Source organism: Schaalia naturae, assembly GCF_042665795.1.
In the GTDB taxonomy this organism is placed as follows: domain Bacteria; phylum Actinomycetota; class Actinomycetes; order Actinomycetales; family Actinomycetaceae; genus Pauljensenia; species Pauljensenia naturae.
Genome location: NZ_JBHTEF010000001.1, coordinates 2694207 through 2807626, shown reverse-complemented (window position 1 = coordinate 2807626; position 113420 = coordinate 2694207). Strand labels below are relative to the sequence as shown.

The following is a 113420-nucleotide window of genomic DNA, read 5'->3' as shown; positions in this document are numbered from 1 at the left end:
GAGCCGACCCGTGTTGATCTGGGAGGCTCATCCCCGCGCAGGCGGGGACCACGACGCGCAGACTGTGGCGGCCGCGATCGCCCAGGGCTCATCCCCGCGCAGGCGGGGACCACACGATCCGGGCCGCCACTCCCGATGGAGCGGCCGGCTCATCCCCGCGCAGGCGGGGACCACCAAAATACGACGACATGGACTTGCTCAAAGAAAGGCTCATCCCCGCGCAGGCGGGGACCACCGGTTCACTGACGCTTCGCCAACTCCGGACAGCGGCTCATCCCCGCGCAGGCGGGGACCACTGTTGGCGAGCTTGCGATCGTAGGCTTCGAGTGGGCTCATCCCCGCGCAGGCGGGGACCACGCAGGCTGAACTGTCCGGGAGCGTCATTTCGGCGGCTCATCCCCGCGCAGGCGGGGACCACAGTGACGAGTTCTGGCGCGTACTCACTGAGTTCGGCTCATCCCCGCGCAGGCGGGGACCACGCTCATCGGGTCACCGCCGCGAGCTCGTGGCGGGGCTCATCCCCGCGCAGGCGGGGACCACGCGGTGGTAGAAGCTGCCTTCGCCGTGGGGGAGGGCTCATCCCCGCGCAGGCGGGGACCACGTCACCCCCGTGCCCACCGAGCTGGTGGATCAGGGCTCATCCCCGCGCAGGCGGGGACCACTTCGGGCTGCCTGATCCGACGCCGAGGGAAGCAGGCTCATCCCCGCGCAGGCGGGGACCACTAGTAGCGGACCTCGGACTGAGGGTCTTCGGGGGGCTCATCCCCGCGCAGGCGGGGACCACTACGGGCGGCGGGCAGGAAGGCGTGGCGCCGGGGGCTCATCCCCGCGCAGGCGGGGACCACTCTGGGGTGCCATCAAGCAGGTGCCGGGCGGGAGGCTCATCCCCGCGCAGGCGGGGACCACGGCAGCGCAAGACCAGCAACGATCTTGCATCCAGGCTCATCCCCGCGCAGGCGGGGACCACCTGTTCGTCTGCGTTGCGGATGCGGCGGAGTTGGGCTCATCCCCGCGCAGGCGGGGACCACGGGCGTGCTGGAGATTGTCGCGGATGGGGCGGGGGCTCATCCCCGCGCAGGCGGGGACCACAGCAGGACCGCCGTATCGCTCCACGAGCCGTTCGGCTCATCCCCGCGCAGGCGGGGACCACCTGGTCGCGGTCCGCGCCGAAGCCGAGTACGGGGGCTCATCCCCGCGCAGGCGGGGACCACCCACTCCGATTCAGGAAAGCCAGTCTCGAGGACGGCTCATCCCCGCGCAGGCGGGGACCACGACGACCCACAGGCGGCTCACGGCGTGCTCCTGGGCTCATCCCCGCGCAGGCGGGGACCACGGGCGTGCTGGAGATTGTCGCGGATGGGGCGGGGGCTCATCCCCGCGCAGGCGGGGACCACAAGCGCCACGCCGTGCTGATCTGGACATTGCAGGGCTCATCCCCGCGCAGGCGGGGACCACGACTGGTCTCGGTGGGGGTCGTTTTCGTGGACAGGCTCATCCCCGCGCAGGCGGGGACCACGGCAAGGCCATCGACAAGGCCGACCAACGGCAGGGCTCATCCCCGCGCAGGCGGGGACCACGCCGAGCTCGTCGACGAGGAGACCACCTACCGGGGCTCATCCCCGCGCAGGCGGGGACCACGGGCGTGCTGGAGATTGTCGCGGATGGGGCGGGGGCTCATCCCCGCGCAGGCGGGGACCACAAGGCCACCGGAAATCAGACTTTTCGGCTGTACGGCTCATCCCCGCGCAGGCGGGGACCACGAGTTTGTCATTAACGGTAGTTTTTCTGACGGGGGCTCATCCCCGCGCAGGCGGGGACCACTGGGGCAACCTCCCCATCAAGGGGCACAAGGACGGCTCATCCCCGCGCAGGCGGGGACCACATGGTCGAGTCGACGCGGATCTCGCGGCAGACGGGCTCATCCCCGCGCAGGCGGGGACCACCGTGTACAAGCGGGTCGGTTTCATCAGGCGGCCGGCTCATCCCCGCGCAGGCGGGGACCACCAGTGAGCAGTGAGATCACAGTGACGGGGAACAGGCTCATCCCCGCGCAGGCGGGGACCACAGCGCGGGTCCGCCGGGACCTCTAGGCTCCTGGGGCTCATCCCCGCGCAGGCGGGGACCACATCCCTGGGGGACTGGAGGGCGATGCCGATGACGGCTCATCCCCGCGCAGGCGGGGACCACTGGCGTCGCGGTCAAGAAGTTCGCCGATTTCGAGGCTCATCCCCGCGCAGGCGGGGACCACAGCTCTTCGAGGAGGGCGGCCTCCCGTTGCTCATGGCTCATCCCCGCGCAGGCGGGGACCACATGCTCCCGACCTCCTCCGCGATGCCGTCGAGGGGCTCATCCCCGCGCAGGCGGGGACCACAACTCCTCGCCGACGCGGAACGGGTTCCCCCACGGCTCATCCCCGCGCAGGCGGGGACCACAGCTGATGGCCCAGGAGTTCGACTGCCCCGTCATGGCTCATCCCCGCGCAGGCGGGGACCACTCCCCCTGCCCCTCCTGGGGCATCTAGCTGTGCGGCTCATCCCCGCGCAGGCGGGGACCACGTGAGGCTCGGGCGCCGTGGTGTCGGCTGCGAGGGCTCATCCCCGCGCAGGCGGGGACCACTGGAAGCGGGACCGGCTCGTGTATGGGCGCGGGGGCTCATCCCCGCGCAGGCGGGGACCACAAGATCGACCGAATGTTCGCTGCGTTGGTCCGCGGCTCATCCCCGCGCAGGCGGGGACCACGCCCTGGACACGGCCTGCTCGGGCTTCACGCCGGGCTCATCCCCGCGCAGGCGGGGACCACCGGGTTCTTCACCCGGCGGGCCACGACCTCGGCGGCTCATCCCCGCGCAGGCGGGGACCACCGCGACGTGCCCTCCAACGTGAACATGCCCGTCGGCTCATCCCCGCGCAGGCGGGGACCACTCGGTGGCGTCGGCGCCCTCCAGGCGCTGCCGGGGCTCATCCCCGCGCAGGCGGGGACCACGGTGGCGTACAGCTTGCCGGTGACTGACCCCGGGGCTCATCCCCGCGCAGGCGGGGACCACTCCTTCGAGGCGTCTGGCAACGCGGGTTTCCGGGGCTCATCCCCGCGCAGGCGGGGACCACGTCGGTCAGGCTGCCGAGATCGCAGCAACCGCGGGCTCATCCCCGCGCAGGCGGGGACCACGCGGTGAGCCGGTCGTACGCCTCCCACTTCTCCGGCTCATCCCCGCGCAGGCGGGGACCACGGACGGCTGGAACTGCCAGCCATGCACACTGTCGGCTCATCCCCGCGCAGGCGGGGACCACGCTTCTTGAACAGCCAAGATACTCCGGTCAGTCGCCAGATCTTGGACGCTGCCCGCGCGCCCGGCGGTACCGCTGAAACTTGCTCATTCCCGGTCTGGAGCCTCCTTCCTCGCCGACCGACGCCGTCGGCCGCATCATCAACGTGAGACCCTCGAAGTCCGTGGGCTCCCACGGATCGCCGAGCACACGGAATGCGAGCCCCTGCTCGTTGCGCGCCGAGAACACCATCGTGGCCCGCCCACCTCCCATGGTCTCCTCGACGATGTCCCACAGGCGGTCCCGGACCCGTGGACTGACGTTCCCGACGTACACCCCCGTCGACACCTCCATCAACCACCGCGTGACGTGCCCGCGCAGCCCCTCGGGGACAGCAGACAGCACCAACACCATCATTCCTCGTACCCCTCGGAGTAGGAGATGCCCGCGGCGACGGTCGCCCCCCGGTCGTCCCAGAGGGCCAGGTCCTCGACCAGCAGATCGTCCGTGAAGTCTCCGTCGTCCCGCGGATCCCCAGAGGAGCCGCCGACCAATTCGGGACGTACCTCGGCCAGCAGCCCCTTGATGTCGTGGACGCAGGTCGCCAGGATGCGCGCCTCGCGCATCGCGTCACGCATCCTGGTCCTCGCCTCGGAGCCGACTCCCTTCTCGAGCTCCAGCGCCGCCACGTCGAAGGCGATGGGGATCGACAGGTCCGCCTTGTACAGGTCGGCGATGTCGTAGACGAATGACCGGTAGTTCCCGGTATGTACGAACCCCAATCCCGACGCACACCCCAGGGCCACAATCACCGCGTGGACGGCACCGTACAGCGCGGAGTTCGCCGCGGACAGCGCCCTGTTCACCACCGATCCGTCATCGAAGTTCTCCGGGTCGTACTCGCGCCGGTCCCAGGGAACTCCGGTGCGCTCGGAGTGTGTCCGGTAGAGCCGACGCACGCGCGCACCCTCACGCCCTCGTAGCTGCTGCATACTCAGCTTCGAGACGTCCTCCCCCTCGAATCGCATCTGGTACATCAGTCGGGCGACCGTCAGCCGAGCGGCAGGGTCGCTGACGGCCGCGGCCTGGGCGATGAGCAGACGGGAGGAGCGCGAGGGCGGGTTGCCATGCGCGTAGTAGCGCACGCCGTTCTCCCCGACCCACACCGCCGTCGAGCCGGACTCACTGAGCAGGGACACCGCGGAGTGCGTGATGCGCACTCCCGGCCCCATCATCAGCACTCCCAGCGCCGCCGCCGGCACGTGGGCCACGCCCCTCGAATCCGTGACCGTGAGTGCATTGGAGTCGCGGTGGATGACACACCTCTCGACGTAGAGGAACGTCAACCTGTCCTGCGCGCGAACGAGGTCCTTGGGATCGGGTGGCGGCGCCCCCGGGATTCCGTTCGTCATCGCGACAGCGTCAGGAGTCCGCAGCCGTACCCCTTCGCCCGTCCGATCCCCCCGACGAGGGCGGAGCGCAGAAGCGAAGCATCGGTGACTTCGAGGGTTCCCTCGAATGTCGCCTTCTGGAGCGTCACCAGAGCGTCGCCCCGGCGGAACTTCTGCAGGTCACGGCCCACCAGGGAGATGACCGGTTCGTCGATCTCGATGACCGTCCCGTCCTCGTCGGTGGCGCGCGCGACGTCTCCCGTCAGCTCCGCCGCACCGGGAATCCGGAACCCGTTGGCCGGGGCACGGTCCAGGAGCCAACGGGTCTGCTGGTCGACGGTCACGTGACCGAGGACCTTCTTGCGTCCCTTCGCGTCCCGCTCCTCGGCGGACCTGTAGGTGGGGTTGACGGTGACCCGGAAGCGCCACCGCTGCCCGGCGGCGAGAGACGCCAGGAAGTCGTCGGTCCGCCGGGTCGTCACTCCTCCCTCCGTCCGCCACCCCGCGGCCTCCACGAGGGCGGCCGGGTCGGGTGCCACGGGGGAGGAGATGAAGAGCGCCAGCCGACGGCCCTCCAACTCGTCGAGGCGCCACAGAACGCGCTGTCCGTCGGCCTCCCGTCGCGCTCCCGGCGCAAAGGCGCCGAGCACCGCAGCATGGAGGCGTTGGGACGAGGCCACCAGATCTCGGCACCCCCGCCGACGTGGATCCAAGTAGATACGTGTCAGGTACATTCTCAAAGCACTCCCATCGGGTCGTGTTCGCCGTCGCGCACCGACACGATCTGCTGTTCCTCAAACTCCGGGTTCGCGATCTCCGCCGTGGCCTCCTCGACGGCACGCAGGGCATAGCGCCGGCGCTCGGAGTCGAAGCTCTCGGGCACGTCCTGGAGCATGTGCGTGGACGTCACCCTTTCGGTCGGGAACGTCCCGGCGTCGGCCACGACGCGCAGGCGAACCGTCGCATCGGAACGGAACTGGAGCCTGTGGAAGCGCGCCGCCTGCCACTCCACCGTGTCGACGGCGTCGGCCAGTGACGTCTGCTTGGTCTCCAGGAACAGGGGCATCGTCGGCGGACAGGCGCGCCTGCCCAGGTAGAGGGGGAACACCGGATGGCACAGCGCATCGACCAGGGTTCCGATCATTTCGTCGGAGGCTTCAACGAAAGCCGTGAAGACGGCGTCGCTGACGTAGTAGCGCTGCGACAGCGGCATGGATACCTCACCCCTGTGCGCCGTGTGGAAGTCCCGGAGGATCTCACCGGGCTGGTCGATGCGCGCAGCAAAACGCAGCCCCGCAAGATCCTCGATCGGGTCGACCCGTCTGCGGCCCTGGGCGGCGGCCAGCAGGCCGACGATCCCGCTCTTCGTCGGGAAGGCCTCCGTGGACCTCCGGGTGAAGCGGCTCGTGGATCCCCAGGACTGCATGGGGCCCGCAAGCCTGAGGACTAGGATGGAGCTCACGACAGCTCCTCGATGGCCGCGACGGTCGCGTTCCCGAGGTCCGCCATGGGCACGCGCTCGCCGAGCTCGCCGATCTTCGCGGCGCGGTCAGAGGACCAGGAGACCAGGGTCTTCTCGGGGAGGAGGCCCGTTCCCTCGCGCAGGTCCTTTTCGAACGTGACCAGACGCTGGACAGCCGGACGCGCGAACCCGTGACCGTCGGCCTCCACCGCGTCCTCGAAGGCCCCGACCAGGTTGATCGGCTGGTCGTCGCGCACCTGGACGACCACGGCGTCGGGCACCGTGCGATTGGCGAAGGTGTTCTGCTTGCCGGTCGGCATGGAACGGACGAAGGAGTCGACGAAGGCCTTGACCGCTTCCTGCGCCGCCTGCTTCGAGCCGAGATTCTTCTCAAGCATGGGCAGGTTGATCGTCGCGTAGCGGTAGAGGGTGGCGGAGGTGAACTCGACGGTGCCGATCATGCCCGCGCCGGAGTCCTCCTCATCCGTCTTCACATCGTCGACGGCCGTGTAGTAGTCGTACTCAGGGGTGACCGGACCGACCCCCAGCGCGTGGGCGACCTGGCAGGCGGCGTCGACGTTGAGGCTCTCGGGCTCGGCCACCATGCGTCCGAACAGGGCGATGTCGATGGAGTGGTCGGTGTCGACCAGGTTCTTCGGTTTGAGCGCCTTGAACGCCTTGGCCGGGTCGTCCTCGTCGGCCACGGAGATGACGGCGTCGGCGACGTGCTCGATCTGCTTGGCGGAGAGGAACACGAGGAACCCCGCTTGCGCGAGTTGCTCGTCGCTCGGTTCCTGCCCTTTCTTGGCCTTGGGGGCCGAGGTCTTGAAGCCGATGGCCGTCATCGCCATGTCGGAGAGCTCAGCGGCGCGGTCTTCCAGCTCACGTGATTGTCGGACGATCTCGTCGCGGAGCACCTGGACGATCCGCTTGGTACGAATGCCGAGTTCCTCCTTGGGAAGCGTCTCCTCGAAGTCCGTGCGGGTGGCGCGCTTGATGGCCTGGGAAGAGATCCTCATGCGTCGCACACCGCCGAAGGTTGCGGACTTCGGCGACCCGGTGTCGTCCCTGTTCGGGTTCGAGGGAGGAAGGGTCTGGAGGACGTGGACGTCGATGAAACGGGTCATGGAAGGAGCCTTTCGGTGAGTGATGAGGGGAGGATTTGTGGTGGTCAGGAGGGGTCCGAGGAGGTCTCGGCGTTGGCGGGCGCATCCGTCGACGGTGGCCGCGACGTCCGTTCGAAGTCACGTCCCCAGCGTCTGGTCACCGTCGAGCGATACCTGGGGTCCTGCCACTGGAAGAGGTCCACGGCAAATTGTCCGTAGTCCATGGGAACATCTGCACTGGACAGGAGGTTGACGATTCCCCGTGCCTGGGTGGCCAGCGCGTCGAAGGTCGTGGCCCGCACGAGGGCGGAGAGGCGACCGTAGATCGGTGTCTCGTGCCGGTCCCTGTCGGAGCCTTCTGCGTCAGTCACAGTGCGTACCGCTGCCGCGATGGAGAGTCGGCGCCCCGCCTCGGAGGTGATGTGCATGGAGTCGGGGTGGGATCCCTGGTGCAGGGCCCACAGGGTCAGCGCCGTCTGGACGGCGATCTCTCCTCGTGTGGGTTCGGTGTCGTCCCTGATGGAAGGGCCGCCATCCACGGTGAATTGCCAGATCGCGGGAACCGATCCGATCTCCTTGCCCAGTGCGGAACGCAGCTGTGCGCGCCCGGCCCGGGCATAGGGGCTCTGTCCGTCCAGCAGGTGTCCGGCGACCCGGAGGACTCGTCTGCGGACCTGGTCGGACGTCCGCAAGGGACCTTCCCCGGGGTTGGTGTCGGTGGCCCCGCCGGCGGGTGCCACCTCCGGTGTCGATGTCACTTGCTGTCTCCTTCCGTTGTGGAGGTCAGGTGTGGAAGGGCCTTGCGCAAGGCGGCCCCGAAGTAGTTCTCGGCGATTCCGGTGTTGATGTACGCGCCGCGGTCCTTCCGGCCGACGTAGGCCGTGTCGGGGGTGGCCTCGACGAGCTCGCGCGCCACCGACGTGGCGATCCCGCGCAGGGTGTCGTCCCAGAGCTCCCTCGCGGCTTCGATGTCGGAGTCACCGTCGAGGGCGGCCAGCCAGGCACGGTAGGGACCGTCGACGGCCCCGTAGAAGCGTTCTCGGGCACGTTCGCGGTCTCCGTCACCGGCTCCGTCCCCGCTGGCCCCCGCCGCCCGGGCAAGGTTGGAGGCGAGGTTGGCGACGATGCCGGAGACCTCCTCGGTCCGCGAGACGCTGCCGTCCACCAGGTGTCCCAGTTCCGGGCGGGCACTCGAGAGGAGCGTGACGGAGAGGGTCACCTCGTCGTGGTAGATGTCCTCGATGGTCGCATTCTGCGGACCGTAGGTGACGCCGACGGCTTCGAGCCTCAACCGGCCCATCGCGCCGCGGTTCGCCGAGCTGAGGTGCGCCATGAACTCCAGGGTCGCCGAGTTGAGGAATTGGTCGATCATGGAGCCGTCATACCCCTTGACCTTTGCGACCGTCGGCAGCATCCCCGGGACCGAGCGCCACAGCGCCCGGCCCGCCTGGTAGAGGCGCGGCATGTAGGTGTTCTGCTTGAGCTTCTTGGACTGCGGATCGGAGTATCGCCACAACCCCATGGGCTCGTAGCGCTGCATGTCCTGGGGGCCGAGCTTGTCGCCCTGGGCCAGCACCACTCCCGTGACACCGCTGCGGTCGCCCACCAGGCGGATCCGGCGCGAGGGCCAGGTGAGGATCCGGGAAATCGCAATGGGTGCCGGCTCGTCAACATAGTCGCGACGCACGGCCGTCGGCGCGTCGTCGTCCTCCCAGACACACGGGGTTCTCCACGGTGGGGGTCCCTGGAGTTCCCCGGAGTCCGGCGGCACCAGGTTCAGTGCCAGGGTTTCGTCGAGGGTCTCGCCCCGCAGGATGACCATGCCCACCTGACCGACCCACGAGGGGCCGATCGGATACCCTTTCCCACCCTTCGCCGAGTCGTCGCCGACCGCACCGGAGCGGATCCCCGACGGGTCGTAGGCCATGGCGTGCAGTAGCCACAGGGCGGCCTCGGCGGGGCTGATCCGTTCGAGCGCCGCACCGTTGCGGGTGGTGAAGAACTGGGAGCCGTTGGGGACGTCCGCAATGATCTTCTCCAGCCCCGAGACCTCGTTCTTCGCGGTGTGCAGGGTCGGAGCCTGGAGGAAGGGGTGCGCGCCTCCGAAGAGGTAGAACCTGTCCCTCCACTGCTCGCACCGGCCGAGGAGCCTGTCGACGGGGAAATCTCCCGAGGCCAGGTCCACGTAGGCCTGCATGTCGGGAAGTGGGATCACGCGGTAACAGATGGCCAGCAACAGTCGCAGGACCGCCGCGTTCTGGGTCGGCAATTCGCAGGCCAGGTCGACGATCTGGGTGCTGCGTTCAAAGGCGCCTCGAATGCCGACCGCCTCCACGCTTCCGTCCGTCAACAGGACGGGAATCCAGGGTTCGTCGAGCAGGTTGTAGTCGGGCTCGCCGGGGTTCACAGGTCCTTCACCTCAAGTCCTCTCTCGGGGGAGTACACGAGCTCGTGCCCGTGCACCGTGGTGTGCAGCGTTGTGGAGAATTCATCGGTCATCGTCATGGGCAGGATCAGTTCGTCCTTCAGCATTGGGTTGTCCGTCCACACCCATCCGCGCAGGACCGGGTTGTCCCAGATCTCCTTCGCGACCGCTTCGATGGTCTGGTCGTTGCCCTCGCCCTTGTTCCGCAGCTGCCATGGGGCCAGAGTCGTCGTCCACGTCCTCACCTCGTGCAGCACCTGCGAGGGGATGTCCTCGCCGACCTCGAGCCTGACGCTGACACGATCCTCGGACTTGATCCAGGTCGGCCACACGGGCACGTTCCCCTGGAAGGGATCCACCGGGATCACCGTGACGGGGATCTGCTCGTCACCGTCACGCACTGCGGCTCGCGCCACGACTCCTCGCGCCCGTTCGATCCCGGACTCCCCGTCGTTCGCGTCCCCCGCGAAGTGAGACTCGAGGTCGTCGGCTGTCCAGCGAGTGAGGTTCAGTCCGTCCAGACACCAGGTCCGTGCCCGGTCCACCGACCGGGCACGCGCACGTGCATCGGCCTCGCGAGCCTCCTCCATCGGCGCCTGCCACGCGGCGGGACCGACCGAATCGGCGGAGCAGGCGAGCTCGGTGAGCTCAGCGACCTGTCCGGGCGCTTCGATCCTCAGCTCGCCGCCTTGGTCGGCGAGGATCCCCAGGAAGCGCAGGATCCGGTGACGTCCGTAGACCGTGTCGCACCCCCTCAGGTACCCCCACGGTTCCTCACCCACGTCCGTCACCAGCACATGGGCACGGGGATCGACGAGGGCGGACGGGCGGACCCGACCGGGGTGGCGGTGCAGCCGTCCGATGCGCTGGAGGACCAGGTCCATGGGTGCCGGATCGGTGAGCATGAGGTCGAAGTCCACGTCGAGGCTCTGCTCGATGACCTGCGTCGCCACGACGATGTGGCGGTGCGGTCGATGGGTGGAGTTCCGACCGAACAGGTCGAGCATGTCCCGGTCCTTGGTCACCCTGTCGGCGGCGAGGAAGCGGGCATGTGTCAAGGTCATGTCATCCCGACCGAAGTGGGCGACCAACGCCGCGTACGTGGACTGCGCCGCCATGACGGTGTTGCGGATGACGACCGCACACCCGCCCTCCGCCAGTTCGTCGTCGAGGAAGGCCGCGATGTCCGACTCGTCGTGGATCACCAGCGGGCGGATGCTGCGGCGCAGGTCCCGGTCCATCTGGGAGGCAGCGGTCGGGTGGACCTCCAAGCTGTCCCCGGCGACCGAATAGCTGGTCAGCACGGGGTAGCCGATGCCGCGTCCGACGTCGGTGGGCAGCTCGTCCTCGCGGCCCGCACGCCCTCGTCGATAGGCCTTCACAAGCGCCGTGCGCCGCTCGCCGGGAAGGGTCGCGGAGAGCAAGACGACAGGCACGTGGTACATGCCGAGCCAGGTGAGGGCGGCTTCGAGGTAGGTCTCCATGTAGGTGTCGGCGGCATGGACCTCGTCGATGACGACAGCCTTGCCCATGAGTCCGAGGTGTCGCAGCAGGACATGCCGGGATTTGAGCGCAGCAAGCAGGACCTGGTCGATGGTGCCGACCACCAGGGGTGAGAGCGTGGACCGCCACCGCTTGGCCATCCAGGAGCTCGCGAAGAGGCCGGGCTTGTCGTCCTCGGCGTCGAAGGTCTGGACCCGGTTCTTCGCCGACGGGTAGAGGTCCTGGAACCCCTGGTTGAGATCGTTGCGCCCGTGTGCGAGGTGGACTCCGACGTGTTGGGGAACCTTGGCGGCGATCCACTGCGCCCACGGTGTGACCCGCTCGAACATCGCATCAGTGGTCGCCTGCGTGGGCAGGGCGATGATCGCGCCCTGGAGATGACGACGACGGATCATCTCCCCGGCAACGGTCAACGCAAGTTCGGTCTTGCCCGAACCCGTGGGCGCCTCGACGATCAGGAGGTCGACATCGGAGTCGCGGACGAGCTGCGCGGCCCGGGTCTGAGTCGGATTCGGTGTGCGGTCCTCGCCCCAGCCGAATTGTTCGCGGTACGCACGTGTGATGTCTCCCTCGAGTGGAGGGATCTGCAGGGGACGGGGCAGCCTGGCTTCATGCCAGCCCTCGGCCGCGCGCTGCTTCTGCTGCTCGGCTCCGAGTGGGCGTTGGTCGGCGCGGATCGGGATAAGGGGGAAGTAGCCCTCGTTCGAGGCGAGCCAATCGGCGACGACCACGGCGGAGGCGTATGCACCGGCCGGAGCGATGCCGATCGCCGGCATGGCTGCGCCCCACCCGTCCAGCGGGAAACCCGCCCTGCGCGCCATCCACTCGATGAGCTCAGCCCGGCACGCCGCCCACTTGGGGTCCTTGGAACCGGGCCCGTACAGGTAATCCTCCAAGGCTTCCTTGACCTGGGAGGCACGCGGGTACCGCCCGTGGTGGACGCCGACAAGTGTGGCGATGCCGTGGGCCCTGTTCGCCACGCACCCGCGCGAGACCAGCAGGTCTTCCAGCGCGAATTGTGAGACGAACCCGTGGGGGAGTCGGGATCTGTGAGGGACGTCAGCACTCGGAGGGACCGCGAGGCCCTCTTCGCGCACGAGGTCGGCGAGCGGAGAGTGCTGGCAGACGAACTCGAGGGAGGCCTTGCCCACGTCGTGGGCGCCCGCGAGGAAGACCAGCGTGGCGCGTGCCCTGTCCTGGTCGCCCTCCCAGATCTGCGCAAGGAGCTCCCGATGCGGATCCGAGAGGTAGTCGTCGAAGAGCCGTCCTGCGGTGTCGGCCGCATCCATGAGGTGCTGGTACAGGGGGAGCCACTTCTGCTCGGTCTGCTTGTCGCTCTTCGCCCAGATGCTGCGAGCGATCTCCGAAAGATCGTCCCCACCCAACGACGCCTCAGGCGAGAGGAAGGCCGGTGGTGCAACAGGTTGGCTCTGCTGTTCGGTTGCCTTGAACAATCGCAATTCCCGCTCCACCTCGATCGTCGAGAGCGCATCGCTGCGCTACGAACACCTATTCAACTCCAGAGAAGACCGAGCCGAAGTCGAATCGGTCTCATCGAGAGAGACGATACGGGGGACCATGTGCATCTGCGTTCGGTCCTCGCCGGAGCCATGGCTGGCGAACAGCCGGCTCCGTGACCGCAAGGGTACTCACGAGCCTTCGGTCATCCGGACGCCGCCACGAAGAGACACCCGCATGCGAGGTGGTGGGGTACCGGTGCCGGACGCCCCACCAGGCTTTGCCTCACATTGCACAGTAGCGGCAGGGACGAAACCCCCTCTCTCGTTGCCTGCGCCACGCTGACAGGTGCCAGAGAAACGCGCCCACGACTACTTCTGGCACGGCACCACCAGCCTGTTCGCCGCGATGAACGTCACTGATGGCACCGTGACCGCCTCCACCCACCGCCGGCACCGGGTAGTGGTGTTCAAGAAGTTCCTGACCAAGATCGACCAGCAGGTGCCCGAGGACCTCGATGTCCACGTGATCTGTGACAGCTACGGCACGCACAAGCACCGGACAGTAACCCGGTGGTTGGAGAAGCACCCAAGGTTCCACATGCACTTCACCCCGACGTACTCGTCATGGATCAACCAGATCGAACGGCTCTTCGCCAAGGTCACGCGCGAGCTACTGCAGTGAGCCGGCCAGATCCTCAAATCCCTCGGGCCACTTCTACAACGAGTCAACGGCGGAGGACACTAGGAGGTGCGTCGACGGAGCTCGTCGCAGGAACGCCCTCCTGCCCTCGTCAGTCCTTCCCGAGCAGCGCGGAGACCATCCCTGCCAGCGTCTCCGACACCCCTGCGTCGATCTTGACGGTGGCGAAGCGATCCCCGCGCGTGGCCCCGCGGTTGACGATGACGATGGGCAGCCCGTCCGCCACGGCCCGCCTCACCAGTCGCAGACCGCTCTGGACGACCAGGGTCGAGCCCGCCACCAGCAGCGCCTCCGACCGGTCGATGAGCGCCAGCGCCCGATCCGCGCGCTCGCGCGGCACCGTCTCCCCGAAGTAGACGATCTGGGGTTTCAGCACGCCCCCGCAGTACTGGCACACGGCGGGCGTGAATCCCCGCGCCAGCTCGTCGGAGACCTCGGCGTCCGCGTCGGGGGCGACCTCGATGTCGACGACGCTCCCGCCGACCGCCTCCGCGAACCCAGGGTTGAGGGCCTCCAGACGCCCGGCCAGGTGCGCGCGGTCCTCCACCCTCCCGCAGTCCAAGCACACCACTTGGTCGTAGCGTCCGTGCAGGTCGATGACGTTGCGCGACCCCGCCGCCTCGTGGAGCAGGTCGACATTCTGCGTGATGACGCCCGTGACCAGCCCCGCCGCCTCCATCTGGGCCAGGGCGCGGTGCCCGGCGTTGGGCCGCGTGTCGTGGACGTGGCGCCAGCCGATGTGGTTGCGGGCCCAGTAGCGCTGCCGGAACGCCGGGTCGTCCCGGAACTGCTGATAGGTCATCGGGGTGCGCGCCGGCGAGTCCGCCCCTCGGTAATCCGGGATCCCCGAGTCCGTCGACACGCCCGCGCCCGTCACGACCGCGATGCGTTTCCCCGCCAGCACGGCGACGGCGTCGCAGACCGTCCCGGTCGCCACCGTCGTGGGCCCGATGGCGCGGAAGGGGCGGGTCAGGGGCATCGGGGCCGGGGTTGTCATGCGGTCATCGTACGAGGGCGAGAATCCGAGGGCGCGTAACAGGCGGTTCTTCGCACCCCTGGTCCTTGAGGTGCTCGCGACTGATCGCTCGCACGCACACGGTCGGTGACGAGTTCCTCGATCATGCCTGTTGAGTGATACTGGCCTCACGCAATGTCATTCAACGGGCGCTTCGCAGATATAGGCAAGGCGCGGAGCTTTCCTTGTTCGCTTGGCGCCACCGGCGCCGCCCTCGCCCACGGACCAACGACCGAGCTCGGCGCGGGGAGCGGACCAGGGGCCGACGTGGGAGACGGACCGGCCTCGGCGTGCGCGCGATCAGCGGCCGTCCGTCACGGCGACGATCGGCAAGGGCTTCCGCTCACCGCGTTCGGGAAGGACTCCCTCCCCTCCCGGCCCGGCCGGCTCCGACCCGAGCGACGCGAGGGCCATGCCGACGAGCGGGCAGGACGCCTGGCATCCCATGCCCGCACCTGAGGCCAGCAGCTCCTCGACCTGATCGTCGTCGCCGCCGTCCCAGATGATCCGGTCCCGTTGGCCGGTGGCGTCCTCCTCCGCGGGCGCGCCACCCGCCCCTGCACCGCCCTCGCCCTGGGCCATGAGCGCGGTGGACAGCATGAGCTTGATGCGATTGAGCTGGTTGACCTCGCTCGCGCCCGGGTCATAGTCGACGGCGACGATGTTGGCCTGCGGGTAGCGGTTGCGCAGCGCGCGGAACATGCCCTTGCCGACGATGTGGTTGGGCAGGCACGCGAAGGGCTGGGCGCAGATGATGTTCGGGCAGCCGTGCTCGATCATGTCGACCATCTCGGAGGTGAGGTACCAGCCCTCCCCAGCCTGGTTGCCCATCTGCGCGATGTCCGTCGACCTCGCCGCCATCTCCTGGATCGGCCGGTGCGGCTCGAACTTGCCTCCGGTCGCCAGGAAGGCCCGGCGCACCGGCTCCTCGTACTTCTGCATGGCCCACAGCGCGACCGGCTTGAGGCGCGAGGACCGTCCGGCGATGCCCAGGTTGGCCTTGTTCCAGCGGGCGCTGGCCATCGCGTTGTGGAAGAACTGCATGAGCCCGGGAAGCTCCGCCTCGCACCCCTCGGCCTCGATGACGTCGACGGCGTGGTTGTTCGCGTCGGGGTGGAACTTCACGAGGATCTCCCCGACCAGGCCCACGCGCGGCTTGCGCGCGATGTCGCGCAAGGGCAGCGCGTCGAACTCGGCGACGCACCGGCGCACGAGCCCGCGGAACGACGCCCGGCGCCCCTGCGCCCGCCCGCTGGTCAGCCATTCGCGGCAGATCCCGTCCCAGCGCCTGTACAGCGCCATCGCCGCGCCAGGCTCCTTCTCATAGGGCCGTACCCGCAGCAGCATCGACTGCAGCATGTCGCCGAGCACCGCCGCCCGGATCACCTTGTGGGCCAGGGGCAGCGTGATCTCAAAACCCGGGTTGTCCTCGAGGCCCTGGATGGAGGCGGCGATGACCGGCACCTGCTCATAGCCGGCGTCCCGCAGCCCCTTGCGCAGCAGCGAGGCGTAGTTCGTCGCCCGGCACATGCCGCCGGTCTGGGTGATGACGACCGCCGTCCGGCCGGGGTCGGCGCGCCCGGAGACGAACTCCTCCAGCAGCTGCCCGATGACGACGATCGCCGGATAGCAGGCGTCGTTGTTGACGTACTTCAGGCCCGTCTCGTTCGACTCCCGGCTGGTGTGCTCGAGGACGTGCACGTTGTATCCTGCGGCCTGGAGCACGGGCTCGACCAGCCGGAAGTGGATCGGCGCCATCTGCGGCGCCAGGATCGTCCACCCCTGGTCCCTCATCTCCCGGGTGAACCGCGCCCGCGGATGCACATGGCCGGCGCGCGCCGCCGTGCGCTCCTCCGCGGCGGCCGCGGCCGCCGGATCCGTTTCCGGCCGGGTGTCGACGAGGGCGGACCCGCGGCCGGCCTGCCGCTCCTCGACGGCCGCGCCCAGGGAGCGCAGGCGGATCCGAGCCGCGCCAAGGTTCGAGACCTCGTCGATCTTGAGGACGGTGTGGATGTCGCCGCGCCCCTCCAGGATCTCCTGGACCTGATCGGCGGTGATCGCGTCGACGCCGCAGCCGAAGCTGTTGAGCTGGACGAGTTCCAGGTCGGGCTCGTCGCCGACGCGGGCGGCGGCCTCGTACAGGCGCGAGTGGTAGGACCACTGGTCGCGCACGCGCAGCGGGCGCTCCAAGCGCCCGTCGCACACGGAGTCCTCGGTGAGGACCCCCATGCCGAGGCCGACGATGACCTCGGGGATGCCGTGGTTGATCTCGGGATCCAGATGGTAGGGGCGCCCCGCGAGGACGATGCCGCGCACGCCATGGCCCCGCATCCACGCCAGGGACTCCTCGCCCTTGTCGCGAATCTCCCGCTTGACGGCCGCGTCCTCCTCCCAGGCCGCGTCCAGCGCCCGGGTCATCTCCTCCGCGGGAATGTCGATGCCGTGCTCGGCGAAGACCTCGACCAGCCTCCCGGGCAGGTACTCGCGGTTGGAGAGGTTGAGGAAGGGGGAGATGAAGTCGACGCCGTCCCCGGACAGGCGCTCCATGTTCGTGCGGATGACCTCCGGGTAGGTGGCCACGACCGGGCAGTTGAAGTGGTTGTCCGCGCCCGGGCTGAGCTCCTGCTCAAAGCTGACGCACGGGTAGAAGATGCGGGTCACGCCCTTGTCCAGCAGCGCCTCGATGTGCCCATGGACCAGTTTGGCCGGGTAGCACACGTTCTCCGAGGGGATCGACTCCATGCCCGACTCGAACAGGTCGTGGCTGGAGCGGGGGGACAGCATGACGCGGAAGCCCAGCGTCGTGAGCAGCGTGAACCAGAAGGGGTAGTTCTCGTACATGTTGAGCACGCGGGGGACCCCGATGTCCCCGCGGGACGCCTTCGCCTCCGTGAGGCGGCGGTAGCCGAACATCCGCTTGTACTTCCAGTCGAACATGTTCGGCAGCTCGGACTTCTTCGGGATGCGCTCCAGCGAGGCGCCTCGGTCGCACCGGTTGCCCGAGACGTGGCGCTCCCCGTTGGAGAACGTCGAGATCGTCATCTGGCAGTGGTTCTGGCACAGGCGGCAGGTCTTGCGGGTGGTCTCGACGTGGAAGCCCTCGAGGTCGGACAGCGCGGCGAGGCCGGACTCGCCGGTGCCGTCGTCGTGCATGCGGGCCGTCAGCGCGGCGCCGTAGGCGCCCATCAGCCCCGCGATGTCGGGACGCACGACCTGTCGGCCGGTGAGCAGTTCGAAGGCCCGCAACACCGAGTCGTTGAGGAAGGTGCCGCCCTGGACGACGACCCGCTCCCCCAAGTCCGAGGGGTCCTTCAGCTTGATGACCTTGTACAGCGCGTTGCGCACCACGGAGTAGCTCAGACCGGCGGCGATGTCTCGCGGGTCCGCGCCCTCCTTCTGGGCCTGCTTGACCGAGGAGTTCATGAACACGGTGCACCGCGTCCCCAGGTCCACGGGATTCGTGGACTCCATGGCCGCTCGCGCGAAGGACCGGACGTCGGTTCCCATCGTCTCGGCGAAGGTCTGCAGGAACGATCCGCAGCCCGAGGAGCACGCCTCGTTCACGGAGATCGAGTCCACCGCGTGGTCCCGGATGCGCAGGTACTTCATGTCCTGCCCGCCGATGTCGATGACCGAGGTCACCCCGGGCTGCAGGTGCTCCGCGGCCCGGTAGTGGGCCATCGTCTCGACCTCGCCCTCGTCCAGGGTGAGAGCGGTCTTCACGAGCCCCTCGCCGTACCCCGTCGAGCACGCCCGCCCGATGACGGCGCCCTCAGGCATCTCGGTGCGGATCCGGCGGACGATCTCGACGGCCGCGGTCACCGGGTCGCCCTCGTTGGAGGCGTAGTGCGTGAAGACGATGCGACCGTCCTCGTCGAGGATCACCGCCTTGATAGTCGTCGACCCCGCGTCGATGCCGAGCCAGCAGCGTCCCCGCGCCTGCGGCAGTCCGGCCTGGGGCACCACCTCGCCGCCGTGGCGGGCCGTGAACTCCTCCCGTTCCTCCTCGGTGAGGAACAGAGGGCGCATGCGCGCGGACTCGGCGGCGACCTCCCGCGTGGCGAGGTCGTGGATGAGCCCCGACAATGGGCGAGGGCGACGCGGGTCGCGCGAGGGCCGAGCCGCGGGGGCGGCCGCGGGTCCGCCGTCCGGCCGCGTCACACCGTCCTCGAAGGTGACGTCCTGCGGCCCGGAACGGGGGGCACCTCCACCGGAGCCGTCCTCGTCCATGATCATCACGGAGGCCGAGAAGGCGGGCTCGGCGATGGCGTCCTGGGCGGCGGGATCCGGCTCGTCGTCGGCGGAGCGGCCCTGCACGCGCGGATCGTCGGCCAGCAGGGCCGCGCCCATCGCGACGTAGAGCTGGGCGTTGTCCGGGGTGATGAAGCGGTCGACCTTGGGAAGGAGCTCCTGGTAGGCGGCGCGCAGCTGGGGGAGGAAGTGGAGCGGGCCGCCCAGGAACATCACGGTGCCGCGGATCGGGCGCCCGCAGGCGAGCCCCGCGATGGTCTGCGTGGCCACCGCGGTGAAGATCGAGGCCGCGAGGTCCTCGTGCGCCGCCCCCTGGTTGAGCAGGGGTTGGAGGTCGGACTTGGCGAACACGCCGCAGCGCGAGGCGATCGGGTAGAGCTGCCGATGGCGGCTCGCCAACTCGTCCAGGCCCGCCGCGTCCGTGCGCAGGAGGGTGGCCATCTGGTCGATGAAGGCGCCGGTGCCGCCCGCGCAGGTGCCGTTCATGCGCTGCTCGGGCGTGGGATGCAGGTAGGTGAGCTTCGCGTCCTCGCCTCCCAGCTCGATGACGACATCGACCTCGGGGTGCAGGCGCCGTGTCGCCTCGGTCCCCGCGATGACCTCCTGGACGAAGGGGACGCCGATGGCCCGCGCCGCGGACAGGCCGCCCGATCCGGTGATCGCGGCGTGGACTTCGACGCCGGGCCGGGCGGCCTCGATGTCCCCGAGGAGGCGGCCGAGTTCGCGTCGCACGTCGGCGTTGTGGCGGCGGTAGTCGGAGAAGGCGACCCGGTTCCCCTCCAGCAGGACGGCCTTGACGGTGGTCGAGCCGACGTCGATGCCCAGGCGCAAAGGACGGTCCAGGATGTCCCGAGACTCTGCGGGTCGCTCGGTTCCCATCGTCATGGCCCTCCTCCTCACGCCGACTCCCATTGCGAACGTAGGGTCGAATGCCAGGAATTTCTACAGTGTTGAAATTAGAGTGGAGACATGGCAGGCGCACCGCGGAAAGCCGCAGAAACAGGCGAGATCCACGCCGACGGACATATACAGGACTTTCGTCCCGGTGATGAAATCCCCTCGGCGAATAACAGCACAGAAAGCGTGACGAAAAATGGGGCGGCCTCCCCTGCGGGACGCCGGCGGCGCGCCTCCCGTCCGCGCGGACCCAGCGGGGAACGCGGCGCCGTGCGCGCCCGCATCCGGTCGGCCGCCCGCGAGGAATTCCTCGAACGCGGCTACGACGGCACCACGATGCGCTCGGTCGCGCGCCGGGCGGGATGCGACTCCGCGATGGTGGGGTACTACTTCGGGTCGAAGCAGCGCCTGTTCCGCGAGAGCCTCAACCTCCCCATCGACCCGGCCGACGAGGTGATCTCCGTGCTCTCGGGCGGCCTGGACGGGGTGGCGGAGCGCATCCTCCACTATGCGCTGTCGATCTACGAGGAGCGGATCACCGGCGACACGATGCTCGCCCTCATGCGCGCGCTCATCACGGACGCCCAGACCAGCCAACGCTTCCGCGCCTACTTCCGCTCCGACATCCTGGGGAAGGTCGCGGCCTTCTTCGGCGACGACGCCGATGACGTCGGCGAGCAGATCGAGCTCATCATGGCCATGATGTACGGCATCGCCACGATGCGCTACGCCGTGCGGCTGGAGCCCCTGGCCTCGATGCCCGAGAAGCGTCTGGTCGCCTTCATGGCCCCCATCATCCAGTCGCGCATCGACCGCGTCGTGACGCATCTGGACTGAGTCTGAGCAAGCCCGGACTCTATCGGCGCGCAGAGATCGACCAGACTCGCCGAAGTGCCCGGCGCCCGGGACCGCCGGACCGGCGCGGGAGTCTCAGTGGCGAGGGCCGCCGTGCTGGTGGCGGCGCACATGGAGGCCCTGGCTCGGAGCGGGCCGATCGACGGGGTCCTCGGCGGCCGGACGTTCGGGGGGCAGGCCGCGGGGCGCGGCGGGCGCGACAGGCGATGTCCTCGACGTCGGCCGGGACGGAACCGGGGCCGGGGCCGGGCGATCCGAGGGCGGGAAGGCCGGGAGGACCTCCCCGGGCCTGTCCGAGGTCTCCCAGGACCGGCGGCGCGACGCGGAGCCCAGAGGGGGGACCGACATCTGGGACCGGGCCGGAGGCGGGGGAACGGGGATTGCGGCGGGAGCGGACACCGGGCCCTGGACCGGCGCCACGGCACCAGACCGGTCCGAACGCGCGGGGAGCGCCAGAGCCCCCGCTCCGGCGCTCCCCGCCGACGCGGGCCCCCGCGAGCGCCGGTCCGCGAAGAACCCGCGGAGCTGGATCGAGGCCTCCTCCTCGAGGACGCCGCCGACGACCTCGACCTGATGGTTGAGGCGCGAGTCGCGCAGGACGTCGCGCACGGAGCCCGCGGCGCCAGCCTTCGGATCCCACGCGGCGAAGACGACCCGGTCGATGCGGGCCTGGACGATGGCGCCCGCGCACATCGTGCACGGTTCCAGCGTGACCACCAGCGTGCACCCGACCAGGTTCCAGCGGCCCAGACGCTCCCCGGCATCGCGCAGGGCGATGATCTCGGCATGCGCGGAGGGATCGTGGTGCAGCTCCCGCTGGTTCCAGCCCTGCCCGATGATCCGGCCGGTGGAGTCCAGGACGACGGCCCCGACGGGCACGTCGTCATTGCCACGGGCCTTGTCCGCAAGGAACAGAGCCCGTCCCATTGCCTCGCGCAGACGATCCATTGAGACCACGTCGCCAGACTACCGTGCCCGGGTCGCGACATGCCCGGCGCCCCGGGCGCATCGACCGCGGGGCCAGCCTCGACGGGCGGGCGCGGTGCCCATTGCGGCATGAGGACGAGGCGGAACCCGACCCACACGGCGACGCCGTACCTGCGATGACCGGGATCCGTCCGCGTCGGTGGCAGACGAGGAGCATGCCATATCGATCGGTCGGTAGAATAGGACGTCCGAGCCCTTTCTCAGGTGACATCGCCCGCAGGACCACGGGGGCGAGGGCGACCGCCGGCCCCGTCAGAGCCAGAGTCGCCCTCGTCGATCCTGGGCGAGCCCCTCAGAACCCCGCCAACCCAAGCGCCGCGGAACGGGATCAGAACGCGGGGATGACGGAGCCGTCCGTCCAGGTGTCCTCGATGAACTGCTTGACCTCGTCGGAGTGGAGGAGTTCCTCCAGCTTCTCGACGCCCGCCTTCTTGTCGCCGCTGACGTCGGTCTTCCACACAAGGACGTTGACCGCGGGGTTGTTCTCGGCGGACTCGACGGCCAGGGCGTCGTCGGCCTGGGACAGGCCGCCCTCCTGGGCGTAGTTGCCGTTGATGACGGCGAGGTCGACATCCTGGAGGGAGCGGACCAGCTGGGCGCCCTCGACCTCCTGGAAGTCGAAGTCCTTCAGCTTTGTGACCGTGTTGACGTTCGCGTCGGTGCCGTCGGCGGGCAGCTCGACGAAGCCGTTGTCGGCCAGCAGCGCCAGCGCGCGCGACTGGTTCGCGGTGTCGGAGATGATGCCGATGGTCCCGCCCTCGGGGAAGTCGGCCAGATCGGCGATCTTGTCCGAGTAGATGGCCAGCGGCTCCAGGTGGACGCCCTCGCCGGCGGTGAAGTCGTAGCCGGACTCCTCCTCCTGCTGCTCGAGGTAGGGGACGGTCTGGAAGTAGTTCGCATCCAGGGAGCCGTCGTTGAGCGCGACGTTGGGCTGGACGTAGTCGGAGTACTCGACGATGTTGAGGTCCAGCCCCGCGTCCGCCGCGAGGTTGTCCTGGATGTACTGCAGGATCTTCGCGTGGGGCGTCGGGGACGCGCCGACGTTCAGCGTGATGACGGAGCCGGAGGCCCCGCTGCCCGCGGCGTCGCCGGAGGCGGCGTCTCCAGAGTCCGAGGAGTCCGAGCCCTGCGAGCAGCCTGCCAGCGCGAGTGCGGCGGCGGCGCCCAGAGAGGCGATGACGGCAAGAGATCGTGTGCTGCGCATGAGAGTTGTTCCTGTTCCTGTCCGTGTCGATGGGACGTCAAGAGGGGGCTGACCGTTCGAGGGGTCCCGGCTGGTGGTGGTTCAGCGGTGGTCCACCAGCCGGCTGGCCATGTCGCCGACCCACTGGATGAGCTGGACGATGACGATGATCGCGATGACCGTGCTGATCATGACGTCCGACTGGAATCGGTTGTACCCGTAGTTGATCGCCATCTGCCCCAGGCCTCCGCCTCCGACGGCGCCGGCCATGGCGGAGTAGCCGATGAGGGTGATCGCCAGGGTCGTCGTCGACTGCACGAGGCTGGGGAGGGCCTCACGCGTCTGCACGCCCCAGCGGATGCTCCGGTTACTGGCCCCCACCATCTGGGCGGCCTCGATCTTTCCCGGGTCGACGGCGTGGACATTCGTCTCCACCAGCCGGGCGAAGAAGGGGACGGCACCCACGACCAGGGGCACCACGGTCGCCTGCCATCCCAGCGTCGTGCCCACCAGGAGGCGGGTGAGGGGCAGCATCGCGATGATGAGGATGATGAACGGGAACGACCGCATGATGTTGATGATCGTGCCGGCCACCCGGTGGAACGTCCGGTGGGGGGTGAGGCCCGAGTCCGAGGTCTGCACCATGAAGAGCCCCAGTGGAAGCCCGAGGGCCACCGTGAACAGGGTGGAGAAGCCGGTCATCAGGAGCGTCTCGCCGATCGCGGGCAGGAACTGCTTGGTGAGCGCGGGATTGTCCAGCCAAGTCGGATCGCCCTTGGCCCCCGGGAGGAGCGCCGCCCCGGCCAGGAGGCCGTGGCCCGGAAGCGCGCCCGAGCCCGGCAGGAGCGCGAGGTCGGCGAGGGCGGACATGACGGCGCTCATGCGGCACGCTCCTCGGCGTGGATGCCCAGTTCCCGCAGCTGGCGCAGGATCGCCTCCGACTGGTAGTCCGGCACGGCCAGCGCCAGCCTGCCCACCTGCGTGGATCCGATCGACTCGAAGGTTCCGGCCGCGACGTCGGCTCCCATCGAGGCCGCCAGGTTGAGGACGCTGGCACCGGTGGGCACGCCCGGCGTCGAGGTGAACATCACGTCGAGCAACGTCGTCCCCGAGCGCAGGTCGGCCTCCTCGACGGAGGGGGCGGGCACCAGCTCGCGCGCCAGCGGCGAGGTCGCGTCGGAGAGGACCTCCTGCACCGTGCCGGTCTGGACGACCCGGCCGTGGCTGAGCAGGGTGACGGAGTCGCAGATCTCCCGCACGACGCCCATCTCGTGGGTGATGATGACGACGGTGACCCCCGACGTGTCGCGCACCTGGCGCAGCAGGGCCAGGATCTGGCGGGTGGAGGAGCCGTCCAGCGCCGAGGTGGGCTCGTCGCAGAGGAGGACCTTCGGCAGGTCCGCCATGGCGCGGGCGATGCCGACGCGCTGGCGCTGCCCGCCGGACAACTGCGAGGGGTAGGAGCCGCCGCGGTCCCCCAGGCCCACGAGGTCCAGGAGCTCCTGGACGCGCGGGCGGATCTGCTCCTTCTTCTGCCCTTCCACCTGGAGGGGGTAGGCGATGTTGCCGGCGGCGGTGCGGGCGTCCAGCAGGTTGGCGGACTGGAAGACCATGCCGATGCGGCGGCGGGCGTCGCGCAGGTCCCGTCCCCGCAGGGTCGTGGTGTCGACGCCGTCGACGATGATGTGCCCGGCGGTCGGGCGGTCCAGCACGGTCAGGCAGCGGATGAGCGTGGACTTGCCCGCCCCGGACTGGCCGACGATGCCGTGGATGGAACCGCGTTCGACGTGCAGGGTGACGTCGTCCAGGGCGACGACCTCCGCGCCCCCCTTGACGGGGTAGACCTTGCGGACCCCCTGCAGATCGATCATCGACATTCCTCCATCGTGCCCTGGCGGAAGCACCCTCACCGGGTCCGGGGGTTGCTGCAGTGTCACTGAGCCAGGTCTCTCGGCTGCTCTGGATGGCCTCCGACAGCATACGGGCCCGCCCCGCCGGCCCCCAAACGGGCCGTCACAATCCGCCGGATGGTGGACGGGGGCTCCATCACATGCCGGCGAGGGCCAGCCCCAGCGCCGCCGCCGCGAGGCCTCCGGCCAGCATGCCTCCGGCGTGGGCCGCGGCCTCCCACAGGCGGCCGGCCAGGAGCAGGCGGGCGCCCTCGACGCTGGCGGTGCTGAAGGTCGAGTAGCCGCCGAGGAACCCGGTGCCCAGGATGCCCGGGACCGCGGAGCCGGCCTGGCGCAGCGCCCAGCCGGCGACCAGCCCGATGAGGAAGCATGCGCCGACGTTGACGACGAGCGTCCCCACCGGCACCGATGCGCGGACGTGCCGCGTCACCCACGAGTCGACGAGGAAGCGCGCGGCCGCCCCGCATCCCCCGGCGAGTGCCAGGAGGAACGAGTCCCAGGCGTTCATGCGCGCTCCTCCCGCAGGCGTCGCCGAGGCCGCGATCCGGCACGGGCCCGGACGCGGGTGGCGGCGATCTCCGCGAGGCGGATCCCGGCCGCCGCAGCCGTCAGCCCCGCCGCCGCGCTGCCGGCCGCATAGGCGGCCCCCGTCCACGCCGCGCCGCCGCCGAGGAGCCGGACTGTCTCCAGGGCGAAAGTCGAGTAGGTGGTGAACCCGCCGATCACCCCCGTGCCGACGCCCAGGCGCACGGCCTTGCGCCACCCGCGGTCGTCGCCCGACAGGGCCAGGCCCTGCAGCAGAGCGCCCAGGAGGACGGACCCGGCGACGTTGATCGCGAGCGTGGTCCACGGCACCGCTCCGGGGGCGGCGGGGAAGGCCGCCTCCAGCACAGCGCGCGCGGTGGTCCCGGCCATGCCGCCGGCCACGATGACCGGCAGCCACGCCGCCACGGGCATGGGCCGGGCGGACCGATCGGGGCGGGGCTCCGGGTTCGGGGCGATCGCCGAGGACGGCGCCGCCGGCGAAGGGCGCCCGCACGCCCCATCCCCGGCCTCTGGAGAGGCGCTGGTCAGTGCGTCCATGAGGCCGGCAGCTCCTTCCAGTCGACGACGTCGGTCGGCACCGTGAGGACCGGACGGTGTTGATGGTGGGCGAGGTGGACGGAGACGGAGCCCTCGACGAGCTCCCGGATCTGGCCGCGGGCGCTGCGGGCGCGGCGCGCTCCGACGACGATCACCGAGGCGTCGGTCGCGCGGGCGAGGTGCGTGAGCGAGCGGTCGGGCCGCCCCGCCAGATACCAGAGCCTCCAGGGGATCCCTCCCGGCTCGGCGGCGCCGCCCTCGTCCGCCGGGACCTCCCCCAGGGCCTCCCCGATCTGGCGGGCGAGCAGGTCGCGGGCGGCTCGCCAGTCCCCGCCCTCGGCGTCGGGATCCATCGGCGCGTGCCTCACCGTGCCGTCGGGCAGCTCGTCGACGACGACCCGCGAGGTGTCGACGTAGGCGGCGTCGAGGCGAGCGGCTCCGACCGCCCTCGCGAGAGCCGCGGCCGTGCGCAGGACCAGCGGATCCTGCCCGGGGACGACCCCGACGAGGACCGGGTGGGCGGGGAAGGGCACCATCCTCTCGAGGCTGGGCTGGGGGACGCGTGCTGGTCCCATGGCGGGCTCCCTTCCGCGGGCGCACTCCTGCCCGCAGTCATCGACCGGGCAGGAACCATCAGCCGTCGCGGCGGTTCGGGCAGCGCCCAGGCGGGATCCATCGCCGTGCCCACTCTAGCGGCTCGTCCCCCGGGAACGACGACGCGCCCACCCGGGTCATCCGGCCACGGTGAACGGCTCCCCGCCCCAGCGCACGCCCTCGATCGAGATATGCGGCGCCCCCTCCACCGGGTGGACGAGCGGGCGGCGCCCCTCGCGGTCCGGCTCCAGGCCGAGCAGGGATCCGGCCACGGCCACCGCGGCGGCGGCCGACCAGCCCTGCGGCCGGCAGGCGGCCGGGTAGGGGACCGGCCGGCCGGAGGCCCGGCGCGCCTCGCCGGAGTGCAGCTCGGGGACGCGGAAGCCGAACCCCTCGGCGGCGGCCAGCAGCCCCTCCGCCAGGGGGAGCGCGCCGCGCCCGTGCCCGCTGCGGACCAGTCCCATGATGGAGATGGCCGTGTCGTGGGTCCATACGGACCCGCCGTGGTAGCTCAGCGGCCAGAACCCCCCGTCCAACGCCGACAGCGTGCGCAGTCCGAATCCGGAGTCCATGTCGGGCCCCGCCAGCAGGCCGGCGACCGCTCCCTCCTCCTCGGGATCGAGGAGCCCCGTCCCCAGGAGATGGCCGATGTTGGAGGTCAGGGAGTCGACGGGCCGTTTGTCGGCGTCGAGTGCGATCGCCGGGAAACGCCGTGTCCGGCCGGCCGCGTCGGGGCGCTCGACCCAGAACCGGTCCCGGAACCTCGCCCTCAGCTCCGCCGCCCAGCCTCGCCACCACCGAGCGGCCTCCCCGTCGCCGACGTGCTCGAGGATCTCGGCCCCGCCGACGGCGGCCTCGTGGGCGTAGGCCTGGACCTCGCACAGCGCGATCGGGCCGCGGGCGATGGTCCCGTCATGCCATTGCACGGAGTCCCCGGAGTCCTTCCACCCCTGGTTGGACAGGCCGTGCCCGGAACGGTCGACGTACTCCAACAGCCCGTCGCCATCGGAGTCGCCGTGGTCGCGCATCCACCCCAGGGCCGCGCGAAGGTGCGGCAGGAGGTCCCCCAGGGCCGCTTCTTCCATCCCCCACCGCCAGGCGTCGTGGAGCAGGCAGATCCATAGGGGTGTCGCGTCGATGGTCCCGTAGTACCGGGGAGGCAGGGTGATGCCCTCACCGGGGATGACGAGTTCGCCGGCGCGCAGCTCGTGCAGGATCTTCCCCGGCTCCTCGGCGGTGGCGGTGTCGACGCGCGTGCCCTGGAACGCGGCCAGCGCCCTCAGCGTCGACTCCGCCAGCCCGGTGCCCAGGGGGAGGAGGAAACGCGCCGTCCACAGCGAGTCCCTCCCGAAGAGGGTGAAGAACCAGGGCGCCCCCGCCGCGATGAACGGCTGGTCGGGGACGGCGACGGCGGTCATCCGCAGGGCGTCGAGGTCCCCGAGCGCGGCGGCGACCCACCGAGACAGACGCTCGTCCGAGGACGTGACGCGGACCCCGTTCCAGGCCGGCGCGGCCTGCGGCCCCCGCACTCCGTCGACGGCGCGCGCCCCGGCATGGGGGCGCACCCGCCATGCCACGTGGGCCTCCCCCCCAGGGGGAACGGCGAGCCGCCAGGACCATCTCACGCGGTGGCCCGAGACCTCCATCTGCGCGCCCTCGGCCCCGAGGTCGGCGCGGGCATCGCTCGCGGTGAGGACGCATGAGCCGCCGCCGGCGTCCGCGACGTCGCCCTCCGGCTTCTCCGTCACGCCCGCCCTGATCCGCTGGAGGCTCTGGGCCCCGACCGTGGCGGACAGCGTCACGGGAACCTCCACCTCGTGGCCGAGGGCGTTCGCCACGGAGATCACCTCCTCGAACCCGTCCGAGCCCAGGGTGCGCCGGCGCGCCACGACGACGCGGGGGTCGGCCGCCCCGTCATCCGCCGCGCGCGCCAGAGAGGTGAAGACCGCGGTGCGCGCGGAGATCCTCTCCGTCGCGATGGACTCCGGGGCCGCGCCGGCGACCTCGAGCCGGACGTCGGCCGCCACCCGCGTGTCGGCGCTGTAGATCCCGTCGATCGGAGCCCGCATGTCCCCGTCCGGGCGGCTCCACACCTGGTGGGGCGCTGAGATCAGGCTGATCGCGTCGTGGAGGAGGGGTTGGCGGCCGGCCGCCGGCGCCTCGGGGCCGGCCGTCGAGGGCGGGACTGGGGGCCGGTTCCCCGCGGGCTCGGTGTCGTTCACTGCTTGACGGCTCCTTCTGAGGTGTTCATGATGCGGCGCTGGAAGACGAAGAAGAGGAGGGCGACCGGAATCGTCATGACGAGCGCGGCAGCCAGCTTGAGCGGGTACTGCGTCCCGGCCGAGAGCTGCCCGGACGCCAACGAGGCGACGCCCTTCGTCAGCGTGGTGAGCGCCGGATCCTGGGTCGAGACGATGAAGTGGCTCAGCTCGTTCCACGAGCCCTGGAACGACATGATGACGATGGTGACCAGGGCGGGCCGAGCCATCGGCAGGACGATGGACCAGAAGATCCGGAAGGTCCCCGCCCCGTCCACGCGGGCCTGCTCCTCCACGCTCGCCGGGACCGACTCGAAGAAGTTCTTCATGATGAAGACGCCGCCGGCGTCGACCAGGAGCGGCAGGATCATCCCGGCGTAGGCATCGTAGATGCCCAGCTGCTTGATGACGAGGAACTTCGGGATGAGCAGGACCACGGAGGGCACGCTCATGACGGCGACGACCCCCGCGAAGATCACGCCGCGTCCCCGGAAATGCAGGCGCGCCAGCGCGTAGCCCGCGAGCGAGTCGAAGAACGCGCGGCCCACGGTGACGCACAGGGTGACCACCAGCGAGTTGCGGAACCACAGCGGGAAGTCCGAGTTGAGGAACAGCTTCGTGTAGGCGGCGGTGGTCCACGTGCCGGGGATGAGGCTGACGGGATTCGCCGCGGCGTCCGGTTCGGTCTTGAAGGACGTCGACACCTGGATGAGGAACGGCATGACGTAGACGAGCGCCAGGGCGACGAGCAGGGCGTAGAGCAGGCTCCGCGACGCGATGGCGCGGGGGGAGGTCGCGCCTCTCCGGGTTCCGCGGCCCGCGTGACGGCGCGCCGGGCCGGGAGCCGTCCGGTGATCGGGAGCGGTCATCGTCCCACCTCTCGTTGGGGAGCGGGCGCCGGGCCGGGCCGGCGCCGGCCGCGTCGCGGCCGGGCGCCCTTCTCGGACAGGACGGCGTTCTGGACCAGGGTCATCACGATGATGATGACGAAGAGGATGAACGCGATCGCGGCGCCCCGCCCCCACTGCTGGGACTGGAATGCCGACGCGTAGGAGAGGTAGGCCGGGGTGAGGGTCGACTTGCCCGGCCCGCCGTCCGTGCCGGTGTAGATCTGGTCGAAGACCTGCCAACAGCCGATCACTCCCAGCGTCACCACCGTGAAGATCGTGGGGCGCAGCTGCGGGATCGTCACATGCCGCAGGCGCTGCCACCCGTTGGCGCCGTCGACCATCGCGGCCTCCGTGACGGCGGGGTCGAGCGCCTGCAACGCGGAGAGGAAGAGCAGCATGAACGTCCCCGAGGTCGTGAAGACGGCCATGATCATCAGCGCGGTCATCGCGGGAGACGGTCCCGCGAGCCACTGTGACCAGCTCAGGGAGAGGAACCCGTGTTCGGTGAGCGCCCGGGGCGGAGCGGCCCCCTGGAGCCCGAGCAGGATGCCGGTGGGGTCGTTGAACCAGTTCGGCCCGTTGATGCCCAACCAGGACAGCACCCTGTTGACCGCCCCGGTCGCGTTGAACAGGAAGAGCCACAGCACGGTGATCGCGACGGTCGAGGTCACCGAGGGGAAGTAGTAGGCCGTCCGGAACAAGCCCCGCCCTCGGATGTCCTCGCGGTTGACCAGCACGGCCAGCATCAGGGCCACGACCGTCTGGACGGGCACGACCAGGAGCGTGTACCACAGGCTGTTGCGCAGGGACGTTGCGAAGTCCCGCTCGGCCAGGCCCCCGTCGGTGAGGACGGAAGCGTAGTTGCCCAGTCCGATGAAGGACACGTCCGAGGAGAACGGCGATCCGCGGCCTCCCCAGTCCGAGACGCTCACCCACAGGGCCATCAGCATCGGGACGACGAGGAAGACCCCGAGGACGAGGACCACCGGCGAGACGAACATCCACCCGGCTCGCGCCTCGCCGGCCCGGATGCCCGAGCCGCGGCGGGCGGGTGCATTGCGGCGTGCGAGCGGGCGCATATGGTCCTCCCTTCTTCCCTTCCCGGTCGTCTCCGCGCGGTCCGGCGACCCGCCCCTACTTGAGCAGGGGCTCAAGGTTCGCCTGGACGGAGGAGAGGATCGTCGCCGGGTCGGAGGACTTGAGGCTCTCCAGTTGCGCGTTGAAGTCGGAGATGACGTCGGAGGCGCCCTGAAGCGTCGGCACCGACTGGGCGTAGTCCGCCCCGGCGAGGAACGCCGTCAGTGTGGGGTTGTCCGCCGACCATTGGCCGGCCGCGGAGCGGATCGAGGGCATGACGCCGAAGGCCTGGGAGAACGCCAGCTGCCGGTCCGTCGAGGTGAGGTACTCCACCAGGTCCATCGCCTGCGCCTGGGCCGGGGAGTCCGCCGCGATCCCCCAGCAGTTCGTGAACTGCAGGGTTCCCTTCCCGGCCGGTCCAGACGGCAGCTCGACCACGGTGTAGTCGACATCCGGGTAGTCGGCGCTCATCGAGCCGGCGAGCCAGTTGCCCTCGATCGCCATCGCAGCCATCCCCTTGCCGAAGGCCTCTCCGCCCCATCCGGCGCCCAGGTCGGAGGCGAAGGCCGCGTCGCCCGAGGAGAGCAGCGTCTTCACCTCGTCGAGCGCCTCGATGTTCGCCTCGGAGTCGGCGGTCGCCTCCGTCTGGTCGCTGTTGAGCAGGGAGCCTCCGGCCTGGGCCATGAACGCGCCGATCCGAGCGTACTCGGAGCTGAAGGTCAGTCCGACATGGTCCGCGGTGGTCAGCTTCGCCGCGACGCCCTCCAAGTCGTCCCAGGTTGTCGGGTAGTCGGCATCCGTGAGCCCCGCCTCCTTCCACATGTCCGCGTTGATCACCAGGGCGAGGGTGGAGAAGTCCTTGGGGGCGCAGTAGAACTGCCCGTCATAGGTGAAGTTGCCGACGAGCGTCGGGTAGAAGTCGTCTTTGTTCGACAGCTGGTCCCCGTAGGCCAGGAGCGACCCGTTGGAGGCGTAGCCCGCGAGGTAGTCGGACTGCAGGTAGAAGACGTCCGCCGGGTCGCCTCCCGCGAACCCCTGGGAGAGCTGCTGCGCCAGGTCGGAGGCCGCGGTCACGGTGGCTGTGACGCCGGATTCCTGCGACCATGCGGCGACGGCGTCGGTGACCGCTTGCGTCTCCGCGTCGCCCGATGACCCGATGAGCACGTCGAGCGTCTGGGAGGCGTCGTCCGTCAGGGCCGTCTCCGACCCCGACGAGGGCGACTCGGACGACTCCTCGTCGGCGAACCCCGATCCTCCGCCGCACGCGGCCAGCGACAGCGCGGCCGACACGGCGACCGCGCCGACGAGCGTCCGGGACATGCATCCTCGCATGATGATCTCCTCTGTGTAAGGTCGCGCCCCTCTGCGGGGCTGCGCCTGCTGGTGGGTGGTCTGCGGTCCGCGGCCTCGCGACGACGCGACGTCATGGCGACACGCCAAGATTTGATCGTTCAACTCCCGGACACCCGACCATGATGTCACTTGAACGATCCAACCGCAATAGGCTACGGACGACGAGTCCAGACGAGTCCAGAGGGGGACCGCCCCATGAGCGAGAAGCCGGTGCGGGCGCGGCACGCGACGATCTCCGACGTCGCCCGGACCGCCGGCGTCTCCCGCCAGACCGTCTCCAATGTCATCAACGCCCCCCAGACCGTGCGCGCCGAGACCCGCGCCCGCGTCGAGGCCGCTATCGAGCAGTTGCGCTACCGCCCCAACGCCTCGGCGCGCCGCCTGCGCACCCGGCGATCGGCGACCATCGCCATCCGAGCCGAGGAGCAGGCCGGAGGCGTCTCCGGGACGATCTACGACCGTTTCCTCCACGCCCTGGCCATGGAGGCCGGGCACCGGGGGCGCCGGATCCTCCTCTTCGCCGCGGAGGACGCCAGCCACGAGATCCAGCAGTACCGCTCCCTGTCCTACGGCGATGACGTCGACGCCCTGGTCCTCACCGGAACCAGCCACACGGATGCGCGTATCGACTGGCTGGTCGACCACCGCGTACCCTTCGTGTCCTTCGGGAGGCCGTGGAGCCGCCCCCGGCTCGACGACCCCCTGGTGCCCTGGGTCGACGTCGACGGAGCGGCCGGGGTCCGCCTGGCCACCGAGCATCTGTGGGACCGCGGATGTCGCCGCATCGCCTTCGCGGGATGGCCGAGCCCCTCGGGCACGGGCGACGACCGCCGGAGCGGCTGGGAGCAGGCGATGCGGCGACGCGGCTGGGCGGAGGACGGCCTCGTGGCCCTGCGGGCGGACGCCCCCGAGGACATCGGCGCCGCCGCCCGGGCCGTCAGCCGCCTCATCGACGGCCTGGGGCCGGACGCGCCCGACGCCTTCGTGTGCGCCTCGGACACCCTGGCCCTCGGGACGCTCCTGGGAGGCGGCCGCGGGCATCCCGTCATCGGCTTCGACGACACGCCGGTGGCGGCCTCGCAAGGGTTCTCCAGCGTCGCCCAGCCGTTGGACCACGTCGCCCGCGCCGTCCTCGACCTCGTCGACTCGCTCACCGCGCCCGAGGAGGACGCCGGCGCCGGGGATCCCGCCGCCCGGCATGTCCTGCTCGCCCCGCGCCTCGTCGTGCGCGACGAGGCCGCGCCCACGGCTTCTAGACTGTGGTCATGACCCAGGCCACGGACAGCGGCGACGACGCGCCCCACGGGCGTCCGGAGGACGGGTCGCGCGCGTCTGACTCGGCGGTGTCCGCCTGGCTGTCCCCCGCGCGCCGGTGGGACCTCACCCGGACCGCCCTGAGCGGGGCCGGACTGCTGCTGGTGGTCCTCGCGGCGGTCGCACGGGGCGCGTGGATGAGCGGCGCCAGCGACATCCCGATGTCCGCGCTCTGCTTCGGGGCGACGGCGGTGCTGGTCCTCATCGCCGTCCAGGGCGGGTCGCTGGCCTACGTCACGGGGCGCTGGAGGGCGCTCGGCGGCTGGGCGGCCGGCGGCGTCGTCGTGGTGGCGCTGGTGCTGGTCGCCCTCAACACGCTGTCCGGACGCCCCCCCGACTCCGTCAGCATCCCCGTTCCGCGCCTCGTCGTGCTGGTGGCGGGCGTGCTCCTGGTCGTCATCGGGGCCTCGCGCAACTCCGACACGGTCCATGAGCGCGACGCCTCCGGCGACGACTGGTTCGTCGTCACCGGCCGCGTCCTGCGCGCCACGCAGTTCTGGAACGACGAGCAGGCCCACGAGCAGATGCGCCGCGCCCGCGCCGAGTTCGACCACGCGCAGGCCCGCCGCGCCCAGGGCAGCGACCCGCTCACGCCTCGGGAGCACTTCGGCTCGCCCGAGCAGTACGCCGCCTCGCTGACCTCCCGCCCGAGCACCGCCGCCGATCCGGTCCGGGCCGGGCGCTGGTATTACCTGATCTCCGCCATCGTCCTGGGCGTGTGGGCCCTGTGGCGGACCTACTCGGCGGGCATGTCCTGGCTGGCCGTCGTCCTGTTCTTCTTCGCGGTCGTGGCGGCGGCCATGTTCGTGTGGGCGTCCCTGCGCTCGCGCCGCCACTGAGAGCCCCGCGCCCGAGACCTCCGGCCGGCGGACCGGGCCGATCCTGTTCCCGGATGGCCCGAACGCCTATCGTGGAGGCATGCTCTTCGCCTTCTCGATCGCCCCGGCCACATCCCCCCATCCTGACGGCTCGATGGCCGACGTCGTCGCGCGCGCCGTCGACGTCATCCAGAAGTCGGGCCTGCCCCAGCAGACCACGTCGATGTTCACCATCGTCGAGGGCGAGTGGGACGAGGTCATGCCCGTCATCAAGGACGCCTGCGAGGCCGTCGCCGAGGTCTCCCCCCGCGTGTCGCTCGTCCTCAAGGCCGACCTGCGCCCAGGGCGCACCGGCGAGCTCACGGGGAAGGTCGAGCGTCTCGACGAGCAGCTCCGCGAGCTGAACTCCTGACCTCGTCACCCCCGTCGGGCGCATTCCAGCCCGTCGGCTCGCCCGTCGCCGGAAGGGGTCTCCGATGAACGCGGACACGCCCGGGGCCGGCCGGTTCGCCCCCTCGCCGTCGGGAGACCTGCACCTGGGGAACCTGCGCACCGCGATCCTGGCGTGGACCTGGGCGCGGCGGACGGGGCGGCGTTTCGTCCTGCGGGTCGAGGACATCGACCGCGTGCGCCCCGGCGCCGCCGAACGCCAGCTCGCGGACCTGGCCGAGATCGGCCTGGACTGGGACGGGCCCGTGCTCGTCCAGTCGACGCGCCATCAGGCCCACGAGGACGCCCTCGACCGGCTGCGCCGGGCCGGGCTGCTCTTCGAGTGCTACTGCTCGCGCGCCGACATCCGCCGGGCGACGGCCGCCCCGCACACCCCTCCCGGGCACTATCCCGGCACGTGCCTCGACCTGACGGAGCCCGAGCGCGCACGCAGGCGGGCCGAGCTGGCCGCCCGCGGCCGCGCTCCGGCCCTGCGGCTGCGCGCCCCCGTCTCCGAGTGGACGATCCACGACGAGCTCCATGGGGAGGTGACCGGCCCCGTCGACCATTTCGTCGTCCGACGCGGCGACGGAGCGCCCGCCTACAACCTTGCCGTCGTGGTCGACGACGGTTTCCAGCGGGTCGACCAGGTGACGCGCGCCGACGACCTCCTGTTCGAGGCGCCCGCCCAGGCGTGCCTGGCCACGCTGCTCGGCATCCCGCCGCCCGGCTACGTCCACGTTCCGCTGGCGGTGAGTCCCGCCGGCGCGCGACTGGCCAAGCGCGACGGCGCCGTCACCCTGTTCGACCTGCGCGGGCTCGGATGGAGCGCGGCGGACGCGGTCGGATGGATCGGCCGGTCGCTGGGGGTGCGGGGCGCGCGCACCGCCGCCGACATCGCGGAAGCGCTGGACGTGCCGGCCCTGCGGGCGCTGCCGCTCGCGCCGTGGGTCGTCGATCCTCCCGCGGCCCCTCCGCCGTCGGCCCCCCGGGCGTGACGCCCGGTCGGACGCCCGACCGGGCTGGGTGTCACTCCTCGTCCTCGTGGGAGTCCTGGAAGAGCGTGGCGGAGGCGACGCCGGGCACCTCGGAAAGCTCGGCGACGAGGTCGCGCAGGGGCAGCCCGCCGGTGAACCGGACGACGACCTCGACGCTGGGCGGATCGCTGTCGCGGCGCTGGCGTGTGGACAGGACAGCGGACTGGAACCCCATCTCGGTGGCGGCGGTCAGGATGCGCCGCAGGGTGCCCGACCGGTCCGGATAGGTCAGCCGCACCAGGAGGTCGCGGTCACGGGTCGGCATCCTGTGTGCCAGCGGGCCGATCACCATGAGGACCAGCAGGTACAGGGCGGTGGCGACGGCGGCCAGGGGGACCATCCGCGCCCCGCATGCCATTCCGATCGCCGCGGCGACCCAGATGCCCGCCGCCGTGGTGAGGCCGCGCACGGCATCGCGGTTGACGAAGATGACTCCGGCGCCCAGGAATCCGATGCCGCTGACGACCTGGGCGGCCACCCGCATGGCGTCTCCGGAGGGGGAGACGCCGCCCGCCGCATCCCACGGATGCAGGCCGACGATCGTGAACAGGCAGGCGCCCATCCCCACCAGCGCGTGGGTGCGGACGCCGGCGGCCTTCTGGTGGTACTGACGTTCGAGGCCCATCAGGCTGCACAGCAGGGCCGCCGAGGCGACGCGCGCCGCCTCCGAGCCGAGCACCGACCAGTCCATCGCCGCCTCCTCACGATCCCTCCAGGATCGCACGTTTCGGACGCGGCGGTCGGAGATCCGCCCCCCTGACCGGACCCTGATCTCTCCCTGATCGCGGGCCTCTCGCCGGGCCGTACGGCGGGTGTCCCGCTATCGTGGCGGCGATGAGCATTTCGACCGGTCCCCGCGACGTCGGCCCGCAGCGCGGCGCAGACGTCACCCCGGCGTTCCCCCAGGCGAGCGCCGGCCGCGCCCAGGACGAGGGCGGCCCGACCCAGGACGGCGGCCACCGGATCCGCCGCATCGTGGGGCGCATCCGCCGGTTCATCGACGCGCGGGGGCGCGCCACGGCACTGGTCCTCAAATGGGCGGTCGCCCTGGCGGGCGTGGCCGTGATCTGCGCAGGCGTCGTCATGCTGGTCGTCCCGGGCCCGGGGATCGTCACGATCCTCGCAGGCGTCGCCATCCTCGGGGTCCTCTCACCCCGCCTGGAGCGCCTCCTCTACCGGTTCATCGGCTGGGCGCAACGGGAATGGGAGCGGCTCAAGACCCGATGGGCGTCGTCCCGGGCGCGTGCGGACCGGGTGGGCTGAGGGCGCGCGGCGCGGTCCGGCCCGCAGGACGCAGGGGTTGACTCTGACATGATGTCAGGGTGTCGACTGAGGCCATGGACGAGCCCGAGGACCAGCTCCTGCGCATCGGCGTCTTCTCCACGCTGTCCCGGATCAGCGTGCGGATGCTGCGCCACTATCAGGACCGCGGCTTGCTGGCCCCCGCATGGGTGGACCCGGTGACCGGGTACCGCTTCTATGCGGCCGGCCAGCTCGCCGACGCGCAGATGATCACCGTCATGCGCGACGCCGGCATGGGGCTCGCCCCCATGTCGGAGCTCCTGGCCGGACGCGCAGATCCGGCCACCGTCCGCAGGCTCGTCGCCGAGCACCGCGCCCGGCTCGAATCCGACCGCGCGGCCATCGCCGCCCGGTCCGCGGCGCTCGACCTGATCGAGCCCGCCATCGCCCGCACCCTCAGAGAGGACACCACCGTGACCGCCGACGTGCGTCTGCAGACCCTGCCCGCCATGACCGTCGCCTCCCTTCGCGGGATGCTCCCCAGCTACGCCGACGAAGGGCAGCTGTGGGAGCGCCTCATGCCCCTGGCCGCCCGGTCCGGCGCCAGGTTCCCCGCCGCCCCCGTGTCGGGCGCGACCTTCCACGACCCGGACTACCGCGACAGCGACGCCGATGTCGAGATCTGGATGGAGGCCGAGAGGCCCTTCTCCCCCGTCCCCCCTCTCGCCTGCGAGGAGTGGCCGGAACGCGAGGTCGTCATGGCGACCCTGCGCGGGAGCTACGACGGGATCTCGGAGGTCATGGAGGCGCTGGGCGCCCACATCGCCGAGCACCGCCTTGAGACCGGGCCGATGTTCAACATCTACCGCGTGGGTCCCGCGACGGACCCCGATCCCGCCCACTGGGTCACCGACGTCTGCGTCCCCGTCGTGCGGCGCTGACCCTCGCCTCCCTCAGGGCCGCTACCGCCGGGAGGCCCTCCAGCCCGCGACCCACTGCGCGACGGCGCCGGCCAGCGCCTCGGAGGCGAGAGGCCCGCCGTGGCCCTCGTCCTCGATGACGCGCAGGTCCGCCTCCGGCCACGCCCGGGCGAGCATCCACGGCGTGTCCACGGGCCCTGAGATGTCGCGGCGCCCGTGCGCGAGGACGCCGGGGATGCCGACCAGGCCGACCGCCGCCACACGGTCGAGGATGGGAGGCGGCTCCGGTGCGGCAGCGCGCGGCGCCCTCGTCCCCCGCATGAAGCCGTCCGCCGCCCAGTAGTGCGTGGTGAGCGTGCAGAAGTTCAGACGGTCCTCCTCGTCGACGCGCAGCGGCCCCGGGGCCCAGCGAGGGTCCAGGCGCACATGGGTCGTCTCCCACCGGTCCCAGGCGTCCGCCGCGCGGCGCCGATCGGCCGCCGACTCAGCGGACCGCCCGGTGTCGGAGAACCGGCGGGCATACCTGGCCACCACGCGGTCGCCCTCGTCGATGGGGCCCTCCCCGGGTGCCCGATGGATCCCGACCCCGGCCGCGAAGCGCGCCCATTCCTCGGGGAAGATCCGTCCCACGCCCTCGGTGATCCAGTCGACCTCGCGGCGGCTGGTCGTCGTCACCGCCATGAGGGCGACGCCGAGGACGCGGTCGGGGTGGTCCAACGCGTAGGCGAGCGCCAGCGTCGAGCCCCACGAGACGCCGTGGACGATCCATGCCTCGATGCCGAGGTGCTCGCGGACGGCTTCGATGTCGGCGATGAGACGCGCCGTCGTGTGGGCGGCCAGCGTCTCGGGATGGTCGGACGCATGCGGGACGGACCGCCCGCACCCGCGCTGGTCGATCCCGACGACCAGATGGTCCCCCAGGGCGAACCGGCGCCGGTACCCGCCACGGCCCAGCGTGCCCCCGGGCCCGCCGTGCAGGTATAGCAGCGGGACTCCCCGCGGGTTCCCGCTCGTCTCCCAGTAGATCCGCGCCCCGTCGTCCATGGGGAGCAGCCCCGTCGCGAAGGGGGCGGGAGGCGCGCCGGGGGCCGGCGAGGGCCCGCCGGAGGCTTCGTCAGGGGGTGGCATGCCGCCAGCGTAGGCGGTGGCGCCCATTGACGAGGGCGGCGCCACGGTGCCGGGCAGGGCCGGGCGCGGAGCTGTTGGACGCAGAGCGGCAGGGATCCGGGGCGCGTCATCACGTCCGGACATGCAGAACCCCCGCCGGTGGATCGCACCGACAGGGGCCGCCGCGCGCCCGAAGGGACTCGAACCCCCAACCTTCTGATCCGTAGTCAGATGCTCTATCCATTGAGCTACGGGCGCATTGTCTTTCGACAAGGACTCACTGTAGCCGAGCGTCACGGAGAGGACAAACCACGTGATGGGCAATCGATCACAGGGCCGGCCGGGGTGGTGAGCCTGCGAGCGCGAGCAGCGCGAAATGCCCATGGGCGCCGTCACACTCGGGGCATGACGATGAAGCAGCGCCGCCATGACGCTCGCCCTCTCCGTCCTCTCCGCGTATGCGAGGGTATGCCACGGGCGGCCGCGGGAATGAACCGGACGATCCGCAACGCCTCCCGCCAGACCGTGTGGGAGGGCGTGAGGTCGGCGCAGACGCGTTGGGCTCGCATTCCCCGGGTCGGGGCGTGTGCGTTCTGCCTGATGCTCGCCTCCCGCGGCGCGGTCTACTACTGGGACACGGTGACCAAGACCAAGCCGGGCAGCGCTACCACGACTCGTGCCATTGCCAGGGCCGTGAGATCCTCGACGATTCTCAGGTCCCGGAGATCGTCACCCAGTTGCAGGCGAAGTGGCGCACCACGAAGGTGGCCGTCGGCGAGGTGTGGCGTGACGGGAAACGCCACCTGAGTCTCGACCAGTGGCTGGAGACGATCCAGGATGAGCGCGAAGCGGACCGCCAAGCCCGCAACCTCGTGCAACGGCTCACGGAGCTCGACGAGGGCATCGCCGTCGACCCCGCGAAGCTGTGGAAGCATGTGGCGGTCGCTGATCAAGGGGGAAGAAGAGGAGGCCATCTCGCGTCGAGCGCACAAGCGTTGGCCGACGAGATCACAGCGTCACGAGAGCCGGTCATCAAGGCCCCCAAGACGTTCTTCCCGGACGTGCCCGACGACGTTCTCCACGAGCCGCTCGGCGACGACACCCATGGCGCGATCCGAGCTGTCCTCGATGATCCGGTGGAGCGCGTCTGGCTCGGACCACGGGCAGGCTTCCAGATCGCCGGAGACGTCGACGGTCCACAGGGCGGTCGAATCCGACTCACGGTGATCGTCAACCGGGCGCCGCGCTCGTCCTCCACCCGGTGGCGGGTCGTCACGGCCTATCCGGCCTCCGGAGACGGCGTCGTCATGGTGACGCCCTCGGGTGAAGTGCGAGACGTCCCACTCGCTGACAACGGCGATAGGATCGATTCATGAGCGTTGCCGTCCTGGACGAGATCGCGACCGCCACGGGCGGCCGGGTCGCCCCTGTGCGTGAAGGGATCGGCGAGGACTGGGTCGACAACTGGGAGCCAATCTTGGACCAGGTCGTCGAAGAGGAGATCGCGCTGCCCGAAGATCTCCGGGTTCGCCTCGCCGCGGAGATCGCCGAGTACCTCGACGCCTGGGCGGACTACGACGACGACGAGTTGATGCTGTGGCGCGCCCGCGAGAACTTCCCGAAGTTCCTGGCGATGGAGCCAAAGATCCCGGATCCCCGGCAGAAGATCCCAGAATCAGCCTGAACGACGCACATACCGGCCGACAGCCCCGACCACCAAACGGTGATCGGGGCTTCGCCATGCCCACCGAGTTTCCACCACACCGCCCGCGCTCGCGGGTGCAGCGGCTGACGACGTCCTCTCTGCGTACGCAGAAGTGGGCCCCACGGCTCACCAAAGGTGGCAGGTTCCGGCCGTTCGCGCGAGCACCGCCAACCGACCAGCAGAAGGCCCCGCATCCAGGCGGAGAGCATCGGACATCCTGTCGGCGCGACTCGGCCCAGGTGCCGCCCGCCCCGGCCACTGGCCGGCCGCTGCCATGGGGGACGACCACGACCAGCGCCCGGGAGCAGCCCCCGCGAGCGACTCCTCTACACTGCAAGGCCATGGCAGGAACCCCTACTTCGATCCCCTCGACCTCGTCCCCGGCTCCATCCGTGACGCCCCCCGCGCCTTCTCCCCAGGCACCGCCCCGCGCGCCCAAACGGCCGGGGCGCTCCCGTTCCTTCCACGGCGAATCCTTCGCCGATCCCTGGGAGTGGCTGCGCGACAAGTCGGATCCCGAGGTCCTGGCGCATCTCACCGCCGAGAACGCCTGGACCGACCGGGTGAGCGCGCCGACCTGGCGGCTTCAGCGCCGCATCGTCGGAGAACTCCATCGGCACACCGTCGAGACCGACGTCACGGTGCCGGTGCGCCTCGGGGACTTCTGGTACTACGACCGCACCACCGAGGGCCGGTCCTACGCCGCCCACTACCGTGTCCCCGTCCGAACCGCCCCCTCGAGCGCCGCCTCCGTTCACTCCTCCTCCCAGCCCGACCCTGCGCCCGCCCCTCGGCCTGAGCCGGGCCTCCCCCTGCCCGGCGAGCAGCTCCTGGTCGATGAGAACCGCGAGGCCGAGGGCCGGGATTTCTTCGCCCTCGCCGACCTCGCCCCCAGCCCCGACGGGTCCCTGATCGCCTGGTCCCGGGATCTCAGCGGGGACGAGCGATGGACCATCGTCGTCCAGGACGCCGCCACCGGTGAGGTCGTCGACGACACCGTCCAGGGCGCCGGCCAGGGCCTGGCGTGGTCCGCCGACTCCCAGACCCTGCTCTATGCGCGCGTCGACGACGCCTGGCGGCAGAACCAGGTGTGGACGCACCGCGTGGGAAGCGACCCGGCCGGGGACCGCCTGCTCCTCCAGGAGGACGACGAGCACTTCGAGCTGTGGTTCGAGCCCGCCCGCGATCCCCGCTGGGTCCCGATCCATGCGGTCTCCACCACCACCTCCGAGGCCTGGCTGTGGTCCACCGGCCGTCCCGGCGCCGTCCCCGCCCCCGTCACCGGGCGCACGCCGGGCGTCCTGGTCAACGTCGAGCCCGCCGGGGACCACCTGGTCATCGTCCACACCGCGACCTCGCGCGAGGGCACGCTGGCCGTCGCCCCGCTGCCCCGGGCCCTCGCCGATTCCGCCGGCCCGGTCCGCGCGCCGTTCGCGCCTCCCTCGTCCTGGGTCTCTCTGCGGGAGGCGGACGAGGGCGAGCGGATCCTGTGGGCGGAGGCCTACCGGACCTTCCTGCTGCTCACCCTGCGCAGCGGAGGCCTCACCCAGGTCGAGGTCCGGACCCGCCAGACCCCGGCCGCGGGCCCCGACGACCCCCTGCCCGCGCGGGACCTGGCCGATGTGTGGGGCCCCGCGCGGCTCGTCGGCACCGACCACGCGGTCCGCACGATCTCGACCGCCGGCGGGCCGCGTTTCGAGGACGCGACCGCCCGCGTCGAAGTCGAGTCGATCACCCGGCCGCCGCGGATCATCGAGGTCGACCCCGCCACCGGCGCCCGCACGGTGCTGCGGACCCTCGACGTGCCGGCGTGGGAGCCCGGCGATTACGCCGAGGAACGCGTGTGGGTGGCCGCTCGCGACGGCCGCACCCGCATCCCCGTGACCCTGGTGCACCGCCGCGACGCAGAACCCGACGGCACCGCCCCCGGATGGCTCTATGGCTACGGCGCCTACGAGGTGAGCATCGACCCGGAGTTCTCCGCCCTCCGCCTGCCCCTGCTGGAGCGCGGCGTCACCTACGCGATCGCCCACGTCCGTGGCGGCGGGGAGATGGGCCGCGCGTGGTACGAGGACGGCAGACTGGCACTCAAACGCCACACCTTCGAGGACTTCGTGGACGTCGCCCGCTGGATGGTCGACGCTGGATGGGCGGCGCCCGGCCGGTTGGTCGCCGAGGGGCGCTCGGCGGGCGGGCTGCTCATGGGGGCGGCCGCCAACATGGCGCCTGATCTGTTCCGGGTGGTGTTGGCTGGCGTGCCCTTCGTCGACGCGCTCACGACGATCCTCGACCCCTCGCTGCCGCTGACGGCCGGGGAATGGGAGGAGTGGGGCAACCCCATCGAGGACCCGGAGATCTACCGGGCGATGCGCGCCTACACCCCGTATGAGAACGTGCGCGACGGCGCCGAGTACCCCGCCGTGTTCGCGACGACCTCCCTCAACGACACGCGCGTGTTCTTCGTGGAGCCCGCCAAATGGATCCAGCGCCTGCGCGAGGCGACCTCGGGGGATCCGGAGGCCCGTCCGATCGCGCTGCGCGCCGAGATGGTGGCCGGCCACGCAGGCAGATCCGGGCGCTACGGCCGGTGGGAGTCACGCGCCGAGGAGTACGCCTTCGCCCTGGGCCAAGTGGGCGCGGGCCAGGAGCCGGCGCTCATGTGAGGGACGAGGGCGGGGCCGGACGCCGCCGGCCCCCGGAGCGCGGGCGATCAGTCCGGAGCGACGACCTCGCTGAGGACCCGGACCAGTTCACGGGCGCTCTCCAGCGAGAGCTCGATGTGGTGGTCCTCGTTGCCCAGGAAAACCCACTCGACGGGCGATCCCAGGCTGGCGTGACGGACCACCTCGAGCGGGATCTCGAGGGTGGAGGTCACGAACCTTCCCCCCGCGTCCTCAGAGGACAGGCGGACGAGAGCGTCGACCGCCGGGATGACCTGGTCGACTGTCATACGCTTACCGGCCAACTCATTGATCGGCGCGTCAGACCACGCGGACGTCGACTCTGTCAACATAATGGGACACTCCTGAATCACACAGTGCGCAGGGACGACGGATTGCCTCCCTGATCGGCGGCGGCCGGCTCTCCCGTCTCCCGGGCGTTCCGGCTGTTTCCCCGTTCTCACCGCCCGATCAAGGCTAGGCCGCACTCCGCCGATCGAACAGGTCTGAGTTCTTGTACACTCGGCCCTGCGGCGGGCACGACCGGTCCGCCGGTGGGAGGCGAACATGGACAACCACCTGTCTGTCGTGGTCGTCGACGACCACGAGATCGTCGGCCTGGGGCTCAAGAAGGTCCTCGAGGACCAGGACCCCCGTTACCGCGTCACCTCCTACCCGGCCATCGACCAGATGGAGCTCCCCGAGCCTCCCGTGGTCGTCGTCCTCGACCTGCGCCTGGCCGACGGCTCCACCCCCGTGTCGAACCTCGCGACCCTGCGACAGGCGGCTGTCCCGGTCATCATCTACACCTCCGGCGACAACCCCGTCCTCGTCCGCGAGGCGATCGCGGCGGGGGCGCTCGCCATCGTGCGGAAGTCCGCGCCGCTGAGCGAGCTCGTCGAAGCCCTGGACGCCGCCGCGGAGGGCCGCACCTCCGCGGGCATCGACTGGGCCGCCGCCCTGGACGCCGATGAGGACTTCGTCTCCCAGCACCTCACCCCCACCGAGGCGACGGTCCTGGCCCACTACGCTTCCGGTGAGACATCGGACGTCGTCGCCCGCGAGCTCTCGATGTCGAAGAACACGATCAACACCTACGTCTCCCGGATCCGGGACAAGTACCGGGCGGCGGGGCGACGCGCCGATTCCCGGGTCGACCTGTTCAAGCGCGCTGCCGAGGACGGCCTGGTCAGCTACTTCGACCACGACCAATGACCGGGGCCTCGCCAGCCTCCCCGCCCGAGTGTGCGCTCCGAACGGCGTCTGACCGCTACTCCACGGCGGTCCGCCGCGTCATCTACGCCGTCGCCGGCGTCGCGGAGCTGAGCTTCCTCGCCGTCTCATGGACGCCCTTCACCCGGCTGGCGGACGCCGTCGGCCAGTCGGCCACGCTGGCCGCCTTCGCCCCGCTGGTCGTGGCGCTGCCCACCGCGGGCATCCTCGCGACCGCGGCCCTCCTCGGCGATCTTCCGTGGCGGGAGAAGGAGCCCGCCTCCGCCTTCCCGCGCAGGCTCGACCGGGTCGGCCTGCTCCTGGTCCGCGCCGCCTGCCTGTGGTACTTCGCGGTTCTGGCGATCGCAGCCGCGGGAGCCGTCGATCCCTCCCGGACCCTCATGCAGGTGGTGGACGATCAGGTCCCCCTGATGGGCCAGTACTTCCCACTGGCACTGCTCCTCCCAGGCCTCCTCCCCCGTCGAGCCTCCTATGCCTCGACGACGCTCCCCGTGGTCGTCTTCCTCGCGGGGACCGCCTTGTCCGGCTCGCGCGATCCTGTGATCTGGGACCACGGCCCGTACTACCTCCTCTTCAACGTCATGTACATGGCATGGACCGACTGGGTCCTCCGCCAAGCCCAGGCCCTGGACCGCGATCGGTCGGAGCGGCGCAGGCGGGAAAGGGAGGTCGCCCGCCTGCGCGCCGTCACCGGGGCACGCCAGCAACGCGACGCCTTCGTCCACGACCACGTGCTGTCCGCCCTGGTCCCCGCCGCCACCAGGATCGCGGACGGCCCCACCCTGGCCGAAGCGGCACGCGTCGCCCTCGACGCCCTCGACGACGTCATGGCCACGCCCATTCCCTCCACTCCCGCGCAAGTGTTCGCGTCGATCCGTGTCTATGCGGCCGGAACCGGACTCGACGTCGTGGCCGACTCGCAGGTCCACAGCGACACCCCCCTGCCCGCGGACGTCGGGAACGCCATGATCGGCGCCGCCGAGGAAGCGCTGCGCAACGGCGTGCGCCACGCCCGCGGCCTTGACGGGCGCCCGCTGACCATCCGCCTGACGATGAGCGCCGACGAGGCCGGTGTGCGGGTGAGCGTGGCCGACAACGGGCCGGGATTCGACCCGACGCTCATCCCGGACGGGCACTTCGGGATCCGCCGATCGATCATCGCCCGTATCGAACAGATCGGGGGCGTGGCGAAGGTGCGCTCCGCCCCCGGCGAGGGGACCGTCATCGACCTGTCGTGGAAGCCTGAGGAGACGCCCTCGTCCCCGGGGGGCCGCCGCCCGATCCTGGCCTTCCACACGGCGCTGCCCACGGACAGCCGCTACTCCGCCCAGGCTCCGGTGGCCCGCCTGATCGGCGTGTACGCGATCCTCCTCCAAGTGCTGATCGCCTGGCACGTGGCCGAGGACTACACGGACATCCGCGTCGTCATCGTGGCGCTGGCGCTCCAGGCGATGGCCGGCGCGCTCTGCCTGTTCCCGTGGACGGCGGCCCAGATGCCGAGGTGGGCGGTGGCGACCGCGGCGGCGGTCGCGGCCGCCACGCCGATCATGGTCTTCACGCAGCTCCCCTCTGGCGATTGGCCGGCATGGGCGCCCTGGGTGGGGGCCACCGGTTCCGTCCTGCTGTGCGGGGTCCTCACCCTGCGCCAGCGCATGACCGCCGCGTGGGCCGCCTGGGCGCTCCGCCTGGCGGGCACCGCGGTATGGGCGCACCTGACCGGAATCCCGGTGGCGCCGACCGTGCTGTCGCTGTCCGCCTCCCACACCTTCTCCCTGTTCCTGTGGGGGATCGCGACCGTCTGGTCGGCGCGGGTCAGCCGTCTCATCGCCGACGAGCAGCGCCGCGCCCTGGAGCTGGACGCCACACGCGACACCCAGCAGGAGATCCGCGAGATCATGGATCGTTCCCTCGTCCACATCGACGAGCGCGCGCGGCCCGTGCTCTGCGCCATCGCCGCGGAGTCCGGGCGGGGCCGCCTCACGGAGACCACCCACCTGCGCGCCCGCCTGCTGGAGTCGGAGCTGCGCGACGAGATCCGGGCGCCTCTCTTCACGGGGACCGCTGTGGCCGTCGAGGCCGCCGCCGCCCGGCGGCGCGGAGTCGACGTCGTGCTGCTCGACGACTCCGGCGCCTCCGGCCTGTCCTCCCCGGCGCGCGACCGCATCGTCGACCGGGCCGCGGAGCAGCTGAAGGCCGCCACCGAGGGCCGCGTCATCGTCCGCGTCTTCCCGCCGGGACGCCCCCTGCTGGCCACGATCGTCGCCAACGGCGACCGAATGAGCATTGAAGCCGATGCCCCCCCCCCCCCCGCTGGACAGGCCGGACTCGCGGGCGACCGGACGAACCGGCCGGCATCGCCGCCGGCACCGGGGAACCCACGGGGGGCGCGGATTGACCCCGCGGCTCAGCGAGGCTGACGACACCGAGGGCCGCCAGACGGACGCCGAGCCGCGGGTCCGACGCGAGGCAGGACCGGCCTCACAGATCCTCCAGCTCACCCAGGCTCCGCGCCGCCTCATGGGCGATGGACAGCGCGATCTCGTCGACGCCGTCGGACAGGCCCGGGGTGCACCAGCGCCGCAGCGCCAGCTTCGCCAGCCGGTCCGCCGCGTCGTTGAGCACGGTGGGAGCGGACGCAAGGCGCCTCGTGTGGGCGCGCACCCACCGCAGGGTCGTCGCCAGTCCCGCACGGCGGCGCTGGTCGATCAGCTCGGCAACCTGGCGGACCTCACGGGCCAACGCGGTCCCCGGGCTCCTCGCCTGGGCACAGCAACGCGTTGACCAGGCCGAGCGCTCGTCGCGAGTCCGTCCACGCCACGACGGGGACATCCGGATGGTCCCCGAGGGCCATGCCCAGTCCGCGCAACTCGGCCGAGACGATCCCGCCCGCGCACACTCCGAGACGGAACATGCCCTCCGAGGTGAAGTACCCCCATGACGCGCCGCGACGAGGATTGCGCGCCCCGTCGGAGGCGATCTGGAGGGGGCCGCCGGCGGCCTCGTCGTCCTCCAGCGCCCCGGCCCGACTGCCGGGAGAAGGCCGTCCACTCCCGCCGAGACTCCACCTCGGCGATGACGCGTCGGAACTCCCTGGCCTGGACCCGCAGACACGCCGCCGACAGGCACACGACGAGCGGATCCTGCCCACATCGACCGTGCCCACTGCCGCCTCCCTCCCCGCGGCCCATGCTACGGTCCCCCGCCGGAGCAGGCAGCGCGAGGCAGACGCCGCGTCGGGCCTGCCGGGAGCGGCCGGGGCATCCCGCAGCGCCGCCCTCGTCGGGCGTCTCAGACCCCGAGGAAGTCCCGCCACCGCGGGAGCTCGCGCTGCGCCTGGTCCCATCCGGCCCGGTAGGTGGACTCCAGGCGGTCCAAGCGGGTCTCCGTGTTGGCGATCGTGAGGTGCTCAGGGACGAACACCTGGGCGCGTCCCTCGCGTTCGAGCTCGAAGAGCCGGGCCCTCGTCGCGTTGTACCGCTCGGGGCGGCGGGCGACGCCCTCGACGATGGAGGGCAGGGCAGGGAAACGTCGGCGGAGCAGACGCAGCAGTCCCCGGCTGGCGGGCTTCTTCACGTAGCCGCGCGGGCGGGTGAGGACCACCAGGAACCTCTCGTATCCGGCGATCTCGGCGGCGTCCAGGGGAATGCCCCCGTCATCGCCCAACGCCCCGTCGACATAGATCTCGCCGTCGATGACGACCGGGGGCATGAGGATCGGCAGCGTCGACGAGGCGCGCACCGTCGCGCCCACGGCGGCGATGTCGGGCATGTCGCGCTTGGTGAACCAGACGCGCCTGCCCCGCGTCGCGTTGAAGGAGCCGACGCGGATCTCCGCGGGATCGGCGCGGAAGGTCTCCCAGTCCAGGGGCAGCGAGCATCCCGGATAGCCCGACTGCTCGTAGATGTAGTGGGCGTTGAAGTAGCCGTCGCCACGCAGGAAGGACCGGATCCCTCCGAACTGCGGGTCCTCGACCAGGTCGACGAACGAGTGCTTCGCCCGTGCGGGGTCGCGTGAGACGTAGTTGACCGTGTTGGAGGATCCCGCCGAGATCCCGGCGACGAAGTCGGCGTGGATCCCCGCCTCCAGCAGTGTGGCGACCACCGGCGCCGTATAGGCGGCGCGCATGCCGCCGCCCTCGAAGATGAGTGCCGTGTCGTGGACGTTCGTCGTCAGCGCATGGGGTGTCGTGGCCTCTGCCATCGGGTGATCTGCCTCCTCCGGGAGCCGGGCGCGCGTCCCGGCCCGTATCGCCGCGACGCCGCCGTGATCAGGGTATCGCCTCGAGCCGTCACGCAGTTCGGGCCGCGGGCGCCCGTGGACGGGACCCGGCGGCCGCGGGCGGCGCGCGGATACCCTTGGGCCCATGACGATCACCGCAGCGGTCGACGGATCCGCGCTGGGCAACCCGGGGCCCGGGGGCTGGGCCTGGGTGGTGGACGCCGGCTGCTGGGACGCCGGCGGGTGGCCCCGGGCGACCAACAACCTCGGCGAGCTCACGGCCGTCCTCGAGCTCCTGCGGGCCACGGCCGCCGCCGGGCGCGCCGACGAGCCGCTCCACGTGCTGGCGGACTCCCAGTACGCCATCAATGTCATCACGAAATGGCGCCACGGGTGGAGGAAGCGGGGCTGGCAGAAGGCCGACAAGAAGCCCATCGCCAACCTGGAGACCATCCAGGCCATCGACCGCGAGATCGCGGGGCGCGCCGTGACCTTCGAGTGGGTCCGCGGCCATGCCGGCCATCCCCTCAACGAGATGGCCGACGACCGCGCCCGCGGCGCCGCCGAGGCCATCCAGGCCGGGCGCCCCGCGCCCTCCGGACCGGGGTTCTCCGGCGCCCGGTCCCTCGCGCCCTCCCCCATCGGCGACGGAAGCGGCAGCGACGGCCTCGCCGATGGCGGCGATGGCCGCGACCGAGACGACCGGTCCGCCCTGGTCCTCGCCGCGGAGAAGCGTTTCCTCCGCGCGTGGATCGCAGGGGATGAACGAGGCCTGGCGGACCTGGCCGCGCCGGGCTCCCGGCGCGGCTGGCCGGACGGCACGGTGCGGGAGGGGCTCGCGGGTCCGGCTCCCGCGGCGCCGCGCATCGGACGCATCGCCGCGGCGCCGGCAGGACCCGGAACCTGGCTGACCACGTACACGATGCGCTGGGAGGGCGGGGCGTCCCTCGAGTCCAGCGTGTGGGCGCCCGCAGACGCAGATGGCTCCGCGGCCCCGCCGGCGCCGGAGGACGGCGGGCCTCGCCTGCTCTGGCACCAGTCGACGCTGCGACGCTGAGCGGCGCCCGGACGGCCGGCGCCTGCGCACGCGCCTCCCCGGGGACGGCAACCGTCGCGGCTACGCTGGCCCCGTGCGAACGACGACCTACATCCAGCACTCCTGCACCGTCCACGAGCACCGCTTCGACGTCCCGCTGGATCATGCGCTGCCGGTGGGAGGCGGCAACCCGGCGATCGAGGTCTTCGCCCGCGAGATCATCCGTCCGGGCGGCGAGGCGCTCCCCCACCTCGTCTTCATGCAGGGAGGTCCCGGCGGCCGGAGCCCTCGCCCCGGCGACTTCCGCGACGACTGGATCGGCCGGGCGCTGCGCGACTACCGCGTGGTCCTCCTGGACCAGCGGGGGACCGGCCAGTCGACCCGGCTCGATGCCGCCGCCGTGGACGCCCTCGTCCTGCTCAGCCGCGGCGGACGGGACGGCGCGGCCGCGGCGCCCGTGGGCCCGACCGACCGCGAGCGCGCGCGGGTCCTCTCCCTGTTCCGTCAGGACCAGATCGTGCGCGACGCGGAACTGGTGCGCCGTGAGCTCGCGGGCGACCGGCCGTGGACCAGTCTGGGGCAGAGCTTCGGAGGGTTCATCAACACCTGCTATCTCTCCCTGGCGCCGGAGGGGCTGGCGGGCGTCGTCTGCACGGGCGGACTGCCCGGGCTCGCCCCCATCGACACGATCTACCGCCTGACCTACGAGCGCACGGCCGCGCGCAACCGCGCCTACCTGGCCCGGCACCCCGCGGACGAGCGCACCATCCGCGAGGTCGCCGCGCATCTGCGCGACACCGAGGAGTTCCTGCCCACCGGGGAGCGCCTGTCCGCCGCCCGTTTCCGGATGATCGGCATGGGGCTCGGGATGACGACGCGCTTCGACGTGCTCCACTACCTGTTGGAGGGGCCCTGGGTGCGTCCCGCGGTCTCCGGGGGGCGGAGGCGCCTGTCCTCGGAGTTCCTCCGCGAGGTCGGCGCCCTGGTGTCGATGGAACCGCTGTACGGCGTCCTCCAGGAGTTCATCTACGCGGGCGCCACCCCGCAGCTCGCGGGCCGCGCCACCGACTGGGCGGCCGAGCGGCTGGCGGCCGACCTGCCCGGGTTCCGCGCCGACGCCGATCCCCTCGACTCCGCCGAGCCCTATTGGCTGACGGGCGAGCACATGCCGCGCGCGTTCTTCCGCGAGGACCCGGCTCTGGCGCCCTTGGCCGGCGCCACCGACGAGCTCGCGCACATGACCGGCGTGCCGCCCGTGTATCTGCCGGACGTCCTGCGCGACGCCTCCGTCCCCGTGGCCGCCGCGGTCTACGTGGACGACATGTTCGTGCCGCTTGAGCTCTCCCTGGACACGGCCGCGACGATCCGGGGCGCTCGAACCTGGGTGACGAACGAGTACCAGCACGACGGCCTGCGCGCCTCCGGCGGGGCCGTGCTGGACCATCTGCTGGCTCTCCTGGAGGACTGAGGACGGGACGCTGAGAACACGCCCATGAGAAGGACGGCATGGTGAGGATCGCATCGGGTCTGGCGCATGCGCTGAGGGCCTGGGCCGCCCGGGAGGTGCCCGGCCCCCGCACGCGACAGGCCCGCCGGACGTATGCCCTGTTCGCCGGGACCGCCGCCGGCCTCGCGGTGGGCACCGACCAGACCGTCCTCGCCAGCATCCCTCCCGGCGACCGCGGGCTCGTGGCGACCGTCGTGTCTCTGCTCGCCATCTCTCCGCTGGTGATCGCCGTGTTGGCGTGCGTGGCCATGGCGGTCTCCGTCCTGTCCCGTTCCGGGGGGCCGGCCTCCCCCGTCCCGCCCGACGAGGACGTCCCCGGCCTGTCGGCGATGGACTGGATGACGACGGCCGCGACGGCCGCTTTCGTCATCGTGGACCTCGCGATCGTCGCCGCGGTTCCCGTGGCCGTCGGACGGCCGTTGGGAGAGGAGGCCCAGGACTCCCTCCGCAGCATGGTCTCCACGGCGGCCATGGTCGGCGTCCTCCTGGGGCCGCTGACTTTGCCTCCCGCAGCGCGCAAGGCTCTCGCGGGAGTCCAGGCCGCGGCGCTGCTGATCAGCCTGTCGGCGATGAGCGGGCGGATCTGGCCGGAGGGCCTGGAGGTGTCCGCGGCGCTCCTGTCGACCTCGCTCTTCTTCGTCGCGGGGATCGGCTGGCTCCTCACCCGGTCGCAGGACCTGGACCGGGCCCACGGCGAGGAGCGGCGCCAGAGGAGGGCCCTGGCCCACGAGGAGGCCCGCGAACGGGCCCGCAACCAGGTCGACGACTTCATCCACGACCACATCCTGTCCGCCCTGCTGCCTCTGGCCAGTGAGCTCGCCGACGACGCCCTGGTCCGGAGCGCCGCATGGGACGCCCTGCGTTCGCTCGAGGAGGGGCCGGCCGACGGAGACGCCTCGCCGGTCACGAGGGTGCGGACGGCGCGCCGAGGCGGCCCCCGATCCGGAGAGGCGCAGACCTCGGCGGCCTCGACGAGCGGGTGGCACGACGAGGGTGTCCAGGCCCCCGCTGACCGGAGTCCGGCCGCCTGGAGCCTCGACCTTCCCGTCTCCATGGAGACGCCCACCGTCCGGCGCCTCGGGGTCCTGCTGATCGCCGTGTCCGTCCTCCACGCGTGGGTGGCGGGCGACTTCTACCTCACGATGCTCCCCGTCGCCGCGGCACTCCTGTTCCTCGCCGCAGACATGTGGCTGCTCACCCGGTCATGGCCGGACGCTCGCCTGCCCGCGTGGGCGGCGGTCCTGATCCCGGTGCTGGTCGGCGCCCTCAACCTGGCGTGCCTGTGGGCGATCCCGCCCGGCGGATGGCCCGGCTACGCCTCTTGGTCGCTGGGGGCCGGCGTGACGTTGTGCTGGGGGCTCCTCATGCGCGAGCGCCGTCTCGCGGCGTGGACGGGGTTCGGCCTGCTCGCCGCCACGACCGTCCACTGGGTCCTGGGCACCGGGCAGCCCCTCGCGATGGCGCCCAAGCTGCTCGCCAGCCACCTGATCTCGCTGATCGCGTGGAACCTCATCGCCGAGGGGTCGACCCGCTTCTCGCGGCAGGCCGCCCTCTCGGGCCGCCGCGTCGGGCAGCTGGCCGCCCTGCGCGAGGTCCAGCGCGAGACCGCGAGGCTCACCGCGCTGAGGATGGAGTCCGTGGCCCGCCGGTCACGCCCGCTGCTGGAGAGGATCGTGACCGCGTCCGTGATGACGCCTCAGCTGCGGCTCGAAGCTCGGCTTCTGGAGGCCGAGCTGCGTGACGAGATCCGCGGTCGCCTGTTCACCGGTACCCCCGTGGTCGCCGCCGCGCGGTCTGCCCGGCAGCGGGGGGCCGACGTTGTCCTGGTCGACGACTCCGGCCCGACCGGCCTCGCCCCCACCGAAAGGGAGGCCGTGGTCGCCTGCGCCTGCCGGGCGCTGGAGGCGGTCACGGCGTCGCGGGTCGTCGTGCGCGTCCTGCCTCCGCAACGCCCCCACCTGGCCTCCGTCGCGGTGGATGGCGCCGTCACCGTCCTGCCCCGGAGATCTCCCGCGGCCCCGGCGCCTGCCCGGCCGGCGCCTCCCGCCCGGCCGTGACCCGGTCGTCCGCCCAGATGCCTCCGAGGTCTGCGATGATGGGGGGACGCATCGATCTCCGGAGGGGAACGCCATGGCCGACACGACTGATCTGAGCGAACTCGCCGCCACCCACCCGCGGACGGCCACGATGGCGGCGTCAGCGGGCGGCACGCTTCTCTGGTATGCGCTTCCCGATGTCGTGCGCTCCAGAGGCCTGCGCGCCCTCCTCAAGACGGGCATCGCCGCGGGCGGCGCGTGGGCCGTGATCCGCTCCGGCGCGCCCTGTTCGGGTGGGGACGCCCCCGGGGGCCCGGAAGGGATCGGGGAGCTACGTTCGGCCGTCCGCGAGAATCCGACCGCCGCGGCCGTCGCGGCCGGCCTCGCCGTGGGGGGAGTCTGGGCCTCGATCCGGTGCGAGCAGTGGCTGTTCCACCGCGGCGAACGCCGACGCGCGGAGGGCCGCTTCGCACCGCACCTGCGCCAGGCACTGCCCCTGGCCCTGCTGGTCGCCGCCGGGGAGCTGCTCGACCCGCACACGGGGACCGGCACCCGGGACTGACCCGCGCCGGCGCCCAGCGGCTCCAGGCGTCCCCGGGTCGCAGCAGGCCCCAGCCCACGGGGGCGTCCCCGTCGGCACCCCCGATCGCGGCTACTCTGGGACCAAGTTCCCACCCGGGCCCACCCGGACCGCTCGCAGCCAACAGGAGGACCAACGTGCGCCACACCCCGGTGTTCGAGGCGATCAACTGGAACAGGATCGAGGACGAGAAGGACCTGGAGGTCTGGGACCGTCTGACCGGCAACTTCTGGCTGCCCGAGAAGATCCCGCTGTCCAACGACATCCAGTCGTGGAAGACGCTCTCGCCGGCGGAGCAGCTGATGACGAACCGCGTCTTCACCGGGCTCACCCTGCTGGACACGCTGCAGGGCACCGTGGGCGCCGTCAGCCTGATCCCTGACGCGCGCACCCCCCACGAGGAGGCCGTCTACACGAACATCGCGTTCATGGAGTCCGTCCACGCGAAGTCGTACTCGTCCATCTTCTCCACGCTGCTGTCCACGGAGGAGATCAACGAGTCCTTCCGCTGGAGCGAGCAGAACGAGGCCCTGCAGAAGAAGGCCCGCATCGTCGACTCCTACTACGAGGGCGACGATCCGGAGAAGCGCAAGGTCGCCTCCACGATGCTCGAGTCGTTCCTCTTCTACTCCGGCTTCTACGCGCCGATGTACTGGAGCGCTCACGCCAAGCTCACCAACACCGCGGACCTCATCCGCCTCATCATCCGCGACGAGGCCGTCCACGGCTACTACATCGGCTACAAGTACCAGGTCGCTGTCGGCGAGGCCGTCGAGGCGCGGCGTCAGGAGCTCAAGGACTACACGTTCTCGCTGCTCTTCGAGCTCTATGAGAACGAGGAGCAGTACACGGAGGACCTCTACGACCCGCTGGGGCTGACTGGGGACGTCAAGAAATTCCTGCGCTACAACGCGAACAAGGCCCTGATGAACCTCGGTTACGAGGCCCTGTTCCCCCACGACGAGACGGACGTCAACCCCGCGATCCTGGCGGCGCTGTCGCCGAACGCGGACGAGAACCACGACTTCTTCTCCGGGTCCGGGTCGAGCTACGTCATCGGGGAGATCGTGGACACCCAGGACGAGGATTGGGACTTCTGAGAAGTCCTGATTCCCCGAGGTGGCCATAACCGCGCCACGCGAGCTGTCGAGAGGCCTGGAACCGCATTTTTCTGCGGTTCCGGGCCTCTTCCATGTCCTCTGCCGACTGACAGAGGAGGACAGCGGTGAGAACAGATACCCGTTCCAAGGGGCATGGCGGGGGCACGAACGCACCTGTCTGGTGCAGGAGGGATCGCTCGCGGACCGGGAAATGGCACAGACGTGTCGTTGAGGGCGTGCCATACCGTGCCACAGGAAGGTGCTCGAACCGACAACGATCCGCGCGATTCCGCGGATTTTCGAGGTTCGTGAGGGTCTACTACCGGCAGGAGGGCCAGCGACTGATCCTGCTGCTCTGCGGAGGAGACAAATCAACCCAACAGCGCGACATCAAGCGCGCGCACGAGATCGCCCAGGAATGGAAGAACAATGAGCAACACGACTGAGAGGTTCAGCCCGTACGATAGCGCCGACCACCTCGACAATCTTGGTGACGCAGCTGCCTATCTTGAGGCAGCGTTGGAAGACGGCGACGACCCTGCGCTCGTCGCACGGGCACTCGGCAGCATCGCCCGTTCTGGGAACCTCAGCGAGCTCGCCCGCCGCGTCGGCATGAGCCGTGAAGGTCTCTACAAGGCACTCTCTGGACATGGCAATCCGAGCTTCGCCACCATCGTCAAGGTCGCTGGCGCGCTCGGGCTCAAGCTCCACTTCGAACCCGTCGGCTGAACCCCACTTCTCGCGGCCGGTCAGCACGATAATGATTGTGCATCTGGCCCGCCGCAGCGGGCCGGATCAGTTTCCAGCACGAGTGGCACGCAGAGGGCACAGGATCGCAAGTGGGCTTCAGAACCGCATGATTCCGCGCTTCTTGACGAGAGTTGGGACTTCCGAGATCGAGCCCGGACGGGCTCCGCGGCCACATCAGCCGCATGAGACGGTGCCGGACCACGCTGCCGGGCGGTTGCCGTCATCGCTCCAGACATTCACGCTCGCGCCGTCCCCTTCCCAGATGACGCTCACGGTGCCCATCGCCACGGGGGAATAGCCGTCGTCCGCGCCATAGCCGCCGGCCGGTCGGGCCACGGCGACGGGCCCCGGGGGGACCGCGTACACGTCGCCGGAGCCGAGCAGCAGGAAGGTGTGGTCGACGACCAGCACGCGGCAACCCGACGGGCCGGCCCCGCCCACGAGCGCCGGCGTGTCCAGCGATTGGGCCAGGAGGGCGAAGGCGGCCGTCGGCAGCATGACGAGGACCGCCAGCACCGACACGGCGATCGCGCCGACGCGCGCGATCGCCGGGCGCCTGTCGGCCGGTCGACGGGCCGTGGGCGTCGACGGCGCATCGGTGAGCGCATCGCCCTCCGCCTCGGGGATCGCGGGAGTCCGCGCTCTCCGCCGCACGGCGGCCGCGGTGATCAGGAGCCCGAGGGACGCCAGCTCGCAGAGGGCGGCGGCGGCCATCAGGGGATCGGCGACGGGGACCGGACCGACGACGATGGGGAGACCGGCCCAGGCCGGCAGCGTCAGGTCGGTGTGCTGCCAGACCATGTACCCGAGGCCGGGCATGAGCGCCATGGCGACGCCCGCCCACCAGAGTCCCCGGGGGTTCATGCCGGCCGCCGCCCCCTCCCTGGTCCCACCGCAAGGTACGACGAGAGCCTACAGTCCCCGGGAGGCTGACCAGCGCATCTCGAAATGGGAGCCGTCCTCCCGGACGACCTGGAAACCGAGGCGCTCATACAGCCAGCGGGCGCGCGGGTTCCCCCGGTGGACCCGCAACGACACCGGCGCACCGCGCTCGCCCGCGCGCCCGAGCACCCGGCCGAGCAACGCGGAGCCCACGCCCCGGCGCTGACGCGCGGGCAGGACCTCGAGGCTCTCGACGCGCACCTCGTCTGCGCGCTGCTCCACGTACACGGCGCCGATGACCGTGCCGGACGCGACGGCCACCTCGATGTCGACCGGATGGGCGAGCCGCGCCGCGAAGAACCCCTGTTCCCAGGCGGCGTCACGGTCGCCATAGAGGTCGCCGCTCAACACCGCGTAGGCCGCCCGGTGGAGGGCGCCCAGCTGATCGCGGTCGGCCCGGGTCGCCGGGCGGATGAGCGCGGCGCCGCCCCTGTCCACGTGCCCACCTCCTTGATCCCCTCTTGGTCGGCCTCTTCACATCGAACCGCCCTCGGACTGTCAGAAGTCCGCGATGACGAGCTTCCGCATGGACATCATGCGCTCCCAGGCGTGGGGCCGGGACATCAGCTCATCCATGTTCTCCGGCACGATCTGCCAGCTCACCCCATAGCGGTCCTTCAGCCATCCGCACTGCTCCGCCTCGGGGACCGCAGACAGGGCATCCCATAGCCGGTCGATCTCGGCCTGGCCGTGGCAACGGACCTCCAGGGAGACGCCCTCGGTGAAGGAGAAGGGGCGCTCCGCACCGGAGTCGACCGCCATGAACCACTGGTCGCCGATCCGGAACTCGCCGAAGGCCAGCGCCCCGGATCTCGCAGGCCCGGTGGGAACGCCATAGGGGTGACGGATGCCGACCTGCGCGCCCCCGGACGACTGAGCGAACAACGAGACGTAGAAGTCGGAGGCCTCGGCGGCCCTGTCCTGGACCGCTCCGCCGAACGTGAGAGCGGGAATGACGAACGGCCGCGGCTCGCCTGCCGGGTCGGTGAGCATGAGCTGCCAGTTCACCCCGTACCGGTCCTCGATCCATCCGTAGCGCGACGAGAAGGGGCGCTCCCCCAGCCCGATACGGACCTCTCCTCCGTCCGCGAGCATCTCCCACATGGCATCAAGGCGGTCTTGCGCCTCCTGTTCCGCCCCGGCGAACGCCGACGGGTCGACGTTCAGCAGGAACGAGATCGCGGGCGTGGGCCGGAACTCGTCGCCGGCGTTGACCAGGGTGAACCGCGTGCCCTCGACGTCGAGGGCGACGGTCAGAGGCTCGCCGGCGAGGCCGAGCTGGAAGTCCGGCAGGCCCGACATGGGATACCGGCTCTCCACCGCGGACGAGGCGCCGGGGAGGGCGCGCGCGTAGAAACGGCCTGCCTCCTCGGCCGTGTGACTGAACCAGATGTTTGGGACGATCCGCTGATATGAGATGGACACGAGGGCTCCTTCGCGGGCGCGGTGCCTTCACGGGTGCTCGCCAGTATGGCCGTCCCCGCTCGGCGCGACAAGGCCCCATCGCGCCCTCGGCCGTGGCTCCTCGTAGGCTGGGACCGACCGACGATGCACCGGAGGCAGACGATGAACGCGACATCCGACACCGACACCGACACCGCCTCAGACGACGCCCGCAGCGACTGGCTCGCCTGGCGCGCCCGGCGCGAGGAGACCCTGCGCGAGCCGAACGGCTGGCTGTCCCTCACCTCGCTCACCTGGCTCGACGCCGACCCCCGGTCGGTCCCCGGGTTCCCGGGCTTGTGGTCGGCCACCGGTCCCGGCGACACGGGGCAGGAGGATCCGTCCGCCCTGGACTCCCCGCGCTGGCAGGCGCGGGCGCTCCTGCCCGACGACGCCGGCGTCGCCCAGGACGGGGCGTCCGTCGCGGGCACCGTCGCGATCGCCCTGGGCCCAGGCGACTCCGACCGGTCGCTGGCCTGCGACGGCAGCGTCGCCGAGGTCGCCCAGCGCGGCCGAGGGGTGATCGTGCGCATCCGCGACCCGAGGGCGCGGACGCGCGCCGGGTTCCGCGGCGTGCCCGTCTTCGACTTCGACCCCGACTGGATCCGGCCCGCCCGCTTCACCGCCGACGCCGAGCCCCGCGAGATCACGGTGCCCAGCGCCCAGGCGGGCCTCACGACGCGCCTCACGGCCATCGGCCGCGCCGCGGTGGCGCTGCCCGACGGATCGGTCGCGGGCCTGCTGGTCACCGGCTCCGCGGAGTCTCCCTCCGTCATCTTCCACGACACGACGAACGGCGCCGAGACCTCCGCGTGGCGCACCGCTCCCGTCCTCCTGCCCGAGGCCGGGGATGCGAGCAGGGACGCCCTCGTCGACTTCAATCGGTCGACGAACTTCCCCGCCCACTTCACCGCCTACGGCACGTGCCCGACGCCGCCGGAGGGCAACGACCTGCCCGTCGCGGTCACCGCGGGCGAGAAGGCTCCCGCGGCGCCTGCGCCCTCGGAGGGATGAGCCGAGCGGAGTTGAGGATGAAGGCGGACTCGCTGCCGACGTGGACGAGGGCCGCCGCGACCGGCCCGAGCCAGCCCAGCGCCGCCAGCGCCATGCCGAGCGCGTCCACCGCGAGGGTGCCGATGAAGTTCGCCATGACGATGCGGCGGGCCCGGCGGGCGATCCGGAACGTCTCGACGAGGTCGCGCAGGTCCGAGCTGACCAGAACCACGTCCGAGCTCTCCCGCGCGATGTCGGTCCCGGAGCCGACGGCGATGCCCACGTCGGCGCGCGCCAGCGACGGGGCGTCGTTGACGCCGTCCCCCACCATCGCGACCGAGTGGCCGGCCGCGCGCTCGGCCTCGATGGCGCTGTGCTTCTGGTCGGGGAGGAGCTCGGCGCGGACCTCGTCGACGCCGACGGCCGCGGCGACGTGGCGCGCCACCGCCTGCGAGTCGCCGGTGAGCATGACGACGCGAAGTCCCATCCCCCGCAGGTCAGCGATCGCCGCGGCGGCGCCGTCGCGCACCCGGTCCGCCAGGTCGATGCTCCCGGCGTAGCCGCCGTCCACGGAGACGTGCACCTGCGTGGTCCCCTCCTGCGGCGTCTCGGGGAATGAGGGCGCTCCCCAGCCGGCCGGGACGGCGGGGGGAACCGGGACGAGGCGCTCGTTGCCCACGGCGACGGCCGCGCCGTCGATCATCGCCGTGATTCCGAGCCCGGGCCGGTAGTCGGAGGAGTCGGGCGGCGTCGTGGGGGCGCCGGCGTCGCGGGCGGCCCGCAGGATCGCTTGCCCGAAGGGATGCTCGGAGTGCCATTCGGCCGAGGCGGCGAGCCCCAGAAGGTCGCTGCGGCTGCGGCCTGCCGGCCGGGCGGCCACGACACGAGCCTGGCCCTCGGTGAGGGTGCCCGTCTTGTCGATCATCACGGTGTCCACCCGAGCGAGTTGCTCCATGTGGGTGCCGTCCTTCACGAAGGCGCCGGACCGCGCCGCGCGCGCGATCGACGCGAGGATCGCCAGGGGTGTGCCCGCGGCGATGCCGCAGGCTCCGGCCACGATGACCACCGAGATCGAGGAGCGGGCGTCGCGCGTGAGGAGGAAGGTGAGCGCCGCGGCGGCCAGCGCGATGAGCACGAGCCAGGTGGCGAGCCGGTCCGCGAGACGCTGGACGGGGGCCTGGGAGGCTTGGGCCTCCCTCACCGTGGCGATGATCTGCCCGTAGGAGGAGTCCTCGCCCGCTCGGTCGACGCGGATCTCAAGGGCCCCCGACAGGGCGATGGACCCCGCGAGGACGGTGTCCCCGACGCCGGCCGCGACGGGGAGCGACTCGCCGGTGATACGCGACTGGTCGACCTCCGTGGAGCCGGCGAGCACCCGGCCGTCCACGGGGATGCGTCCTCCCGGCGCCACGGACACGACCATGCCGGGGCGCACGTCGTCGAGGGGGATCTCCCTGGCACGCTCGCCCTCGCGCACCTGGACGGCGGCGGGGAGGAAGGCCATGAGATCGGTGAGGGCATCGCGGCCCCGGTCCATGGAGAGGTCCTCGAGAATCTCGGCCGCCAGGACGAATGCCGTGATGAGCAGGGCCGTCACCCACTCCCCGATGAGGGCGGCCGCCGCGATCGCGATGAGCATCGACAGCTCCATGCTCATCCGGCGCCCGCGGATGTCCTCCCACGCCTCGGTGAGGATGGGCCAGCAGCCGGCCACCAGCGCCGCGACGGAGAACACCGCGACGACGACGGTGGGGACGCCGACGGCGACGAGGACGCTGGCCGCCACGGCCGCCGCCGCGACGCAGAGGGCGCGCGCGAGGTCGGCGCGGTCGACGCGCTGCCAGAGCGAGGATCCGGAGCCGGTGCCCGGCGCGCCGGAGGAGGGGCCGGCGCCGACCGGGACGACGGCGCGCACGGGGCCTGCCGCGTTCATGCGAGGGCCTCCACAAAGTCGGGGTCCCCGACGGCGGGGGCGGCGGCCGCCCTGGGCGCCGACGCCCCGGATGCCGTCCGGTGGTGGGCGGGATGCTCCTGGGTCATGTGCTCGACCTGCATGAGCGCCTGGCGGACCAGTTCGCCCGGGTGCTCCTCGAGCAGCCGGTAATGGACGCGGGCGCCCTCCTGGCGTCCGACGACGACCTTCGCGAGGCGCAGCTTGGACAGATGCTGGGAGACGATGGTCGGCTTCCTGCCGATGAGCCCCGCCAGCTCCCCGACCGTCAGTTCCCCGCAGTCGCTGAGGAGCGCCACGATCCGGATCCGGGTCGGGTCGGCGAGCAGCTTGAACACGGCGGCCGCCTGGACGGCCCGGTCCTCGCCGACGGCGTGCACCACGGAGGGCTCCCGCCCGACCAACGCCTTCACATCTTCACACATGTGAATATGGTAAGGCTGGCCGAAGACTGAGGTCCAGGGACCCTCGTCCCACTCCTCCGACCCCGGGCGCCTCAGCTCGGGTCGGACGCCGCACGGCGCCCAACGGCCCCGGCCTCGCGCGCGCCGGCGCGCCGCAGGAGGAGGGCGATCACCGCCGTGGCGAACACGATCACCGCCAGTGGACGCGCTTCGCTCGAGGTGGCGGCCAGGAGCCAGGAGATGACGGCTGCCATCCCGAACTGCACGCCCCCCAGCACGGCGCTGGCGCTCCCTGAGGAATGGGGCGCCGCAGCCAGAGCGATGCTCGTCGAACTGCCCATGACAAGCCCAAGGCTGGCGACGACGACGATCAGCGGGACCATCAGCCACCGGGGATCCACTCCGACGACCGCCACGGCGAGCAGGCCCGCAGCGCCCGTCACGAGGACGGCCAACCCGGCGTCGAGGAGGCGGGCGGGCTCCGTCACACGCATCCGGCGCATCGCCCAGATGCTCACGATCGTCATGACCAGTCCGTTCATCCCGAACAGGAGCCCGTACTCCACCGGGCTCCATCCCATGACGTCCTGGTAGAGGAACGACGAGGACGAGATGTAGGCCATCAGCGTCGCGAAGGCGAAGACGAAGCAGAGCATGTGGGTGAGGTACTGGCGCGAGGTCAGCGCCCGCGGCCGGTCGCCGTCGCGCGCCTGCCCGTCGGGCGCGCGGCGGTGCGCCCGACGCGAGAGGGGCAGCGACTCCGGGACCTGGACGACGACGGCCACCAGCGTCATCGCGGCGACCACCGCGATGACGCCCAGGACGGCCCGCCAGCCTCCGAGGCCGAGGACCAGGCTCCCCGTGAAGGGGGCCAGGACGGGGACGACGGCGTTGACGGTCGTGACCAGGGTGAAACCGCGAGCCGCATCGCGCCCGACGGCCCGGTCCGCGATGACGGCCCGCCCGATGACCATCCCCGCCGCGCTGGTGAGCCCCTGGAGGAAGCGGGCGAGGATCAGCAGGTCGCTCTCCGGGGACAGCGCCGCGCCCGCGCTGGCCAGCACGGCCAGGGCGGTGCCGGCGAGGAGGGGCCCGCGGCGGCCCAGCCGATCGGAGAGCGGGCCGAAGGCGAACTGCCCGACGCAGGCGCCGACGAGAAAGGCCGTCATCGTCTGCTGGATCTGGCCCGAGCCGACGGCGAGGTCCTGGGCCATCTGCGGGAAGGCCGGCAGATAGAGGTCCATCGCGATCGGCGTGAACGCGGAGAGCAGCGCCAGGGCCGCCAGCAGCCCAGCGGACAGCGGCGCCCTCTCGGCGCCCTCGTCCCCCCTCGGGAGCCCCGGAATGACAGCGGCTTCCGTCCGGCGGTCGGCGATCCCCATGCGAGTCCTCTCCTCCTATGGCCCGACGCGACGGGCCATATGCTTCTAACATTAGAACTAAAAAACGTCAGGGCCCCCGGCCTGCGGGACGTGATCCTCGTCATCCCCGACCACGTCCGCGATCCCGCGGCGCCCGAGGACGCGGGGGACATAATGGGAGACATGGACGCGCAGGACGAGGTCCGCGCCCTGGCGCAATTCGCTGGCGCTCTCCAGGGCCTCATACTCGGGCTGCGGCGCAGCGCCGTGCACGGAGCGGGAATGTCACCCCTGCCCCCGTCCGAGGCCGAGGTGCTGATCCTCGTGGTCGCCCAACCCGGCATCACCGTCATGCAGGCGGCTCGGGGCCTCGGGCTGCGCGCGGGCAATCTCAGCGTGACAGTCAGCAAGCTCGTCGCCCGCGGCCTGATCTCCAAGAAACCGGATCCGCAGGACCGCCGCCGCGTCGGCCTCCTCCCGACGGCACGGGCGCTGGAGGACAAGCGGCGCATCGACGCCACATGGACCGACGTGGTCGGCGGGTTCCTGGAGGCCCTCTCCGCGGAAGAGCGGCGGTCCATCCTCGCGGCGGCGGGCCCCCTCGAGCATCTGGCCGCACTCGCGGCGCGCTCCCCGGACCCCGGCTCGCCCGGCGCCGCGGCCCCCGGTCGCGAGGCGAGGACGCGGCACGGCACACTGGGGGCATGACATCTCAGGGGCGCCAGCCGCGCTACGGCCGCATGCGCTCCGACTACGCCCCGGAGGAGCTCGCCGGCCAGCCGCCCTCCATCGTCGAAGCCGCCGCACCGTCCCAAGGCACAGGCCGCCTCGCCGAGCAGGGATCGTCCTCGTCGACGGGGGCGGAGGCGCCGACGGCAGGCGCCCCCCGTCGCCCACGGCGCCGCGGCCAGGCTCCCGAGCCCAGCACGCCCACGTCTCCCCCTCCCCCGCGCCACGGCCCCCTCACGCCCGTGGAGGTCGCCACCGTCGGTATCCTCGGCGGGCTGGCGGTGGTGCTGGGCGTCGTGTCGACGATCCTCCCGTTCTTCCAGGGGTTGTTCCAGATGCTCGCCGCAGTCCCGATCGCCATGGTGTCCGTGCGCCTGCGCCCGCGTGGCGGCGTCGCAGCCGTGGCGGTGACCGTGCTGGTGGCCCTCATGCTCGGCGGCGCCTCCTCCGCCGTGACCGTCGGGGAGGCGGCCCTGGGCGGCGCGGTCGTGGGCGCGCTGCTGCGTCGGCGCGTCGGGCTGGGAGCGGCAGCGGCGGCGGGACTCACGCTGGGCGGCGTCATCGGCGCCGCGACCCTGGGCGTGCTGTGGGTCCTCGCCGACCTGCGCGATCTGGTCCTGGAGTCCGCGCGCGTCTCGGTCACCGGCTACCTCGACCTCTTCGGGCGCTGGAGCGTCCTCACGCCGCTCACCGACCGGCTGACCCGCCTGGTCGCCCTCGCGCTGGACTGGTGGTACGTGGTCGTGCCCGCCGGCGTGCTGCTGGGCGTGGCGGGCATGGTGGTCCTCGCCTTCTGGATCCTGCGCATCGTGCTCGCCCGCCTGCGCCTGGGCTCCGACTGGGACCCGCTCCAGGTCGTGCTCGACCGCCAGGCCGGCGCCGCCCGCCCGACCGGATCCGGTGACGACCCGGCCTCCGCCCCCGATCCGCTGCCCATCCGGCTCAGCGGCGTGCGCTACCGCTATCCGGGCGCCCCCGACACGGCCGAGGCCGACGCGTTGCGCGACGTCGACCTTGAGGTCCGCGACGGGGAATTCACGGTCGTCATCGGCCCCAACGGCTCGGGGAAGTCGACGTTGTCCCTCGTGCTGGCCGGCGCCGAGCCCTCAGCCGGCCGCGTCGAACGCCCCGGGCCGGTCGGACTGGGACGGAGGGGCGGCACCGCCCTGCTCGCCCAGCGCAGCGAGCTCCAGATGCTCGGGGAGACCGTGGCCGAGGACGTCGTGTGGGGCCTGCCCCCCGAGGAACGAGCCGAGGTCGACGTCGAGGACCTCCTCGCCTTGGTCGGGCTGGAGGGCCTGGGGGCGGCCAGGACCTCGCACCTGTCGGGCGGACAGCTCCAGCGTCTCGCCCTGGCCGGCGCCCTCGCGCGCCGCCCGCGCCTGCTGCTGTCCGACGAGTCCACGGCGATGGTCGACCCCGCGGGCCGCGCCGACCTCATGCGCATCCTGGGCTCCCTGCCCGCCCGCGGCACCACGGTCGTCCACGTCACGCACGATCCCGTGGAGGCCCACGGCGCCGACCGCCTCATCCACATGGAGGCGGGCCGTGTCGTCTCCGACGGACCCGTCGCCTCATCCGACGCCCCCTCCGGCACCGACGAGGGCGTCCCCGCTCCCGCCCCTCGCGGGGCCCGCGCGCCTGCGGAGCACCCGGCGCCGGTCGAGGCGGCCCCGGAGCAGCCCTGGCCGCCGACCGCCGGATGGAGCATCGAGCACCTGTGGGCGGACCGCATCACGCACGCCTACGACGTCGGCACGCCCTGGGAGCACGTGGTGCTCCGCGACGTGTCGCTGATCGTCTCCCCCGGCGAGGCCGTGCTCGTCACCGGCGGGAACGGCTCCGGCAAGACGACGCTGTCGCGCCTCCTCACCGGCCTCATCGCCCCGACCTGGGGGCGTTGCACACTGGGCGGGACGCCGGTCGCCCAGCGCGTCGGCGATGTCGCGATGTCCATGCAGTTCGCGCGCCTCCAGCTCCAACGGCCCTCGGTTCGCCTCGACATCCTCGCGGCCGCGAGGGCGGGGACGGGGAGCGGCGCGGACGCCGGGGCCGGGACCGGCGGGAGCCGCGGGAGGCGCGGGAGGCGGACCGACGACACCGCGTCGCGCCCGGCGCAGGACCGGCTGGTGCGATCCGCGATGGACGAGGTCGGACTGCCCCCTGAACTCGAGCGGCGCGGCATCGACCAACTCTCCGGCGGGCAGATGCGCCGGGTCGCGCTGGCGGGCCTACTGGCCTCGGAGCCCCGGGTCATCGTCCTGGACGAGCCGCTCGCCGGCCTGGACGCCGATTCCCGGCTCCTCCTCATCGACGCGCTGGAGCGCCGGCGCCGGCGGGGCCTGGCCATCGTCGTCATCAGCCACGACACCGACGGCCTCGACGCCCTGTGCCAGCGCTCGCTCACGCTCGCAGAAGGGACGTTGTCATGACCGGCACGCCCGTGCACGCGGGGTCGCCCTCGTCCATGCCGGGGGCGGCGGCGCCCGGACGCCCAGAGACCCCCCGCGGCCAAGGGCTTCCCCGTCGGCGCCCGCGGCGCTCGTCGGCCAGCGGCCTGCCCAGGCGCCTGCCGTGGGACTCCGCGATGACCCGGTTGTGGCCGGGCACGAAGATGCTGTGCCTGACCGCCCTGTCGACGGCCCTGCTGCTGTGGCCGCGGTGGGCGGCCGTGACGGCGGTGGGAGCCGCGCTGCTCATCGGCTCGCTGGTCGCACGAGTGCCCGCCTCTGCGCTGCCGCGGCTGCCCGTCTGGTTCTGGAGCGGCGTGGCGGGCGGGTGCATCGGCGCGGCCCTGGGCGGCGGACTGTGGATCTTCGTGCGGTCGCTGCTGGTCGCGGGGCTCATCGTCTGGGGATCGTCGCTGCTGGTGTGGACGACGCCGCTCGGGCGCCTCGCGCCCGCGCTGCGCACCCTGATGGCGCCGCTGCGGTGGCTGCGGATCCCGGCCGACGAGTGGGCGACCTCGATGGTCCTCGCCCTGAGGGGACTGCCGACGATGGTCGAACAGACCTCCGCGGTGACGGACGCCGTCAAGCTGCGCTCGGGCGGACATCCGCCGACGACATGGACCGAGGCCCTGCACACGGTCATCGACATCGTCACCGCCTCGTTGTCGGCAGCCTCCCGGCGGGCCTCCGACACCGGGCGCGCGATGACGCTGCGCGGCGGCGTGCCCCCGGTGCCCGGCGAGCCCGTGCGCCTGGGGTGGCGGGACGCGGCGGCGGTCGCCGTGACGGCGGCGGCCGTGTGGGCGGCGGTCGCGTTCGCCCATGGGTGGCCGGAGTGGATGGCCGGGTGGCTGCCCGGGTGATGACGGGGGTCTGAGTCCCGGGTTCGATCGGTCTTCCTCGGGGCGCGCCGCGGCCGCCGTCCAGGCCGGACCAGGCGCACATCGCTCCCCGACAGCACACAATTCCGGCGAGGGTCGCCTCGGCGATCGCCCGCCCATCCCTTGTGACCTGCGTGTCTCGGTGCGAGAGGGGAGTTCGTCCGTCCAGCGTTCCGGGCATTCTGTGCCGTCTCGCATGCTCGCCCCCGACTGTGCCGATGGGCTGGCTGGAGATCGGCGGCGCTGGGGGCGTGGTTCGCTCGCGCCGGTGACGTCCAGCGCGAGGTTCGGCGCCAGGACAGATCCCCAAACGCCCCGAGAACGCATCGAACCCCGCGCCCGGAGCCACCCACGCGCACCACCGTCAGGACGCGCGCGATGACGCGCGATAAAAGACGGGCCGCCAGCCGTCCGGCCAGCGACCCGCATCCGGTGCTCGAGGGGGGAGTTGAACCCCCACCCCATTTCTGGGACACGGACCTGAACCGTGCGCGTCTGCCTATTCCGCCACTCGAGCAGCATCCCAGGCGCGAACGCGCCCGGAGCAAGGAAACTGTACGGGGCGGCCGGGGGTCGAGTCAAACCGGGCGGGCGCGTTCGCCGGGCTCCCCAGACCGCCCCGGCCGCCTCATCGCCGACGTTCCCCGCCATCTCGGGAGCCAGCGGGAGCGCCGCCGCTAGACTGTCGTCGGTGAGTACCCTGCACCAGGTGCTTCCCGGCCAGACGGGACGACGCGCGAGACGGGGAAGGAGGACGTTGTGAGCATCTTCGACAGGTTCGAGAACGCCGTCGAGAAGGGGATCAACGGCGCTTTCTCCCGGGTCTTCCGCTCGGGCCTGAAACCTGTGGACGTCACGACCGCGATCCGGCGCGCCATCGAGGACAACCTCCAGGAGTTCGCCGCCGACCGCACGATCGCCCCCAACAGCTTCGCCCTCCACATCTCCCCGTCCGACTTCGACGCGCTGTCGGAGGACCTCGACGTCCTCCGCGACGAGTTCGAGCGTCAGACCACCCAGTACGCGGCTGAGCACGACTACGTCCTGCTGGGCCCCGTCGAGGTCCTCTTCGAGCGCGACGACGCGGAGCTCACCGGCCAGGTCGAGGTCGAGTGCGCGACCAAGCGCGGAGCCGCCGCCCCCGCCACGGCGGTGGCGGCCTCCCCCGAGCACCCGATCATCGACATCGACGGCGAGAAATGGCTGCTCACCGAGCCCGTCACCGTGATCGGACGTGGCAGCGAGGCCGATATCGTCGTCCCCGACTCGGGGGTCTCCAGACGCCACCTCGAACTGCGCGTCACGCCCACCGGCGTCATCGCGACCGACCTGGGCTCCACCAACGGCACCTTCGTCGAAGGCCACCGCATCGACGCGGCCACCCTGGTCGACGGCAACCAGATCGTCATCGGACGCACCCGCATCCTGTTCTGGACCCATCCTGCCTCCGATCCCACACAGGACCGGTGATGACCAGCGATCTCGCCTTCACCGTCTTCCGCATCGGCTATCTGGTCCTGCTGTGGCTCACCGTCATCGGCGCCGTCCACACCCTGCGGCGCGACATCTTCGGCACCGTGGTCACCCCGCGCGGGAAGGGGCGCCGATCCGCTGTGGAACGGCGCAAGCAGTCCAGACGTGGGCGGCGCGCGGACAGCGGCAGGGAGGCCGACACCCGCCCGCACAGCGTCCTCATCACCGGAGGCCCCATGGTCGGGACGATGCTGCCCCTCGGATCCTCCCCGATCGTCATCGGCCGCTCTCCGTCGTCGACCCTCGTCCTCGAGGACGAGTACGCCTCCAGCCGCCACGCCCGCCTGTCCCCCTCGAGCGACGCCTGGTGGATCGAGGACCTGGGCTCGCGCAACGGCACCTTCGTCGACGACGAACGCCTCACGGAACCCCGAGCCCTCCATCCCGGAACCACTGTCCGAATCGGGCAGACCACACTCGAACTGGTGCGTTGATGGCCGGCGAATCCGTCGAGTTCCGCTATGCCGCACGCTCGGATGTGGGCCTGGTCCGGCAGAGCAATCAGGACTCCGCCTACGCCGGGCCGAACCTGCTGGTGCTGGCCGACGGCATGGGCGGGCCCGCGGGCGGGGACATCGCCTCCTCCGTGGCGCTCGCGCACCTGGTCCCCCTCGACGGTGAGAGCCACCCGGCCGAGGCGATGCTGCCGCTCCTGCGCCGAGCCATCATGGAAGCCCACGACGAGTTGTCCGAGCGCTCGCGCCACGATGCCGAGCTCCGGGGCCTGGGCACCACCTGCATCGCGATCATGCGCTCCGGCAACAAGCTGGCGATGGTCCACATCGGGGACTCGCGCGCCTACCTCCTGCGCGGCCAGACGCTCACCCAAGTCACCACGGACCACTCCTTCGTCCAGTACCTCGTCGACACCGGGCAGATCACGCCGGAGGAGGCCGCGCACCACCCCCAGCGCCACGTCGTCCTGCGGGTTCTGGGCGACTCCAGCTCCGATGTCACCCCTGACGAGACCGTGCGTTCCGCCGTGATCGGGGACCGGTGGCTGCTGTGCTCGGACGGCCTGTCCGGCCTCGTCTCCCCCGAGACGATCGGGAAGGTCCTCTCCGACGTCGACGACCCCGGCGCCTGCGCCGAGGAGCTGATCCGCCTCGCCCTCCTGGCCGGTGGCCCCGACAACATCACCTGCGTCATCGCGGACATCGTCCCGGCGGGCCAGTACGGCCAGACCGCCCCCGAGGTCGTCGGCGCGGCCGCGGTCGACCGGTCCGCCCCGAGCCGCGGCGGCGGTGGTGCGGCGGCCCGCGCAGCGGCCCTGACATCGGACGCTCGCCAGCAGAGGGGCTCCGGGCCCGCGGGCGACGAGGACGAGGACGGCGCCGACACCCGCGACGGGCGGTTGCGATGGTGGATCCCCCTGGTCACGCTGCTGGCCGTGATCCTCGTCGCCGGCGGGGGATGGCTGGGCTACGCCTGGACGCAGACCCAGTACTACGTCATCGGCCAGAACGGGTCCGTCGTCATCTTCCAGGGGATCCCCCAGACCTTGGGAGACTGGTCGTTCTCGCACCCCGTCGAGGTCACGGACGTCCGCCTGTCCGCGCTCAGCGACGTCGACCGCGAGCGCCTGGCCGAACCCGTCGTCCGCTCCTCGCGCGAGGAGATCGACGGCTATGTCCTCCAGCTCGAGCAGTCGGAGCAGACCGGCAGGCCGGTGGCGTCGCCCTCGTCCTCCAGCGTCCCGACCCCCTCGGGCCAGTCGGGCGGCTCCTCCCCCTCGACCACGCCGGCGACGGATGGGGGTGAGGGCTGATGGCCACCGTGTCGATCGCCCCGGTGCGTCCGCACCGTTTCGCGGAGATGCTCCTCATGGTCCTCGCGCTGGCGCTGGGCATCGGGGGGTACGCCCTGACGACGCTCAACCGCACCGGTGAGGTCCCGTCCGACCTGGGCCGGCACGTCGCCGTCCTCGTCGGCGTCGCCGTGATCGCCGAGGTCGGGATGCACCTACTGGCCCCTTACGCCGATCCCGTCATCCTGCCGGTCGCCGTGGCGCTCACCGGCATCGGCCTGGCGATGATCTACCGGCTCGACCTCTCCTACGCCGCCCTGGACCGGCCCACCGTCGGGCTGCGCCAGCTGATGTTCGTCGGCATCGGCCTGGCGTGCGCGGCGGTCGTGCTGCTGGTCCTGCGCGACCATCGCGTGCTGCGCCGCTACACGTACACCTTCGGCGTGCTCTCGCTGATCCTGCTCCTGTTGCCGATGGTCCCCGGCATCGGGACGGAGAGCTACGGCGCCCGCGTGTGGATCCACCTGGGGCCGCTCAGCCTCCAGCCCGGCGAGCTGGTCAAGATCACGCTGGCGGTGTTCTTCGCCGGCTATCTGGTCGGACACCGCGACAATCTGGCCATCGGGGGCCCGAAGATCCTGGGCATGCGGCTGCCGCGCGCCCGCGACCTCGGCCCGATCCTCGTCGTGTGGCTCATCGGCATCGCGATCCTGGTCCTCCAGCGCGACCTGGGCACGTCCCTGCTCTTCTTCGGCCTGTTCGTCGCCATGCTCTACGTCGCCACGAACCGCGTGTCGTGGCTGGTCATCGGCATCGCCCTGTTCGCCCCCGCCGTGCTGGTCGCCGTGCGCGTCTTCTCCCACGTCCAGCAGCGCTTCACGACCTGGCTGCATGCGATGGACCAGGATGTCTACGACGCGCAGGGCGGCTCCAACCAGCTGGTCACGGGCCTGTTCGGACAGGCGTCCGGCGGGCTCATGGGCACCGGGTGGGGGCGCGGCTACCCCCAGCTCGTCCCCCTGGCCAACTCCGACTTCATCCTGTCCTCCCTGGCCGAGGAGCTCGGCCTGACGGGCCTGCTCGCGATCCTCATGCTCTACCTCGTCCTCATCGAGCGGGGGCTGCGCGCGGCGATCGGCGTGCGGGACGGGTTCGGCAAGCTCCTCGCCTCGGGCCTGAGCTTCTCCCTGGCGCTGCAGGTCTTCGTCGTGCTCGGCGGCATCACCCGCGTCATCCCGCTGACGGGCCTGACGGCGCCGTTCCTCGCGGCGGGAGGCTCGTCGATGGTGTCGTCGTGGCTGATCGTGGCGGTCCTGGTGCGCATCTCGGACGCCGCCCGCCGTCCCGCCGCCTCCCCCGCCCCGTGGACCACAGGCGTCCAGGCCGCCATCGAGGCGGTGGTCCCCGCCTCCTCGCGCCCCGCCCGTCCCTCCGCCGGGTCCTCGCAGGAGACGGTCGCCGGGTGGACCCGGGGCGTCGACGAGGGCGGGCCTGCCGCCCGGAGGTCGCGCACAGGAGATGAGACCCGATGAACGCGCAGGTCAGACGGCTCTTCATGGTGATCGTGCTGATGTTCGCCACACTGGGGCTGGCCGCCACGAACATCCAGTTCGTCCAGGCGCCCACGCTCAACGCCGACGACCGCAACGCGCGCACCATCCTTCACGCGGCGGAACTCGATCGCGGCCCCATCATCGTGGCGGGCTCGGCCATCGCCTCCTCGGTCAAGGACCAGAACGACAGCCGCTACCAGCGCACCTACTCCGACGGCCCGCTCTACGCCCCGGTGACCGGGTACTTCTCATCGGTGTTCAACCAGGCGACCGGCCTGGAGGACGCCGCCGAGTCGATCCTCGAGGGCAACTCCCAGGTCCTGCTCGGCCAGCGCCTGAGGAACCTCTTCACAGGCCAGGGGCGCGTGGGCGGCGGCGTCGTCCTCACCCTGGACCCCGACATGCAGAAGGCGGCCGCGGAGCAGCTGGGGGGCCGCAAGGGCGCCGTGGTGGCGCTGGACGCGAAGACCGGGGCCGTGCTGGCGCTGTACTCCTCGCCCAGCTACGACCCGAACCCTCTGGCGCAATTCGACTCGTCGACGGCCAACGAGGCGTTCAGCGCCCTCGACCAGGACGCGTCCCGGCCGCTGGTCAACCGCGCGATCGCGGGGGACCGCTACGCGCCGGGCTCCACCTTCAAGATCCTCACGTCCATCGCCCTCTTGGAGAACGGCGTGGCGACCCCCGACACCCCGATGGACTCCCCCGTGGAGGCGACGCTGCCGGGCACGGCGACGACGATCTCGAACATCGAGTCCACCGAGTGCGGCGACGGGACGCCGACCCTGGCCGAGGCCTTCGCCCGGTCCTGCAACACGACCTTCGTCCTCGCCTCGGAGAAGCTCACCCACGATGAGCTGGCGGATGTGGCCAACCGCTTCGGGTTCGGGGATGACCTGTCCATCCCGTTGGCGGTCACGCCCTCGGTCTTCCCCGACCAGACGGATGCGGCGCAATTGGCGATGTCGGCGATCGGCCAGTACAACGTGCAGGTGACCCCGCTGGAGATGGCCATGGTGGCCCAGACGATCGCCGACGACGGCGTGATGATGACCCCCTACCTCATCGACCAGGTGGTCGACGCGGACTTGCAGGTCAAGTCCACGACCGAGCCGACGCAGCGGGCGACGCCCGTGAGCGCGGACATCGCCCAGGAGATCACCGACATGATGGTCGGCGTGGTCAACCAGCCCTACGGGTCCGGCACGTCCATGGCGATCGACGGGGTCACGGTCGCGGCGAAGACGGGCACGGCCGAGCTCGGCGACACCGGCTACGCCAATGCGTGGGCCGTCGGTTTCGCGCCCGCGGAGGACCCGCAGATCGCGTTCGCGGTCATCGTCGAGGGCGATGACTCCCAGCCGGTCCCCCACGGCGGGACGGTGGCGGGGCCGGTCGCCCGTGCGTTGCTGGAGGCGGGGCTCAGATGACTCAGGACATCAACCGGAATGCGGCGGGCACCCTGCTGGGGAGCCGCTACACGCTGCTCACGCCCATCGCCCAGGGCGGGATGGGCGAGGTCTGGAAGGCCCGCGACCGCCAGACCGGCCATCTGGTCGCCGCGAAGGTCATGCGCCCCGAGCTGTCCGGGCAGGAGCACTCCCTGTCGCGTCTGCGCCTGGAGGCGCGCAACTCGATGCGGGTCCAGCACCGCAACATCGCGGCGGTCCTGGACCACGGCGAGGACGACGGCCGGGGCTGGATCGTCATGGAGCTGGTCGAGGGGCGCCCGCTCACCGACTACCTGCGCGGCGGGGCCCGTCTGGCGGTCCGGGACCTCATCCCGCTGCTCATGCAGGTGGCGATGGCGCTCAACGCGGCGGCCGAGGCCGGAGTGGTCCACCGCGACATCAAACCGGCGAACATCCTGATCCGCGACGACGGGGTGGTCAAGCTCACCGACTTCGGCATCTCGCGCACCCTGGACCAGGCGACGCTGACGGCGGCCGGCATGGTGATGGGCACCGCCCAGTACCTCCCTCCGGAACAGGCCATGGGCGAGACCGCCACCTCGGCGGGAGACCTGTACGCGCTGGGCGTCATCGCCTACGAGTGCGTCGCCGGGCACCGTCCCTTCACCGGCGCCACGCAGGTGGACATCGCCTTCGCGCACGTCAACGACAAGGTCCCCGACCTGCCGGCCGACGTCCCCGCCCCCTTCGCCGCCGTCGTCATGCACCTCATGGAGAAAGACCCCGCCAGGCGCCCGGCCAGCGGGGCCGCCCTGGCCCGGGAGCTGGTCAGCGCCGCCCACGCCCTCGGGCTGCCGGTGGCGCCCCACCCGCTCCCGGCGCCGCCTGGCACGGCCGCCACCCAGGAGACGGCGCCTCATCCCGTCGTCCCCCCGGTCGAGCACACACCGCGGCGCTCCCTGCCGCCCTCGCTCCTCGCCCCCGTCCCGCTCGACGAGGACGGCGCGCCGAGCGCGCGCCACGGCCGCCACGCCGGGCATCCCGCCGATGAGCGGCCGACGGCCTCCACGATCCCCGCGGTCCCCGCACCGGCAGCCTCCGCGGCGGCCGCCACCCCGCCCGCCGCGACCACATCCGCGCCCGAGATCCCCCCGGTCACCCGGATCCCGACGTCGATGCGCTCCCCGGAACCGGCTGCCGGGAGCAATCCCGGTCCCGACGGCCACCGGGCTCCTGCGCGCTCCGAACTGGCGCAGCGACTGCGGTCGCGCGCCGAGCGCCGGGACCGTGAGGACGCCCGATCCGCGGACCGGCCCGCCGGGCAGGCCGCGCCGCGGACCCCGGCACGCGACGCAGCCTCCACAGCCCCGCGCGCCAGCGCCGCCCCTCCACGGCGCAGCGCCCTGCAACCGCGCACGGCGCCCTCCCGCGCGGCGGCCCCATCCGCGCGGCGCGAGGCCGCCGGAGGGCGCCCATGGAAGGCTGTGACCCGTCACAACCTGCCGCAGACGGACACGGCGCCGGTCCCGGCGCCGACCCGCTTCAACCGTTCGAAGGTCGCGCCGCCGGTCTCCGTGGGCCAGCGCATCGGACGCGGGGTGGTCATCGCATTGATCGCCCTCACCGTCCTTCTCGTCATCTTCGCCACGATCCAGAACAGGTTCGGCTCCTTCTCCTCCATCATCGGAGCGGGCGCCCACATCGCTGAGGAGGCCGGAACATGGACAGCTCCATGGACCACCGTCTAGGTGGACGCTACGAGGTTCGCTCGCTCATCGGGCGCGGCGGCATGGCTGAGGTGCATCTGGGGTTCGATGCGCGCCTGTCCCGGATCGTCGCCATCAAGATGCTGCGCCAGGACCTCGCCCGCGACTCCGTCTTCCAGGCGCGGTTCCGCCGCGAGGCGCAGGCCGCCGCCTCGCTCAACCACCCGAACATCGTCGCCGTGTACGACACCGGCGAGGAGGTCGTGACGGGCGCTGACGGGCGCGGCGTCTCCGTGCCCTACATCGTCATGGAGTACGTCGAGGGCCACACCGTCAAGGACCTGCTCTCCGACGGCACGCCGGTGCCGATCAACGAGGCCGTGGAGATCGTCTCCGGCGTGCTCTCCGCCCTCGAGTACTCCCACGCGGCGGGCCTGGTCCACCGCGACATCAAGCCGGGCAACATCATGCTCACCACCGACGGCAAGGTGAAGGTCATGGACTTCGGGATCGCCCGGGCCCTCACCGACTCCCAGGCGACGATGACGCAGCCCAACGCGGTCGTGGGCACCGCCCAGTACCTCTCTCCGGAACAGGCCCGCGGGGAGCAGGTCGACGCGCGCTCCGACCTGTACTCCACCGGCGTCGTGCTCTTCGAGCTGCTGACGGGCCGCCCTCCCTTCAAGGGGGACACCGCCGTGGCCGTGGCCTACCAGCATGTCTCGGCCACGCCGCCCACGCCCTCGTCGGTCACGCCCGACGTGCCGGACCAGCTGGACCGCGTCGTCATGAAGGCGCTGGCGAAGAACCGGGAGGACCGCTACTCCTCGGCCGCCGAGATGCGCGCCGATCTCATCCGCGCCTCGCGCGGGGCCGATGTCAACGCGCCGGCCACCTCCGTGTGGGCCGCGGCGGTGGGGGCCGGCGCCGCGACAGAGACCATGCAGATGGCGCCGCCCCCGCCGCCTCCCGGGACGGACACAGCCGACCGCACCCGGACCTACGCGCCCGCGGCCCTCGCCACCGCGCCCGCCGGCCGCGCGGATGCCGCCGAGGAGGAGCAGGCCGAGGCCGCGCGGCGAAAGAAGAAGAAGCGCACCCTCATCATCGCCATCGTCGTGGCGGTGCTCGCGATCGCCGCCGGGCTGGGCGTCTGGGCCCTCAACCGGGAACCGGACACGGCCACCGTCCCAGCGGACCTCGTCTCGATGGCGCCCGACGACGCCAGGGCGGCGCTGGAGGCCGTGGAGCTCGTCTACGCCGAGGGAGACACGGTCCCCTCCGACGACGTCGCCGAGGGGCTCGTCGCCTCTTCAGAGCCCGCGCCGGGCTCGCAGGCGGCCATCGGCAGCACCGTCACCGTCCACCTGTCCTCCGGCCCCGCCGACACGACCGTGCCCACGGGCCTGGTGAACTCCTCACCGGACAGCGCCCAGGCGAAGATCGAGGCCGCCGGCCTGAAGTGGGAGCTCGGGGACGAGGAGTCCTCGGACACGGTCGAGGCGGGCCTGGTCTCCAGCGTCTCGCCGAAGGAGGGCGCCTCGATCGAAGCCGGCGGAACCGTGACGATCCGCGTCTCCACTGGGAAGGCCGAGGTCCAGGTCCCCGACGTCTCCGGCATGACGCAGGAGCAGGCGAAGACGACCCTGGAGGCCCAGGGCCTCAAGGTCGGCAACGTCACCACGGTCGACGACCCGACCCGCGCGAAGGACCTGGTCGTCAGCACCGATCCCGCCGCCGGGGCGGCCGTCACGAAGGACTCCGAGGTGAACCTCAACATCTCTTCGGGCTACGTCCAGCTGCCCGACCTCGCGGGGATGACGAAGTCGGACGCGGAGAAGACGCTCAGCGACCTCGGCCTGTCCGTGAGCTGGACGGAGGTCCCCGACGCCGCGGAGGCCGGCACCGTGCTCGGCACGGAGCCCCGCGCAGGCACCGTCGCCCAGGGATCGACGGTGCAGGTCACGGTCAGCTCCGGCCCGTCGACCCCTTCGCCGCGGCCCAGCTCGCCGACCCCGACCTCCGACTCCGACAGCTAGGGATCCGAACGGGTCACCTCGGGGGCAAGCGGTCCGCCACCATCGGGGCGAGCGCGGCGGCACGCTCGGGCGCCGCCGCGTCTCCGCACCGCGCGAGCCAATTGCCCAGCATGAGATGCCCGTGCTCGGTGAGCACGGACTCGGGGTGGAACTGCACCCCCTCCAGCGGCAGCGTCCGGTGGCGCAGACCCATGACGATGCCCGTGTCGGTGGCGGCGCTGACCTCCAGGTCATCGGGGACCGTCGCGGGGTCCACCGCCAGCGAGTGGTAGCGCGTCACCGTCACCGGCGAGGGGACGCCGCGGAACACGCCCCGGCCGTCATGGGTGATCTGCGAGGTCCTCCCGTGCATGAGCTCGGGGGCGTGGGCGACCGTCGCGCCGAAGAGCTCGCCCAGTGCCTGATGGCCCAGGCACACGCCCAGCATCGGGATGCCACGCTCCGCGCAGTCGGCGATGACCTGCAGCGAGGCGCCCGCCCCTTTGGGGTCGCCGGGCCCGGGGGAGATCAGCACGCCGTCATAGGGGCATTCCGACGCGCGCGCGGCGCCGCCCTCGTCCCCGGCAGCATCTGACGAGCCCGCGCCCGCCGAGCCCGCGCCATCCCACCATCGGGCGTCGACCGCGTCATTGCGAGCCACGTCGACGTCGGCGCCGAGGTGGCGCAGATAGCCGACGATCGTCCACACGAAGCTGTCGTAGTTGTCGACGCACAGGATCCGCGTCATTGTCCGGACACCCCGGCTCCCCCCAGGTCCCAGTACGCCTGCGCCCACGGGAAGACCCACTGGAACAGGACCAGGACCGCCGCGGCGACCAGCACCAGGGCTTCGACCGCCTTGAGCCATGTCGGGCCGGGCAGGTGGCGGAAGATCCATCCATACATTGCGCACTCCTCCGATCGTGAGACGCGGGCCAGGGTCAGGACGCCGGCTCGTCCGCGAGTTCCTGGGGGACGCCCGTGTCCTTGGGCGTCCACGACTCGAACCTCAGGTGGACGATGTAGCGCTCGGAGTTGCCGTACTCCGGATGGCACGTCGTCATCGTCATCCAGCGTTCGGTGGGCACCTGCGAGAAGGTCTGGTCGCCGATGACCGGCGCGATGACCCATGCGGCGTCCGGCGAGACGATCTCGTGGTTGTCGACCGTGTAGACGTAGTAGGTGTCCGCCGTCTCCACGATGACCTTGTCGCCGGCGACCAGGCGGTCGATGTGCCGGAAGTTGTTGCCGTAGGTGCGGCGGTGGGCGGCCACCGAGAAGTTGCCGATCTCCCCGACCTGGGCGGTCTCCGAGTAGTGCCCGGCGAAAGCCTGGTCGAGGACCTGATCGCTGGTGCCCTCGGCCAGCGGGATCTTCATCCAGTCCCAGGAGGGCACGTGGATGACGCCGTAGAGGGCGCCGTCCGCGGGTTGGTCGATGACGGGCGGGGCGTCGGTGTGCCGCTCGCCCACGGTGCGGGAGGACGCGGGATTGTCCTGCTCGAACTGCTGGACAGCCTGGTCGCGGGGGCCCTCGACCTGCCATGAGGTCCAGTACAGCTGCCAGAACGCGAACAGGCCCAGGACGATCGCCGCCGTGATGAGCAGCTCCCCGACGACCCCGACCGCGGCGACGCCCGCGCCGCCCGATCGGCGCCGGGACTCAAGGTTCCGGACGTGTTCAGCCATGATCCTCCATCACCTGCGCGTACTGCACCGTGGGCTCCTGTGAGGCCGCCTCGAACTCCAGATGGTCGCTGGACTTCACCGACCACCCCAGACCGTAGCGTGCCACGTACTCCTTGTAGATCCGTATCCGCGGATCGGCCTCCAGCGTGTCGTCCAACTGGTCCGGATCCCCGATCGCGGCGATCTCGTAGGGCGGCGAGTACGACCGTCCGTCGATGAGGATGACGTTGCCGATGCACCGCACCACCGTCCCCGCGGTGATCCGCGCGCCCTGCACCGTCATGGCCTCGGCGCCGCCCGACCACAGGGCGTTCATCACGTCCTCGATGTCCTGCTGGTGGACCACGAGCCAGTCCGGATCGACGCCGTCCGCGGCCGAACCCGCCGGCGCGTCCGTGAGCGTCACCGTCACGCCGGGCCCGTTGACGGGCACGTTCGCCAGTCCCGTCACGGTGAGGGCAGCGGGGTCCGTCGAGGCGCCGAGGGGAGGGACCGCCGCGCCCGACGAGGGCGTCCCCGACTGCTGGGCCGCCTGTCCCGATTGGGCCGCCTGGAGCGCGGACTTCACGTCGGCGCGCAGCGCCTCGTTGCCGGACTCCATCGACTCGACCAGCTGCTGTTCGCGCCGCACGAGGCCGACGAGGTCCGTGTCGACCTGGACCGCGTGGTCGCGCGTCGTGGAGGCGGAGATCGAGAAGAGCGTTCCCGAGGCCACCGTCACCACCAGAACGGAGGCGATCACCCGCGGGGCGGGATGTCTCCGTCCCCTCACCGCGCCCTCCTTCAGCCCGTGGGCTCGCTTTGGCCCGGCCAGACTCCGAGACTACGCTAGGACAGCATTCACCGCACCAGTGCGGAAAGACCGGGGACGGTGTCCCGACGAGACTGTTCAGGAGATACTTCGTGGCCGAGTCGAAGAAGCGGAAGAAGGACGGCAAGGACGCCTCCGAGGACACCGACATCAAGAACTGGACCGACGGGATCCCCCTGAGCCCGCGGTGGTGGGCGCCGACCTTCATCACGCTGATGATCCTGGGCCTGATCTGGCTGATGGTCTACTACATCTCGGGCGGCCAGTTCCCCATCCCGAACATCCACGGTTGGAACATCCTCATCGGGATCGGCGTGATGATGGCCGGATTCCTCATGACCCTGAAATGGCGGTGAGGACCCGCCCGCCCATGCGAAGCCGGCGCCGGGCGCGAGGCTCAGCAGCGCGCTGACCCCCTCCTGGCCGGATGGCGGCGTCGAGCCTCGCGCCGGGCGCCGCGACACGGGCCTCAGGCGAGCAGCAGCGTGTACACCCCGGCCACCAGGGAGACCATGGCGACGGCCATGAGGGCGGCGACCATGCCTGCCCGTTGCTCCTGCCGCCGCGGCGTCACTCCGCGACGCGGACGCGCCAGCCGCACGAAGACCCAGGTGACGGCCAGTCCCGTGAGCAGCCCGCCCAGGTGGGCCTGCCAGGAGATCCCCGACTGGATGAACCCGTACACCAGGTTGACGGCCAGCAGCACCAGGACGGAGGTCGTGTCCGCCCCGCTGGTCCGCTGGAGGACGAACACGGCCGCGAAAAGACCGAACACGGCGCCGGACGCGCCCACCGTCGCCGTCATCCATGTCGCGGGCTGCACGAAGCACCAGGCCAGCACCGCCGCAGACCCTCCGACGGCGCTGAGCAGGTAGAGCACGGCGAACCGCCAGTGCCCCAGCGCCGGCTCGATCGCGCGACCGACCCAGTACAAGGCGAGCATGTTGAACAGGATGTGGAGCACCGAGGCATGGAGGAACGCCGTGGTCAGGAACCGCCACGGCTGCTCGTATCCCAGCACGGGCGCGAAGACGAAGGCCCGTTCCGCCTGCTGCGAGACCGTCCCGACGAGGTAGAGCACGACGCATGCGGCGATGATGCCGTAGGTGACCACGGGGGTTCGGGTCGTGCGCCGCAGCCGGTTCTCGCGGGCGCAGTCGACGCAGATGGCGCGGACCTCGGTGGGGACCCGGCACTGCGCGCACATCGGACGGTGGCACCGCTTGCAGTAGTCGACCGCCCGCACGCCGGGATGGCGGGGGCAGTCGGGCGCGGCGCCGGGGTCGGACCGCTGCCCGTAACGGGGCATGTCGTCGCTCATCGGATCCTCACGCGGTGATTGTGTGCCTTCCCGGCGGCGAGGACGGCGCCGGCCCGCGGCCGGCGTGCCCGCCCTCGCCGATCCCGGCGGTCTCAGTCGACGACGTCGACCGATGTGATCGTGACGTCCTCGATCGGTTTGTCGTTGCGGCCGGTGCGCACCGCGGCGATGGCGTCGACGACGCCCCTCGAGGCCTGGTCGCTCACGCGCCCGAAGATCGTGTGCTTGCCCATCAGCCACGGCGTGGGGGCCACGGTGATGAAGAACTGGGAGCCGTTGGTGCCGCGGCCGTTGCGCTTCCCGGCGTTGGCCATGGCCAGGATGTAGGGCTCGTTGAAGGTGAGTTCGGGGTGGATCTCGTCGTTGAACTCGTAGCCGGGCCCGCCCACGCCCTGTCCTAGAGGATCCCCGCCCTGGATCATGAAGCCGGGGATGACGCGGTGGAAGATGACGCCGTCGTACAACGGGGTCTGCATCTTCTGGCCGGTCGCGGGATGCGTCCACTCCCGCGTCCCCTGGGCGAGGCCCGCGAAGTTCGCGACGGTGTTGGGCGCGTGGTCGGGGAAGAGCTCGACGGTGATGTCACCGAGTGTGGTGTGCAGGGTAGCTTCCATGGCTCCATGCTCCCATCTCCGGGGCGCCGGGGCACCCCCGGGCAGCCCCGGGGGCGCGCCGATGGGCTGCACGTCACATCGAGGCGGTGCACAATGGGGTGTGAATACGTGTCCACGGACGACGGACACGTGAATGCCCGACCACCATCAATCGGAGGGACCATGGCCACCACCCCGAACATCGATCCGGAGCAGTTGAAGGCGAGCGCCCTCAGGCTCCGCGACACTGTCGCCGAGCAGGCCGGAAAGGCTGCGGTGAAGGCCGTCGACCTCACGGAGCAGGGGCTCGAGTGGGCGGCCCCGCGAGCGCAGAAGGCCTACGACACCGCCGTCGAGCACGCGACCCCGTACCTCCAGGAGGCCGCAGGGCGGGCGCAGGAGGCCGCGGACCGGGCGAAGCCGTATCTGGAGGACATCCAGGGCCAGGTCGTCGAGGACTACCTGCCGCGGGTCAACAAGGCCGCGGCCGCGGTGACCTCCGCCGCCACCGCGGAGGGGGATCTGACCGACCGCGCGCGCCAGGCTTATGAGGAGACCGCGAGGGCGCTGACCACGCCGACCCCGCGTCCCAAGCCGCGCAAGAGGCATCGTGCCGCCAAGGCGCTGGGCTGGACGACGCTGGGTCTGTCCGCGGCCGGGGTCGGGTATCTGCTGTGGAAGCGCAGCCGGCCCATCGAGGATCCGTGGGCGGAGGAGTACTGGGCCGACCTCGAGACGGACGTCCCGGTTCCGGACTCCCCCGCGGAGACGGCCGAGGACGTCGCCGACGCCGTGGGGGACGCGGCGGCCGACGCCGTCGACACGGCTGCCGAGACGGCTGGGGACGTGGCGGACGCTGCGAAGGACACCGCCGAGGACGCGAAAGATGCTGCCGAGGACGCCGCGCAGACCGTCAAGGCCGCAGCCACCCGGAAGGCGGGCCGCGCGAGGAGCGCCGCCAAGAAGGCCACCGGGGACGCCGAGGAGGACACGGCGGGAGAGCCGTCCGGGGACTGAGCCCTCGCCCCCGACGGTGGTCAGTCCCTCAGCCCGAGGATCGCTCGCAGGACGGTGAGGACCCCGCCCCGCGTGTTGGGCGGCGCCACATAACGGGCGGCCGCCAGCGCGTCCGGATGGGCGTTCGCCATCGCGAAGGACAGGCCGGAGGCTCCCAGCATGCCGACGTCGTTGAGGTAATCGCCGAAGGCTGCCGTCTGAGCGGCCCCGATGCCCAAACGCGATTGGAGCACGGCGACCGCTCGGTCCTTGCCCACGCCTCGCGCCGTGAGGTCCGCCCAGTTCCGGGTCGAGAACACGACCTGGTGGGTCCCCCGGAAACGGCCCAGGACCTCCTCGGCCGGCCCGGAGACATCCGTGAAATCGAAGAGCGCCAGCTTGACCGGGGACGGCGCCCCCGGCGCGCCCAGCGCCTCCAGGAGGTCCCCGACCACGGCGACCTCGTTGTAGCAGGGGCGGGCCGCCTCGAGGAAGCGCGGATCCGAGCGCTCGACCAGGGCCGTGCGCGCGCAGGCCGCGACGATCCCGATGTCCTCGCCGCGATCCCGCCGCTCCCGCACGGCGCGGATCGCCTGCGCGACCGACTCAGGGTCCAGCGGCGCAGCGAAGAGCTGGTCGCCCCCGCGCATGATGACCGCGCCGTTCTCCGCGATGACCGTCATCTCCCGCCCCGTGGGCGCGAACATGCGGCTCAGCGTGACGGACTGGCGCCCGGAGGTCGGGACGAACGCGATCCCGCGCTCCTCCAAGGCGTCGAGCACTCTCCAGATCCCCTCGGGGAGGCGGCCGTCGGCGTCCAGCAGCGTGCCGTCCATGTCGGTGACGACCAGACGGACGTCGGCGTCCTCGGGCGCGGGCCAGGTACGGGGATCGATGGGGGGAGTCTGCGGAGCCGGGGTGATCGCCATGACCCGATTGTCGCATCCGGCACGCGCGTCACACAGGTCCGCCCGGCGGGACCCCGATGTGGCCGGGCACGGCCCGGTATAGCCTCGGGGCAGACACATCGACCGACACCGCGCGTCCCGGCGCGCCGTCCCCGGAGGTTCCCATGGCCCGTTCATCCCGCGTCCAACTCGTCGTCGGCGGCGCCGCGCTGGCGCTGGCCCTGGGGCTCGCGGGCTGCTCGTCCGGAGGGTCGGCAGAGTCCTCGGCCTCCGGGGACGCCTCCGGCCAGCCCGCGTCGGGGGCCGGTCCCGCCGACCTGGACACCGTCACCCCGGGGAAGCTCACCATCGCCACGGCCGAGCCCGCATACTCCCCCTGGGTCGAGAACGACGATCCGGCCTCGGGCGAGGGCTTCGAGGCGGCCGTCGCCTACGCCGTCGCCGACCAGCTGGGATACTCCACGGACGACGTCGAGTGGGCCCGCAGCACCTTCGACTCGGCGATCGCCCCCGGCGCGAAGGACTGGGACCTCAACCTCCAGCAGTTCTCCATCACGGACGAGCGCAAGGAGGCCGTCGACTTCTCCAGCCCCTACTACACCACCGCCCAGGCCGTCGTCACCGTCGCGGGCTCCCCGGCGGCCGACGCCGGCTCGCTGGCGGACCTGGCGGACGTGAGCTTCGGGGTGCAGACGGGCACGACCAGCCTGTCCGTCCTGGAGGACTCCGTCGACCTGTCCTCCGACCCGCTCCTCTTCAACTCCAACCCGGACACCGTCCAAGCGCTCAAGGGCGGCCAGGTCCAGGCGATCGTCGTCGATCTGCCCACCGCGCTCTACCTGGTCTCCGCCGAGCTGGACGACGGCGTGGTCGTCGGCCAGTTCTCCGACACCTCCGGCGGCGACCAGTTCGGGATCGTCCTGCCCAAGGGGTCCCCGCTCACCGCGCCGGTCAGCGACGCCGTGGACGCCCTGCGGGAGGACGGGACCCTGGACCGGCTGCAGCAGACCTGGCTGTCCGACTCCGTGGACGTCCCCGTCCTCAAGTGACGCCCCCCGTTCCCGCGGGAGAACCCGGACCGCGTAGGCTCGCCTACGTGACGCCCGAACCCGGTCCCCTCTCGATCGACGAGGACGACGCTGCCCGCCGGGATCCCGACACCGGCCCAGCCGGCCGGCCGGCGGACGACCTCGACCGGGTCAGCGACATCGAGCTCGGCCGCCGTTCCTACCGGCGGCGCCAGACCGCCCGGTCCGTCGGCATCTCCCTGGTCTCGACGCTGGCCTTCGCGGGCGTCGTCTGGCTGGTCCTCGCCCATTCCCCGGGCTGGCAGGTCACCCGGCAGACCTTCTTCTCCGGGGAGTATTTCCTCCGCGCCCTCCCCAAGGTCGCCGAGGGCATGTGGCTGAACATCCGGATCCTCGCGGTCGCCGTGCTCGGTGTCGGGGTGCTCGCGACCCTGCTGGCCACCCTGCGGTCGCTGCGGGGACCGGTGTTCTTCCCGCTGCGCATGCTGGCGGCGGCCTACACCGACGTCTTCCGCGGCGTGCCCTTCCTCATCGTCCTGTACCTGGTCGGGTTCGGCGTCCCCGCCCTGGGGCTCACGGACTCCGTCATCCCCGCCTCCGTCCTGGGGACGATCGCCTTGATCCTCACGTACTCCTCCTATGTGGCGGAGGTCCTGCGCGCGGGCCTCGAGGCGGTCCACCCCTCCCAGCGGGCCGCCGCCCGGTCCCTGGGCCTGTCCCACTGGGGCGCCCTGCGCCGCGTCATCATCCCCCAGGCCGTCCGCAAGGTGGCGCCGCCCCTGATGAACGACTTCATCTCGATGCAGAAGGACGTCGGGCTGATCTCCGTGCTGGGCGCCGTGGACGCCGTGCGCGCCGCCCAGATCCAGCAGGCCGCCAGCTACAATTTCACGCCCTACGTCGTCGCGGGCCTCCTGTTCGTCGTGCTGAGCTGGCCCTTCATCCGTCTGTCCGACTGGTACTCCGCGCGCCTGCGCGACCGGGAGCAGACGGGGGGCGCCGTATGAGCGCCGTCCGCCCCTCCGACGAGGGCGTCCCGGCCGATCCGGCGGTCCCCGTCCTGGAGATGCGCGGCGTCGTCAAACGCTTCGGCGACAACGTCGTGCTGCGACGCCTGTCCCTGGAGGTCCGCCGCCACGAGGTCGTCGTCATGCTGGGCGCCTCGGGATCCGGCAAGTCGACGCTGCTGCGCGCCGTCAACCTGCTGGAGCGCGTCGACGACGGGCAGGTCCTCCTCTCCGGCGAGGACATCACGGACCCGCGTGTGGACGCCGACGCGGTGCGCGCACGCATCGGCGTCGTCTTCCAGCAGTACAACCTGTTCCCGCACCTCACGGTCCTGGACAATGTCACGCTGGCCGCGCGCGCGGTCCACCACGTGGCGCGCGGGGAGGCCGAGGCCCTGGGGCGCGAGCTGCTGGCTCGCATCGGGCTGGAGTCGCGCGCGCAGGAGTACCCGGACCGGCTGAGCGGCGGCCAGCAGCAGCGCGTCGCCATCGTGAGGGCGCTGGCCACCCGGCCGGAGCTGCTCCTGCTCGACGAGGTCACCTCCGCCCTGGACCCAGTGCTGGTCGGCGAGGTCCTGGACCTCATCGGCGAGCTCAAGCGCTCCGGTTCCACGATCCTCATGGCCACCCACGAGATCGGCTTCGCCCGGGAGGTCGCCGACCGGGTGGTGTTCCTGGACCACGGCCGCATCATCGAACAGGGGCCGCCCTCGTCCGTCATCGACCACCCGGGCGAGCCCCGGACCCGGGAGTTCCTGGCCCGCGTGCTGCGCTGAGCCCCGCTCCGTCCCCGCTCCCCGGTCAGGCGGGGCGGGCCTCGCGGCGGACCAGGGAGGCGAGGGCGCCCGGGCCTCGGCCGTCGGCGGGCACCAGTTCGGCGTAGGTGCCGGTCTCCACCACGCGGCCGGAGTCCAGGACCACGATCTGGTCGGCGTCGGCGACGGTGGAGATCCGGTGGGCGATGACGATGAGCGTCCGCCCGGCGGTGGCGGCGCGGATGCCGGCCAGCACCTCCGCCTCGGTCGCGCGGTCCAGCTGGGAGGTGGCCTCGTCGAGGATCGTGACCGGCGCGTCGCGGAGCAGGGCGCGCCCCAGGGCCAGGCGCTGGCGCTGCCCGCCGGAGAGCCGCTCGCCCATCTCGCCGACCCGGGTGTCCAGGCCGTCGGGCTCGTCGGCCAGGAACCGGGCGAGCCCGACCTGTCGGCACACGCGCATGAGCTGCTCGTCCGTGGCGCCGGGCCGGGCGAGCAGCAGGTTCGCGCGCACGGTGTCGTTGAAGACGTAGGGGCGCTGCGGGGCGTAGGCCACCAGTTCACGCAGGCGGTGCAGGTCGAGGTCGCGGATGTCCGCGCCGCCCAGGCGGATCGCGCCCGCGTCCACGTCCCACATCCGCTCGATGAGGGCCGCCAGCGTGGACTTCCCCGACCCGGACGCCCCGACGATGGCCGTGGTCCTTCCGGCGGGGATGCGCACGCTGACATCGTGGAGGACGACGGGCCGGGAGGGCCCTCCCGGGCCTGATGCGCCGGGCCCGCCCTCGTCCGTCCCCTCCCCCGCCGGGCGCGGGTAGGCGAAGGCCACGTGGTCGACCAGGACGTCTCCGGTGCCGTCGGACTCGGCGGCCGCCCGCCCGCGCGCCTCGGGGCCGGCGACCAGGGGCCGGCGCTCCGTGACCGCGAAGACGCGCCGGGCCGAGGCGAAGGCCTGATCGAGGTCGGCGGCGAAGTCCTCGACGGCCAGCATCGGGGCGAAGGAGCCGAGCGCCGTACCCAGGGCCAGCCCGACCTGAGCCGTGCCGATGTCCCCGCGGGCGTGGAGCCATGCCGCGACGGCGAGCATCGCGACCATTCCGGCGCCGAGGAGGAACTGGTTGAGTCCGCGGCGCGCCGAGACCACCCGGGAGGATGTCTGCTGTCCCTCGGCGATGCGCTCCTCGATGCGCGCCATGCCTGCCAGCCGGGCCTCCTGGTTGCCGAAGGCCAGGACCTCGCGCACGCCCTGGACGGAGTCCGTGACGTGCTGGGCGAGTTCGCCGCGAGACGCGCGGATCCGGCGCGCCGCCCGGTCGGTGGAGGCCTCCCCGAGGCGGGGGACGACGCCGCCGACGAGCACCAGGAACGGGAGGAGGACCAGGGCCGCCCACCATGACACGGAGGCTCCCAGCCAGCACAGCACCAGGAGGGGCGCGACGATCGCGGTGAGCCCGGGGGCGAGGGTGTGGGCGAAGAAGACCTCGATGCGGTCGATGTCCTTCGTGACGCGCGACAACAGGTCCCCGGAGTCCTCTCCCTCGGTCGCGGCGGGCGCCTGGGGTTCGAGCCGGTCATAGAAGAAGGTGCGCAGCAGGGCGAGGGAGCGGAACGCCACGTAGTGCCCCGAGAACTGCTCGAGGTAGCGGAAGAGGCCCTTGGCCAGCGACATCGCGACGAGCACCCACACGGTGGCGGCGATGGACCAGGTGGCTTCGCCGCCCGCGCGCCCGGCGACCGCCCATCCGCCGACCGCGAAGAGGGCGACGCCGAGCAGCAGGGCGATCAGGCGGCACACCACCGAGATGCCCAGCGGGGCGATGACGGGACGGGCGACGCGGAGCAGCCGGCGCGCCAGGTCGGTGCGCGACTCCGCGGCGATGTCCGGCCCGGGTCCACCGGGGGCCCCGCTCGCGGGGCGGGCGGGGGACTGCCCGATCGACGAGGACGGGGCCGCGGGCCCCTGTGAGGCGACGGGCGATGTCATGCCTGCTCCCCTTCCGTTTCCGTGGCGCCAGCCACCGGCTCGACGCGTCCTCCGCGCATCTCGAGGCGCCGGTCGGCGTCCTCGATGGTGGCCTGGCGGTGCGAGATCGTCAGCGTGGTGCGTCCGTGGGCGGCCTCGCGCAGGGCGTCGAGGATCTGCCCCTCGGAGGTGAGGTCGACATGGGCGGTGGGTTCGTCCAGGAGCAGGATCGGGGCGTCCTTGAGCAGGGCCCGAGCGATGGCCACGCGCTGCGCCTCGCCTCCCGACAGCGCCAGTCCGCGCTCCCCGACGCGGGTGTCCAGACCATCGGGCAGACGTTCGAGCAGCTCGCCCAGCCGGGCGGCCCGCAGCGCCTCCAGCAGCCGGCCGTCGTCGGCGTCGGGGGCGGCGATGAGCAGGTTGTCTCGCAGCGTCCCGGTGAACAGATAGGTGTCCTGGGCGACGACGCCCATCTGGGCGCGTGTCCACGCCAGGGGGACCCGGGTGAGGTCGTGCCCGCTGATGAGGACTCGGCCGGCGTCCGGGCGTCGGGTGGCCTGGACCAGGGAGGCCAGTGTCGTCTTGCCCGCCCCGGAGGGACCGGTGAGCACGATGTTCTGCCCGGGGGCGATGTCCATGTCGAGGTCGCGCAGGACGGGGGAGGCGTCGCCGTAGGCGAAGGTCACGTCCTCGAACCGGATGCCGGCGCCGCGTCCTCCCGACGGGGCCGTCCCCGTCGTGCGGCCGGCCGCGTCCTCGTCGTCCGGGGGCTCCTCCACCCCGGGGGCGTCGACGACGGCGGGGGCCTCGGCGCGGAACCGCCGGATCTCCTTGGTCGCGGCGATGCCACCCATGCCGATGTAGAAGAACTGCCCGATGCGGTCCAGGGGATCCAGCATGATCGAGGAGAGGAGCACCAGCGCGACCGCCTGGCCAACCGTGATCGCCCCGGCGTCGAGGCGCCAGGCGGCGAGCCCGACGGCGCCGGTGATCATGCCGAGAGAGAAGACGGAGTCGACGACCAGGAGGACCAGCTGGTTGCCCGCGAGATAGCGCATGACATGGCGGCGGACGTCCTCGGCCGCCTGGGCCAGGCGCCGGCCCATCGGCCCGCCCGCGTTGAGCAGGGACAGGGCGGAGAGCCCCTGGATGGCATCGAGCTCCTGGGCGGCCAGCGCCCGCGACGCCCCCCGGTACTGGCTCGACACGGTGCGGAAGGCCAGCTGGAAGGCCCAGATGCTGGCGGGGACCAGCGGCACGGAGATCGCGAGCAAGCCGCCGGCCAGCGGGTCGATGGCAGCAGCGATCAGGAGCACCACGAGCAGCGGGGTGAGCAGGGAGGCGATCATCGGCGCGAGGAAGGTCGCGGAGTAGGCGCTCGAGCGCTCGACGCCGTCCGTCGCGGAGGAGACGACGCGCCCGGTGCGCTCGTGGGTGCGCTCGGCGGGGCCCAGGGCGAAGACGTGGGAGACGACGCTGCGGCGCAGCCCGGGTTCGGTCTCGGCCTGGGCCCGGCCCGTCAGCCGCGAGGACGCGTGCGCGCACAGCGCCGAGGCCGCCGCGGCGAGCAGGCCCGCCGCCACGGTGCCGGCTCCCAGCCCCCGCGCGGACGCGATGTCCTCGACGCCGCGCCCGATCGCCAGATAGGTCGCCGCCAGGGCGAGGGATGACCCCAGGGACAGCGCCACCACGACCGGTTTGCTCACCGAGACCTCCGCTCACACGCCACGTCAGAAGAACCTTAGGCGAGCCTAACTCAGTTTCTGACGTCGTGTCACTTCATACCTCGACGTGAGAGCTCGACCGCAGGATCCAACTCCAGTCTGCGCCGGATCAGCCATGCGAGCGCCAGCGGAGCGCCGGAGGCCAGTGCGATGGATCCGGCGCCCAGGGCGATTCGCCCGGCGCCGTCCCGGCGGCCGGTGTCCGCGGCGGCGGAGAAGGCGGCGCCGTCGTCCCCGGACTGGGCGCCCCCGGACTGGGCGGCGGAGGCGGACGGGGAGGCTCCGGTCGCCGCCTGGGTCTTCCCGCCCGCCGCCGTCGAGGTGCGCGTCGTCGCGGCCGGCGAGGAGGACGCCGCCTGGGATCCCTCGGGGACGGCCACCGAGTAGACGCCGTCATAGGCCACGGACAGGGGCGACGCGACCTTCGCCCGGTCCCGCTGCCCGTCGGAGGTGTACCAGTAGGAGGACTGCCCGGTCAGCACCTGGAAGTCGATGAAGGACTGCGGGAAGGACCCCCAGTACTCTTTGTTGGAGCCGGTCGGGGAGGCCTGCTCGTTGCGCCCGCCAGCGTCGTCGATCGTGACGCCCAGGTAGTCCGGATCCTGCGTGAAGCCGTGCGATTGCGCGGCCTCGACCACGTCCACCCCGGACAGATCCGCCAGGACGATCGTGGTTGAGCGCAGCGTCTCCCACTTGGAGGTGTCGTCCATGTCGGTGCCGAACCCGGAGGCCGTGGCCGTGACCTGGCCGTCGCCCTGGGCGTCGAGTGTGAGCTCCGGATCGCTCACCGACCAGTAGGTCATTCCGTCGTAGTAGGCGACGGTCCACGATCCCGTCCACTGGATGTCCACGGAGCCGTCCTCGCCGATCGTGCCCGTGCCGCCGGCGATGACGACCTGGGACTCCGTGTTGACGGCCCGGCCGTCCTCGCGCCACCCCAGGGTGACGGCGTTCCCGTCGCGGTCGAGGCAGCGCGTGTCCCAGCTCGCCTGGACCCAGGTCCCATTCGCGTCGGGCTTCTGGATGCTGACATTGCCGTCGCTCGCCCGGTACAGGGCGCCCACATCGGAGGCGGACCACACGCGCGCCGACCCTGAGTTCCCGGCGAGCCCGGCCGAGAGGTAGTTGCACGACCCGTAGAAGGACTTCGAGTTCGTCTCGTCGTTCATCCCCCACCGGAAGACCACGTTGTTCACCGAGGTGCCCAGCAGCGAGGATCCGTCGCCGTCATCGTCATCGTCGTCGTCCCCGTCCGGGTCCACCGGGGGCGCGGCGGCCTCGACCTCCAGGTCAGCCGATGCCGTCAGGTTCCCGTCGGAATCGAGGACCCGGACCCGGTAGGAGCCCTCGGCGGCGCCCTCGGGCACCGTGAGATCCAGGGAGAACGCGCCGGACTCGTCGGCCGTGGCCGTCACCGGACCGGCGACCACCGCGCCGGACTCGCCCGGACCCGCCAGTTCGACGGTGTAGGCCGCGCGGGCGGACATGGTCCCGCCGGAGACCCTCACCGAGGCTCCGGGGGAGGCGGCCGCGGGGGTCACACTCACCTGCGGCCGGTCGGGGACCGAGATGCTGATGAGGGCGGCGGGTTTGCGCGGCTGGATCGTCTTGGCGCCGCCATCGGACGTGTACCAGTACGAGTCCTGCTGCGTGCGCGTGTTGAACTCCAGCCACGATGCCGGGAACGCCCCCCACCACGACTCGTTCGCCGATGTCCTCTCCGCCTGCGAATTGCGCCCATCGATCTCATCGGGCACCGACACCCCCAGGAAGTCCGGCGTCACCTCGATCCCCGACTCGCCGACCTCGACACCGCTGAGATCCGCCAGATGCATGTCCTCCATCGACTCCAGCGGCTCCCACCGCGTCGGGTCGTCCATGCTCGCCCCGATCCCCGAGGCCGTGCCCGTGATGGTCCCGGTCCCGTTCTCGACGTCGAGGACCGGATCCGAGATGCTCCAGTAGGTCATCCCCCCGTAGTAGACGATGGTGAAGGATCCGTCCCACTCGATATGAGCCGAGTCCGTCGAGGGATCCAAGGTCCCCGACCCGCCCGCGATCCGCACCACATTCTCCGAATACGTCGGCTGGCCGGCCGTCGCCCCGGAGCCCGTGATCGTCAGACCGGCTGTCTTCCCGTTGATAGTCGTCCCATACCGGTTCTGGCACTTCGTCGTCCATGTGGGCTCCACCAGGTCCCCGTCCGCATTCGGTTTGAGCACCGTGACATTGCCGTCCTGCGTGGCATAGAGACCCGCGTCCTCCGCCCACAGGCCGGATCCCCCCGCGTCCCCGGCCTCGCCGGCGGACAGGAAGTTGCATCCCCCGAAGTACGCGCCGCCCCCCGACTCCGCATTCACCCCCCACTGGAAGGTCGCGTCGTCCACGGTGTACGAGGCATCCGCGGCGACGGCAGCGGGACCTGCCGCCATCGCCGTCCCCCCGATCGCCAGGATGGCCGTCCCCGCGGCCCATGCTCTTCCCCGTCTGCGACCGGTTGGCGTCGGTGCGCCCGACGTGTCGCGATTCATGATTCGCAGCACAGCTCTCCCCTCAGGCCTGGGCGTCCGCCCAGTTCAGACTCGCATTGGTGGCAGGCTGTCCCCGCAGCCGGATCCTCTCGATCTGACAGACTGTAGGAAAGGCTTGCCTCACTCAGGCTAGGTGAGGCACTCCTAAGGTCTCAAGTATCTGGACGCAGGCAAAAAGGTGCCGCCCATCACATCGCCCCGCGTCGGCCGGGTGGCCTGGCGCGGGGCGATGCGGGGCGGCTGAGCCGTCGAGGCGCTGTCAGAAGGCGTCGTCGATGTCGCGGACGACGACCAGCTTCTCGTTGACGAATTCCTTGAGCCCCAGGTCCGTCAGCTCGTGCCCGTACCCGGAGCGCTTGACGCCGCCGAAGGGCAGGTCCGCCTTCACGCCCGTGGGCTGGTTGATGTAGACCATGCCGGTGTCCAGCCGGCGGGCGACGCGCTGGGCGCGGGCCACATCGTTGGAGAACACGGACCCGCCCAGGCCGAAGGGCGAGGCGTTCGCGATGCGCACCGCGTCATCCTCGTCCACCGCCCGGTACAGCTGGGTGACGGGACCGAAGAACTCCGTCTTCGCCGTGTCGGAGCCCAACGGGATGTCGGTGAGCAGCGTGGGGCGCACGAACGCGCCCCGCTCGGGCACGGGCGCCCCGATCTCCTCCACCGTGACGCCCTCCTCCGCGGCGCGGAGCACCAGCCGCGCCAGGTCGTCGGCCGCCTTCTGCGAGGACAGCGGCGCCAGCGTCGTCGCCGGGTCCATCGGATCGCCGGCCGCCAGCGCCGCCACGCCCTTCTTGTATGCCTCCAGGAACCGGTCGTACACGGCGTCCACGACGATGAGCCGCTTGGAGTTCACGCACACCTGGCCGCCGTTCCAGTGCCGTCCGATCACGGCCCACCGGGCCGCCTTCTCGACGTCGGCGTCCTCCAGGACGATGAACGCATCCGCCCCGCCGAGCTCCAGCGTGGACTTCTTGAGGTTCCTCGCCGCGATGGAGGCGATCGAGGCGCCCGCCTCCTCCGACCCGGTGAGGGCCACTCCGCGGACCCGCGGGTCCGCCAGGATCTGCTCGGAGGCCTCATGGGAGGCGTAGATGTTGGTGAACAGCCCTTCGGGCGCCCCCGCCCTCCGCATGAGCTCCTCGATGGCCGCCGCCGACTGCGGCACGTTCGAGGCGTGCTTGAGCAGGACGACGTTGCCGGCCGCCAGCTGCGGGGCCAGGGTGCGCACGATCTGGTAGTACGGGAAGTTCCACGGCTCGACGGTGAAGATGACGCCCATCGGCTCATCGACCAGTGCGGCGTCCGTGTCGCCCAGACCGCGGACCGGCAGGTAGCGCGGAGCCAGCAGCTGCTCGCTGGCGCGGGCGTAGTACTCGAACATCGCGGCCGACAGCTCGACCTCGGCCTCGGCCTCGCCGATGAGCTTGCCCATCTCCAGGGTGAGGATCTCCGCATAGCGACGGCTGTCCCCCCTCAGCAGGTCGGCCGCCTTCTGGAGGAGCCCGGCGCGATCGCGCACCGGAGTGGTCTTCCAGTCCTGGAAGGCCGAGTCGGCGCGCGCGATAGCGGCGTCGATCTCCTCGGACGTGGCGGTGGGGAAGGTCGCGACGACCTCACCGGTGTAGGGATTGGTGGTGGCGTAACCCACGATGAACGCTCCTTTGTCGTCGGAATGACCCAGAGCGGGGAGACGTCGGTGCCGCGGCGGCCCCCGGCGGCGCTCAGTCGACGAGACGCCGGCTCTCCGGAACACCCATTCTTTTGTTGCCACGGCAACAATAGGTCCGGACCAAAGTCCCAGCCAGCGAAGTTCGTGATCCCCTCGTCACACTTCCGCGTCGCCGACCCGGCGACCGGGCGGAGCCCGTCCCAGCCCAGCCGGGACGCCCTCGTCCCCGCCGGGCGCGTCCGGCGGGCAGGGGGACGGACGACTCAGGCGGCGGCCTCGCGCAGCAGCCGCGAGCGCAGGGGGCGGGTGGTCTCCGAGGCCGTCAAGATCACCGCGATGCCGATGACCGTGAACCCGGCGACGGCGACGAAGGGACCTGCCGCTCCGCCGATCGAGAGCATCGGGGAGATGAACAGCAGGCCCAGCGCCACGGACCCGCAGATGAGGGTGACGGCGGGGACGCCGACCTCGAGGCGGCGGGAGCGGTCCAGGAACCGCGTGGGCGCGCCGGTGCGGACCAGGGCCAGGGTCTCGGGAACCCCGTCGATGACGCGGATCGACTGGTTGACGGCCGTGGAGACGGCCGCCAGGACCACCGTGATACCCAGGGTGAGCAGCATCCCGGTGCCGATGTCGCCCATCATGACCGCGTCGTCGCCCCCGCCCGTCCCCGACCCGATGATGGAGAACATCGGGAAGAGCACGCCGACGATGAACCCGACCAGGGCCACCGCCCCGAATGAGCGCCAGACGCTGCGGGGGTCGTCGGCGATGCGGCGCCCGGCCACCAGCATCTGCGGAGTGCGGGCGCGGCTGGCCATCACACGGCCCAGCACCCCGATCGCCCACGAGCCGACGGCGTTGACCAGGGCGAGGACCACCGCGAGGAACCCCAGCAGGATGGCCATCACCGCCGCCGGACCGACTCCGGCGATCATTTGGACGGGACCCAGCCACGCGACGATGACGACCACGGCCAGCACCGCCCCGGCCGGCGAGACGCGGTGCGGATCGCTCCGCCTGGCGACGCCCAGCGGGGTGATCGCCACGCGACGCATGCCGAACCAGGACGACACGGCGGCGAGCACCACCATCAGGGCGGCCGCGGCGGCCAGCAGTCCGGGACCCGTCCACATCTCCGAGGGCGTCATGGGGTGTCCCTGGAAGCGGATCGTCTGCCAGGTCGGAAGCGTGAGGCCGTAGAGCGCGGATCCCCCGACGACGCCGGCGGCCGCCAGGATCGTGGTCTCGAGGACGGCGGCGGCCTTCGCCCGGACCGGGGGCAGGCCCAGGAGGCGCAGCACGGCCAGATCCCGGGCACGTCGCGAGAGTCCCAGCCGGGCGGCCGCAGCCCCCATGCTGAGGACGGGGACGATGATGAGCACACCGGCGAAACAGGCGAGGAACAGGTAGAACTCCTCGGACTCCAGCGCGTCGCGCGGCGCCTGGGATCGCTCGAAGAAGGCTTGCACTCCGCCGACGACGGCCAGGAGGACCGCGTGGGGGAGGGCGAAGGCCGCCACGGTGAGGACGGTCGTCGCCCGGTCCCGGCTGCGCAGGAGGACGCGCGTCCCGACCAGCGTCGCCCTCATCGCGCGGCTCCCCGGGGATGCGTGGACCCGGAGGACGGGGACGACGTCTGCTGCGTCATCTGCGGGGATCGCTGCGGCGCGGGAGCCTGCGGCGCGACGGGGGCGCCGGCGGCGAGCACCCGGCCATCCTGGACGCGGATGACCTGCGGGAACCACGAGGCGACACCGGGATCGTGGGTGACCAACAGCAGCGTCGCGCCCGTCGCGCGGCATGCGCCGGTGAGGACGCTCATCACCTCGTGGCCCGTCGTCTGGTCGAGAGCCCCGGTGGGCTCGTCCGCGAAGACGACCTGCGGTCTGGCGACCAGCGCCCGCGCGATGGCGACGCGCTGGGCCTGCCCGCCGGAGAGCTGCCCGGGGCGGTGGGGGCCCAGCTCCACGATGCCGAGCATGGCCATGACCTGCTGGGCGCGTCCGGTTGCCTCGGCGCGCGGGCGTCCGGCCAGCATGAGGGGCAGGGCGACGTTCTCCGCCGCGGAGAGCTCGGGCAGCAGCTGGCCGTCCTGGAAGACGAAGCCGAAACGGGCCAGGCGCAGGGCGGAGAGGGCCTTCTCCGACAGGCCTGCGATCTGCGCGCCCTCGATGACGATCGACCCCGAGGTCGGGCGCAGGATGCCGGCGATGCAGTGGAGCAGCGTCGTCTTGCCGGAGCCCGACGGTCCCATGATCGCCACCTGCGCGCCCCGCGGGAGCGCCAGATCGACGCCCGCGAGCGCCGTGACCGTCTGCTGTCCCCGCCGGTACTGCTTGACCAGCCCGGCCACGGCGATGCCCGAGCCGTCGGGGAGCGGGGCGGGTGCGCCGGTGGGCGCCGGGTTCTGTGCGGACGCCTGCCCGCGCGCATATGCGATGAGATCCGGATCTGTCATGCCCTCATCGTCATGCCCGCCCGACGCGGCCCGCCATCGGGTGATGCCCTGTCTGTTCCCCGAGATCCCCCTGACCCCGGCTCCCGTTCTCCCTGCCGGAGTCTCCCTGCCGGATGCGCCCTGCCGAACCGTGGGGTTTCCATCGAACCGAAGTCTCATGTCCCCACGGTTCGGTGAGAAGTCCACGGTTCGGTGAGAAGTCCACGGTTGGCGGACGCTTCACCGAGCCGGGCCCGCGCGCCTCCGCGCGCGGGCCCTTGGAACGGACCTCGCGGTGCGCCGGGACGAAGCAGACTGTACTATCTGTACTAGTACAGATAAGGTGACCGATCGCGAGAAAGGATCTTCATGGACCTCACCCTCGACCCGCTCTCCCCCGTGCCCCTCTCCCATCAGATCCGCGACCGCGTCGTCGAGGCGATCGGGCGCGGCGAGCTGCGCCGCGGCGACGCCCTCGCCTCGGTGCGCTCCCTGGCCGGCGCCTTCGGGATCAACCCCGCCACGGTGTCGCGCGCCTATGACCAGCTGCGCTCGGAGGGATTGGTCGCCACCAACGCGAAGTCCGGCACGTTCGTGGTCGGGGATGCCGCGCTGGACACGGCGACGCCGGCGTTCTGCTCGGATTGGGAGTCCCGGCTCGCGACGCTGCTGGAGGAGGGCCGTGCCCATGGCCTGACGGCGGAGCAGGTCGTGATCGCCTGCCAGAGGGCACTGGCCGGGAACGAGCACGACACCGACCTCGGCACGGAAGGCAACGGTCCTCGCACCGGAGACCGGCACGGAAGGGAGACACGATGAGCGAGCAGGCGTTCCTGTGGGCGACGACCGCGGTGATGCTGGCGGTGATCGGAGGGACCATGGCCCTGACACCGGCGATCTCGGACGCCACAGTGCCGCTGGGTGTCCGCGTTCCGAGCTCGCGCATCCACACTCCCGTGGTGCGGGACGCCGTCCGCCGCTTCCGTCTGTGGTGCGCCGGTCTGACCATCGTCGCTCTTGCGGTCACGATCCCCTGGCACACGGTCGGCGCGCTCCTGGTCCTCGCCATCGGCCTGATCGCCGCCTGTACGGGCGCCTGGATCGGCACCCGCCGAGCGATCACCGCGGCCAAGCAGTCCCGGCACTGGTACCGGGATGTGCCGGTCCGCCTGTCCGCCCCGATCGGGCGGGACACCGGGGCGGTCCGGCCGATCTGGGGCCTCCATGCGCCGGCGATCCTCCTGGGAGGGGCGGCACCGGCGGTCGCCGCCGCACGCTACCCACTGCTGCCGGACCCCTATCCCACTCACTGGAACGCGATGGGCCAGGCCGACGCCTGGTCGGCGAAGAGCTGGGGAACGGTCCTCGCGCTGCCACTGGTCGCCGTGGCGCTGGCCGCGATACTGGCGATCGTCGCGTTCCTGGTCTCGCGGGGACGTGTGGCGGTTCAGCCCCATCGCGGGGACTGGAAGCTGTCGGCCGACCAGCAGCACCGGATCGCTGCCCTGGTGCAGCAGATCCTGGGCGCGGTGAACCTGCTGACCGCCCTGATGCTGGCCGGAATGAGCCTGGTCCCGGTGCTCGGATGGGGTGCCGTCGTCCAGAACCTCCTCACATGGGGCGGCATCGCGCTGCTGGTCGTCGTCATCGCCGCGTCCTACGTCCTCGCCGCCCGCATCCGCCGGGAGCCGGTACGCGCAGCGCAGCGTCGCCCTCGTCGGCGCGTCGAGGAGGAAGCGGCGCCGGCGACGGACGGCACCGAGACCCCCGACGACGACCACCTGTGGTGGGGCGGCCTCCTCTACATCAACCGCGACGACCCGTCGTTCTTCGTCCCGCGCCGCGCAGGCGTCGGCTACGACATCAATCTGGGCAACCCGTGGGGACTGGGCCTCATGGCGGTCCTGCTGCTGGTGCTGCTCGGGCTGACGGTCGGGATTCTGGTCGCGGGGATCTGACGGCGGGCTCCGGACGGCGGCCAATGCCCCGTGCGCCGGCGCGAACTCCACGGCTCGGCGGGAAACCCTCGACTCGATGGCAGACGCCCGTCCCGGCGCGGTCCTCACGGGCCTGATCCCCTGAGCCCGTCGGGCTCTGAGGTGTGAGAATGTGCTCGGACAAGAGGAGGAACCATGCCCGACACCACCACCGGCACGTCCACCGCAGCCGGCGCCGCCAGCACAGCCCATCGCACCCCGCCCACCGCTCCCCTGTCGAACGAGACGATCGCCGCGCAGCTGGCCCGGCGCACGATCCGGTCGTTCACCGACGAGCCGGTCGGCCAGGAGGCGGTGGAGACCCTGCTGACCGTCGCGCGCCACGCCCCGACCTCCAGCTACTACCAGCAGACGACGGTCATCCGCGTCCTGGACCCGGGCGTCCGCGAGCAGGTCCACCTGGCGTCGGGCCAGCCCTATGTCGGAGGGACCCGGGGGGAGCTGTGGGTCTTCGTCGTCGACCTGCACCGTAACGCGGTCATCCGCCAGCAGGCGGGGGTGGACCTGGAGCCGCTCGAACGCACCGCCCTGTTCCTCGAGGGGGTCGAGGACGCCCTGATCGCGGCCCAGAGCGTCGTGGACGCCGCGCAGAGCCTGGGGCTCGGCACCGTCTACCTGGGCAGCATCGGCGGCGATCCGCGCCGCGTCATCCGCGCCCTGCGCCTGCCCCGACACACCTTCCCGCTGGTGGGGTTGCTCATCGGGCATCCGGCCCAAGACCCCCAGTTCAAGCCGCGGCTGCCCGCCGCCCTCACCACCGCCGTCGACGCCTATCCGGAGGTCGGAGACCTCACGGGCGCGCTGGCGGACTACGACGCCGCCGTCACGGAATACTACGACCTGCGCAACTCCAATGCGCGTATCGACTCCTTCACCCACCAGATCGCCACGAAGCCCGGCACCGGCGAGGCCGAGCAGGCTCCGACCCTGGAGGTCCTCCACGAGCAAGGGCTCGCCCTGCGCTGAGTCTCCGGCGCCGGACGCGGGCGCGGGGCGGGATCTCTCCCACACCCGCGCCCGTGGGGCGTCTCAGACGCCTGTCACCGGCTCAGTTGCCGCCGAGCTGGTCCTTGAGCTGGCTGTCATAGGTGCCCTGAAGGTCGTCTCGCAGGGTCGACAGCGTCGACGCCGGATCGGCGTCGGTGGTGAGGATCTGCTGGATCGCCTTCGAGATCGCCAGGTCGCCCCCGGGCAGCAGGGCACGTGCGAAGTCCTGGCTTCGGGTCTTCGCCAGCTGCTCCACCGCGACCTTGAAGGCCGGGGTCTCGGAGTAGACGTCGTTCATGTCCGCGTCGGTGCGCACCGGCAGGTAGCCGGTCGCCGCGGAGAAGGTCGCCGTGTTCTCGGCGTTCGTCAGGTAGGAGACGAACTGGGCAGCGGCGAGCTGCTTCTCCGGGCTCGACTTCGAGGAGATGGCCACGCCCGCTCCGCCGGTGGGGACGATCCCCTCCGAGGCCTCGGGCCCGGCGGGGAGCTCGCCGACGCCCACGTCGAAGGTGGCGGCATCGAGGATCCCCGTCAGGGACCCGGTGGAGCCGATGACCATCGCGGCCGTGCCCGCGGAGAAGGCCGTCGCGGGATCGCCGGACACGACGGAGGCCCAGCCGTCCTTGACGCCGTCCTGCGCGAAGGCCAGCGCCTTCACGGTCGCGTCGTCCGCGATCGGGGAGAAGTCCCATTCGTCCGACCAGGAACCCCCGTAGCCCCACACCAGGTTGGCCATCGTCCACGCCGGGTACTGGTCCTGCTGCGGGAAGCCGAATCCGGTGACGTCGCTGTTCGCCTCGGAGAGCTTCGCCGCTGCGGCCTTGACGTCATCCCAGGTGGCCGGGGCCTTGTCCTCTAGGCCGGCGGCCTTGAACATGTCCTTGTTGTAATAGAAGATCGGCGTCGAACGCGCGTAGGGCACCGCATAGTGGGAGCCCTCGAACAAGTAGTCGTTGTAGAGCGTCTCCTGGTAGGTCGACGTGTCCGCGTCCGCCGCCTTGAGGATCGGGTCGATCGGCGTGATCGAGCCGGCGAGGTAGGCGGGGAACCAGGTCGCGTCCGAGAGCACCACGACGTCTCCGACGTCGCCGGAGGTCTGGGCGGTCTGGAACTTCTGGGCGACCTCCTCGTAGTTCGCGCCCGCGGTCACCAGGTCGACGGTGATGCCCGTCTCCTCGGTGAACGCCTTGATGATCGCGTTCTCGGTGTCGATGGAGCCGCCTGGGTGGTTCGTCCAGAAGGTGATCTCCTTGGCCGGGGTGACACCGGAGTAGTCGGTGCCGGAGGCCGAGGATCCGGACTCGGTGTCCGAGCCGGAGGCGGAGCCGGCCACGGAGGGGCCGCAGGCGGTCGCAGCCAGGGCGATGGCGCCCATGGCCGCCACGAGGGCGAGGCGGGAGGTCGTGCGTGAAGACGTCACGAACGTTGTCCTTTCATGTGGATGAGGGGATCTCACTTGACCGCGCCCTGGGTGAGGCCGGCCACGATGTAGCGCTGCAAGGCAGCGAAGACGAGCAGGACAGGCGCGATGACCAGGACCGCGCCCGCCATGAGGATGCCGTAGGAGCCGGTCTGCCCCTCGATCGAGTTGAGGAGGTTGAGGCCCACCGGAAGGGTCATGTACTCGGGGGTGTCGGTGATGATGAGCGGCCACAGGAACGCGTTCCACTCCGACACCACCGTCACGAGCGCCACCGTCGCGATGGACGGCGCCATGATCGGCACGACGATCCGCCACAGCCGGCGCCAGTGCCCGGCCCCGTCGAGCTGGGCGGCCTCGAGGATCTCCATCGGCAGCGTGAGGAACTGCTGGCGCAGCAGGAAGGTCCCGAAAGCGGTCCCCAGGCCCGGCAGGATGATGCCCCACAGGGTGTTGCGCCCGCCCATCGACGCGATGGTGATGTAGTTCGGCAGCAGGGAGGCCTCCGGAGGCACCATGAGGGCGACGAGGACGGCCACGAGGAACGCCCGCCGCAGCGGCACCCGCGTGAGGAACACCAGCGCATAGGCTCCCGTGATCGCCAGCACGACCTTGACGGCGGATCCGATCCCGGTGACGATCACCGAGTTCAGGAACACGCGGGCCAGGGGGACTCGGGCCGCGACCTCGGCATAGTTGCGCAGCGTGGGGTCGCGCGGCAGCAGCGAGGCGTCGGTGGTGACGATCTCCGAGACCGGCTTGAACGAGGAGATCGCCATCCACACCAGGGGCAGCGCGATGACGACGATCGCGAGGATCATCGGCACGTAGCCCGCGAGCAGCGTCTCCGCCAGGTTCGCGCGGGAGAACGCGCGGGTCCACGCGGGGCGCCGGGAGGCGGCGCGGCGGCCGGGGCCCGCGAGACGGCCCGGGGCGGCGGCGTCCGAGATCGCGCTCATGCGTAATGCACCTTCCTCTCGACGTACCGCATCTGCAGTGCCGTGATGGCCAGCAGCACGACGAACAGGACGACCGAGATCGCGGCCGCATACCCTGCGCGCTGATAGGCGCCAAAGGACTGGAGGTAGATCTCGAAGACCATCGTGTTCGTGCCATTGCCTGTGGGGGTCATCGTCCGTAGGACGTCGAAGGCCTGCATGGAGGACAGGACCGTGGTGACGGTGAGGAAGAAGGTCGTGGGGCCCAGCAGCGGCAGTGTGATCGAGAAGAAGCGCTGCACCGGCCCGGCCCCGTCCAGCGACGCCGCCTCGAGGAGGTCCGAGGGCACGGACTGCAGGCCGGAGAGGTAGACGACGGCGCAGAAGCCCAGGTTCTTCCACACGTAGACGATGATGACCATCACCAGGGAGAGGGTGGGATCGAGGAACCACTGGGGCGACTCCGCCCCGATCGCGCGCAGGGCGTGGGAGAGCAGGCCGAACGAGGGGTCGAAGATGAAGTTCCACACGAGGCCCACGCCGACGCCGCTGAGCACGTAGGGCGCGAACACGGCGGTGCGGGCCGCGCCGCGCCCAGGCAGGTTCCGGTTGAGGACCAGGGCCATGAGCAGCCCGAGCACCATCGACGCCGCGACAGTGACGACCGTGAAGACCAGGGTCACCCTCCACACGTCGATTCCCTGCGAGGAGGTGAAGAACTCGACGTAGTTGGACAGCCCGACGAAGCGCGCCGAGGTCGATCCCAGCCGCCAGTCGAGCGTCGAGTAGTAGACGTTGGAGATCAGCGGCACATAGGTGAAGGCGATGATGAGCGCCAGGTTGGGCCCGAGGAAGGCGACGAACCATCCGAGCTCGCGCGAGCGCGCGATTCTCCGGGCCCGGGAGCGGTCCGCGGGCCGGCGTTCCGCCTCGGGGCGGGACGAGGTCGCTGGGGGTGCGGTCGGCCCGCTCCGCTGGGGAGCCCGGGCCGGAGCCTCGATGGTGGTCATGCAGGTCGGAGGTCTCTCTGTTCGCCGTGTCGGACGTGGATCACGGTAGAGAGCCGTCATGAACTCACGGTGACCGGCGGCACCGTTCTGGGTGACTCGCTGCTGATCTGCGAGGACCGATTGGCGGACCCGGAGGCCCGCGGACCGCTCCGCGCGCCAGACTCGGCTCATGACCACGAGTCCCCTCCCCCAGGGACCGCCCTCGTCGTCGCGCGGGGGGCGATCCCGCTACACGCATGGATACGGGCGGGCGGTGCTGAGCTCGCACGCGCATCGCACGGCGGAGAACTCCGCCGCCCAGCTGCTGCCGGAGCTGCGCGCCGGGATGGACCTCCTCGACGTGGGATGCGGCGTCGGCACGATCACCGTCGGACTGGCGCAGCGCGTGGCACCCGGCCGGGTCGAGGCGATCGACGTGTCCGAGCAGGTCGTCGCGGCGACCGCCCGGCTGGCCCGGGACCACGGGCTCGCCGGCACCGTCCGCGCCCGGGTCGCCGACGTCATGGACCTCCCCTTCCCGGACGCCAGCTTCGACGTGGTCCACGCCCATCAGGTCCTCCAGCATCTGTCGGATCCGGTGGGGGCGCTGGTGCAGATGCGCCGCGTGCTGCGGCCCGGGGGGCTGCTGGCCGTGCGCGACGCCGACCACGACGCGATGCGGTGGTACCCGGACTCGAACGGACTCGAACGCTGGAGGAGGCTCTACACCGACATCGCCCGCGCGAACGGGGGGACGCCCGACGCGGGCCGGCGGCTGCTCGCCTGGAGCCGGTCGGCCGGCTTCACCGACGTGACCGCGGGGTCCTCGACGTGGTGCTACGCCGATGCGCAGTCGCGGGCGTGGTGGTCGGACCTGAGTTCGGTCATTTCGTTAGTGCCTGACGCCGGGGTTGAGGGCGTCGAGGATGACCTGACGGTCTGGGTCGATTTGGGGTGGGATGGTCTGGATGGCGCCGTTGATGGCGATGGTTGCGGAGCGCAGCGGGCGGAGCTGGCGGATGAGGTTGCGGATCGCCAGGCCGGAACGGTTCTGGGCGGTGCGGGCCACCGCGAGAGCGGTGAACACGATGGTCAAATGGGCGTCGATCGCGTCCTTGGTCCTGACGAACATGGGCCGGGCGGCGAGGTCGGTCTTGGACATCCGGAAGGACTGCTCCACGTGCCACAGGTCGTGGTAGTTGGAGATGACCTCGCCCGCAGTCATGACACTGGCGGGGATGTTCGTGACGTAGCCCTTCAATCCGACGAGCTTGCGGGCCCGGGCCAGGGCAGCCTCGTCCAGGCTCCGCGCCCCGTTGCTGGTCGTGACGAACCTGGGGGTCCGGGTCGCCTTCTCCCCGGCGATGACGGCCCGAGCCCGGTTCTCCTGCGCGGTCAGGGTGTGCCCGTCCCGGGCGGCCCGCTTGCGGGAGTAGACCCACACCGCCCGCCACGACCCAGGATGCGTCGCCAGGTCCCACACCGGCTCGGCGCGCAGCAGCTTGTTGTTCTCACTCCTGTGCCCGGTCTTGGGGGTGATGGTGTCGATGACCTGCCCGTCTGTGAAGGCGTCCCCGTGCCACCGGAAGTGGGACTCCAAGTCGATCGGTGCCTTCGTCACCCGGGAGCCCACGATGAAGGAGAACCCGGCCTCGTCAAGCTCCCGCAGGTTCTTCGCGGACAGCATCCCGGCGTCCGCGACGACGACCATGTTCTCGATCTGGTGGCGGGCGTGGAACTGCTTGACGATCGGGATGATCGTCTTCGTCTCGGCCTTGTTTCCCTCGAAGAAGCCGATCTCGAGGGGGAACCCCTGCCGGTCCACCAGCAACCCGACCACGATTTGCGGGTCCACCCGGCGTTCTTTCGAGAAGCCGACCTTGCGGAGGTCGTCTTCCTTCTCCGCCTCGAAATACAAGGTGGTGACGTCGTACAAACACAGGGAGACATCCCCGGCGCTCAGTGCGTGGGTGAAACACAGGGACGCGAGCTGGTCACGGTACTTCCCCGACGCGCACCGGGCCAGGGTGCGGCGCATGGTCTTCTCACTGGCCGGGGCGCGCCCCAGGTCACGGAGTACCCGCCCGGTGTCCAGGATCGAGGTTGGTTCCACGATCCGGGCGACCACCAGGTCCCGGAACACCGCATCACCCACCGCGTCAAACCCGAGATAGGTGAACACGCCCACCAGCGCGTCGTACAGCACCCGCGAGGACGTGGAGATCACCCGCGGTGCCGGCACCGTTCCCACCGGGGCGGACTCCTTGCCTGGGAACAAGGCCGGATCCTCGGCGGGGCCGAGCAGCGCCGTCTTCGGCGCCCGGGGCTCGATCCCGAGCGGGAACTCACCCTGCCCCGGGTCGCCCATCAGGTCCCGGGCCCGCGCGATCAGCAAGCCCAACTCGGCCTCGGTGTGCGCCGAGCCCACATGCGCCACGATCCGGCGCCGCCCGCCGACCGATTCCACGAGCTGGACCGCCGTCGCGCCTGAGCCCGTTCGCACCCGCCGAATCCACACACGCCCTACCGTAGGACACTCGTTAGTGCCTCAGAAGCGACGCCCCAGCCACCGTCACCCCAGCTCAACGGGCTGCGACTCGAAACTCTCCGAGCGACTGACCAAACTCAGGGGTGCCGACGCGCTTGCGAAAGTCCTGGGTGGTCCAGGTCATTGCCCGTGGCCGATGACCACAAGAATTACACACTGTGCCATTACGCCCATCGGGTGACGTTGACACTGAATAGGGGAAAAGGTGGACCTTTCAACGGAAAGGGGTGCCTGACCTTGGTGGCACAAAACTTCGACGGAGAGCAGAATATCGTCTGTGGTCGGGTCTCCGCGCCGCGCGGATCTTCCCACGATTCGCCACCTCTCCTCTGAAGGAGCGTTCCATGACGTGGTTGCTTGGTGGAATTCCTATGCACCCCCTTTTTGTCCATGCGGCAGTCGTCCTGATCCCCATCGTTGCGCTCCTCGCAATTGCGGCGGCGTGGAACACGAGAACGCGTGATTGGCTCGGTATCGCATTCCCGATCATTGCAAGCCTGACACTCGTGGCGGCAGCCTTCACCTCGGCATCGGGCGAGGCCCTGGCCACACAAGTCGAGCAGACAGCGGCCGTCACCGCCCACACCAGCATCGCTGATCTCGCCGTGGCAGCAGGATTCCTGCTGTTCCTCATCTCATGGGTGCAATGGGTGTGGATTCACAATTACACCACTGTGCGCCCAGGCCACACACAAGCACGCGTCACCAATCCGCAGACCATTCGCCGGTGGACGACCGTGATCTCGATCGTGCAGACGGTCATCGCAGTCTTTGCGCTCGTTGCGATCGTGATCGTCGGCGATACAGGCGCGCGTGCCGTGTGGCAGTAACCTCACGGTCGACGCGACAGTTCAACGGCGACGATGGTGATTTTGAAAACTCTTTGGTCGCGGAGAGAAGCTACGCCAACCGATTCTCGCGTCTCCGGCCGAATCTGCAGTGGCGATTCATTGGGGCATGAAAGGAGCGCTTTCTGGATTGCGCTGAAATTCACGGCTTCAGCGAATGAATTGCTGGTGGACCCACCGGCGTGGCTCTTCGTGACGAGAAAAGATCCTGCCTGACTGGCATGCGTACTATGCGCTTGGGAGTGCGTTGAGGCTCGCCGACGGGGAGGGACGCAGCACCTCGCCGCGACGCCCGACAGGCGGCGCCCGGACGCCCGACGAGACACTGGCGCCCGACGACTGGGCATTTGCCTACAATCGGCGGGTGAGCCAACCTTCTCGGGACGTCCTCTTCGACTTCGATGACGTGCGAGTAGGCGCGATCCTGCACGCCGACCTTGCGATCCCCCCGGGTGTCACCGTCATCTTCGGCCCGTCGGGGGCAGGCAAGACGACGCTCCTGAGGCTCGCGTGCGCCATGCAGGCTCCGAGCAGCGGTACGGTCAGCTTCCGCGGCGAGGACATCGCGCGCGTGGACCCGGTGCTCCTGCGCCGGCGCGTGACGATGGTGACACAGCAGCCATTCCTGTGGCCGGGCACGATCGCCGATGAGCTGTCCATCGCCTGCGTGCTCCAGGGGCGCGGCGCACCGGACCGCGAGCGCATGGGAGAAGTCCTCGCGGTCGTGGGTCTCGACAAGGATCTCGCGGAGGACGCCTCCACCCTCTCGGGCGGGGAACGTCAGCGGGTGGCGCTCGCGCGAGTCCTGTTGGCTGGTCCGGAGGTGTACCTCCTGGACGAACCGACAGCGGCCCTGGATGCGCGGGGCGCGCGCGACTTGGTGCGCCGGGTCGTTGACTGGATCCGTGCGACAGGGGGCGACGTGGTGATGGTGACCCATGATGAAGGGCTGATGGAGATCGGGGACGCCCGTGTCGCGATCCGGGACCATGAGGCGGAGGTCGTGGCATGAACGGGGGTCTTGTTGAAGTCCCGATCTCGGGGCTCGTCGTGGCCGCCCTCGTGGTCGTGGTGATCGCGGCAGCCGTCCAGGCCCTGACGAAACGGGAGGGCGTACGCACGCTGTGGGCGGCTGTCCGGATGACGGCCCAGCTCGTCGTGGTCGGTTTCGTCCTGACGTGGGTGTTTGACAACCCGAACCCGGCGATCACGGTGCTGCTGCTCGCCATCATGATCGGCTTCGGCATCTTCACCGTGTACGGCCAGCATCGGGGTCGGATGAACGCCCGACAGCGGTGGGTGGTGGCGGCGGCCTTGGCCGTCGGGCCGGTGCTCGCGTTGGCCGTCTTCCTTGTCGGGATTGTCCAGATCCCTCAATTCTGGGATCCGCGCTACGTCATCCCGACAGCGGGAATGATCATCGGCAACTCGATGACCGGGGTCAACCTCGCCCTCAACGGGATCCAGAACGGAATGCGGGACCGCCGCAGCGAAGTCGAGCAGGCCCTCTACCTGGGCGCCACCCCGGCGCGGGCCACCAGGGACATCCGCACTGACGCCTTCACCTCGGCCGTCACGCCGACCACGACGAGCATGCTGTCGATGGGCATCATCTTTCTACCGGGGATGATGACCGGGCAGATCCTCTCCGGCGTCGACCCACTCATTGCGGTTGTCTACCAGGCGGTGATCATGGTGGGGATTCTGCTCTCAGTGGTACTGACCTCCGCGATCATCCTCCGGTGGGGGATGGGCGGGTACTTCGACGCAGGTGCTCGACTCATCGCGCCGTCGGACGACCAAAGGTCCTGAATCAGCGGCCTCGGAGACCGGACGCCCGCAGGCGGCTCGTGGCGAGTTGTCGATCCTCTGTCGCATCTGGCCTGAGTTCGGTCATTTCGTTAGTGCCTGACGCCGGGGTTGAGGGCGTCGAGGATGACCTGACGGTCTGGGTCGATTTGGGGTGGGATGGTCTGGATGGCGCCGTTGATGGCGATGGTTGCGGAGCGCAGCGGGCGGAGCTGGCGGATGAGGTTGCGGATCGCCAGGCCGGAACGGTTCTGGGCGGTGCGGGCCACCGCGAGAGCGGTGAACACGATGGTCAAATGGGCGTCGATCGCGTCCTTGGTCCTGACGAACATGGGCCGGGCGGCGAGGTCGGTCTTGGACATCCGGAAGGACTGCTCCACGTGCCACAGGTCGTGGTAGTTGGAGATGACCTCGCCCGCAGTCATGACACTGGCGGGGATGTTCGTGACGTAGCCCTTCAATCCGACGAGCTTGCGGGCCCGGGCCAGGGCAGCCTCGTCCAGGCTCCGCGCCCCGTTGCTGGTCGTGACGAACCTGGGGGTCCGGGTCGCCTTCTCCCCGGCGATGACGGCCCGAGCCCGGTTCTCCTGCGCGGTCAGGGTGTGCCCGTCCCGGGCGGCCCGCTTGCGGGAGTAGACCCACACCGCCCGCCACGACCCAGGATGCGTCGCCAGGTCCCACACCGGCTCGGCGCGCAGCAGCTTGTTGTTCTCACTCCTGTGCCCGGTCTTGGGGGTGATGGTGTCGATGACCTGCCCGTCTGTGAAGGCGTCCCCGTGCCACCGGAAGTGGGACTCCAAGTCGATCGGTGCCTTCGTCACCCGGGAGCCCACGATGAAGGAGAACCCGGCCTCGTCAAGCTCCCGCAGGTTCTTCGCGGACAGCATCCCGGCGTCCGCGACGACGACCATGTTCTCGATCTGGTGGCGGGCGTGGAACTGCTTGACGATCGGGATGATCGTCTTCGTCTCGGCCTTGTTTCCCTCGAAGAAGCCGATCTCGAGGGGGAACCCCTGCCGGTCCACCAGCAACCCGACCACGATTTGCGGGTCCACCCGGCGTTCTTTCGAGAAGCCGACCTTGCGGAGGTCGTCTTCCTTCTCCGCCTCGAAATACAAGGTGGTGACGTCGTACAAACACAGGGAGACATCCCCGGCGCTCAGTGCGTGGGTGAAACACAGGGACGCGAGCTGGTCACGGTACTTCCCCGACGCGCACCGGGCCAGGGTGCGGCGCATGGTCTTCTCACTGGCCGGGGCGCGCCCCAGGTCACGGAGTACCCGCCCGGTGTCCAGGATCGAGGTTGGTTCCACGATCCGGGCGACCACCAGGTCCCGGAACACCGCATCACCCACCGCGTCAAACCCGAGATAGGTGAACACGCCCACCAGCGCGTCGTACAGCACCCGCGAGGACGTGGAGATCACCCGCGGTGCCGGCACCGTTCCCACCGGGGCGGACTCCTTGCCTGGGAACAAGGCCGGATCCTCGGCGGGGCCGAGCAGCGCCGTCTTCGGCGCCCGGGGCTCGATCCCGAGCGGGAACTCACCCTGCCCCGGGTCGCCCATCAGGTCCCGGGCCCGCGCGATCAGCAAGCCCAACTCGGCCTCGGTGTGCGCCGAGCCCACATGCGCCACGATCCGGCGCCGCCCGCCGACCGATTCCACGAGCTGGACCGCCGTCGCGCCTGAGCCCGTTCGCACCCGCCGAATCCACACACGCCCTACCGTAGGACACTCGTTAGTGCCTCAGAAGCGACGCCCCAGCCACCGTCACCCCAGCTCAACGGGCTGCGACTCGAAACTCTCCGAGCGACTGACCAAACTCAGGTCGGAGACGTGGGCCGAGCGCACCGGGGCCGTCGACGTCCCGGGCCTGGGGTGCGACGCGGTGTCCCGGGGAGCGGCCACGGCCGAGGAGCTCGCGTCGATGGCCGGGGCCTGGCGCCGATGGGGCTCGGACCCCGACGGATGGTTCGTCGTCGTCCACGGCGAGGTGCTGGCCCGGAAGGAGGCCGGCCCCGGTCAGGAGGCGTGGCGCAGGATCGCCGAGTCGTAGGCGTCGACCAGGATGTCGGTGGCCGCCGCCCACGAGCGGCGCAGCGCGTCCTCCCGGGCGGCGCGCCCCATCCGCGCGCGCCGGTCGGCGTCGTGGAGCACGGAGGCCAGGGCCGCCGCCAGGGCGGAGGGATCGTGCGGGCGGACGAGCAGGCCGGTGACGCCCTCGTCGATGGTGTCGGGGATGCCTCCGGCTCGGGCCCCGACCACGGGAACCCCGGACGCCATGGACTCCAGCGAGACCAGGCCGAGCGTGTCCGTGGTGGAGGGGAAGGCGAAGACGTCCGCGCTGGCGTAGGCCTGCGCCAGCTCGATGCCGCTGAGGCGCCCCGTGAAGGTGGCGGGCAGGTGGGCGCAACGGCGGCGGACCTCCTCGCCGTAGGGGCCGGATCCGACGAAGGCGACGCGGGCGTCGGGCAGCCGCTCCATCGCGGCGATCAGATCGTCCAGGGACTTCTCCTTCGACAACCGCCCGACCGAGAGCACCAGGGGGCTCTCGGGGCGGCCGCCGGTCAAGCGCAGGCGCATGGCGGCGGAGCGCCGTCCGGGTCGGAACAGGTCGGTGTCCACTCCGCCCGGCCACAGGCGGACCCGCTGGATCCCCTTCGACACCGCCTCCTCCGCCAGGGGGTCGGAGGGGCACAGGTTGACGTCGGCCGTGTTGTGCACGTGGCGCAGCCACAGCGAGGCGCCCGGGCGCAGCGCGCCGAGTCCCAGGGCGCGCACGTACTGCGGGATGTCCGTGTGGTACGAGGCGACGACCGGCAGGTCGCGGGCTCGGGCGCGCAGCGCGCCGAACGCCGCCAGGCACACGGGGCTCACCACGTGGACGACGTCGGGGGCGAAGTCGTCGAGGGCGCGGGTCAGCGTCGGGCAGGGGAGGCCGACCGAGAGCTCCGGATACCAGGGGCGGAACGGCAGCGAGGGGATGCGCTGCACCCGGCAGCCGTCATAGGTCGACGGCGGGTCGCCGGGAGCCAGCACCAGGACCTCGTGGCCGCGCGCGGTCAGCTGGTCGATGCTGCGCAGCACGGTCGTGACCACGCCGTCGAATTTGGGCAGGAAGACCTCGGTGACGATGGCGATGCGCAGATGATCGGGGGTCATGCCCGTCTCTCCTCCTCGCCGGGCCACATCCCGGCCTCACGCAGGATGGCGGCCAGCCGGCGCGCCGTCGCCCGGAGATCGACCGCGCGCGCGGCCCGAAGCCCCTCCTCGCGGGTGTCCCGAACGGTCGGGAGGCCGGCGGGAGCCCCCTCGCGAAGGCCGACGGGTGAGGCGAGGGCCCTGTCCGCGGAGACGCCCTCGCCCATACCCCGGCGGGCCCCCGCGGGGATCCGGCCGGCGATCGCCAGCACGGCCGAGACCGCCGCGGCGGCGCGCGCGGGCAGGCCGTGGCCGTCGGCCACCAAAGTGGCGGCGCCGGAGCGCCCCAGCCACTGGCGGTAGATCGGGATGTCCCGCAGCACCGCGCGGGTCCCACAGGCCAGGGCCTCCAGGACGACGATGCCCTCCGTCTCCTCGTGGCTGAGGAAGCAGAAGGCATCCGCTCCGCAGTAGGCGTCGCGCAGCTGCGCGGCGTCGACGAAACCCGCGAACAGGAGGTTCGGAGGGGCGGAGTCGACGGCCCGGGCGACGTCCGCGGTGAGGAAGCGCCGGTCCGTGTGGCCGAACCAGATGAAGCGGACCTGGGGAAGCAGCCGGGCGACCTCGACGAGGTCCAGGACGCCCTTCCGGACGAACAGATGGCCGACGGAGACGACCACGGGGGTGTCCGGCTCCAGCCCGTGGCGCGCCCGGAAGCGGGTCGCGGCATCGGGGTCGGGGGAGAAGAACCGGGTGTCCACGCCGTTGGAGATCGTGCGCACGGGCGGGAGGGGCCGTGTCGCCCCGCGGGCGCGCCGCGCCCCTCCGCCGCCCGCCAGCAGGGATTCGATCAGGTCCCGGGAGTAGTCCGTCGGCGTGAGCACCAGGTCGCCGCGGGAGTAGACGAACCGCAACCACCGTCCGAACAGGGGAGCCAGCCGGTTCGACCCGCGGAAGGAGTCCCGGAAGTCCTGTTCCGTGGAGTGCGCGTGCATGACGACCGGGATGCCCAGCGCCCGGCCCAGAAGGGCGAGCGCCACCGCGTCCGGGAACACGGAGTTGAGATGGATGAGGTCGGCCCGCCAGGGTCGGGCCGTCAGGACCGCTCCCAGCTGCCGGTACATCTCGCGCTGGTGCGCGGCGGCGACTCCCAGCCCGGACTTCTCGACCAGATGCGACAGTCCCTGGTACTGGCAGATCCTCGCCGCAACGGCGGTCGTCCCCTCCGTTCCGGCGCTCACATCAGCCCCCCGATCCCGGGGATCAACGACGCGATCCACACCAGTCCGAAAGTGTAGGCGATGATCGCCCACGGTTTGCCCAGCAGGATGATGAGGGTGTAGGTGCGCCAGCTCATCGACGTGGTGCCCGCGATGTAGCAGAGGAAGTCGTCGGGAGCGATGGGCGCCACGATCGCCAGGGCGAAGACGCGGGTGAAGTTCGCGTGGTCCGTCCATCGGCGGTAGCGCGTCCGCAGCTTCGCGGGGAACAGGGAGTCGACCAGCGGGGTCGCGTAGCGCCGGGCCAGGTGGAACGCGAACAGGGACCCCGCGCAGATGCCCACATAGTTGTACACCGTTCCCAGCACCGGCCCGAACAGCACCGGGCCCGCGACGATGCCGATGCCTCCCGGAATCACGGGGACGACGACCTGGGCGGCCTGGAGCAGGAGGTACAGGGCCGGCGCCGCCGGGCCGACCCGGGCCATCAGCGTCTGGAGCTCGCTGATCGAGGAGTAGGCGCCGGTCGCGAACCCCACGGCCAGGAGGGCCAGCGCCGCGGCGATGCCGGACACCGACACCCACTGGACCACCCGCAGGCGACGCCGCGCCGCCAGGACGTCCCTGTCGCCGGGTGCCGTCCCGGTCGTGCCCGGTCCTGGTGCGCCGTGGAGCGCCGCGCTGGGGTCCGGGTCGCCGGCCGCCGCGTCATCTGTCACGCACCCATCATGGGGCATGGGCGAGGGAGGCACGGGCCATCGGAGCCATGTTCAGGGATGAACCGGGGATTCCCCCGATCGGCCGGCAGCGGCGCCTCCGGCGCTCGCGTACGGGTTCTGAGAGGCGCTCAGATCACGATTCCGCCACAATGAGGACATGAGCGGGGACAACGAGAGCACAGGCACCGCGTCCGACGGACCCGGGAGGGGCGGGCCCGAGCGGTCCGATGTCGCGACCGCGCCGATCACGATCGCCGTCAACCTGGCGGGCGACCAGGTCGGCGCCGGATGGGGACGCGCCCGGCGCGTGGCGGTGGCGATCATCGCCAACGCCCGCATCGTCTCCTGGGAGGAGCATGACGTGCGGTGGGACCTCTCCCACGATCAGCAGGGCGAGGGCCGCCACCACGCCGACATCGTGGCCTTCCTTCGCGACCACGGGATCCAGGCTGTCGTCACCGGGCACATGGGGCCGCCGATGGCCAACACCCTCCAGAAGTTGGGGGTCCTTCCCCTGGTCGACGCCCACGGGGATGCCAGGGACGCCGCCCTGGCCGGTGCGGCATTCGCCGTCGACTACCTCAGCGGCCGAGCGGACGGCTGACCGATCCCCTCCTGGCCCGCGCCCTCCCCGCCAGCATGGACGGAGGACAGCCGGCTCCGGGGTCAGCGACGGCGCAGCCAGGCCGTGGCCTCGCCGGGCAGGAACCCACCCTCCACCGACGCGCTCGCCAGGACGACGGCCTCCGCATCAGGGCCCAGCGCGTAGGGGGACGTCCCGAAGTTCGTGACGACCTCCCACCCGCCGGGACGGGCGAAGCGCAGGACGTCGGCCCGGCCGGTGCCGATCCAGTCCAGCCGCTCGGCGGACTCCAGCTCGCGCCGCAGGC

At 71.3% G+C, this 113420-nt stretch carries 99 protein-coding genes, 2 tRNA genes, 2 pseudogenes, 1 CRISPR repeat array and 1 riboswitch (2 of these 105 cut by a window edge); of the genes and pseudogenes, 46 read left to right on the top strand and 57 right to left on the bottom strand.

Annotation, left to right across the window (positions count from 1 at the left end):
• Window positions 1-3287: direct repeats of the CRISPR family, unit length 28 nt; unit sequence GGCTCATCCCCGCGCAGGCGGGGACCAC (it extends 11632 nt beyond the left edge of the window).
• Between the two features lie 27 nt (window positions 3288-3314).
• From cas2e to cas3, 8 genes are read right to left on the bottom strand one after another with little or no spacing between them, the layout of a single operon-like run.
• Entirely contained in the window at window positions 3315-3677 is a 363-nt protein-coding gene (gene cas2e / locus ACFQWG_RS12380; protein WP_380976337.1) for a type I-E CRISPR-associated endoribonuclease Cas2e, read from the bottom strand.
• A complete protein-coding gene (gene cas1e, locus ACFQWG_RS12375; protein WP_380975760.1) occupies window positions 3677-4675 on the bottom strand; it encodes a type I-E CRISPR-associated endonuclease Cas1e in 999 nt (332 codons plus the stop codon). Before cas1e ends, cas2e begins: the two co-directional genes overlap by 1 nt.
• Complete coding sequence (gene cas6e / locus ACFQWG_RS12370) at window positions 4672-5388, bottom strand: type I-E CRISPR-associated protein Cas6/Cse3/CasE (RefSeq protein ID WP_380975758.1); 717 nt, start codon at window positions 5386-5388, stop codon at window positions 4672-4674. Before cas6e ends, cas1e begins: the two co-directional genes overlap by 4 nt.
• 2 nt (window positions 5389-5390) lie before the next feature.
• Entirely contained in the window at window positions 5391-6116 is a 726-nt protein-coding gene (gene cas5e, locus ACFQWG_RS12365; protein ID WP_380975756.1) for a type I-E CRISPR-associated protein Cas5/CasD, read from the bottom strand.
• The gene (gene cas7e, locus ACFQWG_RS12360; RefSeq protein WP_380975754.1) at window positions 6113-7243 is read right to left on the bottom strand and encodes a type I-E CRISPR-associated protein Cas7/Cse4/CasC; all 1131 of its coding nucleotides are present in this window, start codon (window positions 7241-7243) and stop codon (window positions 6113-6115) included. The genes cas5e and cas7e overlap by 4 nt, the downstream gene beginning before the upstream one ends.
• A 44-nt stretch (window positions 7244-7287) precedes the next feature.
• Complete coding sequence (gene casB, locus ACFQWG_RS12355; RefSeq protein WP_380975752.1) at window positions 7288-7980, bottom strand: type I-E CRISPR-associated protein Cse2/CasB; 693 nt, start codon at window positions 7978-7980, stop codon at window positions 7288-7290.
• Window positions 7977-9629 carry a type I-E CRISPR-associated protein Cse1/CasA gene (casA, locus tag ACFQWG_RS12350; protein ID WP_380975750.1) on the bottom strand — a complete coding sequence of 551 codons (1653 nt, stop codon included), beginning with the start codon at window positions 9627-9629 and terminating at the stop codon, window positions 7977-7979. The genes casB and casA overlap by 4 nt, the downstream gene beginning before the upstream one ends.
• Entirely contained in the window at window positions 9626-12610 is a 2985-nt protein-coding gene (gene cas3, locus ACFQWG_RS12345; protein WP_380975748.1) for a CRISPR-associated helicase Cas3', read from the bottom strand. Before cas3 ends, casA begins: the two co-directional genes overlap by 4 nt.
• Before the next feature lie 346 nt (window positions 12611-12956).
• On the opposite strand from cas3, the gene ACFQWG_RS12340 reads away from it, so the two are divergent.
• A complete protein-coding gene (locus ACFQWG_RS12340; RefSeq protein ID WP_380975746.1) occupies window positions 12957-13292 on the top strand; it encodes an IS630 family transposase in 336 nt (111 codons plus the stop codon).
• A 109-nt stretch (window positions 13293-13401) separates the two neighbouring features.
• Here ACFQWG_RS12340 and ACFQWG_RS12335 read toward each other — a convergent pair whose 3' ends face one another.
• Window positions 13402-14307, bottom strand: coding sequence for a Sir2 family NAD-dependent protein deacetylase (locus ACFQWG_RS12335; RefSeq protein ID WP_380975744.1), 906 nt, complete (start codon window positions 14305-14307; stop codon window positions 13402-13404).
• A 318-nt stretch (window positions 14308-14625) separates the two neighbouring features.
• Window positions 14626-19455 carry an acyl-CoA dehydratase activase-related protein gene (locus ACFQWG_RS12330; RefSeq protein ID WP_380976335.1) on the bottom strand — a complete coding sequence of 1610 codons (4830 nt, stop codon included), beginning with the start codon at window positions 19453-19455 and terminating at the stop codon, window positions 14626-14628.
• A gap of 288 nt (window positions 19456-19743) precedes the next feature.
• Between ACFQWG_RS12330 and ACFQWG_RS12325 the strand changes: the two genes are divergently transcribed.
• A complete protein-coding gene (locus tag ACFQWG_RS12325; protein ID WP_380975743.1) occupies window positions 19744-20310 on the top strand; it encodes a TetR/AcrR family transcriptional regulator in 567 nt (188 codons plus the stop codon).
• Between the two features lie 93 nt (window positions 20311-20403).
• Here ACFQWG_RS12325 and tadA read toward each other — a convergent pair whose 3' ends face one another.
• The 11 genes from tadA to ACFQWG_RS12270 all read right to left on the bottom strand — a co-directional run bounded on the left by tadA (window position 20404) and on the right by ACFQWG_RS12270 (window position 31630).
• Window positions 20404-21276: a tRNA adenosine(34) deaminase TadA gene (gene tadA, locus ACFQWG_RS12320; RefSeq protein WP_380976333.1), complete on the bottom strand. Its 873-nt coding sequence runs from the start codon at window positions 21274-21276 to the stop codon at window positions 20404-20406.
• A 367-nt stretch (window positions 21277-21643) separates the two neighbouring features.
• Entirely contained in the window at window positions 21644-22519 is an 876-nt protein-coding gene (locus ACFQWG_RS12315) for a MetQ/NlpA family ABC transporter substrate-binding protein (protein WP_380975741.1), read from the bottom strand.
• 81 nt (window positions 22520-22600) lie between these two features.
• Window positions 22601-23380 carry a methionine ABC transporter permease gene (locus tag ACFQWG_RS12310; RefSeq protein WP_291498149.1) on the bottom strand — a complete coding sequence of 260 codons (780 nt, stop codon included), beginning with the start codon at window positions 23378-23380 and terminating at the stop codon, window positions 22601-22603.
• The gene (locus ACFQWG_RS12305) at window positions 23377-24369 is read right to left on the bottom strand and encodes a methionine ABC transporter ATP-binding protein (protein WP_380975738.1); all 993 of its coding nucleotides are present in this window, start codon (window positions 24367-24369) and stop codon (window positions 23377-23379) included. Before ACFQWG_RS12305 ends, ACFQWG_RS12310 begins: the two co-directional genes overlap by 4 nt.
• 175 nt (window positions 24370-24544) lie before the next feature.
• Window positions 24545-24916 carry a fluoride efflux transporter FluC gene (locus ACFQWG_RS12300; RefSeq protein WP_380975736.1) on the bottom strand — a complete coding sequence of 124 codons (372 nt, stop codon included), beginning with the start codon at window positions 24914-24916 and terminating at the stop codon, window positions 24545-24547.
• Window positions 24913-25491, bottom strand: coding sequence for a FluC/FEX family fluoride channel (locus ACFQWG_RS12295; RefSeq protein WP_380975734.1), 579 nt, complete (start codon window positions 25489-25491; stop codon window positions 24913-24915). Before ACFQWG_RS12295 ends, ACFQWG_RS12300 begins: the two co-directional genes overlap by 4 nt.
• Window positions 25479-26066 (bottom strand): universal stress protein, encoded by a 588-nt coding sequence (locus ACFQWG_RS12290; protein WP_380975732.1) that lies wholly within the window; start codon window positions 26064-26066, stop codon window positions 25479-25481. Before ACFQWG_RS12290 ends, ACFQWG_RS12295 begins: the two co-directional genes overlap by 13 nt.
• A gap of 42 nt (window positions 26067-26108) precedes the next feature.
• A riboswitch (Fluoride riboswitch) is annotated at window positions 26109-26180 on the bottom strand.
• 42 nt (window positions 26181-26222) lie between these two features.
• Window positions 26223-28307 carry a glycogen debranching N-terminal domain-containing protein gene (locus ACFQWG_RS12285; RefSeq protein ID WP_380975730.1) on the bottom strand — a complete coding sequence of 695 codons (2085 nt, stop codon included), beginning with the start codon at window positions 28305-28307 and terminating at the stop codon, window positions 26223-26225.
• Window positions 28304-29212 carry a carbohydrate ABC transporter permease gene (locus tag ACFQWG_RS12280; protein WP_380975728.1) on the bottom strand — a complete coding sequence of 303 codons (909 nt, stop codon included), beginning with the start codon at window positions 29210-29212 and terminating at the stop codon, window positions 28304-28306. The genes ACFQWG_RS12285 and ACFQWG_RS12280 overlap by 4 nt, the downstream gene beginning before the upstream one ends.
• The gene (locus ACFQWG_RS12275; protein ID WP_380975726.1) at window positions 29209-30312 is read right to left on the bottom strand and encodes a carbohydrate ABC transporter permease; all 1104 of its coding nucleotides are present in this window, start codon (window positions 30310-30312) and stop codon (window positions 29209-29211) included. The genes ACFQWG_RS12280 and ACFQWG_RS12275 overlap by 4 nt, the downstream gene beginning before the upstream one ends.
• Window positions 30313-30367: 55 nt before the next feature.
• A complete protein-coding gene (locus ACFQWG_RS12270) occupies window positions 30368-31630 on the bottom strand; it encodes a sugar ABC transporter substrate-binding protein (RefSeq protein WP_380975724.1) in 1263 nt (420 codons plus the stop codon).
• Between the two features lie 228 nt (window positions 31631-31858).
• Between ACFQWG_RS12270 and ACFQWG_RS12265 the strand changes: the two genes are divergently transcribed.
• The 4 genes from ACFQWG_RS12265 (at window position 31859) to gluQRS (ending at window position 35222) form a co-directional block, all read left to right on the top strand.
• Entirely contained in the window at window positions 31859-32932 is a 1074-nt protein-coding gene (locus ACFQWG_RS12265; protein ID WP_380975722.1) for a LacI family DNA-binding transcriptional regulator, read from the top strand.
• On the top strand, window positions 32929-33816 hold the full coding sequence (locus ACFQWG_RS12260; protein WP_380975720.1) for a hypothetical protein: 888 nt from the start codon (window positions 32929-32931) through the stop codon (window positions 33814-33816). The genes ACFQWG_RS12265 and ACFQWG_RS12260 overlap by 4 nt, the downstream gene beginning before the upstream one ends.
• A gap of 79 nt (window positions 33817-33895) precedes the next feature.
• Window positions 33896-34207, top strand: coding sequence for a thiamine-binding protein (locus ACFQWG_RS12255; RefSeq protein WP_380975718.1), 312 nt, complete (start codon window positions 33896-33898; stop codon window positions 34205-34207).
• A gap of 64 nt (window positions 34208-34271) precedes the next feature.
• On the top strand, window positions 34272-35222 hold the full coding sequence (gene gluQRS / locus ACFQWG_RS12250) for a tRNA glutamyl-Q(34) synthetase GluQRS (protein WP_380975716.1): 951 nt from the start codon (window positions 34272-34274) through the stop codon (window positions 35220-35222).
• Between the two features lie 31 nt (window positions 35223-35253).
• On the opposite strand, the gene ACFQWG_RS12245 is transcribed toward gluQRS, so the two are convergent.
• The gene (locus ACFQWG_RS12245) at window positions 35254-35952 is read right to left on the bottom strand and encodes an MgtC/SapB family protein (protein ID WP_380975714.1); all 699 of its coding nucleotides are present in this window, start codon (window positions 35950-35952) and stop codon (window positions 35254-35256) included.
• 143 nt (window positions 35953-36095) lie between these two features.
• Here ACFQWG_RS12245 and ACFQWG_RS12240 point away from each other — a divergent pair, with 143 nt between their 5' ends.
• Window positions 36096-36524 (top strand): PGPGW domain-containing protein, encoded by a 429-nt coding sequence (locus tag ACFQWG_RS12240; protein ID WP_380975712.1) that lies wholly within the window; start codon window positions 36096-36098, stop codon window positions 36522-36524.
• A gap of 59 nt (window positions 36525-36583) precedes the next feature.
• Window positions 36584-37444 carry a MerR family transcriptional regulator gene (locus ACFQWG_RS12235; protein ID WP_380975710.1) on the top strand — a complete coding sequence of 287 codons (861 nt, stop codon included), beginning with the start codon at window positions 36584-36586 and terminating at the stop codon, window positions 37442-37444.
• Between the two features lie 21 nt (window positions 37445-37465).
• Here ACFQWG_RS12235 and ACFQWG_RS12230 read toward each other — a convergent pair whose 3' ends face one another.
• Together ACFQWG_RS12230 and ACFQWG_RS12225 are read right to left on the bottom strand one after the other, a co-directional pair.
• Window positions 37466-38551: an alpha/beta fold hydrolase gene (locus tag ACFQWG_RS12230; protein ID WP_380975708.1), complete on the bottom strand. Its 1086-nt coding sequence runs from the start codon at window positions 38549-38551 to the stop codon at window positions 37466-37468.
• A gap of 164 nt (window positions 38552-38715) precedes the next feature.
• Window positions 38716-38788, bottom strand: a tRNA-Arg gene (locus ACFQWG_RS12225).
• Between ACFQWG_RS12225 and ACFQWG_RS14295 the strand changes: the two are divergent.
• The 4 genes and pseudogenes from ACFQWG_RS14295 to ACFQWG_RS12210 all read left to right on the top strand — a co-directional run.
• Window positions 38762-39100: pseudogene (locus ACFQWG_RS14295) on the top strand (hypothetical protein); the annotation flags it as partial. The gene ACFQWG_RS12225 and the pseudogene ACFQWG_RS14295 overlap by 27 nt on opposite strands.
• A gap of 14 nt (window positions 39101-39114) precedes the next feature.
• Window positions 39115-39906 (top strand): hypothetical protein, encoded by a 792-nt coding sequence (locus tag ACFQWG_RS12220; protein ID WP_380975706.1) that lies wholly within the window; start codon window positions 39115-39117, stop codon window positions 39904-39906.
• The gene (locus tag ACFQWG_RS12215) at window positions 39903-40214 is read left to right on the top strand and encodes a hypothetical protein (RefSeq protein ID WP_380975704.1); all 312 of its coding nucleotides are present in this window, start codon (window positions 39903-39905) and stop codon (window positions 40212-40214) included. The genes ACFQWG_RS12220 and ACFQWG_RS12215 overlap by 4 nt, the downstream gene beginning before the upstream one ends.
• A 362-nt stretch (window positions 40215-40576) precedes the next feature.
• A complete protein-coding gene (locus tag ACFQWG_RS12210; RefSeq protein WP_380975702.1) occupies window positions 40577-42898 on the top strand; it encodes a S9 family peptidase in 2322 nt (773 codons plus the stop codon).
• 47 nt (window positions 42899-42945) lie between these two features.
• Here the strand turns inward: ACFQWG_RS12210 and ACFQWG_RS12205 are convergent, their stop codons facing one another.
• A complete protein-coding gene (locus ACFQWG_RS12205; RefSeq protein WP_380975700.1) occupies window positions 42946-43185 on the bottom strand; it encodes a hypothetical protein in 240 nt (79 codons plus the stop codon).
• Window positions 43186-43462: 277 nt separating this feature from the next.
• Between ACFQWG_RS12205 and ACFQWG_RS12200 the strand changes: the two genes are divergently transcribed.
• Together ACFQWG_RS12200 and ACFQWG_RS12195 are read left to right on the top strand one after the other, a co-directional pair.
• Complete coding sequence (locus tag ACFQWG_RS12200; protein ID WP_380975698.1) at window positions 43463-44110, top strand: LuxR C-terminal-related transcriptional regulator; 648 nt, start codon at window positions 43463-43465, stop codon at window positions 44108-44110.
• Window positions 44107-46545, top strand: coding sequence for a sensor histidine kinase (locus ACFQWG_RS12195; protein WP_380975696.1), 2439 nt, complete (start codon window positions 44107-44109; stop codon window positions 46543-46545). Before ACFQWG_RS12200 ends, ACFQWG_RS12195 begins: the two co-directional genes overlap by 4 nt.
• Before the next feature lie 61 nt (window positions 46546-46606).
• Here ACFQWG_RS12195 and ACFQWG_RS12190 read toward each other — a convergent pair whose 3' ends face one another.
• The 3 genes from ACFQWG_RS12190 to ACFQWG_RS12180 all read right to left on the bottom strand — a co-directional run bounded on the left by ACFQWG_RS12190 (window position 46607) and on the right by ACFQWG_RS12180 (window position 48328).
• Window positions 46607-46867: a hypothetical protein gene (locus tag ACFQWG_RS12190; RefSeq protein WP_380975694.1), complete on the bottom strand. Its 261-nt coding sequence runs from the start codon at window positions 46865-46867 to the stop codon at window positions 46607-46609.
• On the bottom strand, window positions 46857-47039 hold the full coding sequence (locus tag ACFQWG_RS12185; RefSeq protein WP_380975692.1) for a hypothetical protein: 183 nt from the start codon (window positions 47037-47039) through the stop codon (window positions 46857-46859). The genes ACFQWG_RS12190 and ACFQWG_RS12185 overlap by 11 nt, the downstream gene beginning before the upstream one ends.
• Before the next feature lie 377 nt (window positions 47040-47416).
• On the bottom strand, window positions 47417-48328 hold the full coding sequence (locus tag ACFQWG_RS12180) for a patatin-like phospholipase family protein (protein WP_380975690.1): 912 nt from the start codon (window positions 48326-48328) through the stop codon (window positions 47417-47419).
• 163 nt (window positions 48329-48491) lie between these two features.
• Between ACFQWG_RS12180 and ACFQWG_RS12175 the strand changes: the two genes are divergently transcribed.
• From ACFQWG_RS12175 to ACFQWG_RS12145, 7 genes are all read left to right on the top strand, one after another.
• A complete protein-coding gene (locus ACFQWG_RS12175; RefSeq protein WP_380975688.1) occupies window positions 48492-49403 on the top strand; it encodes an RNase H family protein in 912 nt (303 codons plus the stop codon).
• 73 nt (window positions 49404-49476) lie between these two features.
• Entirely contained in the window at window positions 49477-50850 is a 1374-nt protein-coding gene (locus tag ACFQWG_RS12170) for an alpha/beta fold hydrolase (RefSeq protein WP_380975686.1), read from the top strand.
• Between the two features lie 38 nt (window positions 50851-50888).
• On the top strand, window positions 50889-52946 hold the full coding sequence (locus ACFQWG_RS12165; RefSeq protein ID WP_380975684.1) for a hypothetical protein: 2058 nt from the start codon (window positions 50889-50891) through the stop codon (window positions 52944-52946).
• A 73-nt stretch (window positions 52947-53019) separates the two neighbouring features.
• Window positions 53020-53487: a peptidase S9 gene (locus tag ACFQWG_RS12160; RefSeq protein WP_380975682.1), complete on the top strand. Its 468-nt coding sequence runs from the start codon at window positions 53020-53022 to the stop codon at window positions 53485-53487.
• Window positions 53488-53642: 155 nt separating this feature from the next.
• Window positions 53643-54605, top strand: coding sequence for a class 1b ribonucleoside-diphosphate reductase subunit beta (gene nrdF, locus ACFQWG_RS12155; RefSeq protein ID WP_380975680.1), 963 nt, complete (start codon window positions 53643-53645; stop codon window positions 54603-54605).
• A gap of 308 nt (window positions 54606-54913) precedes the next feature.
• Complete coding sequence (locus ACFQWG_RS12150; protein ID WP_380975678.1) at window positions 54914-55051, top strand: hypothetical protein; 138 nt, start codon at window positions 54914-54916, stop codon at window positions 55049-55051.
• Window positions 55035-55334, top strand: coding sequence for an addiction module antidote protein (locus tag ACFQWG_RS12145; protein WP_380975676.1), 300 nt, complete (start codon window positions 55035-55037; stop codon window positions 55332-55334). The genes ACFQWG_RS12150 and ACFQWG_RS12145 overlap by 17 nt, the downstream gene beginning before the upstream one ends.
• A 195-nt stretch (window positions 55335-55529) precedes the next feature.
• Here ACFQWG_RS12145 and ACFQWG_RS12140 read toward each other — a convergent pair whose 3' ends face one another.
• The 3 genes from ACFQWG_RS12140 to ACFQWG_RS12130 are packed head-to-tail and all read right to left on the bottom strand — an operon-like array spanning window position 55530 to window position 57722.
• Window positions 55530-56219, bottom strand: coding sequence for a hypothetical protein (locus tag ACFQWG_RS12140; RefSeq protein WP_380975674.1), 690 nt, complete (start codon window positions 56217-56219; stop codon window positions 55530-55532).
• Between the two features lie 48 nt (window positions 56220-56267).
• Window positions 56268-56735 carry a GNAT family N-acetyltransferase gene (locus tag ACFQWG_RS12135; RefSeq protein WP_380975672.1) on the bottom strand — a complete coding sequence of 156 codons (468 nt, stop codon included), beginning with the start codon at window positions 56733-56735 and terminating at the stop codon, window positions 56268-56270.
• 60 nt (window positions 56736-56795) lie between these two features.
• Window positions 56796-57722, bottom strand: a complete 927-nt coding sequence (locus ACFQWG_RS12130; protein ID WP_380975670.1) for a VOC family protein — start codon at window positions 57720-57722, stop codon at window positions 56796-56798.
• 141 nt (window positions 57723-57863) lie between these two features.
• Between ACFQWG_RS12130 and ACFQWG_RS12125 the strand changes: the two genes are divergently transcribed.
• Entirely contained in the window at window positions 57864-58754 is an 891-nt protein-coding gene (locus ACFQWG_RS12125) for a DUF1684 domain-containing protein (RefSeq protein ID WP_380975668.1), read from the top strand.
• Here the strand turns inward: ACFQWG_RS12125 and ACFQWG_RS12120 are convergent.
• The 3 genes from ACFQWG_RS12120 to ACFQWG_RS12110 form a co-directional block, all read right to left on the bottom strand.
• Window positions 58705-60666, bottom strand: a complete 1962-nt coding sequence (locus ACFQWG_RS12120) for a heavy metal translocating P-type ATPase (RefSeq protein WP_380975667.1) — start codon at window positions 60664-60666, stop codon at window positions 58705-58707. The two genes, ACFQWG_RS12125 and ACFQWG_RS12120, sit on opposite strands and share 50 nt — an antisense overlap.
• A complete protein-coding gene (locus ACFQWG_RS12115) occupies window positions 60663-61109 on the bottom strand; it encodes an ArsR/SmtB family transcription factor (RefSeq protein ID WP_380975665.1) in 447 nt (148 codons plus the stop codon). The genes ACFQWG_RS12120 and ACFQWG_RS12115 overlap by 4 nt, the downstream gene beginning before the upstream one ends.
• A gap of 71 nt (window positions 61110-61180) precedes the next feature.
• The gene (locus ACFQWG_RS12110) at window positions 61181-62470 is read right to left on the bottom strand and encodes a multidrug effflux MFS transporter (RefSeq protein ID WP_380975663.1); all 1290 of its coding nucleotides are present in this window, start codon (window positions 62468-62470) and stop codon (window positions 61181-61183) included.
• Window positions 62471-62509: 39 nt separating this feature from the next.
• Here ACFQWG_RS12110 and ACFQWG_RS12105 point away from each other — a divergent pair, with 39 nt between their 5' ends.
• The 3 genes from ACFQWG_RS12105 to ACFQWG_RS12095 are packed head-to-tail and all read left to right on the top strand — an operon-like array spanning window position 62510 to window position 66491.
• Entirely contained in the window at window positions 62510-63157 is a 648-nt protein-coding gene (locus ACFQWG_RS12105) for a MarR family winged helix-turn-helix transcriptional regulator (RefSeq protein WP_380975661.1), read from the top strand.
• Window positions 63154-65610, top strand: a complete 2457-nt coding sequence (locus ACFQWG_RS12100) for an ABC transporter ATP-binding protein (protein ID WP_380975659.1) — start codon at window positions 63154-63156, stop codon at window positions 65608-65610. Before ACFQWG_RS12105 ends, ACFQWG_RS12100 begins: the two co-directional genes overlap by 4 nt.
• Complete coding sequence (locus ACFQWG_RS12095) at window positions 65607-66491, top strand: energy-coupling factor transporter transmembrane component T family protein (RefSeq protein ID WP_380975657.1); 885 nt, start codon at window positions 65607-65609, stop codon at window positions 66489-66491. The genes ACFQWG_RS12100 and ACFQWG_RS12095 overlap by 4 nt, the downstream gene beginning before the upstream one ends.
• 451 nt (window positions 66492-66942) lie before the next feature.
• Here the strand turns inward: ACFQWG_RS12095 and ACFQWG_RS12090 are convergent.
• Window positions 66943-67026, bottom strand: a tRNA-Leu gene (locus ACFQWG_RS12090).
• A gap of 242 nt (window positions 67027-67268) precedes the next feature.
• On the opposite strand from ACFQWG_RS12090, the gene ACFQWG_RS12085 reads away from it, so the two are divergent.
• From ACFQWG_RS12085 to pknB, 7 genes are read left to right on the top strand one after another with little or no spacing between them, the layout of a single operon-like run.
• A complete protein-coding gene (locus tag ACFQWG_RS12085; protein ID WP_291498239.1) occupies window positions 67269-67979 on the top strand; it encodes an FhaA domain-containing protein in 711 nt (236 codons plus the stop codon).
• Window positions 67979-68476, top strand: a complete 498-nt coding sequence (locus ACFQWG_RS12080; RefSeq protein WP_291498242.1) for an FHA domain-containing protein FhaB/FipA — start codon at window positions 67979-67981, stop codon at window positions 68474-68476. Before ACFQWG_RS12085 ends, ACFQWG_RS12080 begins: the two co-directional genes overlap by 1 nt.
• Window positions 68476-69810 (top strand): PP2C family protein-serine/threonine phosphatase, encoded by a 1335-nt coding sequence (locus ACFQWG_RS12075; RefSeq protein WP_380975654.1) that lies wholly within the window; start codon window positions 68476-68478, stop codon window positions 69808-69810. The genes ACFQWG_RS12080 and ACFQWG_RS12075 overlap by 1 nt, the downstream gene beginning before the upstream one ends.
• Window positions 69810-71321, top strand: coding sequence for an FtsW/RodA/SpoVE family cell cycle protein (locus tag ACFQWG_RS12070; RefSeq protein WP_380975652.1), 1512 nt, complete (start codon window positions 69810-69812; stop codon window positions 71319-71321). The genes ACFQWG_RS12075 and ACFQWG_RS12070 overlap by 1 nt, the downstream gene beginning before the upstream one ends.
• Window positions 71318-72772: a peptidoglycan D,D-transpeptidase FtsI family protein gene (locus tag ACFQWG_RS12065; RefSeq protein ID WP_291498248.1), complete on the top strand. Its 1455-nt coding sequence runs from the start codon at window positions 71318-71320 to the stop codon at window positions 72770-72772. The genes ACFQWG_RS12070 and ACFQWG_RS12065 overlap by 4 nt, the downstream gene beginning before the upstream one ends.
• Complete coding sequence (locus tag ACFQWG_RS12060; protein WP_380975649.1) at window positions 72769-74502, top strand: serine/threonine protein kinase; 1734 nt, start codon at window positions 72769-72771, stop codon at window positions 74500-74502. The genes ACFQWG_RS12065 and ACFQWG_RS12060 overlap by 4 nt, the downstream gene beginning before the upstream one ends.
• A complete protein-coding gene (gene pknB / locus ACFQWG_RS12055) occupies window positions 74475-76499 on the top strand; it encodes a Stk1 family PASTA domain-containing Ser/Thr kinase (RefSeq protein ID WP_380975647.1) in 2025 nt (674 codons plus the stop codon). Before ACFQWG_RS12060 ends, pknB begins: the two co-directional genes overlap by 28 nt.
• A gap of 13 nt (window positions 76500-76512) precedes the next feature.
• Here pknB and ACFQWG_RS12050 read toward each other — a convergent pair whose 3' ends face one another.
• From ACFQWG_RS12050 to ACFQWG_RS12035, 4 genes are read right to left on the bottom strand one after another with little or no spacing between them, the layout of a single operon-like run.
• Window positions 76513-77226, bottom strand: a complete 714-nt coding sequence (locus tag ACFQWG_RS12050; protein WP_380975645.1) for an anthranilate synthase component II — start codon at window positions 77224-77226, stop codon at window positions 76513-76515.
• A complete protein-coding gene (locus tag ACFQWG_RS12045; protein WP_380975643.1) occupies window positions 77223-77384 on the bottom strand; it encodes a hypothetical protein in 162 nt (53 codons plus the stop codon). The genes ACFQWG_RS12050 and ACFQWG_RS12045 overlap by 4 nt, the downstream gene beginning before the upstream one ends.
• A 35-nt stretch (window positions 77385-77419) precedes the next feature.
• A complete protein-coding gene (locus ACFQWG_RS12040; protein WP_380975641.1) occupies window positions 77420-78166 on the bottom strand; it encodes a class E sortase in 747 nt (248 codons plus the stop codon).
• Complete coding sequence (locus ACFQWG_RS12035) at window positions 78159-78938, bottom strand: DUF881 domain-containing protein (protein WP_380975639.1); 780 nt, start codon at window positions 78936-78938, stop codon at window positions 78159-78161. The genes ACFQWG_RS12040 and ACFQWG_RS12035 overlap by 8 nt, the downstream gene beginning before the upstream one ends.
• Before the next feature lie 131 nt (window positions 78939-79069).
• On the opposite strand from ACFQWG_RS12035, the gene ACFQWG_RS12030 reads away from it, so the two are divergent.
• Window positions 79070-79333 carry a cell division protein CrgA gene (locus tag ACFQWG_RS12030; protein WP_380975637.1) on the top strand — a complete coding sequence of 88 codons (264 nt, stop codon included), beginning with the start codon at window positions 79070-79072 and terminating at the stop codon, window positions 79331-79333.
• Window positions 79334-79446: 113 nt separating this feature from the next.
• Here the strand turns inward: ACFQWG_RS12030 and ACFQWG_RS12025 are convergent, their stop codons facing one another.
• Entirely contained in the window at window positions 79447-80298 is an 852-nt protein-coding gene (locus ACFQWG_RS12025) for a rhomboid family intramembrane serine protease (protein ID WP_380975635.1), read from the bottom strand.
• A gap of 92 nt (window positions 80299-80390) precedes the next feature.
• Window positions 80391-80912 (bottom strand): peptidylprolyl isomerase, encoded by a 522-nt coding sequence (locus tag ACFQWG_RS12020; RefSeq protein WP_380975633.1) that lies wholly within the window; start codon window positions 80910-80912, stop codon window positions 80391-80393.
• A 162-nt stretch (window positions 80913-81074) separates the two neighbouring features.
• Here ACFQWG_RS12020 and ACFQWG_RS12015 point away from each other — a divergent pair, with 162 nt between their 5' ends.
• Window positions 81075-81908: a hypothetical protein gene (locus tag ACFQWG_RS12015; protein WP_380975631.1), complete on the top strand. Its 834-nt coding sequence runs from the start codon at window positions 81075-81077 to the stop codon at window positions 81906-81908.
• 20 nt (window positions 81909-81928) lie between these two features.
• Here the strand turns inward: ACFQWG_RS12015 and ACFQWG_RS12010 are convergent, their stop codons facing one another.
• Window positions 81929-82816: a Cof-type HAD-IIB family hydrolase gene (locus ACFQWG_RS12010; protein ID WP_380975629.1), complete on the bottom strand. Its 888-nt coding sequence runs from the start codon at window positions 82814-82816 to the stop codon at window positions 81929-81931.
• A gap of 143 nt (window positions 82817-82959) precedes the next feature.
• Between ACFQWG_RS12010 and ACFQWG_RS12005 the strand changes: the two genes are divergently transcribed.
• The 3 genes from ACFQWG_RS12005 to ACFQWG_RS11995 all read left to right on the top strand — a co-directional run bounded on the left by ACFQWG_RS12005 (window position 82960) and on the right by ACFQWG_RS11995 (window position 85606).
• A complete protein-coding gene (locus ACFQWG_RS12005; RefSeq protein WP_380975627.1) occupies window positions 82960-83844 on the top strand; it encodes an ABC transporter substrate-binding protein in 885 nt (294 codons plus the stop codon).
• Between the two features lie 158 nt (window positions 83845-84002).
• A complete protein-coding gene (locus ACFQWG_RS12000) occupies window positions 84003-84830 on the top strand; it encodes an amino acid ABC transporter permease (RefSeq protein WP_380976332.1) in 828 nt (275 codons plus the stop codon).
• Window positions 84827-85606 carry an amino acid ABC transporter ATP-binding protein gene (locus ACFQWG_RS11995; RefSeq protein WP_380975625.1) on the top strand — a complete coding sequence of 260 codons (780 nt, stop codon included), beginning with the start codon at window positions 84827-84829 and terminating at the stop codon, window positions 85604-85606. The genes ACFQWG_RS12000 and ACFQWG_RS11995 overlap by 4 nt, the downstream gene beginning before the upstream one ends.
• A 25-nt stretch (window positions 85607-85631) precedes the next feature.
• Here the strand turns inward: ACFQWG_RS11995 and ACFQWG_RS11990 are convergent, their stop codons facing one another.
• The 6 genes from ACFQWG_RS11990 to ACFQWG_RS11965 all read right to left on the bottom strand — a co-directional run bounded on the left by ACFQWG_RS11990 (window position 85632) and on the right by ACFQWG_RS11965 (window position 95933).
• On the bottom strand, window positions 85632-87566 hold the full coding sequence (locus ACFQWG_RS11990) for an amino acid ABC transporter ATP-binding/permease protein (RefSeq protein WP_380975624.1): 1935 nt from the start codon (window positions 87564-87566) through the stop codon (window positions 85632-85634).
• Complete coding sequence (locus tag ACFQWG_RS11985; RefSeq protein ID WP_380975622.1) at window positions 87563-89251, bottom strand: ABC transporter ATP-binding protein/permease; 1689 nt, start codon at window positions 89249-89251, stop codon at window positions 87563-87565. Before ACFQWG_RS11985 ends, ACFQWG_RS11990 begins: the two co-directional genes overlap by 4 nt.
• Before the next feature lie 68 nt (window positions 89252-89319).
• Window positions 89320-91800, bottom strand: coding sequence for a hypothetical protein (locus tag ACFQWG_RS11980; protein ID WP_380975620.1), 2481 nt, complete (start codon window positions 91798-91800; stop codon window positions 89320-89322).
• A gap of 259 nt (window positions 91801-92059) precedes the next feature.
• The gene (locus tag ACFQWG_RS11975; RefSeq protein ID WP_380975618.1) at window positions 92060-93451 is read right to left on the bottom strand and encodes an NAD-dependent succinate-semialdehyde dehydrogenase; all 1392 of its coding nucleotides are present in this window, start codon (window positions 93449-93451) and stop codon (window positions 92060-92062) included.
• 284 nt (window positions 93452-93735) lie between these two features.
• On the bottom strand, window positions 93736-95064 hold the full coding sequence (locus ACFQWG_RS11970; protein WP_380975616.1) for an ABC transporter permease: 1329 nt from the start codon (window positions 95062-95064) through the stop codon (window positions 93736-93738).
• A complete protein-coding gene (locus ACFQWG_RS11965; protein ID WP_380975614.1) occupies window positions 95061-95933 on the bottom strand; it encodes an ABC transporter ATP-binding protein in 873 nt (290 codons plus the stop codon). Before ACFQWG_RS11965 ends, ACFQWG_RS11970 begins: the two co-directional genes overlap by 4 nt.
• Before the next feature lie 348 nt (window positions 95934-96281).
• Here ACFQWG_RS11965 and ACFQWG_RS11960 point away from each other — a divergent pair, with 348 nt between their 5' ends.
• From ACFQWG_RS11960 to ACFQWG_RS11950, 3 genes are all read left to right on the top strand, one after another.
• A complete protein-coding gene (locus ACFQWG_RS11960; protein WP_291497296.1) occupies window positions 96282-96731 on the top strand; it encodes a GntR family transcriptional regulator in 450 nt (149 codons plus the stop codon).
• Window positions 96728-97870, top strand: a complete 1143-nt coding sequence (locus ACFQWG_RS11955; RefSeq protein WP_380975611.1) for a DUF1648 domain-containing protein — start codon at window positions 96728-96730, stop codon at window positions 97868-97870. The genes ACFQWG_RS11960 and ACFQWG_RS11955 overlap by 4 nt, the downstream gene beginning before the upstream one ends.
• A gap of 252 nt (window positions 97871-98122) precedes the next feature.
• The gene (locus ACFQWG_RS11950; protein ID WP_380976330.1) at window positions 98123-98875 is read left to right on the top strand and encodes a nitroreductase family protein; all 753 of its coding nucleotides are present in this window, start codon (window positions 98123-98125) and stop codon (window positions 98873-98875) included.
• A gap of 82 nt (window positions 98876-98957) precedes the next feature.
• Here the strand turns inward: ACFQWG_RS11950 and ACFQWG_RS11945 are convergent, their stop codons facing one another.
• From ACFQWG_RS11945 to ACFQWG_RS11935, 3 genes are read right to left on the bottom strand one after another with little or no spacing between them, the layout of a single operon-like run.
• Window positions 98958-100316, bottom strand: coding sequence for an ABC transporter substrate-binding protein (locus ACFQWG_RS11945; RefSeq protein WP_380975609.1), 1359 nt, complete (start codon window positions 100314-100316; stop codon window positions 98958-98960).
• A 32-nt stretch (window positions 100317-100348) separates the two neighbouring features.
• Entirely contained in the window at window positions 100349-101275 is a 927-nt protein-coding gene (locus tag ACFQWG_RS11940) for a carbohydrate ABC transporter permease (RefSeq protein WP_380975607.1), read from the bottom strand.
• Window positions 101272-102264: a carbohydrate ABC transporter permease gene (locus ACFQWG_RS11935; RefSeq protein ID WP_380975605.1), complete on the bottom strand. Its 993-nt coding sequence runs from the start codon at window positions 102262-102264 to the stop codon at window positions 101272-101274. Before ACFQWG_RS11935 ends, ACFQWG_RS11940 begins: the two co-directional genes overlap by 4 nt.
• Window positions 102265-102433: 169 nt before the next feature.
• Here ACFQWG_RS11935 and ACFQWG_RS11930 point away from each other — a divergent pair.
• Window positions 102434-102988: pseudogene (locus ACFQWG_RS11930) on the top strand (class I SAM-dependent methyltransferase); the annotation flags it as partial.
• A gap of 147 nt (window positions 102989-103135) precedes the next feature.
• Here the strand turns inward: ACFQWG_RS11930 and ACFQWG_RS11925 are convergent.
• Complete coding sequence (locus tag ACFQWG_RS11925; RefSeq protein WP_182050053.1) at window positions 103136-104761, bottom strand: IS1634 family transposase; 1626 nt, start codon at window positions 104759-104761, stop codon at window positions 103136-103138.
• Between the two features lie 374 nt (window positions 104762-105135).
• On the opposite strand from ACFQWG_RS11925, the gene ACFQWG_RS11920 reads away from it, so the two are divergent.
• The 3 genes from ACFQWG_RS11920 to ACFQWG_RS11910 all read left to right on the top strand — a co-directional run bounded on the left by ACFQWG_RS11920 (window position 105136) and on the right by ACFQWG_RS11910 (window position 107451).
• Window positions 105136-105621 carry a DUF2231 domain-containing protein gene (locus ACFQWG_RS11920; protein WP_157773968.1) on the top strand — a complete coding sequence of 162 codons (486 nt, stop codon included), beginning with the start codon at window positions 105136-105138 and terminating at the stop codon, window positions 105619-105621.
• 382 nt (window positions 105622-106003) lie between these two features.
• Window positions 106004-106651 (top strand): ABC transporter ATP-binding protein, encoded by a 648-nt coding sequence (locus ACFQWG_RS11915; RefSeq protein WP_323419426.1) that lies wholly within the window; start codon window positions 106004-106006, stop codon window positions 106649-106651.
• Window positions 106648-107451, top strand: coding sequence for an ABC transporter permease (locus tag ACFQWG_RS11910; protein WP_182050054.1), 804 nt, complete (start codon window positions 106648-106650; stop codon window positions 107449-107451). The genes ACFQWG_RS11915 and ACFQWG_RS11910 overlap by 4 nt, the downstream gene beginning before the upstream one ends.
• An 89-nt stretch (window positions 107452-107540) precedes the next feature.
• Here the strand turns inward: ACFQWG_RS11910 and ACFQWG_RS11905 are convergent, their stop codons facing one another.
• Complete coding sequence (locus ACFQWG_RS11905) at window positions 107541-109166, bottom strand: IS1634 family transposase (RefSeq protein ID WP_182050053.1); 1626 nt, start codon at window positions 109164-109166, stop codon at window positions 107541-107543.
• A gap of 25 nt (window positions 109167-109191) precedes the next feature.
• On the opposite strand from ACFQWG_RS11905, the gene ACFQWG_RS11900 reads away from it, so the two are divergent.
• Window positions 109192-109506, top strand: a complete 315-nt coding sequence (locus tag ACFQWG_RS11900) for a hypothetical protein (RefSeq protein WP_380975602.1) — start codon at window positions 109192-109194, stop codon at window positions 109504-109506.
• Here the strand turns inward: ACFQWG_RS11900 and ACFQWG_RS11895 are convergent.
• From ACFQWG_RS11895 to ACFQWG_RS11885, 3 genes are read right to left on the bottom strand one after another with little or no spacing between them, the layout of a single operon-like run.
• Window positions 109473-110612 (bottom strand): glycosyltransferase family 4 protein, encoded by a 1140-nt coding sequence (locus ACFQWG_RS11895; protein ID WP_380975600.1) that lies wholly within the window; start codon window positions 110610-110612, stop codon window positions 109473-109475. The two genes, ACFQWG_RS11900 and ACFQWG_RS11895, sit on opposite strands and share 34 nt — an antisense overlap.
• Window positions 110609-111832, bottom strand: coding sequence for a glycosyltransferase (locus ACFQWG_RS11890; RefSeq protein ID WP_380975598.1), 1224 nt, complete (start codon window positions 111830-111832; stop codon window positions 110609-110611). The genes ACFQWG_RS11895 and ACFQWG_RS11890 overlap by 4 nt, the downstream gene beginning before the upstream one ends.
• Entirely contained in the window at window positions 111829-112530 is a 702-nt protein-coding gene (locus ACFQWG_RS11885; protein ID WP_380975596.1) for a TVP38/TMEM64 family protein, read from the bottom strand. Before ACFQWG_RS11885 ends, ACFQWG_RS11890 begins: the two co-directional genes overlap by 4 nt.
• A 157-nt stretch (window positions 112531-112687) precedes the next feature.
• On the opposite strand from ACFQWG_RS11885, the gene ACFQWG_RS11880 reads away from it, so the two are divergent.
• Window positions 112688-113134, top strand: coding sequence for a NifB/NifX family molybdenum-iron cluster-binding protein (locus tag ACFQWG_RS11880; protein WP_291497283.1), 447 nt, complete (start codon window positions 112688-112690; stop codon window positions 113132-113134).
• A gap of 62 nt (window positions 113135-113196) precedes the next feature.
• On the opposite strand, the gene ACFQWG_RS11875 is transcribed toward ACFQWG_RS11880, so the two are convergent.
• Window positions 113197-113420 carry the final stretch of a glycoside hydrolase family 13 protein gene (locus ACFQWG_RS11875; RefSeq protein WP_380975594.1) on the bottom strand. The gene runs 1480 nt beyond the window's last position, so the window shows 224 of its 1704 coding nt (coding positions 1481-1704); its start codon lies beyond the right edge, outside the window; its stop codon occupies window positions 113197-113199.

Coding starts and splice junctions, on each gene's coding strand:
- cas6e (WP_380975758.1), bottom strand. CDS start 5,388: ATGTACCTGACACGTATCTACTTGGATCCACGTCGGCGGGGGTGCCGA.
- ACFQWG_RS11910 (WP_182050054.1), top strand. CDS start 106,648: ATGAACGGGGGTCTTGTTGAAGTCCCGATCTCGGGGCTCGTCGTGGCC.
- ACFQWG_RS12230 (WP_380975708.1), bottom strand. CDS start 38,551: ATGCCACCCCCTGACGAAGCCTCCGGCGGGCCCTCGCCGGCCCCCGGC.
- ACFQWG_RS12310 (WP_291498149.1), bottom strand. CDS start 23,380: ATGAGCGCCGTCATGTCCGCCCTCGCCGACCTCGCGCTCCTGCCGGGC.
- ACFQWG_RS12050 (WP_380975645.1), bottom strand. CDS start 77,226: ATGACGCGGATCCTGTGCGTCGACAACTACGACAGCTTCGTGTGGACG.
- ACFQWG_RS11940 (WP_380975607.1), bottom strand. CDS start 101,275: ATGAGCGCGATCTCGGACGCCGCCGCCCCGGGCCGTCTCGCGGGCCCC.
- ACFQWG_RS12145 (WP_380975676.1), top strand. CDS start 55,035: ATGAGCAACACGACTGAGAGGTTCAGCCCGTACGATAGCGCCGACCAC.
- ACFQWG_RS11980 (WP_380975620.1), bottom strand. CDS start 91,800: ATGAATCGCGACACGTCGGGCGCACCGACGCCAACCGGTCGCAGACGG.
- ACFQWG_RS12165 (WP_380975684.1), top strand. CDS start 50,889: ATGGTGAGGATCGCATCGGGTCTGGCGCATGCGCTGAGGGCCTGGGCC.
- ACFQWG_RS12185 (WP_380975692.1), bottom strand. CDS start 47,039: ATGTTCCGTCTCGGAGTGTGCGCGGGCGGGATCGTCTCGGCCGAGTTG.
- ACFQWG_RS12265 (WP_380975722.1), top strand. CDS start 31,859: ATGAGCGAGAAGCCGGTGCGGGCGCGGCACGCGACGATCTCCGACGTC.
- ACFQWG_RS12240 (WP_380975712.1), top strand. CDS start 36,096: ATGAGCATTTCGACCGGTCCCCGCGACGTCGGCCCGCAGCGCGGCGCA.
- ACFQWG_RS12060 (WP_380975649.1), top strand. CDS start 72,769: ATGACTCAGGACATCAACCGGAATGCGGCGGGCACCCTGCTGGGGAGC.
- ACFQWG_RS11880 (WP_291497283.1), top strand. CDS start 112,688: ATGAGCGGGGACAACGAGAGCACAGGCACCGCGTCCGACGGACCCGGG.
- ACFQWG_RS12070 (WP_380975652.1), top strand. CDS start 69,810: ATGGCCACCGTGTCGATCGCCCCGGTGCGTCCGCACCGTTTCGCGGAG.
- ACFQWG_RS12255 (WP_380975718.1), top strand. CDS start 33,896: ATGCTCTTCGCCTTCTCGATCGCCCCGGCCACATCCCCCCATCCTGAC.
- tadA (WP_380976333.1), bottom strand. CDS start 21,276: ATGGATCGTCTGCGCGAGGCAATGGGACGGGCTCTGTTCCTTGCGGAC.
- ACFQWG_RS12160 (WP_380975682.1), top strand. CDS start 53,020: ATGGCCGACACGACTGATCTGAGCGAACTCGCCGCCACCCACCCGCGG.
- ACFQWG_RS12120 (WP_380975667.1), bottom strand. CDS start 60,666: ATGAACGCGGCAGGCCCCGTGCGCGCCGTCGTCCCGGTCGGCGCCGGC.
- ACFQWG_RS12245 (WP_380975714.1), bottom strand. CDS start 35,952: ATGGACTGGTCGGTGCTCGGCTCGGAGGCGGCGCGCGTCGCCTCGGCG.
- ACFQWG_RS12010 (WP_380975629.1), bottom strand. CDS start 82,816: ATGGCGATCACCCCGGCTCCGCAGACTCCCCCCATCGATCCCCGTACC.
- ACFQWG_RS11955 (WP_380975611.1), top strand. CDS start 96,728: ATGAGCGAGCAGGCGTTCCTGTGGGCGACGACCGCGGTGATGCTGGCG.
- ACFQWG_RS12270 (WP_380975724.1), bottom strand. CDS start 31,630: ATGTCCCGGACGCTCGTCGGCGCGGTCGCCGTGTCGGCCGCGCTGTCG.
- ACFQWG_RS12315 (WP_380975741.1), bottom strand. CDS start 22,519: ATGCGCAGCACACGATCTCTTGCCGTCATCGCCTCTCTGGGCGCCGCC.
- ACFQWG_RS12045 (WP_380975643.1), bottom strand. CDS start 77,384: ATGTATGGATGGATCTTCCGCCACCTGCCCGGCCCGACATGGCTCAAG.
- ACFQWG_RS11990 (WP_380975624.1), bottom strand. CDS start 87,566: ATGACATCGCCCGTCGCCTCACAGGGGCCCGCGGCCCCGTCCTCGTCG.
- ACFQWG_RS12335 (WP_380975744.1), bottom strand. CDS start 14,307: ATGACAACCCCGGCCCCGATGCCCCTGACCCGCCCCTTCCGCGCCATC.
- cas1e (WP_380975760.1), bottom strand. CDS start 4,675: ATGACGAACGGAATCCCGGGGGCGCCGCCACCCGATCCCAAGGACCTC.
- ACFQWG_RS11895 (WP_380975600.1), bottom strand. CDS start 110,612: ATGACCCCCGATCATCTGCGCATCGCCATCGTCACCGAGGTCTTCCTG.
- pknB (WP_380975647.1), top strand. CDS start 74,475: ATGGACAGCTCCATGGACCACCGTCTAGGTGGACGCTACGAGGTTCGC.
- ACFQWG_RS12260 (WP_380975720.1), top strand. CDS start 32,929: ATGACCCAGGCCACGGACAGCGGCGACGACGCGCCCCACGGGCGTCCG.
- ACFQWG_RS12025 (WP_380975635.1), bottom strand. CDS start 80,298: ATGAGCGACGACATGCCCCGTTACGGGCAGCGGTCCGACCCCGGCGCC.
- ACFQWG_RS12080 (WP_291498242.1), top strand. CDS start 67,979: ATGACCAGCGATCTCGCCTTCACCGTCTTCCGCATCGGCTATCTGGTC.
- ACFQWG_RS11965 (WP_380975614.1), bottom strand. CDS start 95,933: ATGACAGATCCGGATCTCATCGCATATGCGCGCGGGCAGGCGTCCGCA.
- ACFQWG_RS12195 (WP_380975696.1), top strand. CDS start 44,107: ATGACCGGGGCCTCGCCAGCCTCCCCGCCCGAGTGTGCGCTCCGAACG.
- ACFQWG_RS12175 (WP_380975688.1), top strand. CDS start 48,492: ATGACGATCACCGCAGCGGTCGACGGATCCGCGCTGGGCAACCCGGGG.
- gluQRS (WP_380975716.1), top strand. CDS start 34,272: ATGAACGCGGACACGCCCGGGGCCGGCCGGTTCGCCCCCTCGCCGTCG.
- ACFQWG_RS12295 (WP_380975734.1), bottom strand. CDS start 25,491: ATGGACGCACTGACCAGCGCCTCTCCAGAGGCCGGGGATGGGGCGTGC.
- ACFQWG_RS11960 (WP_291497296.1), top strand. CDS start 96,282: ATGGACCTCACCCTCGACCCGCTCTCCCCCGTGCCCCTCTCCCATCAG.
- ACFQWG_RS12300 (WP_380975736.1), bottom strand. CDS start 24,916: ATGAACGCCTGGGACTCGTTCCTCCTGGCACTCGCCGGGGGATGCGGG.
- ACFQWG_RS11970 (WP_380975616.1), bottom strand. CDS start 95,064: ATGAGGGCGACGCTGGTCGGGACGCGCGTCCTCCTGCGCAGCCGGGAC.
- ACFQWG_RS12125 (WP_380975668.1), top strand. CDS start 57,864: ATGAACGCGACATCCGACACCGACACCGACACCGCCTCAGACGACGCC.
- ACFQWG_RS12020 (WP_380975633.1), bottom strand. CDS start 80,912: ATGGAAGCTACCCTGCACACCACACTCGGTGACATCACCGTCGAGCTC.
- ACFQWG_RS12095 (WP_380975657.1), top strand. CDS start 65,607: ATGACCGGCACGCCCGTGCACGCGGGGTCGCCCTCGTCCATGCCGGGG.
- ACFQWG_RS12005 (WP_380975627.1), top strand. CDS start 82,960: ATGGCCCGTTCATCCCGCGTCCAACTCGTCGTCGGCGGCGCCGCGCTG.
- ACFQWG_RS12280 (WP_380975728.1), bottom strand. CDS start 29,212: ATGACCGCTCCCGATCACCGGACGGCTCCCGGCCCGGCGCGCCGTCAC.
- ACFQWG_RS12065 (WP_291498248.1), top strand. CDS start 71,318: ATGAACGCGCAGGTCAGACGGCTCTTCATGGTGATCGTGCTGATGTTC.
- ACFQWG_RS12205 (WP_380975700.1), bottom strand. CDS start 43,185: ATGACAGTCGACCAGGTCATCCCGGCGGTCGACGCTCTCGTCCGCCTG.
- ACFQWG_RS12290 (WP_380975732.1), bottom strand. CDS start 26,066: ATGGGACCAGCACGCGTCCCCCAGCCCAGCCTCGAGAGGATGGTGCCC.
- ACFQWG_RS12200 (WP_380975698.1), top strand. CDS start 43,463: ATGGACAACCACCTGTCTGTCGTGGTCGTCGACGACCACGAGATCGTC.
- ACFQWG_RS12110 (WP_380975663.1), bottom strand. CDS start 62,470: ATGGGGATCGCCGACCGCCGGACGGAAGCCGCTGTCATTCCGGGGCTC.
- ACFQWG_RS12100 (WP_380975659.1), top strand. CDS start 63,154: ATGACATCTCAGGGGCGCCAGCCGCGCTACGGCCGCATGCGCTCCGAC.
- ACFQWG_RS12015 (WP_380975631.1), top strand. CDS start 81,075: ATGGCCACCACCCCGAACATCGATCCGGAGCAGTTGAAGGCGAGCGCC.
- ACFQWG_RS12330 (WP_380976335.1), bottom strand. CDS start 19,455: ATGGGAACCGAGCGACCCGCAGAGTCTCGGGACATCCTGGACCGTCCT.
- ACFQWG_RS12105 (WP_380975661.1), top strand. CDS start 62,510: ATGCTTCTAACATTAGAACTAAAAAACGTCAGGGCCCCCGGCCTGCGG.
- ACFQWG_RS12140 (WP_380975674.1), bottom strand. CDS start 56,219: ATGAACCCCCGGGGACTCTGGTGGGCGGGCGTCGCCATGGCGCTCATG.
- ACFQWG_RS12040 (WP_380975641.1), bottom strand. CDS start 78,166: ATGGCTGAACACGTCCGGAACCTTGAGTCCCGGCGCCGATCGGGCGGC.
- ACFQWG_RS12305 (WP_380975738.1), bottom strand. CDS start 24,369: ATGATCGATCTGCAGGGGGTCCGCAAGGTCTACCCCGTCAAGGGGGGC.
- ACFQWG_RS12210 (WP_380975702.1), top strand. CDS start 40,577: ATGGCAGGAACCCCTACTTCGATCCCCTCGACCTCGTCCCCGGCTCCA.
- ACFQWG_RS12115 (WP_380975665.1), bottom strand. CDS start 61,109: ATGTGTGAAGATGTGAAGGCGTTGGTCGGGCGGGAGCCCTCCGTGGTG.
- ACFQWG_RS12075 (WP_380975654.1), top strand. CDS start 68,476: ATGGCCGGCGAATCCGTCGAGTTCCGCTATGCCGCACGCTCGGATGTG.
- ACFQWG_RS12215 (WP_380975704.1), top strand. CDS start 39,903: ATGAGCGTTGCCGTCCTGGACGAGATCGCGACCGCCACGGGCGGCCGG.
- ACFQWG_RS11995 (WP_380975625.1), top strand. CDS start 84,827: ATGAGCGCCGTCCGCCCCTCCGACGAGGGCGTCCCGGCCGATCCGGCG.
- ACFQWG_RS11935 (WP_380975605.1), bottom strand. CDS start 102,264: ATGACCACCATCGAGGCTCCGGCCCGGGCTCCCCAGCGGAGCGGGCCG.
- ACFQWG_RS11920 (WP_157773968.1), top strand. CDS start 105,136: ATGACGTGGTTGCTTGGTGGAATTCCTATGCACCCCCTTTTTGTCCAT.
- ACFQWG_RS12275 (WP_380975726.1), bottom strand. CDS start 30,312: ATGCGCCCGCTCGCACGCCGCAATGCACCCGCCCGCCGCGGCTCGGGC.
- cas7e (WP_380975754.1), bottom strand. CDS start 7,243: ATGACCCGTTTCATCGACGTCCACGTCCTCCAGACCCTTCCTCCCTCG.
- cas2e (WP_380976337.1), bottom strand. CDS start 3,677: ATGGTGTTGGTGCTGTCTGCTGTCCCCGAGGGGCTGCGCGGGCACGTC.
- ACFQWG_RS12180 (WP_380975690.1), bottom strand. CDS start 48,328: ATGGCAGAGGCCACGACACCCCATGCGCTGACGACGAACGTCCACGAC.